The organism is Peptoniphilus sp. KCTC 25270 (assembly GCF_021012875.1).
Taxonomy (GTDB): domain Bacteria; phylum Bacillota; class Clostridia; order Tissierellales; family Peptoniphilaceae; genus JAJMZJ01.
On record NZ_JAJMZJ010000001.1, the window covers coordinates 173,015 to 288,357 of the forward strand.

The window sequence follows — 115,343 nt, forward strand, 5'->3', positions numbered from 1 at the left end:
GTAAGTGTTGCCATTGGAGAATTGGCCGATGGATTGATGATTCATCTAGACCGCGTTCCATTGAAATACGAAGGCTTAACACCAAAGGAAATTGCCATTTCTGAATCCCAAGAACGTATGGCCGTTGTGATTGACAAAAAAGATTTAGCATTCTTCCAAAAAGCTTGCGAAGAAGAAAATGTAGAATGTACTCAAGTAGCAGAAGTTACGGAAGAACCAACAATGAAGATGGTTTATGGAGATACAGTGATTGCTGAATTATCTCGTGAATTTATCGATACATCTGGGGTTTCTCGTCATCAAAAAGTAGAGATGGTGGAAGGAAACATTCCTCGCTTTATGGGTCGCTTCAACGAATATGGTTTGAAGGATTTAGAAAAACGCATGACCGATTTGGAAGTTTTAAGCCAAAAGAATTTGGTAGAAAAATTTGACCAATCCGTAGGAAAAGGTACCGTTCTCTCTCCAATGGGTGGGAAAAATCAAGTGACGCCAACACAAGCCATGGTTGCAACGGTTCCTGTTGTGGATCGTAGAAGCAAAACAGCCAGTGCCATGAGTTTTGGTGGAAATCCCGATTTATTAAAGGAAAGCCCCTATTTAGGAGGCTACTACGCTGTAATTGAATCCGTGGCAAAATTAGTGGCGACAGGAGCAAAACCGGCGGATATGTATCTAACTTTCCAAGAATATTTTGAAAAATTAGGAGAAGATCCAAACCGTTGGAGCAAGCCACTAGAAGCTCTATTGGGTGCCTTTGATAGTACCATGGATTTGGAAATCCCACCAATTGGCGGAAAAGATTCCATGAGTGGAACGTTCCGTGATTTAGATGTTCCGCCTACTTTGATTTCCTTTGCCATTGCACCAATGAACGTGGAACACGTTGTTTCCAATGTGTTACAAAAAGCGGGCAATAAATTAGGGTATATTCAGCCAAAGATGGTAGAAGAAAAAGTAGATTTGAAAGATTTCTTAGAAAAGGCAAATCGCTTAACAGATGAAATTGCCAAAGGGAATGTGAAATCTGCCATTGCCATTACCCATTTAGGTTCCTTGCCTCATCTATTGATCTCAGCAGAAGGAAATGGGTTGGGATTTGATGTAAAATTAGAAGACCTATACAATGCAAAATACGGCGCCTTCCTTGTGGAATATGTAGAAGATTTTGCAGAGGTAGAAGAAATCGGTGTGGTAACAGAAAAAGAAATAAAAGTAAATGGCGAAAGCATTTCTTACGATGGAATTTCTCAAAAATGGAGAGAAGGATTAAACGAAATTTTCCCACCAGAAATAGGAAAGGCCAGCGAAGAAAAAATTGCTGTAAACAAAACCATTTCTCGTCCAAGAGTTTCTTCTAAGGCAGTAGCGGTTCCTAAGGTTACCATTGCCGTATTCCCAGGAACAAACAGCGAATGGGATACAGCGGAATCCTTCCGAAGAGCCGGAGCGGAAACCGACGTATTTGTATTCCGCAATCAAACGGCAGAAGAAAATTTGCAATCCATCGAAACACTAGCAGAAAAAATCAAAGACTCACAAATCTTTGCAATTCCTGGTGGATTTAGTTTTAGTGACGAACCAGACGGATCTGCGAAATTTATTGCCAATGTATTGCGTACAGAAAAAATGAAAGAAGCCATAGACGTTTTATTAAAAGACAACGATGGATTGATGCTGGGAATTTGTAACGGATTCCAAGCTTTGGTGAAATCTGGTTACTTGCCAAATGGAGTGGCAGAACCACAAAAAGAAGATTCGCCAACTCTTACCTTTAACGACAATCATCGTCATGTGGCTCGTTTGGTTACAACAAAATCCATTAGTAATGACAGCCCATGGTTACAAAAAGTGGAGCTAGGAAAAGAATATCGCGTTCCCATTAGCCATGGAGAAGGTCGCTTTGTAATCAACGAAGAAAAAGCAAAGGAATTGATTGAGAACAACCAAATCGCCTTTACTTACGTGGACAATCCAAATGGAAGTACCCTTGATATTGAGGGAATTGTAAGTCCAGATGGAAAGATTTTAGGTAAGATGGGCCATGTGGAACGAGCCGATGAAAATCTGTTTATCAATATTCCAGACGTGGAAATTATTCCAGTAATCGAATCTGGGGTAGCCTATATGAAGGGGGAAGAAAAATAATTCACCAAATCTTAACATAGGGTTGAATTTTTCTTCACAAAAGAAAATTATACTAAAAACTGTTCTTCATATTGTTTGCCTTAAAGAGGGGACTTCCCTTTTTTGGAGTCCCTTCTTTTTATGGAGAAAAATGGGGTATAATAGTACGGAAAAGAAAAAAGAGGAAGGTTTATTATGCTTCGAATTCGAAATATTAGGCGAAAACCATCGGAATCGATGGAAATATACGAAAAAGAAATTGGAAAAATTCTTCGTTTGGGAAAAGAAGATTTTACTTGGGAATTGCACCAAGAAAGTTTAGATGCAAGGAAAAAACATGACGTCCACTATATGGGACAGCTAAATGTGTGGCCCAAAAAGGAAATTTCCAAAAAATTTATTGAAAAGAAGAAAAATATAGACTTTGCCAAGGAAGTGCATTATGAATTTCTAAAATCAGAAAAAGAAATTCGGCCTATTATTGTGGGGAGCGGGCCTTGCGGGCTGTTTGCTGCTTATGTTCTGGCGAAATCTGGGCTAAAACCCATTCTGTTGGAACGGGGAGAAAAGGTAGAGGACCGAATCCATAGTGTAGAAAATTTTTGGGATACAGGAACGTTGAATCCAAAGTCCAACGTTCAATTTGGCGAGGGCGGCGCCGGGACTTTTTCTGATGGAAAGTTGACTTCTCGTTCCAAAGATCCCAAAGGGAAATTGGTTTTGGATACGTTTGTGGAAATGGGCGCACCAAAAGAAATTCTCTATATGAAAAAGCCTCATATTGGAACGGATCGCTTGCGGAAAGTGTTGATTTCGTTTCGCAAGGAACTTTTGGCAATGGGGGCAGAAATTCATTTTCAAGAACAAGTTCTTTTGATTGAAAAAAGAGAAGAGAAATACCAAGTAAAAACGGAAAAAGGAGAATATGAATCAGAAGCCCTTGTGTTGGCATTGGGACATTCTGCACGGGATACTTTTGAAATGTTATTTGAGAAAAAGTTGGCCATGGAGTCCAAGCCTTTTGCCGTAGGTTTTCGCATTGAACAAAACCAAGAAGCCGTAAATTTGCAACAGTATGGAGAAATCTTTAAGGATCAACTTCCACCGGCAGAATATGCCTTGACCTATCAGGCGGGGGATTTTGGTTGTTATACCTTCTGTATGTGTCCTGGGGGCTATGTAGTAGCGGCTGCCTCTGAAGAAGGTCGGCTTGTCGTCAATGGAATGAGCTATTACAAACGAGATGGAAACAACGCCAATGCGGCGATTTTGGCTACAGTAGATGAGAAAATTTTTGGAAAAGGGGCCTTGGCTGGAATGGAATTTCAGCGAGAAATGGAAGAAAAAGCCTTTGTTCTTGGAGGATCGAATTATAAAGCGCCAGCCCAAAGAGTGGGAGATTATTTGGCAAAAAAACGATCTCAAGGAGAAGGCAAAGTTTTGCCAACTTATGAACCGGGAGTTTCTTATACGGACTTAAATGGATTGTATCCAGAAGTGGTAAATCAAGCGATTCATAAGGCTCTAATGGGAATGGAGAAAAAAATGAAGGGATTTGCTGGAGAGGATTCTCTTTTGACGGGTGTAGAAACTCGTTCCTCTTCTCCTGTTCGTTTGATTCGAGACAAAGAAACCCTCGAATCCATTTCCCATGAAAATATTTATCCCGCCGGTGAAGGGGCAGGATACGCTGGGGGAATTGTTTCCTCAGCCATTGATGGAATTCGCGTAGCAGAAAAAATTATAGAAAAATGGAGATAAATTATGTACGGAATTGAAATATTAGTATATGAACACGATCAAATTTTGGTGTTAACGAAAACCATTCGAAAATGGATGGAATCCATTCTTCACGGAGAAGAAATTTTGGCAGAAGAAGTAAGGGATTTTATTGACATTATTCGAAATTATACGGACGCTCACCATCACGGAAAGGAAGAAGAAATTCTTTTTTCTTATATGTTAAAGGAACTAGGGCCTGTAGCTGAAAAAGTAGTGCGTCAGGGAATGTTGGTGGAACATGATCAAGCGAGGGGTATTGTTAGAGATTGGGAAGAGGCACTCAATCGTTGGGAAGAGAACCCAACAGAAGAGGGAAAAGTGGACTTAATTGGTTTGGGTTATTCCTATGCAAGATTATTAGAAGCCCATGCCACAAGAGAAAATGATGTAGTCTATCCTTTTGCAGAAAGAAATTTATCGGAAGAATCCAAGGAAAAGGTAGACGAATTGAGCCGGTCCTATGAAGAAGAAAAAGAAAAATTCGGCGTACAAAAAAAATACCTCCAAAAATTGAAGGTATTGTCTGACAAATATTTATAAATAATGTTGATTGCTAGCCGTCTGAGAATCTTCGTCATCGAGGATATCTTGGATGGTTTTGTTTTTCAAGAAATCCAGAACGAGGGCGTCTAACTCTAGCCAAACAGGACGGGAATGGCAAAGGTGAGAGCGTTCACAAAGAGCAACATCAACACATTTCACCAATCGAGATTCATTTTCTGTGGAAGAAAGTATGTCATAGAGAGAAATATCTTTAGGGTCTTTTTTCAAGCGATAGCCGCCGTTGTTACCACGAATGGCATCCAAAAAATCCATCTTACTCATAAGAGGGATAATTTGTTCCAAATACTTCTTGGAAATATGTTGGCTTTCGCAAACTTCTTTTAGGGCTACGTACTGATCGGACGGTTGCTTTGCAAGTTCAATAATAAAACACAGAGCGTAACGTCCTTTGGTTGAAATCTTCATTGTATCTCCTTCAATCTCCAATAGTAAAAATAAAAATGATAATGATTTAATATAATTTATAGTATTGGTCTAGTTTATCATAGATAGAAGTTCTTTTCAATCGGGAGAGATAAAAAACATACATTTAGAAAGAGGAAATGGCATAAATACGAAAGAAATAAGGGAATAGAGTTGACATTGTTCCTAGAAATATGGTAGACTTCTAGAGTAAACCTTCGTATGGGGTGGAAATCCACCAGACGGAAAGAGGCTTTTCTTTCAGAAGGTCTTTTTTATTGAGCAGGTTTATCCATTATTAAGTGTAGGAGGTGCCAAATGGCAGATAGAGTAATTCTAGAATGTACAGAATGTAAACAAAGAAATTATGTAACATTCAAAAACAAAAAGAATACGCCAGAACGCTTGGAAATCAAAAAGTACTGTAAGTTCTGTAAAGACCACACAATCCACAAGGAAACAAAGTAAGGAGAGGTTTTATGGCCGCAAAGACAAATGCAGTTAACGGCGATAAAAAGGATTCAAAATCTTTGAAACGCTATTTTGGTGGCGTGAAGTCTGAATTCAAAAAGGTAATTTGGCCATCCAAAAAGGATTGGATTCGTTACAGTTTAATTGTAATTGCTGTAAGTATTGTTACCGCTATTTTTATCTATGCTGTTGATTTTGTATTCTCACAAATAGTTTCCTTAATTATTGGTCTGTAAGGCTAAATGGAGGTTACCATTGACTGACGAATACCAAGCAGATGTAAGAGAAGAACGTGAAGAACAAGCAGAGTGGTATGTAATCCATACCTATTCTGGGCACGAAAACAAAGTAAAAATGAACATGGAATCCATGGTGAAAAATCATGAATTGGATGATTTAATTTTTGAAGTAAAAGTGCCTATGGAGGAATACGCCGATACAAAAGACGGCGTAACCAAGATGAAGGAACGAAAAATGTTCCCATCTTACGTACTTGTTAAAATGATTATGAACGACAAGTCATGGTATTTGGTTCGCAATACCCGAGGCGTAACAGGATTTGTTGGCCCTGGATCAAAACCAGTTCCATTGTCTCCAGAAGAAGTTCGCACACTAGGTGTTGCCAATAACGAAGAGTTGTTTGGTGAATTTAGTGAAGGGGATACTGTAAAGGTATTAAATGGACCATTTGAGGACTTTGTCGGAGTGATCGATAGTTTGAATTACGAAAGAGGAAAAGTAAAAGTTACTCTTTCTATGTTCGGACGTGATACGCTTGTTGAGTTAGATTTTAATCAATTGATTAAAGCGTAGTAGATTTATCGCACAGAGTGGGAGGGAAACCAACCCCGCCAAAACCACATAGGAGGTGTCACTATGGCAAAAAAAGTCATAGCAATCGTAAAATTACAAATTCCTGCTGGAAAGGCTACACCAGCTCCACCAGTAGGTACCGCTCTTGGACCACATGGTGTTAACATCATGCAATTTACAAAAGAGTTCAATGCTAAAACAGCTGATCAAGCAGGTTTAATTATCCCTGTTGTAATGACTGTTTACCAAGACCGTTCATTTACCTTTATTACAAAAACTCCACCAGCAGCCGTATTAATCAAAAAGACGATTGGTTTGAACAAGGGCTCTGGAGTTCCTAATAAAGATAAAGTGGCGAAAATTACAAAAGACCAATTGCGTCAAATTGCGGAAACAAAAATGCCAGACTTAAACGCTGGTAGCGTAGAAGCTGCAATGAGTATGATCGCCGGAACTGCACGTAGTATGGGTGTTGAAGTAATCGATTAGTGGGAGAAATTCCATTTCGTTTGTACCACAAGGAGGTAAAGAATGCCAAAGAGAGGTAAAAGATATCAAGAAAGCATCAAGCTTATCGACCGTACAAAGCTATATGATGTAAACGAAGCCATTGAATTGGTTCAAAAAACAGCAGGTGCTAAATTTGATGAAACAATTGAATTGGCTGTAAGATTGGGTGTAGACCCAAGACATGCAGACCAACAAGTTCGTGGTACCGTAGTGTTACCACACGGAACTGGTCGTACAGAAAGAATTCTAGTTATTGCTAAAGGCGATAAGGTAAAAGAAGCAGAAGAAGCTGGCGCTGATTATGCTGGCGGCGAAGAACTAGTGAAAAAAATTCAAGAAGAAAACTGGTTTGAGTTCGATGTTGTTGTTGCAACTCCAGATATGATGGGTGTTGTAGGACGTATTGGTCGTGTTCTTGGACCTAAAGGACTTATGCCAAACCCTAAAGCAGGAACAGTAACTTTCGATATCGCTCAAGCGGTTGAAGAAATCAAAGCTGGTAAAGTTGAATATCGTGTAGACAAAGCTGCGATTATCAACGTTCCAATTGGAAAAGCTTCTTTCGGTTCTGAAAAATTAACAGACAACTTAAATTCTTTAATGGAAGCGATCATTAAATCCAAACCAGCCGCTGCAAAAGGTCGTTACTTAAAATCTGTAACACTTGCTAGCACAATGGGTCCTGGAATTAAATTGAACGGACAAAAATTAATGGATAACTAAAGCTCAATTTAGAAGCATGGCTTAGGCTATGCTTCTTTTTTTGTGGAAAGAAATTTGTATTTATGCATATTTTGGAGTACAGATAGAAATAAAATATGATAAACTAGTAAAGATGAGGTAAAGGAGAAGTTATGAATAGAAAAACAACCATCTTACATACAATCGGTCATATTTTGCTCTATTTTGTGATTTCGATGGGCTTAAGCGTAATGACCAATTTATTTTCTTATATAGATACATATATTACTTGGGATTGGTGGAAATTGCATCCTTGGATTGTAATTGCCAATGGATTCCCTCTATTTTTAGGCATGTTAATTCTTCATGGATTGTCTCGGAAAATTACCATTCCCATTGGAGTTGCAACAGCCTTTACGATTTTATTTAGTTTTGCCAATAAACTAAAAGTAGTCAATCGCCAAGAACCGATTTTTTTGGCCGATTTGGTTTTAGTGAGAGAAGCTACTCGAATTGTTTCAGAGGGAGATTATATTACTCCAATTATGATTCAAATAGGTATAATCGGTTTTGCTCTGTTAATTGGATTTTTTCTTTTGCCCATTCCCAAATATAAATTAAATCTCCTAGGAAGATTGGGTTTTGTTATCGCTCCTCTTTGTATAGGAATTGTTTCCCTATTTCTCATTTATAACGTGGATTCGCCTTTTGCAAAAAAAGTTCCTAGGATGTCAGAAGTAGAAATGAATAAATCTTTAACTTTTCAGGAACAAGGAATTATTTACAGCTTGCTGACTTATCGCCATGTGAACCGCATAGAACGGCCCGAGCCTTATGTTCCTTCAGATATTCAGGATTACGTTCAGAGATTTCAAAAACAAGATCCAAAAATAAAAGCCGATATTGTTATGATTATGGGGGAAGCTTGGGGAGATATTTCGGAAAAAGAAGGATTTCGTTTTTATCGTGGAAAAGATCCTTTTTCTATTTTGCGTCCTTTGAAAAAAAATTTAATAGGAAAAGGACAGATTATTACACCGACTTTTGGAGGGGGAACGAGCAATACCGAGTACGAATCTCTAACGGGACATTCTACTCTACAATTGTCAAAGAATCCCTTCACCGCCTATAGTACCGTTCGTGGGCCGGTGGATTCTTTGCCGAAACTTCTAAGAGGAAGCGGCTACAATACTTTCGCTATGCATCCAGGTCATCGCTGGTTTTACAATCGAGAAAAAGTCTATGAGAATTTAGGATTTAATAAATCCGTTTTTGTGGAAGATTTTGAGAATCCCAAGCTAAAGGGAAGATATGTTTCGGAGAGGGAAACAACCGATCGATTGTTTGAAGAGTTGGACGCATTAAAAGAGGAATCCAACCCTTATTTCGCTTTAACTGTAACCATTCAAAATCATTCGCCCTATGATTTTGATAAATATGGAAAAGAATTGAACACCTTTGATTTTGTAGGGGCCGATTTAACAGAAGAAGAAAAAATTGGGCTAGAAGCTTATTTTGAAGGAATTCGGGATATGAATCGCTCCATTATTGAAATTACAGAGTACTTAAATCAAACGGTACGCCCTACGATTTTCTTATATTTCGGGGACCATCTTCCCTCCTTAGGAAGTGGCTATAGTCTTTTTGATAAAATAGGCTATTATGTAGACGAAGGAACTTGGAAAGGAATTATCGACGTATATCGTACGCCTTATATTTTATGGGGAAATGATGCGTATTACAAAGCCATGGAAGACAAAAAAATAGAACTACCAGAAGAGGTAAGTTCTCAATATTTGCCTACTATGATTTTAGAATCCATGGGAGGAGAAAGTATGGATCCTTTCTTTGAATTTTTAACAGCCATGCGAAAGGATATGCCCGTTTATCATCGATATTTTTATAAGGATAGCCAGTTAGGATTCAATTCCGTTGGGAATGAAAACAGTCGTCAAGTGGAAGAACTCGTGCGTTATCGCACTTGGGAATATATGCGTGGAAATCCTACAAGATAAAAAAAGCCGGAGGAAAAATCCTCTGGCTTTTTTTGTTAAAATAATTGAATGGGATCGGCTAAGTTAGCAAGTAAAGCAGCAACGCTCCATGCAGCGGTAATGGAAGATTTTGGATTCTTCTCATCGGGTTTTGCTGTTACCTCTACCGTAACTTTCGCTTTTTCGTTTTCTACGGAAATTTTGTGGGTATTTCCTTGGGCATTTGGGTCGCTGATAATGGTTGCTTTTACTTCGTCCACACCAACGGTTGCCAAACCAGTTGCCACAGCTACATTTGTGTTTTTTGGGAAACCGGAAATGGCCTCTCGTGCGCTTCCTTCAAAGGCGCAGACCCTTTCGCTTTCTGACAAAAGATTTCCTTCCAAATAAGGGGCTCCATTTAAGCTTTTTGGAGCCTTTGTACTTTCAATAGAAGCTTGTACTTCTCTCATCATAGAAAGGGTACGATAGAGATCGAATCCTCCAATGGCACCAGATGTAAGGTGGATTTTTCGGTCGTGTTTTATAGCAAGATTCCGTAAATGTTTCAAAAGTTCATCATTGGCTAGCGCACCTACAGAAGTAATCAAAACGTCTTTGCCTTTTTCCAAAAGGGCAGGGGCGTATTCTTTTACGGCACCAACGCCAGCGATTTCTACCACGATCTCTGCCGGAGAATCATAGAGTTCTTCTTTGGAGGAAAACACAGGGATGGAAATTCCGTTGATGGAAATTTCGTTTTCGTCCAAAGCAATGTCTAAAATTCCTACAATTTCATATTGTTCTTTTAATTGGGTAGTAAGGGCAGATACTAAGATTTTTCCCAAAGCACCATACCCAATAATGGCCAAATTTTTCATATTTACTCCTTAAAACAGAAAAAGGAGGGTGGCTATTCTTTTACCAATAAATTTTTTTCCTCTAGCATAGTTTCCACCTGGTCGAGAGTTTCTTCGTCTTCTGCCGAGATGGTGTGGAAGTGGTAATTATTGGTAATGTTCTTTAAGGGGGTACTTACGCTATTGTAAATATTCTCCATAAATTTTTCCACGTCTTTTCTCGACTTAATATTCATTTCGCAAATAATCTTTCCATAGATTCTATGTTCAATAAATACATCGTCGATTTTTGCTCCTAAATCTACAATTGAATTCATTTCTTCGACAATTTCATCGTCGTGATGATAAACTTTGAAAATTCTTTTGTAGCGATTGGAATGATTCATACAATATCCCCGTTGGGTAGATAAAATATCAATATTCTGCGCTCGCAAAAGTCCAATATCCTGCACGATGACTTGTCGAGAAACTTGAAATGTTTTTGCAAGCTCCGTTCCAGAAACAGGGACAGTACTATTTTCTAATATATTTTTTATTTCGAGCAGTCGATCATCTTTTGATTTCATCACTCTTTCTCAACTCCTTTAAGGAGAAATCCAGAATAGGAGCAGAGTGGGTCAGGGCACCCATAGAAATACAATCCGCGCCCAAATCCTTGTACTGGGAGATATTTTCTTTGCTAATATTTCCCGACAATTCTACCAGAGCTTTTCCTTGAATCAGCTCCAAAGCTTCTTGGATTTCAGGAACCGTCATATTATCCAACATAATAATATCTGCTTTTGCTTCTAATGCCTCTTTTACCATTTCTAGATTTTCTACTTCAATTTCAATTTTGCGAACAAAAGGTGCGTAATTTCTTGCCATTTCAATGGCATTTTTTACGGAACCTGCTGCTCCAATATGATTATCCTTTAAGAGTACACCATCTGTCAAATTGTATCTATGATTTTTTCCTCCTCCCACACGAACGGCATATTTTTCAAAAATCCGCAAATTGGGAGTAGTCTTTCTAGTGTCTACAATTTGAGTTACAGAACCTTCTAACTCTTCCACCATACTTCGGGTATAAGTAGCAATTCCACTCATTCTCTGTAAGAAATTTAAGGCGACACGCTCAGCGCTAAGTAAAGTCTGAATGGAACCATAAACCATTCCAATACAATCTCCTTTACAGATGGGATCGCCATCTTGAAAATGCATTTTGAAAGTGGTACGAGAATCAAAAAGTGTAAAAACTCTTTGAAACACATCGATTCCAGCTAAGACGCCATCTTCCTTACAAAGGAGTTTCACTTCGCCAAAATCTGTAGGGGAAACAACCGATTGGGTCGTAACATCTTCTCCATTTATATCTTCTTCTAAGGCCGACAATAGATAAGAGTCCATTTGTAGGGGACTCAGTCCCATATGATTCAAAATAATCCTCCTTATTTTTTGCAAATTTCCAACATACGTTTCAATGGAATATAGGCTTTTTCGCGAATTTCTTCTGAAATTTCCACTTCTTCGCCACCTTCTTCCATAATGCGAATCAATTCCTCTTTTTTTACTTTTTTCATATCTTCGCAAATCATTTCATTGAAAATAAAGGTTTTGTTCGGGAATCTTTCTCTTAATTCCCATTCGATGCCATTTTCTGTAAGAATAATAAATTCTTCCCCGCCAAGGGTTTCTACGGCATCTAAAATACCGCTTGTGCTCCCTTTATAATCTACCAATTCCAAAACTTCAGGACGACATTCAGGATGAGCCAACACCTTTGCCTTTGGATAAGCGGATTTTAATTTTTCCACTTGTTCCACCGTAATCACGTGGTGTACAGGACAATATCCATCATTGAAGATAAAGTTTTTTTTTGGGAAATTTGGTGCGATATTTTTTCCTAAATTTTGGTCAGGAATAAAGAAAATATTTTTTTCTGGAATGGCTTGTACCACTTTGGTAGCGTTAGAAGAAGTACAGCAATAATCCGAATGGGCTTTGATTTCTGCAGTGGAATTTACATAGCAGACAACGGCTAAATCGTCATAAGCTTCTCGAGTCTCTTTGATTTTTTCCACAGTAACCATATGAGCCATAGGGCAGTCCGCGTCCATATCTCCCACGTAGACATGTTTTTCAGGGTTTAAGATTTTTACGCTTTCTCCCATAAAATACACGCCAGCCATAATAATATTTTCTTCCTTTAATTCCGTGGCTTTTTTTGCAAGGGAAAAAGAGTCCCCTACATAATCTGCCATTTCTTGGATCTCCCCATCTACATAATAATGAGCAAGGATAACAAAATCCTTTTCCTTTTTTAATTGTGTTAACGATTCGAAATTCATTTTTTTCTCCTTCAGATAATTAAATTTTGCATATTAGACATAGTATAGTACATAAGTTGACAGATGACAAGACAGCAGACTAGACAAATAAAATTTAATATTGTATATCTTTTGAAATAGGAAATTTTTTTCCGGTTCTTTTTGTTATATACTATATTTATAGAAAAAGAAGGGTGGGAGATTGTTATGAATCCAGTAAGTCCAAGAAAAGAAAAATGCATCCAATGCAATTTGTGTGTAAAAGCTTGTTCGAGAAATTTAATTTCTATGGAGAAAGAGGGAATCCGTATCGAAAATGAATTTTGTAATGAATGCGGCCATTGTTTTGCCGTTTGTCCTGTCGAGGCGATTCAAATGGAGGGGAATCCAAAAGATATCGTAGAGAAAAAAGAGTGGAAATTCGATCCAAAAGATTTTTTGGATTTTCAAAAAAATCGCCGAAGCATTCGTCATTTTCAAGAGAAAAAAGTAGAACGAGAAAAGATCGATCAAATTTTAGAGGCGGCTCGCTTTGCTCCTACGGCAACCAATAGCCAACGCTTACGCTACATTGTTTTAGAGGAAAAGATGGACAAAATTAGAAACATGTCTATGGAATCTCTTTATAAAGAGGGAATGGCTGCTCCGAGTTCTTCCAAAACCATGGCTTACTATTACAAAGCGTGGGTTGAAATGTATGAAGCCTTTCAAAAGGAAGGAAAGGATCAATTGTTTTTCCACGCCCCACAATTGGTGATTGTTGTTAGCGACAATAAATCTGGGTATGGAGTAATTGATGGATCCATTGCAGCCTCTCGCATGGAATTACAGGCCTATGCCCAAGGATTAGGAATTTGTTATATTGGATTTTTTGAAGAGGCGACGAAATACGACAAAAAAATCCTAGAGGAGATTGGACTGAAAGAGAAGGAGAACATTATTTTGAGTTTTGTTATTGGATATCCGGAGATCCAATATTCTCGCTCGGTTCAAAGAAAAGAATTGGATGTAAACTATTTATAAGGAGAACCTATGAAAGAAATTCGAATCAATAAAATGGTATTGAAAAAGCCCTTTGTTATGCCGCCGATGGCAACGGAAAAATCGGAAAACGGGTCTGTTGGAGAGGGAATGATTTCCTATTACAAAGAACGGGCCCAGAATACAAATTTTGGCCTAATTATTGTGGAGCATTGCTTTGTGGCAAAAGACGGGATGGCCAGCGTGGGACAATTGTCCATAGCCAAGGACGAGGATATTGCTGGTTTGAGAAAATTAACCGAAGCCGTTCATTCTGCCAATTCAGAAATCAAAATTTTTGCTCAAATCAATCACGCGGGCAGCAAAACCACAGAAGAAGTTACGGGAGAAAAAGTCATTGGACCAAGTGCCTACGAAGGCCGCGGTGTAGGAGAAATCCTTGAAGAAGACCGCATTCGTTTGAAGACGGCCTTTGTTCAAGGGGCAAGACGGGCGAAAGAATCGGGATTCGATGGAGTCGAAATTCATTCGGCCCATGGATATTTGTTGAATCAATTTTACAGCCCTCTTAGAAATTATCGAAAGGATGAGTATGGGCCAGATTCCATAGAAAATCGAATTCGTTTCCTTGTGGAAATTTATGAAGAAATTCGAAAAGAAGTGGGAGACACCTATCCCGTTGCCGTTCGCTTGGGAGGAAAAGATTACAAAGAAGGCGGAAGTACCGTTGAAGATGCTGCAAAAGTGGCCAAAATTTTAGAAGCCAAAGGCGTAGATTTGCTAGATATTACCGGCGGTGTAACGGGATATACCGTAGAGGGAAATCAGGAACCGGGCTGGTTTGGAGAAATTTCAGAAGCCATAAAAAAAGAGGTTTCCATACCTGTTTTATTAACCGGAGGATTTAAGACAAAGGAACAAGGAGAAAAATTCTTAGAAGAAGAAAAGGCCGATCTAATCGGAATTGGACGAGCGTTTCTAAAAGATGCCAAATGGGAGATGAAGGAGTAAAGTCTAAGATTTATCCAAGGGCGAACCAAGAAGTGGCTGAAAATCCCAAAGGGGAAATTGGGTCGGTTATAATAAAGAAAAAACGGGAGAAGTCTTGTGAAACCATTAAAAATAATAAAAGGAATTTTAATTTTGGGATTGGTCGCTTTTGGAGTCTATTTTACTTTTGGCATGGAGGAAGAAATTCAGACCACTTACTATTATTTGGAATCCGACAAAATTACAGCACCTATTCGAATCGCCCTAGTATCGGACACTCACAGTGAAACATTTGGGGAAGACAACAAAGAATTATATGAGAGAATCCAAAAAGAAGAAGTGGATTTGATTTGTATGCCAGGAGATATTTTAGACGACAAGAAAGATCCAGAAAAAGGATACAAATCCGTAAAAGATTTTTCAACTTTAGCTCCCACTTTTTACACAACAGGAAACCATGAAATTCGCCGAAAAGAAAACAAAGAAATTCAAAATCGCATGGAATCTATGAGGATTCATGTTCTCCAAGGGGAGTGGAAAGAAATCGAAATCAAAGGACAGAAACTTTTGATTGGAGGAATGGACGATGCCTTATTGGAACAAGAACATTTAGAGCAAGTGGAAACATTGAAAGAAAAACAAGGGAACTCTTTTTCTCTCCTATTGTCCCATAAGCCTCATTTGTTTGACGATTATAGATCCATTCCCTTTGATGTGGTATTATGTGGCCACGCCCATGGCGGCCAGTGGAGAATTCCTCATCTTTTAGAAAATGGGGTGACCGCGCCGGGACAAGGATTTTTCCCCAAATACACAAAGGGCGTTCATTATTTAGAAGAGGGAAAGAAAATGGTCATTGGTCGAGGACTTGCTAGCCATTCTAGCATGATTCCAAGACTTTACAATCCGCCAGAATTGGTTATCTTGGAAATTCACTAAAAAGGTGTAAACGAGGAAGTCGTGGCGAATTTCAAGGGAGATTTGAAAAAGACCAAGGATAGAAAAAGGGGAAGATACCGTGGATCAATTTGAAATACAAGTAGGAACAAACAAAAAAGATGCTTTTGAAGGATGGTTTGTAAAGGTAGACGATGAAAAAACGATTTGCTTTTTTCTGTCATTTGGGGCTATTCAACAAAGGAAGAGGATGCTCACTGTTTTTTGCAATTTACCAATAGTTTAACCCACGAAACAAAATACTTTTCCTATCCCCTCCATGAGATGAAAATAGAGAAAGATCCTTTTGTTGTTCATATGGGAAAAAATTCTCTTTCTGCCAAAAAAATGGTATTGGATTTGAAAGAGGAATCTTTTGAAGGAAAAGGAGAATTGTTTTTTGGAAGTTGGCAAGAAATAAAAAAATCGAAACTTCGCCCAAATATTATGGGGCCGATTACTTATTTTCCCAACGAGTGCAATCACAGTATTACATCGATGTACCATACTGTGAAGGGAAATTTGTTTCTTAATGGGAAAAATATTTTTATTGAAAATGCAAAAGGATATATGGAGAAAGATTGGGGAACGAGTTTTCCTGAAAAATATGTATGGGTTCAAGCCAATGGAGAGACAGGGGATTCTATCGTTTTTAGTTACGCTACGGTTCCCGTTTTGGGAAAATCAGCTACGGGATTTTTTCTGGTTCTTCACTATAAAGGGGAGGAATTTCGATTTAGTTCCATTGAAGGAGCGAAGGGGATAGAATTCCAACCTAGAGAAAATGGATTTTTTATGGAAATTCAAAAGAGAAAAGAACGAGTTCAATTGGAATGTACGGCCTATCATCCCGTAAATCTAAAATCTCCCCATATGGGGGGTATGTCTTCAACCATTAAAGAATCTTTAGATGGGGAACTGTCTCTTTGGTTAAAGAAAAACAATGGAGAAGAGATTGTTTTTGTAAGCAAAAGAGCTTCTATGGACATTCATTATCCTATAGAGGGGAAATTTGACAAATAAGGGTCTTTTTCTTTACAATAAAAGAAAAAGAAATGAGGAAAACTATGGATTTACCAAAATGCCCACAGTGCAATGAAGATTATACTTATAAGGATGGACATTTATTTGTATGTCCTATGTGTAGCTATGAATGGACAGAGGCGGCCCAAGCGGCTAGCGAAGAAGCGGCCATTACTAGAGATTGCAACGGGAATGTTTTAGAAAATGGAGATGCAGTTTCTGTGATCCGTGATTTGAAATTGGGTTCTAGCGATACCATTAAGCGTGGAACTCGCGTGCGAAACATTCGTATATTGGATGAGAAAGTAGATGGACACGATATTTTAGCGAAAGTAGATCCTTTCGGACAAGTGTATCTAAAATCTCATTTATTGAAAAAATAGTTTCAGAAATAAGCTCAGCGAAGGCTGAGTTTTCTTTCTATAAAAATAGAGATGGGGACAGTATGGTATTAAGAGAACTGGATTTAACACAAATTATTATTCGAATTGCCATCGCCATGGTTGTGGGCGGCTTAATAGGACTGGACCGTACGTTAAAAAATCGGCCAGCTGGGATTCGTACCCATATGTTGGTTTGTATTGGTTCGGCTTTGGTGATGATCACCAATCAATACGTTTATCAGGCTTTTGAGTCGGGGGATCCGGTTCGATTGGGAGCTCAGGTTGTTAGTGGAATTGGTTTTTTAGGAGCTGGAACGATTTTAACGGCTCACAATCATAAAATTACGGGTCTTACAACGGCGGCCAGTCTTTGGGCTTCAGCTGCTGTGGGTTTGGCCCTTGGGATTGGTTTTTATGAAGGAGCCATCGTAGGAAGCATTGCCATTATTATTGCAGTTACGGTGTTGCAAGTGATTGACGACAAATTGGACAGCAAGCGACAAGCCTTTGATTTGTATTTTGAATTGAAAGAAGGCTATGATTTAGCGGATTTGATGACCACTTTACAAAGTCGAGGATACCAATTGGAGCGAATTCGTTTGGAAGGGGATACTTCTAAACAGAAAAACGTAGATGCCTTTGTGGCCAAATTAAGGTCTAGGGAATTTATGGATGCAGACCATATCCAAATGATGATGTTGGGATTGGATGAAATTCGATATTGCGAAATTATGTTATAAAAAAAGAGAGTGCTACTTAGCACCCTCTATTTTTTTGCAATTTTTCTTCCAATAGAGAACAGACTTCTTCAAAAGAGAAAACCAGATTTCCATGTTTTTGAAGTCCGCCTAAAATATAATGGTTCATTCCATAGGAAGGGACGTCATATTGATTGGCGGATTGTAGGCGAATGTCGGTGTTATATCCTATGATAATCGACGTTTTTGTGGCAATAGCGATGCCCAGTTCTGCAGCTACCCCCACATCTTCATTGGATACATCACAGAGGAAAATGTCGCATTCTTCTACGGCTTTGGTGTCCCCTTCAAAGATTTCTATAGGAGTAGGGAGGGTTTGTTTGTCTTCGTTAAAAGGCTGATCAATGGGATTGAAAATTTCCAATTGGGGAAATTTTTTCCGCAAAATCTGTCCTTCTTTTTTTCGTTGATTCACTTCGGCCTCATTAAATAGTGAGCCAGCTAAATATAATTTCATATTCTTCTCCTTTTTCGTATAATCCTATGGTAACAAATTTTAAGTTTTTGTACAGAGATTTTGAAAAGAAAACGTAGAAAAATCCTAGGAGTTTTCCTAGGATTTTTGATTATAGTAAATTTTCTTTTTCCAAAGATTCCACATAGCGAACCGTAGCCATGGCATCTTTTCCGTAAGCATCGGCGTGGATTTCTTGGGCGTATGCTTCTGTTAAAACGGCGCCGCCAACAAGAATTTTGCAATCTTTACAATGTTCTCGCAAAAGGGCGATGGTTTCTTTCATAAAAACAACGGTCGTTGTCATTAAAGCAGAAAGACCAACAAAGCGAAGATTTTCTTTTTGTACGGTTTCGAGAATTTTTTCAGGGGGCACATCTTTTCCTAAATCCAAAACTTCAAATCCGTAGTTTTCCAATAAGGCCTTGGTAATATTTTTTCCAATATCGTGGATATCTCCTTTTACAGTGGCTACCAAAACCCTTCCTCGGGTGGTGTGGTTGGCTTCTTTTTGCATGTTTTCTCGAATGACAGAGAAGGCAGCAGAAGCGGCATCGGCGCTCATAAGCAATTGAGGAAGGAATAGAGTTTTGTTTTCAAATTTTTCCCCTACACGATTTAAGGAAGGGATGACGATGGTTTGTATAATTTCCATACTATCCATGGTTTGTAGAGTTTCCTGGGCAAAAGTTTTGGCTTCTCCCATTAAGCCTTTTTCAATGGCATATCCTAAATCTTTTTTGTGCTCTTCCGAAGAATTTTTCGCTGAAGTTTTTGTATTTTTTGTGGAAGTTCTTTCTTTGTATTTTTCAATATAACCAAGGGAAGATTCATCTTGCCCTAAAAGGGCCAAGGAAGAGGAGTAGGCGTCCATTAATTCTTGACTAAGGGGATTGATAATTCCACTGGTTAAACCGGCGTAAAGGGCCATGGAGAAAAACGTTCCGTTGATTAAATCTCGATAGGGAAGGCCGAAGGAAATGTTGGAAACTCCAAGGGTTGTATTCCATCCTTTTTCGGAAAGCAGGCGAATGGTTTCCAAACAAGTTTTTGCGCTTTCGCCATCACTTGAAATGGTTAAGGCCAAGGGGTCAAAGACAAGAGATTCTGAACCAATTCCATATTTTTCGGCTTCTTTTTGAATTTTTTCTGCAATGGCAAGGCGATCTTCTGCTGTATTTGGAATGCCGGATTCATCTAAGCAAAGGGCAACGACAACGGCGCCGTATTTTTTAGCAATGGGAAAAATTTCGTCCATAGATTCTTGTTTTCCATTGACGGAATTTAAGAGAGGGCGACCATTGTATTTTCGGCAGGCTTTTTCCATGGCTTTTGGATTGGTCGTGTCAATTTGAAGGGGAAGGGAGGTTACCCCTTGGATCTCCCCTATAATTTTTGGTAAGAAATTCTCTTCATCAAATTCTGGCAATCCACAATTCACATCCAAAATATGGCACCCAAATTCTTCTTGTTCCAAGGCGATGGAGAGAATGGAATCGATTTTCCCTGCTTTCATGGCTTCTTGCAAAGATTTTTTTCCCGTAGGGTTCAATCGTTCTCCAATTAAAAGAGGTTTTTTCCCAAAGGAGACGGTTTTTCCATAAGAAGAAATTTTTGTAGAAGGGGAAGGAAGTTCTCCCTCTACTTTTTTTTCTTTGGTTTTTGTGGTCATTTTGCGAATGTATTCTGGATTGGTTCCGCAACAACCGCCTAAAACGGAAACGCCCATTTCTGCGAATTCTACCATATAATCGCTAAATTCTTCGTCGGTAATATCGTATTGAGTTTTCCCGTCTACAATGGTTGGCAGACCGGCATTGGGTTGAACGATAACAGGAATTCGGCTATATTTTATAATTTCTTCTACAATGGGAAGCATTTGTTTTGGTCCAAGGGAACAATTTACTCCCAAAGCATCAACCCCTAAAGATTCTGCGGTGGTAACAAAAGTTTCTACATCCGTTCCAGAAAGCATTCGCCCATTTTCTTCAAAAACAGCCGTAACAAAAACGGGAAGAGAGGCGTTTTCTTTGGCAGCCAAAATGGCGGCTTTGAGTTCGTATAAATCGGACATGGTTTCAATAGTAATTAAATCTACCCCAGCTTTAACTCCTGCGTCTACAATTTCCTTAAACAAGCCATAAGCTTCTTCAAAGGATAAATCGCCAAAAGGCTCCATAATTCTTCCCAATGGGCCCACGTCTAGGGAGACAAAATGAGGTTTGGAAGGATTTTCTTTTTCGTATTGGGCAATGGCTTCTCGTGCATTGGCGATTCCGGCTCCAATGACCTCATCGGTGGTATAGCCGGAAGGAGAAAGTTTTTGGCTGTGAGCGCCAAAGGTGTTGGCCAAAAGGATATTGGTTCCAGCTTCTAAATATTCCCGGTGCATTTGAATTAAAATTTCGCTGTGGGTAATGTTTAGGAGTTCGGGAATTTCTCCTACCTGTAATCCATGATTTTGCAAATAGGTTCCCGTTGCTCCGTCATAATACAGTAGATTTTTTTCTAGTTCCGTCATTACATTCATTCTTGTTCCCTCCTTTTGTGAATTCCCATTAGGGCGGTTACAGATTTGGTTGGTATCATCATATTTCCTTGGGTTAATCCGACGCCAATTCTTCGGTGAAGTTGCAAAAAGTCCAATAAATTTTTTTGGTTTTCCAATCCATAATCAGCGAACCCTGGGCTAAATCTTGGTTTGGTAAAATAACCAAGGGGTTCTAAGGACTCCGCAAGATTTTTACAGAGAGTATTGGCCGCGGTCTCGATGGTTTCGATGGCAATGGCATCTACAAGGATAGAATCGGCTTTGGAAATTTTGTCTTTCCGATAAATAAGTCGGTCTACACCAATTCCTAAAGTGATTCCAAAAGCAAAAACGCATTCGCTTCCTTGTAAATTTTTTTCCAAAACAAGGCTCTGGATTTCCAAGGCGCCAATTTGTATTTTTCCCTCTCCCAAAAAAGAAATCGGAAAAATTTCTCCGTAGTGTTTGATTTCTGCTACAGATAGAAGTTCTAGGATGTTTTTTTCGATTTTTTCTCCAACAATTGGGTCCAAAGAGTCTGGTTTGAATCCCAAATAACGGTAGATTTCGTGGCGACGTAAATCTTCTTTTTTTAGGGAAAAGGGAGAGATGATTTCTTTCAAGGGAATCATCGGAACAAACTCCCGATTCCCCTGGAGATGGATTCGGCAATTTCAGGCTTATTCATGGTATAAATATGAACTCCTTTTACTCCGTGGGATAAAAGCTCAGCTGTTTGATTCATGGCATAGGCGCAACCAACTTCTAAACAAGCCTTTGAATCGTCCCCATATTTATCCAAAATGGAGAGTAGATTTTTAGGAATATTTGCGTTGGAAAGTTTTGCAATTCGCTTGATTTGTTTGCCATTTGTTACGGGCATAATTCCTGCAATAATAGGCGTATTGATTTGGTGTTTATCCAAAAGATCGTAGAAGCGGTAAAATTTTTCATTATCAAAAAACATTTGTGTCGTCATAAAATCGGCTCCCCAGGCAACTTTTTCCTTTAGCCATAAAACTTCTTGTTCCAAGGATACAGAAGCATTTTGTCCCTCAGGAAAACAAGCCACTCCTACAGAAAAATCATGAATTTCTTTTAGGCGCTTTACCAACTCATAAGCGTAGGAGTAACGATTGGGATGAGGGAAGATTTCTCCTTCGGGAATATCCCCTCGCAGAGCCAAAATATTTTCCACGCCTTTTTCTTTCATAGAATGGGCAATGGCGTCAATTTCTTCTTTATCGGTAGTAACACAAGTTAGATGGGCAACGGCAGGAATCCCCATAAAATGATCCAGAGCATGGGCAATTTCGACGGTATGATCGCCGCTTCCTCCTTGGGCTTTGTAGGTCACAGACATAAAGTCGGGTTCATAAGCCGCCATACGAGAGGCACTATTCATAACGCTTTTTAAGGAAACCCTTTCGTTGGGCGGAAAAATTTCAAAGGACAATGTAGATTTTTTGGATTGTAAAATATCGCGTATTTTCATACTCTCTCCTTTTGTGTAAGAAAAACTACCACAAATCGGGTAGTTTTTGAATTATTTCATGCTATTGGAATCCAACCACTGGATTTTTCTAGGGATAGCTTCCTCTAGAAATTTTTTCTTTTCAGGGGTAATGGTTTTTGTAAAATAAATGGACACGCTGCCTTTCTCTTGGCCGCTTGTAGGCACAATTCGGCGAGACAATTGGCGAATCGTTCCAACATTTCCATCCACCAGCTGAATATGTGGAGGAAGGATTTTGTGGAAGAAATCAATGTACCAAATAAAATGGGTACAACCAAGAACAACGGCTTTGTAATCGTTAAAATCGTAAGAAGACAAAAGACAATGAATATCTTCCATAAGTTCAGGACCATCAAATTGTAGATTTTCAGCAAAATGAACTAAACTTGGCATAGGAAGAATGTCTACACGGCTTTCTTTGTCTACGTTGGAAATCAATTGGGAAAGTTTTTTTGAATGGCTAGTAGCTTCTGTTGCCAGCAAAAGAACGCGTTTGTCTTGGTCTTTAGGATCGATTAAGGCCGGTTTTATAGCCGGTTCCATCCCAATAATAGGCAATTTGTATTTCTTTCGCAAATATTCTGCACTAGAAACCGTCGCTGTATTGCAAGCCAAAACAAGGGATTTTGGATTAAAAGGCGTAATATCCTCTATAACGCGATCCATTAGTTTTTGGATTTCTTCATAGGATTTTGTCCCATAAGGAACATTTTTATTATCCCCATAAAAAATAAAATTTTCTTGAGGTAGCATTTCCATGGCTTTGATCAATGCCGTTATTCCACCCATTCCTGAGTCAAATACAACGATACATTCTTTCATAAGGCCACTTCCTTTCTCTTACATTGCTTAAATTATACCAAATCTAAAGGGAAAAAAATATTAAGAATCGTCAAATCCAATAATGGAAATAAAAAAATCGGCCGAAGCCGAAATTTTTAATAGTCTGAATTGCTAAATGGTTTTTGGAAATAGTGGAAGAGGCGGTCTAACTCTTGAGCAAGCTCTTTTTCCTCTAGCTCAATCAATCCCATTTCAACCAAAGAATGGAAAGAAGCCGCGTTTAGAAGAAGGGCAGAGAGAGTGGCCCGGTTGCATTTTAAGTGTACATTTCCAGAACCTTCCTTTGAAAATTTCCAATGGGAAGAATGATCTTCCTTCTCTTGGAATGTTAAGAAAAATTCCTCTTCCGTTTTTTGAATTTCATCAAAGAGAGTAATGGACAATTTTAGAGAAGTAGAGGGAAATTTTCGATGGCTAGTATCTTGGAAAAATTTCTCTAAGTCTAGAATTTTATACATATTTCCCACGGCAGAAACATTGGTTTGCAAATAGCCGTAGGGAATGTAATTCTTCGAAATATGCTGAGGATCTTGAATGAAATGGTAGAAATCTTCTTTTCCAGAACGAAGGACAACGGATTGTACCATGTCTTTTTGTCGCTCTAAGAATCCAATCAATTCTCTTAATTCCTTCGAATTATTGTAAACCAATTCATCCACTATAATGCGATTTTGGGTGTAATTGTTGTCGTGGCCATTTTCGAAATGATAGCGAATGTAGGCTGAAAGAGAATGTCCTTCATAAATTCCCACAACAAGAGTTTCCTCATCTCGTTCAAACCAAAAGATTTCTTCACTAAAACGACAAAGAGTGCCATGATTTTTTTCGGCAAAAGAATGATAAGCATCTAAAATTTTCGGCAAATCTTCCCTTGGAACATAGGCGAGGCGAGAGGAATCCTCACAGGGTGGCAAATTTTTTGTTTCCACATGATATTCATCCATCCTGGCTCCTAGACCATAGCCCATATTTCGGTAAAAAGAAATATTAAAAGGAAGGAGAATGGCAGTAGATGCCCCAGATTCTTTGGAAAAATTTTCAAAGAATTGGACCATTTGAAAAGCCACTCCCTTTTTCCGATGAAAAGGATGAACCGCAAGGGACATAAGGCCTTTTGCTTTTCTCATTTCTCCAAAATAATTCATAGAAAAATCAATAATCTTCATAGAGGCAATTAACCGATTGTCTTCGTAACAGCCAAAGAAATCAATATCCTCTGCTTTTTCTAATTCATGGAGGGTTTTCTTTCGATAAAAATCGATTCCATCTAAATCCAGAGTCTTAAAAGCAGGATAGGAATTTAAGTAGACCTCCAATAAAGGTTCCAAATCAGAAACGGGAATGGGTTTTATAGTAAACATAATCTTCTCCTTTTGTTTTCTAAGAGATTTTTTCGTAATCCATATAGTTTGATTTTATCACAAAGGGAAAAGAAGAATGAAAAAAAGCCCCTAAAATTTTCGATTTTAGAGGCTTGGGTATAATGAGTTGTTGCTTTTTTTGGAAAATTTTTGTAGAAGAAAAAGGGATTTTTCTGCGGATGGAAAAATGCAAAAAAAAGACCGGTACAATGACCGGTCTTTGGTGGAGATGAGGAGGATCGAACTCCTTACCTCTTGAATGCCATTCAAGCGCTCTCCCAAGTGAGCTACACCCCCGAAATGAATACTCATTTAGTATAAGGGCATAGAATCGTTTTGTCAAGATGGAAGAATCATAGATAGCATAGAATTTAATCCGTAGTCGGGTTGATCTCTTCGGTAAGAATGAAGATTTTTATCTCCATAGGTATCTCTTTCTGAAACGGTAATATTTTCTTCTTTCAAACCCGCTAAGAGAAGAATTCTACGGTTGGTTTCTTTTAGGTTGATATTCCAATGGGTTTCGTCTTTTTTCTCCAAGACTTCTTGGGCAAAGTCAAAGGTTTCTTCCCATTGTTTTTTTACGTCTTCTTGCACTTCAAAGTGTTCCATTCCAATAGATGGGCCAATAAAGGCTTGGATATTGTCTGGATGAGAACTGTAAATATCTCCCATTTTTTCAACGGCTTTTTTTGTGATTTGTAAAAGGGTTCCTCTCCACCCTGAATGGATGGCCGCTTGAACATTTTTTACAGGATCGTAAAGCAAAACAGGACAGCAGTCTGCAATTCGAATGGAAAGAAGAATGTTTGGAACGTTGGTAATCATTCCATCTCCACTTCCCGCAACGCGTCCATATTCTCCGGGAGTTCCCATGACTAAAGAGTGAATGGGACGAATTTTGTCGGAATGAATTTGGTTTAGATAAAATACACCATCGGGTTCAATGGAATTTTCTTCTTTTATTTTCTCAATTTGTTCGTGAATGAATACTTCTGAAGTGTCCTTTCGAAAATTGTAAGGCTTTTCCGTAAAAATAAGTTTTAATTTTTCATTTGATAACATAGTAACCTCCGATTCCGTCCCTTTTCATCCGCCTTTTCTTAGGATATAATGAAGCGGGAGGATTATTTAATGAGAAACAAACAAATTAGGAGATTGCTTCTCCTGTTTATCATTATAATCGCAATGGCCATTTTTCTCAAAAGAAATTGGAATTGGGTTTATACAATAGAGCCGGAATGGCAAAAAAATGTAGAATATGACTTGGATGAGATTCACATTTTGAGTTCCAATCGGATGGTCCTTTGGGACGGGGATACTTTGGAATTTTTGGATAAAAAAGGAGAAACGGTAGAAACCGTAGACCGCACAGGAGAAGGGCAAGTTGCTTATTTTGGAGATAGCAAAGTGCTTTTGTTTGATGGGGATTTAAGAAAAGTTACGGTTTTTGACGAAGAAGGAGTAGAGGAAATTTCTTATACCGTTGAGGGAGAACTTTTTGCTGCAACAGAACAGAATGGAAATGTTCTTCTTCATGTGAAAAAAGAAAAGGGCGAGATTTTGTATTTGGGAGATCGCTCTGGCGGTTTGGAGATTTTGTTTGAAACCGATCATAATATTTTGGACTATGAAGTGGAAAACTCGAATTCTTTTATTGTTTCGGAGCTATCCAATGAGGCGGGAGGATATAAGACGACTTTGTATAAGAATACAGGGGAGTTTGAGAAAGAGGAATTTTCTCGAGAGGTTTCTATGGAAATTGGATTTTTCGAAGGAAAAGAAGTGATGGTTACGGAAAAGAATTTGTACTTAATTGACGGAGAGGAAATTCAAAGTGTAGAGATTCCTTTAATGAGTGATGTTTATTTTGGAAAGTCTAAAATCTATCTTTTGCATAGTGGGATTTTGACAATTTACAATAAAAAATTGGAAGAGATAGAGAATGAAGCCATTGCTGCTAATGTAAATCAAATAGAAAATATGGAAAACAGTATCTATGTTCATGGAAATAACGAAGGAATAGGAAATCCATTGTCCCCAAGAGCATTCCATTTTCGTTTAGAGGAAAATGCAAAAATTTGGGAAATGGGAGACAATATTTTGATGACTTTCTCAGATCGCAAGGTAAAAGCCTATACTTTCCATAAAAAAATGTGGAATCATGGGAAAGAAATTCAACTTCCTCGATTTAAGGAAGGAGAAAATAAGATTGACTAAACAAGAAATAATGGGATTGTTCCTAAATGAAGAGAAGAATCTTAATTTGCTAGGAATTGTTGTTGGAACGATTCTTTTGGTTGTGGCGATACAACTTTTAATTCGGATTTTTGATGGGGTGGCCGAACAGGCAATTTATCGAAGAGAGCGAGAGAAAAAATCAAGCAATGGAAGAATTTTGACGTTGACAAATATTGCTTCGAGTTTGGTTCGATACGGTTTGTATATTGTTGGGGCGTTGATTTTTCTAAATTTTTTAGACATTAATACTTCCACTTTATTGGCTACAGCAGGGGTTGGTACTTTTGCCTTGGCTTTAGGCGCACAAACCTTAGTAAAGGATTTTATTACAGGTCTTTTTATTTTGTTTGAGGATCAATATAGTGTGGGAGATTTTGTGGAATGTGCCACAAAAACAGGATATGTGCAAGATGTTGGAGTTCGTGTAACAAAATTACGGGATGTAGATGGATCTCTTCACATTATCCCAAATTCGGAAATTCGTGTAGTAACCAACCAAAGTCGTGGAAAAATGCGAGCAAAAGTTATTGTATCCGTAGACGGCTTGGAGAATCCGAAGCGAGTATTGGAAATATTTGAAAAAGCCATGGAACCTTTGCGAAATTTGGATCGCCCATCTTATGGCCCAAGTTTGTGGGGCGTTACAAATAATTCGGAAAAAGGGTATCAAATAACTATTGTGGGATGGTCTGAAGCGGGCGATCAATATGATCTAGAATTTCAAATACGCCAAGCGATTATTGAGGCGATGATTGAGGAAAATATTGCTCAGCCAAGGTGGAGATTTATAGAAGGAGTAATGGATGACGAATCGGTTGTATTATGAGTTAAATGATTTGGTTACTTTGAAGAAGGGACATCCTTGTGGAGAAAATGAATGGAAGATTCTGCGAAAAGGGGCAGATATAAAATTGGAATGTCAAGGATGCCAACACATTATTTGGATGACAAGAATGGAGTTTGAAAAACGCGTTCGTAAAATTTTAGTGGACGGAAAATGGATTAGTATCGTTCATCATCATCCAGAGGAATTGGATTAAGTGAAATTATTGCGAAACTTAGCCGTTTCAATGGATGAGAGCACTCTTCTATGATAAAATAAATGTTTAGGGAAAGGAACGTGATAGAAATGGGAATATTCGGAAAAATCTTCGGTAGTTATTCCGACCGTGAAATAAAAAAAATTAAACCCATAGCTGATAAAGTTCTTGCATTGGACGAGTCCATGCAAAAACTCAGCGATGAGGAGTTAAAACATAAAACTGTTGAATTTAGAGAAAGATTAGCCAACGGAGAAACATTGGATGATGTTTTGGTAGAAGCTTTTGCCACCGTTCGTGAGGCTTCTTCTCGTGTGTTGGGAATGAAACATTTCCCTGTCCAAATTATGGGGGGAATCATCCTTCACCAAGGTAGAATCGCCGAGATGAAAACAGGGGAAGGAAAAACTTTAGTAGCGACATTGCCAACGTATTTGAACGCTTTGGCAGGAAAAGGAGCTCATGTTGTAACCGTAAATGATTACTTAGCCCTTCGTGATAAACAATGGATGGGAAAATTGTATTCTTTCTTGGGAATGTCTGTGGGATGTATTCTACACGATATGACACCTGAAGAAAGAAAAATAGCTTACAATTCAGATATCACTTATGGTACAAACAATGAGTTTGGCTTCGATTATCTTCGTGATAATATGGTTGTTTACAAAGAGAACATGGTACAAAGGGACTTGTTCTATTGTATCGTGGATGAGGTCGATTCGATTTTAATCGATGAGGCGAGAACTCCATTGATTATCTCTGGTCAAGGAGATGAATCTACAGATTTATACGTTCACGCGAAGAATTTTGTAAATACTTTATCTTATCGTATTAAAGATCAAAGTGAAGAAAACATGGATCGTTTCAATCGAGAATTTAGAGAAGAGACGGTTGATTTTGTTGTGGATGAAAAGGCAAAGACGGCGACTCTTACTGATATGGGGAGCGAAAAAGCGGAAAAATATTTCAATGTAGAAAATCTAATGGATATGGAAAATCAAGAGTTATTGCACCATATTCATCAAGCGTTAAAAGCGCGAGGAACGATGCATTTGGATATTGACTATGTAATTGAAGGGGACGATATTGTAATCGTTGATGAATTTACAGGTCGTTTAATGTATGGTCGCCGTTATTCGGATGGATTGCATCAAGCCATTGAGGCCAAAGAAGGCATTCCAGTAAAAGCAGAATCCAAAACATTGGCAACCATTACGTTCCAAAATTATTTCCGTATGTATACGAAATTGTCTGGTATGACAGGTACGGCGATGACAGAGGAATCTGAGTTCCGTGAAATTTATAAAATGGACGTTGTTGAAATTCCTACGAACAAACCAATTGCCAGAAAAGATGGAGACGACAGTATCTATCGCAATGAACAGGCAAAATTCCGTGCTGTAACAAAAGATATTGTAGAGCGTCACGCAAAAGGACAACCGGTTTTGGTCGGTACCATTTCCATTGAAAAATCAGAATTGTTGTCTCAATTCTTAAAGAAAAATGGAATCAAACACAATGTTTTGAACGCAAAGCGTCATGCCCAAGAGTCTGAAATTGTTGCTCAAGCGGGTCGCCTAGGGGCTGTAACCATTGCCACAAATATGGCAGGTCGTGGTACGGATATTGTACTAGGGGGAAATCCTGATCATATGGCGAAGCAACAATTGGAACGAGAAGGCATGGAGCCAAACTTAATTGAAATGTCTGATAGTTATTTTGATACACAAGACGAAGAAGTTTTAGATGCTCGTAGAAGATTCCAAGAAGCGAGAGCAAAATACAAACAAGAAACCGACGAAGAAGCAAAAAAAGTTATTGAAGCCGGTGGTTTGCATATTATCGGTACAGAACGTCACGAATCCCGCCGTATTGACAATCAGTTACGTGGTCGTGCCGGTCGTCAAGGGGACGAAGGTAGTACCAAATTCTATATTTCTGCGGATGATGAAGTAATTCGTCTATTTGCGGGGGATCGATTCAAAAATGTTATGGAAAAAATCGATGCGCCAGAAGATGAAGCCATTGAGCATAAAATTTTAACGAGCTTAATTGAAAGTGCTCAGCGAAAAGTAGAAGGAAACAACTTTAGTATTCGTAAACACGTTCTTCAATATGACGATGTTATGAATAAGCAAAGAGAAGTTATCTATGGAGAACGCCGCAAAGTTTTAGAAGGGGAAGACTTCAAGGATAGCATTGCTACAATGACAGAGGAATTGATTGATTCTACTATAGATTTCAATGTGAAGCTGGACGATAATCATAAACAATATATAGATTATGAAGCTTTGTATTTATTTGGCCGCAATACTTTTGATTTTGACGAAAATTTCATGAATGGACATGAAAATGCAACGGCAGCGGAATTGAAAGAGATGTTTAAGGCAAAAGCCAAAGAATATTATGCTGTGAAGGAGGAAGAGTTCGGAGAGGAACGCTTCCGTGAAGTGGAACGTGTGGTACTTTTGAAAGTCGTTGACCAAAAATGGATGGATCACATTGATGCTATGGACCAATTGCGCCAAGGGATTGGATTGCGTGCTGTAGGACAAATTGACCCCGTTCGCGCTTATCAAAACGAAGGATTTGATATGTTTGAAGAAATGAACGAAGCCATTCGTGAAGATACCGTTCGTTTGTTATTCCATGTGGTAAATCCTGAAAAAGTACAAAGGGTTCAAGTGGCAAAGGAAAGCAAAACACCAAACCCAGATACAGGGGTACAAGAACCAATTCGTCGTCAGGAAAAGAAAGTAGGACGTAACGATCCATGTCCATGTGGTAGTGGAAAAAAATATAAAAACTGTCACGGGAAAAATGCATAAGGAGTGTATGGGATTTGGAGCAAAATATATTTTTAGACCGGGAACGAATTGATCAATCTAGAGATTTAGTGGAGCGATTGGGAAAAAGTTTAGATATTGAAACGTTACGAGCAGAGGCCAAAGCCATTGAAGAAAAAACGATGGAAACGGGGTTCTGGGACGATAGCCAAGCCGCTCAAAAAGTGATAAAGAAACAAAATTCCTTAAAAGATCGCATTGATAAATACGATAATTTAATGGAAAAAATTGAAGAAGCCAATGTATTGTTGGAATTAATGGAAGAAGAAGACGATTATTCTTTCTATTCCACACTAAAAGAAAATATTGCTGAGGTAGAAAAGGATGCTTCTGTTTTCAAGTTAGAAACTCTTCTAAATGGAGAATACGACGACAATGATGTGATTCTATCGATCCATGCAGGGGCCGGTGGAACTGAAGCTCAAGATTGGGCCGATATGCTTTTAAGAATGTATCGTCGTTACGCAGAGAAAAAGGGATACAAAGTAGAACTTTTGGATTTGTTGAAAGAGGACGAGGCCGGGATTAAATCGGCTACATTGCAAGTGAGTGGGCCTCATGCCTATGGATATATTAAGGCAGAGAAAGGGGTACATCGCTTGGTTCGAATTTCTCCTTTTGATGCAGCAAAAAAACGTCACACCTCTTTTGCTTCTGTGGATGTGTATCCTGTTATTGATGAAGATACAGACGTTGAAATCAATAACGAAGATATTAAAGTGGATACCTACCGTGCCAGTGGAGCCGGTGGACAACACGTTAATACAACGGATAGTGCCGTTCGTATTACTCATATTCCTACAGGCATCGTTGTGCAATGTCAAAATGAGCGAAGCCAAATTCAAAACAGAGAAACTGCAATGAATATGTTAAAGGCGAAATTAATTGCCTTGAAAGAAGAAGAGCAAAAAGAGAAAATCGAAGATTTACAAGGAAATTATTCTCAAATTGCTTGGGGCTCTCAAATTCGCTCCTATGTATTCCATCCTTACACTTTAGTAAAAGATCATAGAACCAATGAAGAGGTTGGAGATGTGAGTCGTGTAATGGACGGGGATTTGGATCCATTTATTAATGCATATTTAGAAGAAAATGCAGACAAGAAAAATTAAGAAAAGAGAGGGGAAATCCTCTCTTTTTCCTATGGAGGCAAAATGAATATTACAAATAGACTGGCAGAAGAATTTCAAAGAACACCAGAGGTAATGGAGTCGATTTTGGCTTTATTTGATGAAGGAAATACCATTCCTTTTGTGGCTCGTTACCGAAAGGAAGTAACGAGAAATATGGAAGATGAAACGTTACGGGCCTTAACAGAACGTAGAAATCTTTTGGTATCTTTGGAAGAAAGAAAAGCAACCATTGTAAAAACTCTTATGGAACAGGAAAATCTTACAGAAAAGATTCAAGAAGATTTGGATAAAGCGGAGACTATGGCAGAGTTGGAGGACATTTATCGTCCTTATAAGCCAAAGAAACGAACTCGTGCAACCATAGCCAAAGAAAAGGGACTAGAGCCTTTTGCCATGGAGTTTTTGTCCAATCATACGATGGAAAAATTTGAACATGCCTTGGAGACGGCGGAGTTGGAAGAGGAATTATCCTACGAAGAAAAGCTACAAGGGGTAAAAGATATCGTGGCGGAAATTTATCAAGACAACGCAACGGTTCGTATGATTCTGAAAAAATTCTTAAAGAGAAATGCCGTATTTTATACAGAAGCCGGAAAAGTAGAAGATGCAACTTTTGCCATGTATTTTGATCGAAAAGAAAAATATTCTCGGGCACAAAATCATAGGATTTTGGCTATGGACCGTGGAGAAAAACTCGGCGCATTGAAAGTTTCTTTGCAGGCGGAGGAAGAGGTTTTGATTTCTTTGATTCTACAAGTTTTCCGTCCCCAAGAAGACAAGAAGGAAATGGCGAAAGAAATTGCAAAAGATAGCCTAAAACGATTGATTTTCCCTTCTGTGGAGCGAGAGTTGCGAGGAGAAAAAACGGAAGAAGCACAAAAAAGTGCCATTGAAGTTTTTGGGAAAAATTTACGTCCCCTTTTGTTGTCGCCACCTCTTCGTAACGCCAGAATTTTAGCCATTGACCCAGGGGTTCGTACGGGTTGTAAGGTGGCGATTTTAGATGAGTATGGATTGTACTTAGAAAATTCTATTTTGTACTTAAACGATAAAAAAGGAGAAGAGAGAGCGAAAAAAATTCTTCCTGAATTATTGAAAAAATATAAAATCGACGCCATTGCCATAGGAAGTGGAACGGCTTCTTATGAAACGGAATTGTTTGTAAGCACTGTGTTGAAAGAAAATAAAATGGATGTAGAATATGCCATTGTCAACGAAGATGGTGCTAGTGTTTATTCCGCGTCTCCTTTGGCAAAAGAAGAATTTCCAGATTTGGATGTAACCGTTCGTGGTGCCATTTCCATTGGGCGAAGATTGCAAGATCCTTTGGCGGAATTGGTAAAGATCGAACCGAGACATATTGGGGTAGGACAATACCAACACGATTTGGATCGAAAATCTTTGGATGAAAAACTAAGTGGCGTGATTGAAGCCTGCGTAAACCATGTAGGGGTAAATATCAATACGGCATCCGTTCCTTTGTTAAGTCATATTTCTGGAATTACAAAGAAAACGGCACAAAATATTGTAGATTATCGAAATGAGAATGGTCCTTTTGAAAATAGAAAGCAAATAAAGGATGTGAAGGGGATTGGACCAAAGGCTTTTGAACAGGCAGCCGGGTTTTTACGAATTCCTGAGAGCACAGAAATTTTGGATAACACAGGAGTTCATCCAGAGTCCTACGAAATTGCTCGAATTTTAATGAATGAAGAGCTTTCTAATTCTGAAAAAGCAGAAAAAATCAAAGCTTTGGATGTAGGGGAACTAACCTTGGAAGATATTAAAAAGGAATTGGAAAAGCCAGGTCGTGACGTTCGGGAAGATTTGGGAAATGTGGCCTTAAAACGTACGGCGATGGAAATGAAAGATCTGAAAGAAGGGCTGAAATTGCAAGGAGTTGTACGAAACGTTGTAGATTTTGGTGCTTTTGTAGATATTGGAATCAAAAAATCGGGACTTCTTCACATTGGAAAAATCTTGGAAAAACGTGGGGGCGGTTCCATTTATGATAAAGTGGAAGTAGGAGAATCTTTAGAAGTTGAAATCATTACATTGGATTTAGAACGAGAGAGGATTGCTCTTGCCTTGGTATAAAAGGGATGGCTATGCCATCTCTTTTTCTATGCTTTTCAGGAATTGGAAATCTGTGATATAATAATTCTATATGTAAAGAAAGATGGTTACCGAATTCGGTAGTTTTTATCTGATGTCTACGGATGAGAAGAGCCTAATTTTTGCCTGATGTGGTAAGTCTAAAGGAGAAAAAATTCGTAAGAAACTCAGAGTTTTTACAAGAAAAAATAACCAAACAAAAAAGCATCAACTACCATCATAAGGTTTTAGAGAATTTTCTAATGTTTTATGATAAGGAGTATTTTATGGAAAGCAAGGGATGGAGAGCTTTGGGTTTGAACCCAAAAACTTTTTTACGAATTGTTTTGGGAACGTGTATTATGTCCTTTGGGATGGTAAATATCCATGGGCCTTCTAAGATTACCGAAGGTGGCGTTTTGGGAATGGTATTGTTTTGCCAAAATGTCTTAGGTTGGGATCCAGCCATTGTAAGTCCTCTTTTGGATATTGCCTGTTACGCTCTTGGACTAAAGTTAATGGGGCGAGTTTTTTTGAAAAGGGCCTTGGTGGCATCTTTTTCTTTTGCCTTTTTCTATAAAATTTTTAGTTTAATCGGACCAATTTTGCCCAATTTATACAATTATCCTTTGATTGCGTCCGTTGTGGGCGGTATTTTCATAGGAATTGGCTGTGGAATGGTTGTTATATCTGGTGGAGCCGCTGGTGGGGATGACGCTCTAGCGATGGTGATTTCAAAGAAAATGAAATGGCCTATGAGTCGCTCCTATTTAACCACTGATTTTGTGGTCTTATTGTTATCTTTGGCCTACATTGCGCCAAGGCGTTTGGTATTTTCTCTTTTAACAACGTTAGTGTCCTCTTTCCTAATTGGACAGCTAGAGATAAAGAGCGGAAAACCAGCCCATGAAATAGAAATAGAAGAAAAATAAAATAGACAGGAAGTGAAACAATGCGTGAATTGCATTTGCATTTGGATGGTTCTTTGCGTCCAGAAACGGTGGAAGAACTAGCCAAAGAAAAAAATATAAAAATTGGAACATTGGAAGAGATTAAAGATAAAATGATCGTTCCAGAAGATTGCGATAGCTTAAATGAATATTTGGAGCGTTTTGCTCTTCCATTGGAATTTTTGCAAAACAAAGAGTGGATGGAGAGAATTGCCTTTGAATTGGGAGAAGATTTGGCGAAGATGGGACTGGAATATGGAGAAATTCGTTTCGCACCTCAACTTCACACTCAAGAGGGAATGTCACAAAGAGAAGCAGTAGAAGCGGCTATCTCTGGTGTAAAAAAAGCCATGGAAACATATCCTTCCATTCGTTTGGGATTGATTTTATGTGCTATGCGTGGAGATTCCAACGAAAAAGAAAATTTTGAGACTCTAGAAATCGCAGCAGAAATGTTGGGGGATGTTGTGTGTGCCTTCGACTTAGCTGGTGCAGAGGCCTTATTCCCAACGGAAAATTTTGAAAATTTATTTGCAAAAGCCAAAGAATTAAAGGTTCCTTTTACCATTCATGCGGGAGAAGCTGCAGGTCCTGAATCTGTGTGGAAAGCCTTGGAATTTGGGGCAAAACGAATCGGCCATGGAGTTCGTTCTATTGAAGACGATAAATTGGTAGAATATTTGGCTGAGAAGAAGATTCCTTTGGAAGTATGTATTGTTAGCAATGGAGATACAAAATTAGTAGAAGATTTGAAAGATCATCCCGTAAAAGAATTGTTTGATCGCGGGGTGCGTGTTACTTTGAATTCGGATAATAATACTGTATCCAATACAAATTTATTAAAAGAGAGAAAGATTGCCAAAGAACGCTTTGGTTTTTCGGAAGAAGAGCTAAAACAAATGGATGATTACGCCAAAGAAGCGTCTTTCTTACAATAAAAAAGACCTCCTTTTTAAGGGGGTTTTTCTATGGGAAGAAGAAAAAATGGATTTTAAGGAGGATATTATGGGAAAAGATGTTATTGTTGCCTTGGATTTTGCCACAGGAAAAGAAGCATTGGATTTGGTTGCGTCTTTGGGAGAAGAAGTGTATGTAAAAATTGGCATGGAATTGTTCTATAGTGAGGGACCAGAAATTGTACGAGAATTCAAAAAACGCGGCCATAAAGTGTTCTTGGATTTGAAACTTCATGATATTCCCAATACGGTTTATGGGGGGATTCGTTCTTTAAGTAAATTGGGCGTAGATATGACCAATATTCATATGGCTGGGGGTGGAAAAATGGTTTCAGAGGCGGTTCGTGCCATTGAGGAAACCCAAAGCGAATCCATTTTACTTGGCGTAACCATGTTAACTTCTACTTCTGAAGAGAGAATGAAGGAGGAATTGTTAATTCAAAAGGATTATTCCCTAGAAGAAGTGGTATTGAAATATGCGACCTTAGGAAAAGAAAACGGCCTTCATGGTGTCGTATGTTCTGCCATGGAAGGAAAGAAATTGCGGAAAGAATTGGGAGAAGATTTTGTTTTGGTTTGTCCAGGAATTCGCCCAAAAGATGCCGAAGTGGGGGATCAAGTTCGCGTAGTAACACCAGAAGAGGCAAAAGAGTGGGGCGTAGATTATATTGTAGTGGGTCGCCCTATCACCAAAGCAGAAAATCCAAAGGAAGCCTATGAGATGATTTGTAAAGCATTTATCGGGGAGGAAAAATAAATGAAAAAAGTAGCGGAATTGTTGTTGGATATTGGGGCGGTTTCTTTATCTCCAAAAGAACCTTTTGTTTGGGCTTCTGGGATTAAAAGTCCCATTTATTGTGACAATCGCCTTTTGTTAAGTTATCCAAAGGAGAGAAAAATTGTTGAAGAAGGATTGATCCAATTGGTAAAGGAAAAATATCCAGAGGTGGAAGGAATTTTGGGAACGGCTACGGCGGGCATTCCTCACGCTTCTATTATGGCTTGGGAAATGGACTTGCCTACAGGATTTATCCGCAGCAAGGCAAAAGACCATGGAAAAGGCAAACAAATTGAAGGAGATTTCCAAAAGGGACAAAAAGTGGTAGTTATTGAAGATTTATTTTCTACGGGCGGATCTTCCATTGAAGCGGCAAAAGCTGCAAGAGAAGCAGGATTAGAAGTCTTAGGGGTTGTTTCTATTTTCACTTATGCCATGGATTCTTGCAAAGAAAATTTCAAAGAAGCGGGATTTTCTCATGAAAGTTTAAGTGATTTTCCTACTCTTGTAGAATTGGCATTGGAAAAAGGAATTCTATCTCAGGAAGAAGTAAAGCGTTTAGATCAATGGAGAAAAAATCCAAAAGATGAATCTTGGTGTTCGTAAGTCTGGTTGATTTACTAAAAAAACGGGTATTTTTAGAGTAGAATCGTTTAATATGCGATTACTTCACATAAGAAAGAGGGATGCGTATTAAAGCGGCATCAAGAATTATAAAATTATTGCCAAAAGCAAAGAAGATTGTAGGAAATCCGGAACGTTTTTCCAAGACGATGAAAAGTGGTTTGGAAATTGTAAAAGGGAATAAAAAATTTGGAGACATTCAAGGGGATGTTTTTGATCTTGTCCATTTGGCGCGGGATACTTTCAAAGGAAGTTATCGTGCCTTTAGTAAGAAAAACATGCTCATGATTGTTGCGGGAATCCTGTATTTGGTAAATCCTTTGGATATGATTCCAGATTTTATTTTAGGAATTGGTTGGACAGATGATTTGGCTGTATTAACCTATTTAATTTCAAAATTTTCCGAAGAATTGGAACGATATAGAGATTGGAAGATTTTATCAAAAGAGGACCTATTATAGGTCTTTTTTTGTTCATAGGAGGAAGGAAATGAAAGGGCGTATATTGTGGAATCCAAAAGCGGGGGAAGGAAAAGCCGCTGAATATGTACAAATATTGAAAGAACGTTTGGAAAAATCGGGCTCTCAGGTAGGGGTACTGGAAACAAAAAGCCAAGAGGATTTGATTCAGAAGGCTCATGAATCCTGCGATAATGAGACGACCCATTTGTTTTTATTTGGAGGAGATGGGACCCTAAACGATGCTTTCCAAGGCCTTGCTCGTGGGAAAAAACGTCCGATTTTAGGAATTGTTCCTATGGGAACGGGCAACTTAATCGCCGGTGGACTGGGGATTTCTACCAATCCTGAAGAATGGATAGAATCCATGGATTTTGAACAATGGCGTTGGATTGATATTGGGAAGGCCAACGAAGAATATTTTGGCTATAGTTTTTCTTTGGGCGATATTCCTCGCTTGATTCAAGATACGGATCGTGGATTAAAGAAAACCATGGGACAATGGGCCTATGTAAAGGAAATCTTAGCCAATGGGATGGATTTTGCTATGCACTCATTAAGGATAGAAAATAAAGGAAAAAGTTGGGAAAAAAATTACAGCCACGTTGTGGTTAGTATGACGACGCAAGTAAAGGAATTGCATTTTGCCCAAGGGGCCAATGAGGCAAACGATGGGCTATTTAACGTATATTTGTTTGAGGAAATGGGATCTATGGATTTGCTCCAAATGGTGCGAAAGGGATATGAAGGAGGATTGGAAGAACATGAAAAAGTAAAATTTTTTATGACGAATTCTTTGAAAATCTCTTCAGAGGAAATAGAGATTCCAACGGATATTGATGGAGATCCAGGGCCAAGTTTGCCAGTAGAAATTTCCATTGTTCCTTCTTTTGTTCAAATTTTATATTAAAAAAAGAACCCCTGACCAAATGGTCTAGGGGCTTTTAGTATTTATTATTTCGTTCCACCACTTTTAATTGAATGCCTAAAATTTTCCGTAAAAGCATAGGAACAATTAGAGCATAAACAGGAAAAAATACCACAAATTGACTTAATACCACAGTGGCTAACGGTAGATTTCCATCCGAACGGACATAGTTTACGATTCCCAAGGGAGAAAAGAGTAGAGTAAGAATAGGCAGGGCCAAAAGCACATACAATAGATTTTTTTCTAAAGGACGGACGGAAATGGCGTCCTCTTTTATTTTTTCTACATTTTCTTTATCTTGGCGATAATTTCCCAATAGATACACACATAAAATTCCAATAAAGACAAATACAATCAAATTGGAGCTGATTTCTCCATGGGGATTTCGAGAAACAACATAACGTAAAATCCCATATCCAAAGGCCATGACAATGCCAAATCGGTCCAAAAATAACAAAAGTTTTTTCAAAATAATCCTCCTAAATTTCATACCCTTATGGTACTAGAATTTAGGAGGATTGTAAAGAAAGACTATTTGCAACGATTTTCTAATTTTTGATATTTCTTATGGGAATTCAAATGAACGTAGCCAGGACGGATGATTCGTTTGTCTTGAATTTGTTCCAAACGGTGAGCACACCAACCAGCCATACGACTTACAGCAAATAGAGGGGTATATAAATCTTTTGGAACGCCTAGCATCTCGTAAACCAATCCAGAATACAAGTCGATGTTCCCGCAAACTGGATAGTCGATGCCACGTTTTTCTTGCAATAAACGGCCTCCAATTTCTTCCACAAGTTCAAGGAAATGGTATTGGTCCCCATATCCTTTTTCTTCGGCTAATGTACGGGCTTGTTCCTTTAACATATCTTTTCTGGGGTCGTTTAGTGTATAGACGGCATGTCCCAATCCATAGATCAATCCTTTGTTATCAAAGGCATCACAAGCCAAAATTCTTCGTAAATAATCTTCAATGTCCCCTTCGTGATGAAGGTTGCGAATATTGGAAGATAAATCCTCTAACATGGAAGAAACCATAAGATTGGCGCCCCCGTGACGTGGACCTTTTAAGGAACCAAGACCGGTGACAATGGCAGAATATGTATCGGTGCCGGAAGAGGATACAACGTGAGTGGCAAAAGTAGAGTTGTTCCCGCCACCATGCTCGGCGTGTAAAATAAGCATTAAATCCAAAAGTTTGGCTTCTTCTTCTGTATATTGAGAACTTGGACGAATCAAATGCAAAATATTTGGTGCAATGCATTTGTTTTTATCGGGATAATGGATAACCAAACTTTCTCCATCAATATAATGGCGTTTGGCTTGATAGGCGTAGCTCATAATAATGGGCATCTTCGCAATCAAATCAATACTTTGGCGCAAAACATTTTCTGTGTCGGTATTTTCAGGATTTTCATCGTAACTGTAAAGAGTTAACATAGAACGCATCATCTTGTTCATAATGTTTTTTCCGGGAATTTTTAGAATGACATCTTCAATATATCCCTTTGGAAATTCTCGGGCTTCAATGAGTAAATTTTGAAAGAAAGAGAGTTCTTCTTTTGTGGGCAAACTACCAAATAGCAAAAGAAAAGCTACTTCTTCATAGCCCAATCGTCCAGTTTCCTGAAAATCGTGGACTAAGTCGGCAACAGAATAGCCACGATACATTAGATCTCCAGGAGCGGGTACTTTTTTTCCGTCAACTTTATCATAACCAGAAACGTAACCCACTCTTGTGATTCCAACCAAAACCCCTGTGTCATCGCTATTTCGCAAGCCGTGGCGAATATCGTATTTATCGTATAAATCTTTTTTTATGGAATTTCTCTCAATAATTTTTTGAGAGAATTCCCTTAATCGAGCATCCGTATTATTCATTTCAAACTCCTATAGATTTTCAATAATTTTTTTTGTGTAGGCAGAACAAGTCAATGATCCCCCTAAATCTTTTGTGTAATTTTCTTTATTGGACAAAGTTTTTTCAATGGCTTTTCGAATTCTATCAGCACATTCTTTTTCTCCTATATCGTCCAAAAGCAAGCAAGCGGTTAATACCATGGCAGTTGGATTGGCTAAATCTTTCCCTGCAATATCTAAGGCAGATCCGTGAATGGATTCATAAATGGCAATGTCTTTTCCTTTATTCATTCCAGGAACAAGCCCCAAACCACCAACCAAACCAGCCCCTAAATCTGAAAGAATGTCTCCGTAAAGATTTTCTGTAACAACCACTTGGAAAGATTCTGGGCGAATAACCAATTGCATGCACATATTATCAATCAACATCTCTTCCAATTGGATTTCAGGATATTCTTTGGCAACTTCTCGAGCGCAGTCCAAAAACAATCCGTCGGTTAATTTCATAATGTTGGCTTTGGTTACTACGGTGACTTTTTTGTGGCCAAATTGTTTGGCGTAATCAAAGGCGGCCCGAACAATTCGCTCAGATTTTTCCCTTGTAATGACTTTAATGGAATGGGCTTCGTTTTCGCTAATTTTTTCTTCCCAACCCATGTATAAATCTTCGGTATTTTCTCGAAATAGGATAAAATCTACATTTTCAAATTTTAAGGGGATAGGGCCGGGGGCCTTAATGGGACGGATATTTGCGTAGAGGTCATATTTTTTTCGAAGCTCTACATTGATACTGCGAAATCCCTTCCCAATGGGCGTTTCGATGGGACCCTTTAAGGCAATTTTATTTTTTTCAATGCTTTCAAATACTTTTTCAGGAATGTAGGTTCCTTCTTTTTCAAAAACGGTGCCTCCCGCGTAGGCAAATTCATATTCCAAAGGAGCCCCTGCGGCTTTTAATATGGAAATGGTAGCGTCTGAAATTTCGGGGCCAATTCCATCTCCAGGAATCCAAGTAATAGTTCTCATGGCAGTCCTACTTTCTATTTTTGGCGTAATTTAAGAATCCGCCGGCTTTTAATACGTCGATTTCTCGTTCGGTGAAATTTCCTTTTACATTGAAGGTAAAATCTTGAGTCGCATCTATTATTTCTAAGGTGTCCATTGAAATAGCAGAAGAAAGATTTTTTAGTTCGAGAAGATCTCCTTCTTGAATTCGGTCATAATCTTCTGGATTTTCAAATACCAAAGGCAAAATTCCTGCATTAATTAAGTTGGAACGATGAATTCGGGCAAAAGATTTGGCAACAACGGCTTTTACTCCGAGATACAGCGGTAGCAAGGCAGCATGTTCTCGACTGGATCCTTGGCCATAGTTTTCTCCTCCTACAACAATTCCGCCCTCGTTGTTTTCGGCTCTTTCTTTGAAATCATCAATAAGAGTAGAAAAAGCAAAGTTGGATAAGTGAGGAATATTGGAACGGTAAGGCAATAATTTTGCGTTAGAAGGGCAAATGTCGTCGGTTGTAATATTGTCGCCGCCCTTAAATAAAACAACTTTTTTTATGCCATCTTCCATTGGTTTTCCAATAGGGAATGGTTTAATATTTGGTCCCATAATGGTTTCCTTTGGACGTAGTGATTTTTCCACAGGAGGGATCAAATACGAAGTGGCGTGATTATAGGATTTTGGCTCTTCAATTTGGGTTTCGTATTCCAATTCAGAAGGCAAAGCGATGTATCCCAAAACGGCAGAAGTGGCACAAGTTTCTGGACTGGCAATATAAATTTGGGCGTCCATGGTGCCGCTTCGTCCTTTGAAATTTCGGTTGAAAGAACGCAAACTAACGCCGCCGGATTTTGGAGCTTGACCCATTCCAATACAAGGGCCGCAAGAGGATTCTAAAATTCTTGCGCCGGCTTGAATCATTGTGTTTAAGGCGCCATTGGCGGCTAAATGAGAAAGAATGGTAGCAGATCCTGGAGAAATAACCAAAGATACATCAGGATGCACTTTGCGGTTTTCCAAAATGGAAGCCACTTTCATCATGTCTTGGAAAGAAGAGTTGGTACAAGAACCAATGGCCACTTGATCCACTTTTACTTTTGGTAAATCCTCTACTTTTTCAAATTGATCGGGTAAATGAGGTTTTGCCACAGAAGGAACAATTTTAGAAAGATCGATTTCTAAGACTTCATCGTAAGAAGCGTCTTCATCAGCAGATAATGGGAGGAAATCTTCGACCCGGTTGTGTTTTTCTAAAAAATCTTTTGTATTTTCATCTGATGGAAATAGGGAAGTAGTCGCTCCGAGTTCCGCTCCCATATTACAAATGGTGGCACGATCTGTAACAGAAAGAGAGGAGACGCCTTCTCCAGAATATTCCATAATAAATCCAGTTCCACCTTTAACGGTTAATTTTCCTAAAATAGTTAAAATAACATCTTTTCCATTGGAATGAGGGGGAAGAGAGCCGGAAAGTTTAATATTGTAAATTTTTGGAATTCGAATGGTGTAGGTTCCAGAAGCCATGGCAACGGCAACGTCTAATCCACCCGCTCCAATGGCCAAAGCGCCAAGGGCTCCTGCTGTAGGCGTATGGGAATCGCTGCCAATAAGGGTAATTCCCGGTTTGGCAAATTGTTCCAAATGAACTTGATGACAAATTCCTCCACCCGGTTTTGAAAAAACCAAACCATATTTTGCCGCGGCCGATTGGATAAATAAATGATCGTCAGGATTTTCGAATCCTGCTTGCAACATATTGTGATCAATATAGGCAACGGAAAGATCTGTTTTTATTTCCTCCACATCCATAGCTTCCAACTGCAAATAAACCATGGTTCCTGTGCTATCTTGCGTTAAAGTCTGATCTATTTTTAAGGACACCTCTTCTCCAAAAGCCAAAGTTCCAGACAATAGATGATTTTCAATTAATTTCAATGCCAAAGATTTTTTCATAGTACCTCCTATTATAACGATATAATCGTCAGTAAAATTATATAGTCGTCAACTTAAAGATTATTATACTCGTCTCTTAAGAAATAAGCCATAGTTTAATAAAAAGAATACAATATTTTTTACTGAACTAAAGCAAAAAAAGAACCCCTAAAAAATAGGGGACTCTTTTTTATCTAAATTGTGAAACGAGGAGTGTGAAATGTTTATTTTACTAAATCGATAGCTCCTTGAGGAACGTAGATTTTTTCGCCAGTGAAGACAGTAAGGCCTCCAATAGGTTGTTTTTCTCCATTGACGATGGCGTAGTTTCGATTGGTAGGAAAGTTGTATTGTACGCCATTTTTTGTGATTTCCAAAATAGGATTTCCTTCATTATAGTTAAAGTTTACTTGGGCGCCTTTTTGTTCAAAGGCCGCTCTAGAATAGATGAATAATTCTTGAGATAGGGCGTTTAGATCTGTGCCCATAATGCTGGAAATATATTGTCCGATTTCAGAGTTGTGAACCAATCCAGTAAGAGGAAGAACGGATTTTGGGGCGTAACAGTAAAGGGCAACATCTCCTCCTACATGACCTTCTGTAGTCCATCCAATAGCAGAGCGAGCACTAATAATTTGTCCGAAGGCAACGTCTCCGTCTTTTGTATTTTTCATTTTTTCAATTTCATCTGCGGTTAAGTCGATACCAAAAACATCTTTTGCAACGGCAGCTGCATTGGAACGATCTTCATTTAATAAAGCAGCGGCTCCTTCGCCTGTTTTTTTGGCATTGCGAATCAAATCGGTAAATTCATTAAGAGGCTTTTTATCGTATCCGCTAGAGGTGGAGCTATTTCCTAAAGTAAGCCCGCCGGTTCCATGGTCAGAGGCTACGATTAAAACGGTGTCTTCGTTGCTTTTTGCAAATTCTTTGGCCGTTGCTACCGCTTTATCGAAAGCCAAAATTTCAGAAACAACTCCCATTGGATCGTTGGCATGAGCAGACCAGTCGATTTTTGATCCTTCAACCATTAAAAAGAATCCTTTATCATTTTTAGATAAAATAGTAAGGGCTGCTTGGGTTATTTCAGATAAAGCAGGCTCTTTTGAAGAATCGCGGTCCCAATCATTGGCTAGAGCATCTGGGTCAAACATTCCCCAAATTTTCTCAGAAGTAATGTTTTTTAATTCTTCTGGACGAGTCATATATTGGTAGCCTTGATCTTTGATTTCTTGAATTAAATCTTCTTTGTCTTGACGTTTTTCTTTCATAAGGCTAGTGGATCCAGCTCCCAATACCACTTCCATTCCTTGGAAAACCTGTTGTTCTGCAAGGGAATCGAAATTGTTTCGGTTGGGGTGATGTGCAGAGAAATCAGCCGGTGTGGCGTGTTGTACATTTGAAGTAGAAACAATACCTGTGCTTTTTCCTAATCTTTCTGCCGCTTCAATATGGTTTGCTATAGGGGAGCCGCTACGATTTTCGTCAAAATTTTCCGCTCCAGGCATTCCGCCTTGAGAAGGATAAACACCTACATAGGGAGATTGGCTTTTGTTTCCTGTAGCCATAGCGGTACCAGCTGGTGCGGAATCAGCGATAGGAGTGTTTGCATTGTTTGTACGAACCAATCCAGTTACCAATTCATCCATTTCCAACTGATGGTCTTCATCAACCCAACGAGCCAAAGTGGCTGCTTCGATGCTCATTCCGTCGGGAATCATCACAATGACATTTTTGGCCTTCCCATAATCCTTTACAGCTTGGGCTTGTACGGGAACAGAGGAAGCGCCAAGAGTTAAAGCCAGGGCAGCAGAGACAATACGAATCGTTTTTTTCATTATAAAATACCTCCAAAGATTTATTCATTTCTACGAAATAGTGTAATCTTTGGAGGTAAATGGAGAATTAAATGGAATAAAAGATTAGGATAAAAATAAGATAGAAAATTTTTACAATGTAAAGTTTGTAATGTTTCTTTTATAGAGGGTTTTGTTTTCGAAATAGAAAATTTCTTCGAATCCCATTTCCTTTAGATGATTCCAAGCCAAATCAATATCGCTGCCAATATGTTTAGAAAAATGAGAATCCGATCCGGTGGTAATAATCGTACCCCCCAATTCCAAATAGCGTTGTAAAATTCGATCCTTTGGATTGGCATATCCTAAATTTCGACGAATTCCTGCCGTGTTCATTTCAATGCCACGGCCTGTACGAATAATTTCTTTCAAAATTTCATCAATGATAGAGGCAAATTGTTCGTAAGGAGGAATTTTATCTGGATTCTTCATATAGCGATCAATATAGTCAATATGACCTAAAACGTGAAAATTCTTTGTCTTGCGAACGCATTCTAACATAGTGGTGTAATAATTTTCGTACCAAGAGAGGGTATTTTCCTCCAAATCTTCTTGGTGTAAAGAAATATCTAAGCCGTCTAAAGCATGGATGGAACCAATAACAAAATCAAAAGGAGTTTCTTCAATAAAGGTATCCATCCACTGGGAAATATCTGGGCCAAGACCAATTTCTACTCCCATTAAAATTTTTATTTCTTCTTTGTATTTCTCTTTTAAGGAAAAAAGGGTGCTAAAATATTCTTCCACATTGAAAGTATAATCTAAAGGATGGTTTCCAAAAAAACGGTCAATATGATCGGTAAAAGTTAACACTTCGATTCCTTTTTGAAGAGCAAACTGAATATTTTCTTCTGGGTCGGCCATGGAATCCATGGAGAATCGGCAATGGGTATGGGAATCAAACATAAATACTCCTTTCTTTTCTGTAAAAATGTAAATAAACCATAGGGTAAAATAAACAATTCAATGAAATTTATTCTATCATTTCAATTGAAATTTTCAAGTGTGGAATTTGTTTAATAATACGTAAACTTTTTAGAAATTACCATGAATCTGGATTGAAAGCCATTGAAGTGGGTAATTAAAAACTAACAAATTCAAAACGGAGGTAGATTTATGTTATTTGAATATTTAGATGGTAAAAGAAGAGAAAGAGAAAGAGCTCGTATTGCTAGAAGTATTGGAAATATTGTTGTAGGTAGTTTAGTAGGTGCTGCAGCAGGTGTGTTATTTGCTCCTAAGAGTGGAGAAGAAACTCGTGCAGACATCGCAGATAAATCTAGAGAATTAGCAGAAGTAGCGAAAGAAAAATCTTTGGATACTGCCGATACTTTATCAGCAAAAGCTTACGAAGCGCAAACAGCTGTACGCAACACTTATGATGATTTGAAATTACGTGCTGCTATTAAAGCGGATCAAATGAAAGACGATGCAGAAATTGCAAAAGCAAAAGCTCGTGCAATTGGCGAAATCGTTCGTGAAGAGGGCACAGTAGTAAAAGAAGAATTAGCAAATTCAAAAGAAGAAATCAAAGAATCTGTAAAAGAGGTTGCCGAAGAAGCAAAAGTACAAGCAGAAGTTTCTGGTGAACAATTGAAAGAAAGCGGAGAAAAAATCGCAAAAGCTGCAGAAAAAGCAGGCGATAAATCAAAAAAAGAATTAGATAAATAAAAGAGGTGGAGAATGAATATTACGATAACACTCCATGACCTTTTAAGAATATTATTGTATTTAGCTGGTATTGGCGCCTTGGTATACTTGGCCTTGGTACTGAAAAATGTCGTAGGGATTTTGAAATCTCTTCGCACAAAGCTAGATGAACACGAAGCAGTAATTGACGATACGTTTAAGAAATTGCCGACGATTACAGACAATGTTACTGTCATTTCAACTAATGCCTCTCGTTTGACTACAGATGCTACAGAAATGGTAGAAGTAGTGAAACCAGAAGTAGAACGCATTGCTGTAACTGTTGGAGGCGTTACAGATACTGTAGATGATATTGCTCGCTCTGTAGATGAAACAACTCTTCGCTTAACCAGTACAGCGGCTGTTGTTTCTGATTCTATTAATGATACAGCAAGAACCATCTCCTTTAATGCAAACAACATCGTAGACTATTTCTATATTCTACGGGAAGTATTAGAAGCATTAAGAGATGTAATTCGTACAAGATAAAAAGATAAAGGACGATGCTTAGGCGTCGTCCTTTTTTTGTGGGAAAATCTGATGAATGCACTAGGCTTTGATTTTCCTAGGATGAAAAAAATCTTTATGAAATCATTGAGAAATAGCAGTTTTTCATTTGTGAAATCGTTATTAATATCGTATAATAAAATAGAATAAAGGGGGGGAGCGTTTTGGGACGAATGAAAATAATCGTCAATCCCATATCTGGTCGAGAATTTGGTTTGGAAATGGTAAAAAGGCTCATTGTATTGTTTAGTCAGGATGACTGGGAAGTATTAACCTGTTTTACCAAAACCAAAGGAGACGGCAAAAAATATGCCATGTGCGACGACGGAGAAGACCTTATTATTGCCATTGGTGGAGATGGAACGGTAAATGAGGTAGTAAATGGGATGTATCACGGAAAACGAGAAGTCCCCTTAGCAATATTGCCAGCAGGAACGGTGAATGACTTTGGAAATCATATGAACTTGCCAAGAAATGCCACCGATTTTTATAAGATGATTCAAAGGGGCAAAACGGTACCGATTGATATTGGCGTTTGTGGAGAACATGCATTTATTAACGTTTGCGCTGGTGGACTTTTTACGGATATTGCCTATACAGTTTCAGATAATTCGAAAAGCGTAATGGGACGAATGGCCTATTATTTAGAGGCGGTCAAAGAGTTTCATACAAAGTTTTCTTCAAAGAAATCTTTTTCTTTGCGAGTAAAAACAGGGAATACTTTGATTCAAACCAAGGCTCTTTTGTTTATTATCGCCAATTCTGGATCGGTAGGCGGGATTCAAAATATCGCTCCAGAGGCGGATGTTCAAGATGGGCTCTTGGATGTACTTATTTTTGAAGAGATGCAAATAACGGAAGTAATAGAATTATTAGCAGACATTCGCTTTGGGAAACATCCAGACAATCACAAGGTTATGTATTTCAAAGCAGAAGAATTGGAATTATTTAGTGAAGAAAGTATGCATGTGGATTTGGACGGCGAAGAAGGGGAAGAACTTCCTCAAATAGTGAAAGTAGAAAAAAGCGCTATTCAACTTTGTGTATTATAAGGAGGAATTATGGCTTCAACGATTAAAGATGTAGCAAAAATGGCAGATGTTTCAATTTCAACGGTTTCTCGAGTAATCAACGACTCAAAGCCAGTAAGCCCCGAAGCAAGAAGAAGGGTAATGCACGCAATTGAGGTATTGGATTATAAACCCAATGAAGTAGCTAGATCCTTGGTAACCAAAAAATCGAATTTAATTGGTGTTATCGTTTCTGACATTGGAAATTCTTATGTATCCCAAGTTTTACGGGGCGTAGAAGAAATTGGAAGAATGTATCAATACGATATTTTGTTGTCTTCTAGTTACGGCGATCCAGAAGTAGAAGTGAAGTTTGCCAAATTGTTTTCAAGAAAACAAGTAGAAGGAATCATTATTATTTCTGAAATATTAAATCAAAAATTATTGTATAAATTGGATGAATTCAAAATTCCTTGTGTTGTAATCAACCGTTTCTACAATATTGAAGAAGCGCCAACGGTTACGATCAATAACAAAGCAGCCGCTTATAATATGACAGACTATCTAACAGAAATGGGACATAAGGATATTGGTTATGTTGTGTTACGCAATGATATGGATCGTACCAACGAAAAATACAAAATCAAAGGATATCGTGATGCGATGGAAGCCAATGGTTTGACTCCAAAATTCCTATATGCAGAAGGCACAGATGAAGAAGCTGCCAAAGATATCTTTAGACAACATGAAGAAGAGATTCGAAACAAAAAATATTCGGTTTTATTCTGTAGTCAAGATTTATTGGCAATCAATCTTATGAATGTAATGCGAGATAACGGAATGACAGTACCAGATGATATGTCTTTTGCTGGATTCGGTGGAAGTAGCTTATCTGAAATCTATCGTCCAAAATTGACAACAGTAAAAGAGCCTTATTACGATATTGGGGCCGTAGCGATTCGCAAACTATTGAAAAATATTGACAACAAAAAAGTAGACAATGACGATGAAATGATTTTGCTACCAGTAGAAATTATTAAGCGTCAAAGCGTTATGGACTTAAATAAAGAAAAATAACAAAAAGAAAAAATATTTTGTATATTGTGTTGACAAAAACTTCAAGATGCTGTATACTTTAAGTAAGTTAAAGGAGAGGATGATAGAATGAAAATGAAAAAATCGTCCGCATTTTTCCAAAACAAAGTATAAAGACGAGGTGATACCCTTGAGAAAGGTAAGTAGAAAGTCTAAAACTTATTGAGTAGGTAAGGTGATTCCGTTGAAAGAGGTTAGTGTTACCAATCAGAAAATTGGATATAGATAAAAAATTTGACAGATAATCTGTGACGTTAATCGCGTAGAATTATAGAGAATGAATGTATCCAACAAATAAAATTAAATAGATGGAGGGAGCCGAATGGCTCCCTTTTTTGTGTGCATTTTTATGAGAATTTAAGGAAATAATTCTTTTTCTTATGATGAGGTTTCATTGAAAACAGGGATTAGAAAGGATATAATAGAATAGTCAAGAAAAAACATAAAAACACATACGAAAAGGGGAATTCCGTTGAAAAAATCAAAAGTTATAGTCGCTATTGCCCTTTGTGGAACGTTATTTTGCGCTTGTACCAGTAAAGAAAGTTACAGTGCAAATTCTATAAAGACAGAAAACAATACGATCTATCTTGGAAATGAAGCCTCTGGCCGTCGTCTATTGAAAGATGGTGAATATACTGCGGAGGGAGAAGGATTGCAGGGTCCTATTAAGGTGCGAATGCGAGTTCGAGATGGATTTATTGACCGTATAGAAGTAGTGGAACATTCAGAAAATTCTGGTGTAGTAGAAGAGGCTTTTTCTTCTCTATCTAGAACTATGATTAAGAAACAGTCGGCAGAAGTGGATACAGTAAGCGGTGCAACGGAGGCTTCTATGGGAGTCATTGATGCGGTGCGAAAGTGTATGCGCCAAGCCGGAGTGGAAGCCTAAAGAAAGTGAGTAAAGAGAAATGAAGTTATCGCAATATTATTTGCCAACCTTACGGGAGGTACCAGCAGATGCAGAAATTGCATCTCATAAATTAATGCTACGTGCAGCTATGATTCGCCGTTCTGCCTCTGGGGTTTATACATACTTGCCATTGGGATTAAAAGTAATTCAAAAAGTGGAAAAAGTAGTTCGAGAAGAAATGAACCGTGCAGGGGCCATGGAAATTTTAATGTCTGCCATTCAACCAAAAGAAATTTGGGAATCCAGCGGACGTTGGGATGTATATGGGCCTGAAATGTTCCGATTAAAAGATCGCAACGATCGCGAATTTTGCTTGGGACCTACGGCGGAAGAGTATTTTACGACTTTGGTAAAAGGGGAAGTAAAAAGTTATAAGCAACTTCCTATGAATTTGTATCAAATCCAAACAAAATATAGAGATGAAAAAAGACCTCGTTTCGGTATCAATCGCGCTCGTGAGTTTTCTATGAAGGATGCCTATAGTTTTGATGTAAACGAAGAAGCTATGATGGATTCTTATATGAATATGTATCGGGCTTACGAGAGAATTTTTGATCGTTTGTGTATCGATTATCGCGTGTGCCAAGGGGACGCAGGAGCCATGGGCGGAAATAGCTCCCATGAGTTTATTGCATTGGCAGAAACCGGCGAAGGGGTTATTGTCTATACAGATTCTGGATCCTATGCAGCAACAGATGAAAAAGCAGAAGTTTATTATTCTTATCCTGAAACTCAAGAGCCAAAGGAAAAAGAAAAAGTTCATACCCCAGGGACAAAAACCATTGAAGAAGTTAGCGAATTTTTAGGAATAGAAAAAGCAAGATGCGCCAAAGCAATTGATATGAGCGTAGAAGGAGAACCAGTATACGCTTTTATTCCTGGAGATCGAGAACTGAATCTTACCAAATTGGTTTCTTATTTGGGCATTCCAGAACATGAAATTGTTATGATGGATGATGAAATGATTCGAAATTCTGGTACAGTACCAGGATTTACCGGTCCAATTGGGTTGGATGCAAGAATTATTGTAGATGAGAGCTTAACAAAAATTTCCAACCTTGTGGTGGGAGCGAACGAAGAAGATCACCATATAATTAACGCAAATTATGGAAGAGATTTTGAAGGAGAAATTGCTCCAGACTTGTTAATGGTAGAAGAGGGCGATAAAACAGAAGAAGGAGAAGAATTGCAATTTGCTCGCGGAATTGAAGTAGGAAATATTTTCCAATTGGGCAAAAAATATTCTGAGTCTTTGGATGCAAAATTCCTTGATGAAAATGGTAAAGAGCAACATTTCTGGATGGGAAGTTACGGCGTTGGGATTACTCGTTCCGTATCAGCCATTATTGATCAAAACTTTGATGATAATGGAATTATCTGGCCTGTAGCCATTGCGCCTTTTGAAGCCATTGTAACGGTTGTAAATAGTAAAAAAGAAGAGCAAGAAGCTCTAGGGGAAGAAATTTATAAAAAGCTATTGGATGCGGGAATCGATGTTTTATTGGACGACCGTAAAGAAAGAGCGGGCGTAAAGTTCAATGACAGAGATTTAATAGGAATTCCTTACCGAATTAGCGTTGGGAAAAATGCAGGAGAAAATTTGGTAGAATACTCTACAAGAAAAGAAGGAGTAAACGAAGAAATTTCCGTGGAAGAAGCTTTGGAAAAAGTCATCGAAAACATTAAAAAAGAGAGAACTTCTCTATAAATAAGAGAGTTCCAAAATAGAATAAGAATTTTATCAAAATACAAGAAAGAAAAAGTCTGTTGCCGATGTTGTAGGCAACAGACTTTTTTATTGGAAATAATTTATGGTATAAAATGTTTCAGTTATTGGAAAAAATGGGCTCCCATTTCAAAGAGCTCTTCTTTCTGTACATTTTCATTGGCTAAGATGGAATAGGAAACTCCATTTGTTTCAAAAGAAAGGTGCTTTGAAATCGAAACTTCTCTTTCTTGATCCGGTGAGCCATAGGCCACATTATAAAAAGGATCTTCTTCCATTCGTCTTTGTTCCTCTTTTGTAAGTTGGCTCCCATCGCCAAGGAAAAGAGTCTCTAATTTTGTGTAATAGAAGTTAACGCCATTTGAAGTTCTAGTTTCTTGAAATTTTTGCTCAGAAAGGGGCGTTTGATTGTCAAAAATTTTGTCTACATATAAGTCAATTATTTCATTTGAGGAATTTTTATACGTTACAATGATGTTTTTTCTTTTGTTCATTTCATTTCCGGAATCGTCAAAATCTGAAACATTTGCCACAGTAATTCCATCAAAAGTGTAATTTCCTAAATCTTTTGGTATATTGGCATCGATTCCTGTTTTTTTCTCTGCTTTTTCAACATCTGAAAAAGTGGTGTAGGTATAGTTTGAGAGGGAAGAAATTTTAGAACTGGTAATTTTTCCTCCCCCATAAACTCCCACGGAGAGGAAAAGGGCCAGGCAAGCAACAAGGACGATTCTTCTTTTTTTCATTTGAAAGTCTCCTTTTTTTCCATGATTTTGAATCTCGGCGTCAATTTTATTTTTTACATAATAAGAAGGATAGACATCCTTAACGATTTTATGGAATTCATTCTTAAAAATTTTATTCATAAACACCCTCCTCTAAGAATGGATCTTTTGGATAATCACTGGTAGCATTTAGCTCTTCTTTTATTTGTTTTCGCGCTCTATGAAGCCTGGATTTTACTGTCCCCTTAAAAGTTTTACAGATATTCGCAATTTCTTCGATAGTAAAGTCGTTATAATAATATAGAACCAAGACCTCTCGTTCTTTTGGTTTTAGTTTCATAAGATAATTTCTCATATCAAATATGAGAGCAAAATCTTCTTCTAAATTGGATTGGATATTTTGATCTACTCTAAAATAGATGTCTTCATCAGGAAATTCTCTTTGCCTTTTTTTATACTTAGAATAAGCTTTGTTTCTTAATATGGAAAACATCCATGGAATCAGCTTGGATTCGTCCTTTAGCGTATGGATGTTCATAAAAACAGAAATAAAGGTTTCTTGTAAGACGTCTTCGGAGTCTTCTTTGTTACCAAGAATTAAAAAAGCGGTTCGATACAATTGTAGATGATATTCTTCATAGAGTTTGTCGAAGGAATCTTTATTTCCGGATTTTATTCCCTCAATGGTTATTTTATTCTCCATAAAACCCTCCTTTCTTTCGATGCATCTATAAATAAGACGATTTAGCAAAGCAAAAGGTTCATTTTATTGTAAGAAAAAAAAGAAAAGCTGTCAAAATGTTGGAAGAAAATTTGAAAATGAGGGTTTTGTAATATATATTTAATGACAAAATGGAAACAGTTTTAGTACAATAAAAATATGAAAGGGGAGTAGGACTTATGAGAAAGGGAAGCGTAGCGTTGGTTTTGCTAATGCTTTTGTTCCTCTTACCGACCCAAGCCCAAGCTTCGGGAGAAATTCGAGGAAACTTAGTGCAACCAGCCGTCCAAGACGCCAATGCCGGAGATGTGATAACTTATGACCTACAAATATTGTTTCCAGAAGGATATCAATATATTTATCGCTCTATGGGAGCATCTGTAAAATTCGATCCACGTGTGGAACCGATTTCCCAAGAGATTATAGGCGTAAGTATTCCAGAAGGGTATTATAGGATTACCGATAGTAGAGCCGCAACAAGCAATGTAAGTTTTGTGACGTTTTCGGTAAGTGACTTAACGAAATTGCAAGGAACACAAACTCTAAATTTACGTATGCAAGTAAAAGTCCGTGATGGATATTCAAAAGTGAATGATCTAAAAAATACCATGGTATTAACTTATATGGATATGAATGGAAATGAGTTTGGAAATCAACAAGACGTTGTAACCGATGGAACACAAATCAATCCAATTCAGGCCTATACAAATACAATCACAGGGAAAACAAACCCCAATACGAGAATTGATATTTATAGAGGATCGACTTTGGTGGCTCAAGGAGTAAGCGACGAAAGTGGAAATTTCCAAATCGTTATCAATCCTCAACCAGAAGGAGCAGAGTTGCGATTTGAAATCTATGCAAGTAGCGGGAAAGTAACTCGTACTATGGTTGTAGGAGAAGAGGAAGCACCAGGTGGTCAGCCATCCAATGATGTTGTAAAACTACAAGATTACGTTCGAGTAGTGGAGAAGATGTCGAATACCAATTTAACGCAAGAACAAATTTTCCAAAAAAATGCAGCGGTATCCATGGGGCAATATTTGTTGATTAAATCCAATGTAACCAGTGAAGAAATTGGAAATGGGATACGATCTTTAGAAACAGCCTATGAGCAAGTACGTTTGCCATTTATGAACGGTTATCCGGATGGAACTTTTGCTCCAACAAAATCCATGACGCGAGCAGAAGTGGCCTCTGTATTTACGAAAATTATGACCAAGGGAAGTATGGGCAATTCATTCTCTTCCTTTAGGGATGTATCCGACAGTAAATGGTACGCTGGTAGTATTGGATATATGGAAAAAACAGGAGTGATTTCTGGTTATTTAGATGGAACGTTCCGTCCAGAAAATTCCATTAGCCGAGCGGAATTTGCGGCATTGATTTCTAAATATATGAAATTAAACACAGGAGCAGGAGCGAAAAACTTTAAGGATGTAAAATCTAGTTTTTGGGCGAAACAATACATTGATCAAGTATCTGCTGCTGGACTTATGAACGGTAGAGAAGATGGAAGTTTTGGTCCAAACGATAAGATTACTCGTCAAGAAGTAGCTACTGTATTAAACAAAGTGTTGCAACGAGTTCCAGATGAAAACTTCATCGGGAAATATGGATCCAATCCATTTAAGGATGTAAACAGAAATTCATGGGCCTATTTCCAAATTATGGAAGCGACAGCCAATTAAAAAATACCTCTTCGGAGGTATTTTTTTGTGGCCTTCTAGGATGCAAGAGAAATTTAATTTGTGGTATAATAAATAAGATTGAGATAAATAAGAAAGGAGGAATGACATTGAATTTATGCGATTTGCATACGCATACAGTAGCCAGTGGCCATGCCTATTCTTCGTTAACAGAAAATATTCGATACGCTAAGAAAAAAGGACTAAAAGTAATGGGAACAACAGATCATTCTATGGCGATGCCCGGCGTGGAAACCAATATGATCTTTCATAATTATGGAGCCATTCCAAGAATGGTAGACGATGTGATGGTTCTTTGTGGCGCAGAGGCAAATATTATCGATTACGAAGGAGCGCTAGATGTAAATTTGGATCTTCGTTTGATTGAATATGCCATTGTAAGTCTACACAAACATTGTATTCAACCGGGGACTATAGAAGAAAATACCCAGGCTTTAATCCAGGCAACAAAACATCCAAAAGTCAAAATCATTGGACACCCTGATGATGATTTATATCCTGTTGATTATGAAACGTTGGTAAATTTTGCTGTAGAGAATCATTATTTTGTGGAAGTAAATAATTCCTCCCTAAGAGAAGGTGGCCCAAGAAAAGGGGCTAGAAAAAATTTAACTCGTATGTTAACCATTGGGAAGGAAAAAGGGTTACGTGTAATCATGAGTTCCGATGCTCATATTGACTTATCTATCGGGGAGATAAGTTTGGCGGAAGCTTTATTAGAAGAACTTTCTTATCCCAAAGAATGGATCTTAAATTATGTAAGAGAACCAAAAGATATATTGGCTGCGTTAGGAATAAAAGAAGAAAAATAGGAGGAATTATGTCAGAAGTAAGAGTACGTTTTGCCCCATCTCCAACAGGATATTTGCATATTGGAGGCTTAAGAACGGCGGTTTATAATTATTTATATGCCAAACAAAACAACGGAAAATTTTTATTGCGTATTGAAGATACGGACCAAACTCGCCTTGTAGAAGGGGCGATTGAAAATTTAATCGCTTCTTTACAATGGAGTGGCGTAGAAATTGATGAAGGCGTTCTAATGGAAGATGGAAAAGTGGTTCAAAAGGGAGAATGTGGCCCTTATATTCAATCCGAACGTTTGGATATTTACAAAAAATATGTCGATCAATTGATTGAAGAAGGACACGCTTATTATTGTTTCTGTACAAAAGAACGTTTAGACAATTTACGCGAAGGCCAAAAGATGAAAGGACAAGTTCCTCGTTACGATGGCTTGTGCCGAAATATTCCCTTGGACGAAGCAAGAGAGAGAATTGCCAACGGGGAAGAATATGTTGTTCGTCTAAAATTGCCACACGACCGGGATATTAAATTCCGTGATGAAGTGCGTGGAGATATTGTAATCAATACAAACGAAATGGACGACCAAGTTTTAATGAAAAGTGACGGATTCCCAACTTACCATTTAGCGGTTGTGGTAGATGACCATTTAATGGGAATTACGCATATTGTTCGTGGAGAAGAGTGGTTGCCATCTACTCCAAAACACGTATATTTATACGAAGCTTTTGGGTGGGAACAACCAACCTACGTTCATTTACCAGGGGTTCTAAACTCTGACCACAAAAAATTATCCAAACGCCAAGGGGATGTAAGTGTAGAAGACTTCAAAGGACACGGATATTTACCGGAAGGATTGGTAAATTATTTGGCTTTAGTGGGATGGAGCCCAGAAAGCAATGAAGAATTGTTTACTATGGAAGAGTTGATTGAACAGTTCAATGTAAAACGTGTAGCCAAAACAGGTGGCGTATTTGACAAGAAAAAATTGGACTGGGTAAATTCTCATTACATGAAAAAACTTTCTAGAGAAGAATTGGGAGAATTGGCTTTCCCCTATATGGAAAAAGCAGGATATGTAAACAAGGAATTTGTGGAAAACAATAAAGAAAAATACTTGGTATTAATGGAAACCATTCAAGATTCTTTGGATCGTTTGGAACAAGCCCCAGAGCAATCTACTTTCTTATTTGAAGAATACAAAGTAACAGAAGAAGAAGCCATAGAACAACTTAAAGGGGAAACGGCTCCCGATGTAATTCAAGGATTGGAAGAAGCTTTGGCAGAAGTGGATGAAATCGACCAAGAATTTGCCAAAGGTTTAATGAAGAAAGTTCAAAAAGCGAAAGGGGTAAAAGGAAAGAACTTATTTATGCCCGCTCGTGCGGCCATGACAGGAAATGTACATGGACCAGACTTAACAAGTATTATTTATTTGTTAGGAAAAGAAGAAATTCTAAACCGTTTGGAAAAAGCAAAATCTTATATGAACTAAAAAAGCAAGCTCTTAAGAGCTTGCTTTTTCTTCGTCTATAGGACACATCATTTTTTTCTTATAATAAATTTTTTGCAATCCATGGAATATAATTTTAATTACCATATATAAAGGTGTAGCAATCAAAGCACCAAGAACTCCAAATAAATTCATACAAATCAAAACAACCAAAATAACCATAAATGGATGAATATCCATTTTTCGTCCCATAACATTTGGCGTAACCAAGTTGGACTCGATTTGTTGAACAACCAAAGTAAGAATGATTACTTTTACAACCATACCAGGTCCCATGGTAAGTCCTACCAATACAGCAGGCGCAGCGCCGATAAATGGGCCAACAAAAGGAATAAAATCCATAACAAAGGCGATCAATGCCAAAGATAGAGCGTATTCAATGCCGATGATCTTATAACCAATAAACATGAGAATACCAAGAATGGCCACGACAGTAATTTGTCCAGAAATATACACTTCTAGAGTCTCGTGTATTTGGCGGAAAATATCCAAAATTTCTTTGTGGTATTTTCCTAAGTTGATATCTTTCACATTTTCCACTAATATTTCTTCGTCTTTCAAAAGATAGAAGAAAGCCAAAAGAATTAATAAACCCAAAGAACCAATGGTACCAATATTGGAAACAAAATTACTAATTTGTTTTGGAAGGCTACCAATTGTTTCCTGTAACCAACTCTGTAGATTATTTATTAACTCGTTAGTGGGAACGTATTGTTCAATAGGAGCTGGTAGTTTGAAATTATTGGATTTTATAATTTGATTCAAGTCAAAAGTTTGCAAGAAGCTAGCCGATTGAGAATAAATCATACTAGTAATTACAGTTACCAAAACAACAATAGTAAGAATAAAAAGCAAAAAAGTAATTAAAGCAGATATATTTTTGCTTTTCGTCCACTGGTATAATTTGTTACGAATGGGTCGAAACGCGTAGAATAGATAGACCGACAGAATAAGTGGCGTCAACAATAATATGATGACGCTATAAATAGGGCCTAAAAAATCCCGCGTCAAACTAAACAAAAAGATGATGAGCAAAATTAAAATAATGTGCACCAACGTTTTTGTAAAAGAATTTTTGTACATATTTTTCCATCTTCCTTTATTTTGAATTCAAATCTTCGACTTCGTCAATGTATTCAATGGCATCGTCTGAGAAAACCAAATCTTGTTGGAAATCGTCGATATGTAAATCTTCTCTACGATTTGGATTCTCTTCTTCTTGGTGAATTTCACGATAATGTTGCATCATATCTGTAAACAATTCAGCATTGGATGGAGGAGTAAAGGTAATGGAGTTGGCCCCAGAATCAATGGTTGTTTGAATCATTTCATCCGTTGGACCACCGGTTCCAATAATAGGGAACTCAGGACCAATGAGAGAACGAACTTTTTTGATCAACTCAGGTGTATTTTTTCCGCCAGAAATATTCAAAATACGCGCTCCTGCATTAATTTTTCCAACGACATCGTCATTTTCGCTAGCAATAGTAGCGACAATAGGAATATCCAAAGCTTTGTACATTTCTGCAATGACATCATTTTTCATAGGAGCATTAACAACGACCCCAAAAGCACCCAACAATTCTGCCTGTAAAGCAATATTAATACTACGAGGTCCCGTAGTTGTTCCTCCTCCTACGCCAGCAAATACAGGAATAGAAGAAGCTTGAATAATGGCTTGAATGATGGAAAGTTGTGGAGTAAATGGATATACTGCCATAACTGCTTGGGCATTGCAGTTTTTAATGATTGCAATGTCCGTAGAGAATACAAAGGATTTAATCCTTGTTCCCTGAACACGAATTCCACTTGCATTATAGATTGGTTTTGGAACCAATACGGCTTTCTTGCGCAAAGAAGATTCGATTTCAGGTACATATTTTTCCTTTATAACACGGAAATCTCCTCTTGGGGAGTGAACATGAATTTTTTTGTCCATACTATCACCACTTTCTAAAAAATAGGTTAATAATTGTGAAACACCATTATTATATCAAAAGAAATTGTGCTATGCTATAGGAAGAGATTATATAAGGAGCAATATGTGAAATTATGAGAAAATTTTCCCGTGAAATAAAAAAAGTTGTTATAAAAGTGGGTACATCTTCTATGACCCATGAAAATGGAAATTTGAACCTAGAATTTATTGATAATTTGACTTGGGAATTATCCAATTTGAAAAATGCAGGGCTTCAAGTTGTCTTAGTATCCTCAGGGTCCATTGCAGCTGGTGCAAAACGTTTGAATTTGCCAGAGCGTCCTCGAGATACCATAGGAAAACAGGCGGCCTCTGCGGTAGGGCAAGTTACTTTAATGCAACTTTATCACAAGGCGTTTAATGCCTATGGCTATCAAGCGGCTCAGGTTTTACTGACAAAACAAATTGAGCGAGATAAAACCATGTATGAAAATGGGAGAAATACTTTCGAAAAATTAATGGAAATGAACACAATCCCCATTGTAAATGAGAATGACGCGATTTCCACTTATGAAATTGAATTTGGAGACAATGATACACTTTCTGCTCTAGTGGCTGGAATTGTAGAAGCGGATTTGTTGATTTTGTTAACGGATATTGATGGATTGTATGATGACGATCCAAGAAAAAATCCTGGCGCCCAACGAATTGAAGAAGTGGAAGAAATCGATGAGCGTTTTGTTGAAATGGCAAAAGATACGGAATCAAAAGTGGGGACGGGTGGAATGAGTACAAAGATCAAAGCAGCAAAAAAAGCTGTGGAGAAGGGAATTCCCGTTGTCATTGCCAGTGCAGAAGATACAAAAAACATTCGAAATATTATTGGAGGAGAAAAAATTGGAACCTACTTTAAGCCAAACATTGATTGAATTGGGAGAAAAAGCCAAAAATGCCTCAAAAGAATTGGCCTTATTGGGAAATGTAGAAAAGAATAAAATTTTAGCATCCATTCAAAATGGATTGTTAGAAAATATAGAGGAAATATTAAAAGCCAATGAAAAAGATATGGAATATGCTCGAGAAAAAGGGATTAGTGAATCTCTTTTGGACCGCTTAAAACTAACGGAAGAGCGAATTCGGGATATGATTTCAGCCATTGATGTTTTAATTCAATCCAAAGACCCTGTGGGAAAAATGGAAAAAATGGAAACTTTGGACAATGGCCTGCGTATTGGAAAACGCACCGTTCCCATTGGAGTTTTGGCTATGATTTATGAATCTCGCCCAAATGTTACTTGCGATGGGGCGACTTTAGCTATAAAATCGGGGAATGCCATTCTTTTACGTGGAGGAAAAGAAGCCATTCATAGTAACAAAGCGTTGGTAAAATCCATAAAAGAAGGCATTGAAAAAGCAGGACACAACTCGGATATGGTTGGGTTAATTGAAGATACAACAAGGGAATCTTCCTATGGTTTAATGGGTCTGCGTGGCTATGTGGATTTGTTGATTCCAAGAGGTAGCAAAGGGTTAATTCAGTCCGTTGTAGAGAATGCAAAAGTACCAACTTTAGAAACTGGTGCAGGGAATTGTCACGTTTATGTGGATTCTTATGGAAACGTTGAAATGGCCTTGAAGATTATTGAAAATGCAAAAACTTCTCGTACAGGAGTTTGTAACGCCATGGAATCTCTTTTGATTCATAAAGATGTAAAGGATGAATTTTATCAAGGATTGGAAGCGTTGATTCAAAAACATGGAATCAAAACCCATGGGGATGAAAGAGTTAGAGAAAAAATGCAAGGGATTCTTCCAGCGACAGAAGAAGATTATTTTACAGAGTATTTGGATTTAGAAATGAGTGTGGCGGTAGTGGATTCTTTAGAGGAGGCCATCGCCCATATAGATAAATATTCAACGGGACATTCAGAAGTCATCGTTACAGAAAATTATGAAAATGCCATGATGTTCTTAGATCGGGTAGATTCTTCTTGTGTTTACGTAAATGCTTCGAGTCGTTTTACCGATGGGGGAGAATTTGGAAAGGGAGCTGAAATCGGCATCTCTACGCAAAAATTACATGCCCGCGGCCCAGTGGGATTGGAAGAATTGACTTCCTCCAAATACATTGTTTTTGGAAATGGGAAAATACGATAAAAATAAGAGGTGGAATATGAATTATTCAAATAGAGAGAATGTGAAAGAAAATTTTCCTATGAAGGAAATTACCAGCTTTCGAATTGGAGGTCCTGTAGATTTTTTAATCGAGCCGGAAACAGCAGAGGAATTAAAAAATTGGATGATTCAATTAAAGGAGGACAAGACCCCTTATATGGTAATGGGGGAAGGAAGCAATATGCTGGTTTCTGATAAGGGTCTTCGCGGTGCTGTTTTGCGAATGAAAAAAATGAACGGAATTCGCAGAGAAGGGAATATGGTTATTGCAGAAAGCGGGGCCACTTTGAAAGCGGTAGCAGAATTTGCTCGAGAGGAAGGCTTAACAGGATTGGAGTTTGCCCATGGAATTCCGGGCTCTGTTGGCGGTGCGATGACAATGAATGCTGGAGCTTATGATGGAGAGATGAAAGACGTAGTACATTCTGTCATTTCTCTTGATCCAAAGGGAAATGTAGTGGAGTATTTGAATGAAGATATGCATTTCATTTATCGCCATTCCAGAGTTTTGGAAGATCATTTGGCCGTGTTGGAAACAAAATTTCATCTAAAAGAAGGAGACAAGGAAGCCATTACGGAGAAAATGGAAGATTTGTGGAACCGAAGAGAAACAAAACAACCCTTAGAGTGGCCGAGTGCAGGAAGTACATTTAAGCGTCCTGTTGGATATTTTGCGGGACAATTGATTGATCAAGCAGGATTGCGCGGGTTACGCCATGGGGGAGCACAAGTTTCGGAAAAACATTGTGGATTCGTAATCAATCGCGACAATGCAACTTGTCAAGATGTAGTAGAATTGATTCGCCTAGTTCAAGAAGCGGTTCGATTAAAACATGGAGTAGAGTTGGAAACTGAGGTAAAAGTGTTAGGAGAATAATATGAAATTACTCATCATCTCGGGACTTTCAGGAGCAGGAAAATCACAAGCATTAAAGGCAGCAGAAGATATGGGGTATTATTGTGTTGATAATTTGCCTCCCAAACTTATGACAAAGTTTGTCGAAATAGCTAAAGAAGCCAAGATGCCTCTAGTAGCACTGGTTTCGGACATTCGCAGTCGAGAGTTTTTCCAAGAAATTGAATTGGCTTTGCAAGAATTGCAAGACCGTACCGATGAGATGAAAGTAGTGTTTTTAGAAGCAGATGATGCTGTTTTAATTAAACGCTACAAGGAATTGCGTCGGCCTCATCCTTTGAATGACAGCATTCAAAGAGGAATAAAAGAAGAGCGGGTAATTATGAGCGCTCTTCGTTCCCGGGCCGATTATATTATTGATACTTCAAAATTGAATAACTATAGCTTGAGATTAAAACTAAAAACCATTGTAAACCAAGAAGAGGATCGCTTTCAGTTGTCGATTATTAGTTTTGGGTTCAAAAATGGAATCTTAGCGGAAGCGGATTTGGTTTTCGATGTTCGTTTTTTGCCAAATCCTTATTACATTGAAGAATTAAAGCCAAAAAATGGACTATCAGAAGAAATTCAGAATTTTATTTTCCGTTGGGATCAAGCCAATATTTTTGTGGAAAAATATGTAGATTTGGTAAAGACCATGGCGCCTTTCTATGCCACAGAAGGGAAAAATCATATTACTATAGGAATTGGATGTACAGGGGGATACCATCGCTCGGTAGCCATCGCTGAGACCTTGGGAGAAGCCTTTCGTGAGAAAGATTTCTTGGTAGAAGTAGACCACAGGGATTTGAGGTGATTCTATGCGAGAACCTAGATTTGTTGTGTTTGGCGGAGGTACAGGATTATCTAGCCTTTTGGTCGGCCTAAAGAGATTTTCTGATGAAATTACCGCCATTGTAACCATGGCTGATGATGGGGGAGGTAGCGGAAGACTTCGCAGGGAAAAAGGAATTTTACCTCCAGGAGATGTCCGTTCTTGTTTGGTTTCTCTGGCCAATACAGAGCCGGCTCTAGAAAAATTATTGAATTACCGCTATGACGAAGGACCTTTAGATGGACAAAATTTTGGGAACTTATTAATAGCAGCTTTGGTGGATATCTACGGGAATTTTGAAGAAGCCATTAAGCGTCTTTCTCAAATATTAAAAATCACAGGACAAGTTCTACCTATGACTGTAGAAGACGTACAATTGTTGGCAGAATTTTCTGATGGAACAGAGAAAATAGGAGAGGCATCGATTCCTAAATATGCTTTTCAAAATCAAACGAAAATCGAAAAAATTCACTTAATTCCTGAAGGGGCGAAGGGAAATAGAGATTGCATTGAAAGCATTCGAAAAGCGGATATTTTAGTAATCGGTCCGGGAAGTCTATATACTTCTTTGATTCCAACCATTTTGGTACAGGATATAGTAAGAGAAATTTTGGATTCAAAAGTGCCTTTGGTTTACATTGCCAATATAATGACCCAAAAGGGCGAAACCGTAGATATGACGTTACTGGATCATATTCAAGCCTTGGAGGAACATGGATTAAAAAATCGAATCACTCATTTGCTTTTGAACACAACCGAAATTTCGAAAGAGGCACAAGATTTTTATCGTAAGGAATGCTCGATTCAGATGGTAAAATATGATGAAAACATTTTAGAGAAAATTCGAGAAAAAAAGATTCAAATCGAAGAGGGAGATTTTTTAGACGAGAGAAAGGGCCAAGTACGACACAATGGCTTAATGCTTTCTCAGCGTTTGTTGCGAATTTCTGACGAATTGGAAACCCTTTAATTTTCATTGCGTCGCTTTATAATATAGTATATAATTTATATATGAGTGAGTAGAGGTGGTTCCATGAGTTTTTCAGCATCTGCAAAAGATGAATTATCAAAAATTATCGTTTCTGATTTGTCGGTTATGACAGCGGAAATTGCAGCTTTTTTGCGAATGTGTGGCACCATTCGATTCCAATCTTCCATGGAATTGGGGCTACATTTTTCTACAGAAAATGCCTCTGTGGCGAGACGTTTGGTAACGTTTATAAAACGTCTTTATACAGAAGAAGTAGAGCTTATGGCTACGAAAAATAGACAATTAAAAAAACGGAATCAGTATCAAATTCATCTGAAAGATCCTTACTCCGTTCTTACTTTATTAAGCGACTCGAATTTTATGAGTCTGGAAAACGTATTTAGTCCAAATTACGTATTAAATCCTCAATTGATTCGAAACCAAGAAACCCTAGCAGGATATATTCGAGCTAGCTTTTTAGGATCTGGTTCTATTACCAATCCAGATCGAGCCTATCATCTAGAATTTATCTGCAGCAATGAAGAGCACGGAAAAGATTTGATGTATTGGTTAAAAAAAGCAGGATTCGATTCAAAGGGAATTCCTCGAAAAGATGATTTTATTATATATATGAAAGAGGGAGAGTCCATATCGGATTTATTGGCCTATATGGGCGCGAGCCAGTCGGTTTTGCATTTTGAATCCGTACGTGTTATGAAAGACGTGCGAAATGGGGTAAATCGTCTAGTAAATTGTGAGACAGCCAATTTAGCAAAGACCATAGAAGCAAGTATGCGACAAATAGAAGACATAACAATAATAAAAGAAACCATTGGATTAAGTGCATTAGAAGAAGACCTGCAGAAGATTGCAGAGTACCGTATGGAAAATCCAGAGGCGAGTCTTCTGGAAATAGGCGAATCCTTTTCGCCTCCTATGTCTAAAAGTGGTGTAAACCGCAGACTAAAAAAATTACGCGATCAAGCCGATCGTCTGAGAGGAGAGTAACCATGAAAGAAGCGACTGTAGTACTTAAAAATGAAGAAGGTTTACACGCAAGAGCCGCTGCTATGTTTGTGCGTAAAGCCAATCAATATACTTCAGATATAACATTGACAAGTGAACAAGAAGAAGTGAACGCCAAAAGCATTATTGGAATTATGAGCTTGGGAATTTTTTCAGGGCAAGAAATGTTGATACGTGCAGATGGCGCTGATGAAGACGAGGCGATTCAAGGCCTTGTGGAATTGATTGAAAGTGGAATAAAATAAGTTTGAAATAACGAGAAAAAATCAGAGCTTGTCGAAGATGAGCTCTCTTTTTGTCTAAAAAAAGATTTGAGGTGTCTATGTCAACCAAACCAAATTTTGTTCATTTGCATCTTCATAGTGAATATTCTCTATTGGATGGTTTTACAAAAATTGCAGAATTGCCCCAAAAAGCAAAACAGTTGGGGATGAATGCAGTGGCCTTAACAGACCATGGAAATATGTATGGAATGGTACAATTTTACAAAGCCTGCAAAGAGGCAGAAATCAAACCCGTTTTAGGTTGTGAAGTCTATGTAACTCACGATCCTATTTCTGTGCAAGAACGAAGCAATCGTCGTTTTCATTTGGTTTTGCTTGCAGAGAACAACGAAGGCTACGAAAATTTAATGCGAATTGTTAGCGAAGGATTCGTAGATGGATTCTATTATAAACCAAGAGTGGATTACGAGATTTTACGGAAATATAGTAAGGGAATCATTGCAACCAGCGCGTGTCTTGGGGGAGAAGTTCAATACAAATTAATGAACGGTCAATATCAAAGCGCAAAAGAAGCCGCTCAGACGTATATTGATATTTTTGGGAAAGAGAATTTTTTCTTAGAATTGCAGGACCATGGAATTCGAGAGCAAAAGGAAGTCAATCAAGATTTACTAACCCTTTCTAAGGAAATGGGCTTGGAGTTGATTTGCTCCAATGACGTGCATTATTTAAGAAAAGAAGACGCCAGCCCCCACGACGTATTATTGTGCATTCAAACCGGATCGACCATTGACCAAGAAAAGCGGATGCGTTTTCCAACAGAAGAATTTTATTTGAAAAGTCCAGAACAAATGGCGGAACTTTTCCCTAATGTGCCAGAAGCCTTAGAGAATACACAGAAAATTGCAGACCGTTGCAACGTAGAATTGGAATTTCACAATCTTCATCTACCGTATTTCGCTTTGCCAGAGGGATATACCAATATAGAGTATCTTCGAGAATTGGTGGAAAAGGGGTTAAAGGAAAAATACCAAGAAATTACAGAAGAAATCCGAGAGAGAACGGAATATGAATTGCAGACCATTATTGATATGGGATATACGGATTATTTTTTGATTGTATGGGATTTTATTCGCTACGCAAAAGAAAATAAAATCGAAGTAGGGCCAGGTCGTGGTTCTGCCGCAGGAAGTATCGTTTCCTATGCTTTGGATATTATTGATGTAGATCCTTTGGAATTTGGTTTGCTTTTTGAACGATTTTTGAATCCAGAACGTGTAAGTATGCCGGATATTGACGTGGATTTTTGTTACGAGCGGAGAGAAGAAGTTATTGATTACGTAATTGAAAAATACGGGCATGATCACGTGGCCCAAATTGTAACCTTTGGAACCCTAGGGGCAAGAGCGGCCATTCGAGATGCGGGGCGAGCTTTGGACATTCCTTATGGACGAGTAGATTATGTGGCCAAACAAATCCCCAATGAATTAAATATTACTTTGGAACGGGCGATGGAAATTTCTCCAAGTTTGCGGGAAGAAAAAACGAAGGATCAAGAGATACGAAATCTTTTAGAAATTGCATCGAAAATTGAGGGGATGCCTCGCCACACCTCCACTCATGCAGCAGGGGTGGTTATTTCTCAAAATAAAATAACCGATTACGTTCCTTTAACGAGAAACGGAGAAATTATCTCTACTCAATTTAATATGATTGAATTGGAAGAGTTGGGCCTATTAAAAATGGATTTCTTAGGTCTTCGAACGTTAACGGTAATTCGAGATGCCATTGATCATATAAGGGAAGAACAAGGAATAGAAATCGATTTTTCTCATTTGGATTATAACGATCCGAAAGTTTTGGAAATGTTTGAAAAAGCAGAAACCCTAGGGGTATTTCAATTTGAATCGGGGGGAATGCGAAATTTCTTAAAGGAATTGAAACCTTCTAAGTTCGAAGATTTGGCCGCGGCCAATGCTCTATTCCGACCAGGACCAATGAATCAAATTCCAAAATTTTGCGAATCCAAACACGATCCCTCTAAAATTTCCTATCCTCATGAAGCCGTAAAGGATATCTTAGAGGAAACCTATGGATGTATTGTCTATCAGGAACAGGTAATGGAAATTGTTCGAAGGGTCGGAGGATATTCTCTAGGACGAGCAGATTTGGTACGTCGTGCTATGAGTAAGAAAAAGATGTCTGTAATGGAACAGGAACGACAAAATTTCATTTATGGACAATTGGATAATGAGGGAGAAATTGTTGTAAACGGAGCCGTTCGCAATGGGGTGGACGATAAAAGTGCCAATGAAATTTACGACTTGATGATTGATTTTGCCAACTATGCGTTTAACAAGAGCCATTCGGTTGCCTATGCCGTTGTAGCCTACCGTACGGCGTGGCTAAAATATTATTATCCCGTGGAATTTATGGCTGCGCAAATTACCTCCTTTATGTCCGATACTCGCCACGTAAGTTTATACATTGAAGAATGTAAGCGGTTGGGGATTGAGGTTTTGCCTCCTGATATTAACAAATCAAAATTAAAATTTACCGTGGAAAATCAATCCATTCGTTTTGGACTAAAAGGGATTAAAAACGTAGGAGGAAACTTTATTGACGCTATTGTTTCGGCGAGAGAAAAAGGCGGCGAATTTACTTCTATGACCGATTTTCTTCGCCGAGTCAACAAAGAAGAAAATGCCTCTATAAATCGTCGAGCCATGGAAAGTTTAATTCATGCAGGAGCTTTTGATGTATTAGGGGGAAATCGTGCACAATATTTGGCAGTTTTTGAAAAGATGATGCAAAGCATTCAATCGGAATCCAAAAACAATATTATGGGACAATTTTCTTTGTTTGAATCAAGAGAAGAAGTTTCAGGAGATAATCTGCCCAATTTACATGATTTTGATAAAAAGCGAAAGTTGGAAATGGAACAACAAGTCTTAGGCGTTTATGTTTCGGGGCATCCTTTGGATTCCTATACAAAGAGCTTAAAACGTGTAACCTCTATGAATACGGCGGAGATTTATGAAAATCATCAAGAAGATGGAATGGGGCGTTCCATTCGCATTGGCGGGATGATCAAAGAAAAGAGGACCATGATTACCAAGAAAAATACCATGATGGCCTTTGGGGTTTTAGAAGATTTATTTGGTACGGTGGACTTGGTTATTTTCCCGAAAACTCTTCAAAACATTTCTCCTGGTGTTTTTGAAGAAGATCAAGTGGTAGAAGTGAGAGGGCGATTGGAAGGATCTGATGTAGAAGAGCCTAAGATTATTGTAGAATCCATTCTTCCCTTAACCGATTATGACAAAGAAAAAATGTACATTCGCATAAAAAATAGAGATTGTCTAAAAGAGTTGGAGTCTATTTTATTAAAACATCCCGGGGATACAGAGGTTGTTGCGTATTTTGAAGAAGAGAAACAAGCGGTCGGTTTGCCTCGGGAATTATGGACGAGCCATTTGGGAGATCAAAATTTAAGGGAAGATTTATCGAAACTGGTAAAAATAGATACAGATGTAGTGATGAAATGAGGAAAATATGAGCAAAATTGCAGTTTTGACTTCTGGAGGAGATTCTCCAGGAATGAACGCAGGAATTCGCGCTGTTGTTCGGACCGCCATTTACGATGGACATGAAGTAGTTGGAATTCGAGATGGATATTGCGGAATCTTTAATGGTTTATTTGAAGAAATGAATCTGTCTTCTGTAGCCGATATTATTCATCGGGGAGGAACCATTTTAGGAACGTCCCGTTGCGATCGGATGGAAAGGGAAGAAGGAATTGAAAAAGCAGTAGAGATTTTACAAGAGAACAAAATTGATTTGTTAATTGTATTGGGAGGGGATGGCTCCATGCGTGGAGCTTTGGAGCTTTCTAAAAAAGGAATTCGTGTAGCGACTCTTCCGGCCACCATTGACAACGATTTGGGATACCAAGAGGAGAGTATAGGATTTTTTACAGCCATTGATACCATTACAGAAGCCATAGGAAGAATTCGAGATACCTCTAGCGCTCACAATCGAGGAAATATTGTAGAAGTTATGGGACGGAAATGTGGAGATTTGGCTCTATATGCTGGTATTGCTGGAGGAGCGGAAAGCATTCTTGTACCAGAAATTCCTATGGATTTAGAAAAAGTAATGGAGAAAGTAAAAATCGGGAAAAATAGAGGGAAACGCCACCACATTATTTTAATAACAGAAGATTTAATTGACGCCGAAGACTTGGCAAAAAAAGTAGAAGAAGAAACGGGAGTTGTAACGCGAGTAACGGTTTTGGGCTACATTCAAAGAGGTGGAAATCCCATTATAAAAGACCGAATCAATGCAAGTATTTTAGGCGAAGCTGCCGTTCGTTCCATAAAAGATGAAAAAACAGCCGTTGCTTTGGGTATTTATAAAGGGAGAGTTAGAACCATAGAGTTAGAAGAAGCTCTCTCTATAAAAAAAGAAATTGACTTAGGTTTGTATGAAACTATGCAAATTCTATCAATATAAGGAGAAGGTATGAAACGTACAAAAATCATTGCGACCATTGGCCCGGCTTCTGATACAGAGGAAATGTTAAAAAAATTATTTCTTGCAGGGGTAAATGTAGCAAGACTCAATTTTTCTCATGGGGATCATGAATCTCATAAAGCAACTATGGATCGTATTAAAAAGGTGAGAGAAGAATTAAAATTGCCAATAGCGATTATGCTTGATACAAAAGGTCCAGAAATTCGTACGCAAAATATAGAAAATATGGTGCCAATCCAAGAAGGAGATTTGTACGATTTTCTATCTGAAGACATAGAAGGAACAGAAAGAGAAATTTCCATTACCTATAAAGAATTGTGGAAGGACGTTGTCATTGGACAAAAAATCCTTGTAGATGACGGGTTGTTGGAATTGGAAGTTGTAGATATTCAAGAAGGAAAGATTACGACTCGGGCCTTAAACGATGGATTTATTGCCAAAAATAAGGGAATCAATGTGCCGCGGGCTTTGATTCGTCTGCCTTCTTTAACGGAAAAAGATATTTCTGATATTGTATTTGGAATAGAACAAGACGTAGATTTTATTGCCGCTTCCTTTATTCGTCGGGGAGAAGATATTTTGGCGATTCGTGAAGTATTGGAAAAAAATCACGGAAACGATATAAAAATCATTGCGAAAATCGAAAATCAAGAAGGCGTAGAAAATATGGACGCCATTATTGATTTGGCAGATGGAATTATGGTGGCTCGTGGAGATTTAGGCGTAGAAATTGAAACAGAGCTTGTTCCATTGGTACAAAAATCCATGATTCAAAAAACCATAGCCGAAGGAATCCCTGTTATTACAGCGACACAAATGTTGGATTCTATGATACGAAATCCACGACCAACTCGAGCCGAAGCCTCAGATGTTGCCAATGCAATTATTGATGGGACCAGCTGTATTATGCTTTCTGGGGAAACCGCCAGTGGACGCTATCCTTTAGAAGCGGTAGAAACCATGGCCCGCATTGCCGTTGCTACAGAAAAATCTTTGGATTACGGCGGGATTTTGGAACGTTCTCGCCATATTATTGAAACGACAACAACCAATGTAATTGCTCGTAATACTTGCGAAATGGCAAGAGAGTTGGGAGCAAAGGCCATAGTTGTTGCAACCACAACGGGATATTCCTCTCGTGCTGTGGCGAAATTTCAACCAGAAATTCCCATTATTGCGGTAACTCCTGATGAAAAAGCTTTGCGACAAATGTCGCTACATTGGGGAATCGAAGGGCTTTTAGGAAATGAAAGTTCAAAAGATATTATTAACGACACCATTGATGTGGCAAAAAAACAAGGGAAAGTCCAAGATGGAGATTTGGTAATTTTAATTGCGGGAATTCCTACAGGAAAAACGGGAAGCACCAATTTAATTAAAGTGCATCAAGTTTCAAAGGTTGCTTTACGAGGAACGGGAATTGGTAAGGGAACGGTGATTGGAAAGGCAAGAATCGTAAATGATTCTTTTGATTTCACTCGCGATTTTACCGATGGAGATATTTTGGTAGCAAAATATTTCTCCAAAGATTTAATGCCCTTTGTTGAACGCTGTGGAGGGTTTATTGTAGAAGAAGAAGGAATGACTTCTTCTGCGGCGATTGTGGCTGTAAACACAGGAAAACCAACCATTGTAGGGGCAAAAAATGCCGTAGAAATATTAAATAATGCGAAATTTGTTACGATGGATGTTGGGACAGGAGAAATTTATTTGGGCGTAGTTGATGCAAAATAAAAGAAAAAATACACGGAATAAAAAATCGTGATATAATATATTCTTAAGGTTAGAGTAGACAAAAGGCGTCAAGTGTTGAAGGATGGGAAGTTGCCTTCAAACGAAAAGCGAAGAGGGCTTACGATCTTTTGTTGCATCCGCTGCCATCCTCTTTAGGCGGCATTTCAAGGAGGAAGAATATGACAAAAGTACAAAGAATTGTGTTAGCAGGTGTACTCATTGCTGTGCAAATTATTTTGACACGGATTTTGGGTATCGATTTGGGAGTAAACCAAAGAATCACCTTTGCATTTATTGCAATAGTAGTGAATGGAGCCTTATTAGGGCCCGTAACAGCTGGAATTTCTGGGGGAATTGCCGATATTTTAGGGTTTATTTTGAAACCGACAGGGGCGTATTTTCCAGGATTCACTTTAACAGCGGTTTTAACAGGAGTCGTTTACGGTTTGTTTTTCTACAAAAAAGAAATTACCATTTCTCGAATCGTCTTATCCAATTTAATTGTTAGCATTCCGTTGAATTTGTTCTTAGGTTCTTATTGGCTACACCTATTATTGGGATCGCCAATGAACACACTTTTAATGGGGCGTTTGCCTTTTAACTTGATTCTATTGGTGGTAAAAATCGTAGTTCTTGCGATTGTACTGCCAAGAATTGTAAAAGAAATGCGAAAAGTTCTAAAAGTGAGAGCGGCGTAAGCTGCTCTTTTTTATAAAGGAGAGCGTATGGTAGATTTATCTAGATACGAAGAAATGGGAGAGGCCTTGGATGAAATTGCGGCAGAAATTCCAGAGAGATTGTTTCAAGGTCTTAACGGTGGAGTGATTTTTTCCGAGGAAATTAAATACCATCCAGAGAGTGAAAATGGAGATTTATTAATTATGGGCCAATACATTCAAAGCGTTGTAGGAAAAACCATTGTCCTATATTATGGATCTTTTATGGAGCGATTTGGATTTTTGCCTATAGAAGAAGTAAAAAAAGAATTGCGCAAAACTTTTTTTCACGAAATGACCCACCATTTGGAAACATTAGCGGGAGAGAAGGATTTGGTATTGGAAGATATAAAGTCTATGGAAAAGTATAGAGAGGGTAAAAAACGATGAGTTCCATTTTAGGAAATTTTTATAAGGTCATCGGTACTGTTTTGGATTATTTTTTTGAAGGATTGATTTTTATAGTCTCTCTTTTGGTTCAAATATTTAAGTCGGTACAACAGGTAATCATTAGTCTATTCCTATTTGGAGGCTGTCTGGTTTTCTTTTTATTTTTATTGCCATTGGGAATGTCTAGAAGAAGCATTGGACCCTTTGGTTTGTTGTTTATTATCTTTTTATTTCCTTTAATTGGTACAGTAGCCGTTTCCTATTTGAAATATTTGCAATATATGATTACAGAATATTTCTATGAAAAAGCCGATTATCATCTGCTAGGGAAAAATGTAACCTATGAAAAAATGGGAGACTACGGAAAGAGATACCAGAGAAAAATTAAAGAAGAACAGGAAAAAGCCAGGGAAGAAGCCTTTAGAAAACAATTTGAAGATTTTTTGGGAGGCGCTCAATTCCAATGGCACTACGGTCCCTTTGACCAAGGTTTTGATGATTTTTCAAGGGGATATCAAGGACAACAAGGGGGATATTATCAACAGACTCAAAGCCCTTCCGGATTTAAGGTAAAATATGAGGAGGCGGCACGTACTTTAGGAGTTCCTGTTACAGCGGATAAATACGAAATAAAGTTGGCTTATCGGAAGCTGGCAAAAATGTATCATCCAGATATTAATAAAAATCCAAATGCAACCCAAATGTTCCAACAAATTAATGATGCTTATGAATTTATGAGCGATGAAAATATTGCGAGATACAAAAGAATGTAAAAAAAGTAGCCCTCATTTTGTATGAGGGCTTTTTCTTATAAGAACTTAGATTTAATAATATCCCAATAATTTTGTTCCGCAATTCGCAAGCGGTTAACGTGTTTATCGGCAATGCGTAGGTTGATTTTTTTTAATTGGTTGTAAGTAAATTCTTGTCCATCGACCAATAAAAGATTGCTATTGGCGTATCGCTTTTCTGGAATTAGGGTTATAATATGTTCTCCAGGTAAAACAATCGTAGAGGTCATGGAACGATAGGCTTGGTTGGAAATGGGCGCTAAAGGCGTCATGGCCAAGGCTTTAATCGAAGGGTGAACGATACTTCCCCCAGCGGAAAGATTGTAACCGGTTGATCCAGAAGGGGTAGAAACCATCATTCCATCTCCAGAAAATTTTTCTAGGTGCGTATGATTTATAAAAATATTCATATGAATAACCTTAGAATTTTGTGCCTTTAAGACAATTTCATTTACGGCATGGAGAAAAAAAGAACGGTTTTTTGTAAAGATTTCGGCTCCAATTAGATAGGTAGGTTCAATGTGATAATTTTTGTCCAAATAATCTGCAATAAATTGATCGACATTATTTGGATCGACTTCTTGAAAGAAGCCCAAGTGTCCCGTATTAATTCCCACAATGGGCGTTTCGGAGAAATGGCTTCGGTTTACCGCTTTAATAAAGGCCCCATCTCCACCCACGGTAATGGTTAACTCCGCGTTAGGATGCACTTTTGTTACAGGGGTAAAGTTATTTTCTTTTAGTTTTTGAATTAATTTTTTTGTTGTTTTACGACTTTCATAATTTGCATTAGAAAGGACATTGATTATTCTTTCGCTCATAAGTTTTCCTTTCTGTGATTGTATAGATTACTTATATCCTATATTATCTAGAGAGAAATGAAAAGGATAAAATTAAGGAGTTTTTTTGATGGATGACTTAAAATTCCCTATAGATAGGGATTATAAAGAGTTGCGAAATTTTTTACAAGAGAAAAAATTTTCACAAAAGTTTATAGGAAAAGTATTTCGAGAAGGAAGAATTTTTGTAAATGAGGCCCCTTCTTACAAAACCATGCCTTTAGAAAAAGGGGACGAAATTCGCATCGTTTTTGAAGAGGAAGAAATTCAAATTCCAAGTGTAGAATTTCAACAGGAAATTCTCTATGAAGATGAAGATCTTTTGGTAGTAAATAAAAGTCCAGGTCTTGCGATTATGCCTTGCCGGACCCATCCCGACCATACTTTTGCCAATGAAATTGCCGATTATTTTCGAAAGAACAATATTCATAGAAAAATTCGTATTTTAGGGCGTTTGGATAAAGATACAACTGGGGTTATGGTAGTGGCAAAAAATCCTTATGCATTGCGAAAGATGGAGTTATACCATACCAAAGAAAAAGAATACATTACAGTAGTGGAAGGAAAAATTTTAGAACCAATGCGAATTGAAAAGCCCATAGGAATGGGAGAAGATTCTATGGTTCGAGAGATTCGTGAAGATGGGCAAGAAGCCATAACCAATCTTTGGCCTATAAAGCACTTGGAAAATGCCACGGTGTTGAAGGTAACGTTAGAAACCGGAAGAACGCATCAAATTCGTTGCCACTTAAAATCCATTGGACATCCTGTTTTAGGGGATGTTTTGTACGGAGGGAAAGAAAATTTAGCTCCTCGCACCTTATTACATGTGGAAAATCTTTCGATTCTTCATCCTAGAAAAGGTGTAAAAATGAAGTTTACAGCCCCTATTCCCAAAGATATGAAAGATAAAATGGAATTATAAGGTTGACTTGATAAAGAGAGAAATTCGTTTTATAATAAAAGAGAAGAAACTCTGCGGAGTACGATACCCTTATCTTAATTCAACCGACAAATCAGACACGGGAAATTGTGTTTAGCTAACTATAACAAGCCTCCACGGAGTGGAAGTTAGACGTAGTTAACGAATTACCCACCTTACTTTAAGGCGGGTCTGAATTAATATAGGGCCGGCTTATGCGGAGTTACATAAAAAAACCATTCCAATTGGAATGGTTTTTTCTTTTTTATTCCTCTTCGTGAGAATTTTTAATAACCAAAACGGGGCATTTCGATAAGTTGATGACTCTAGCAGAAACAGATCCCAATAGAGTTCTTGAAAAAGCGCCTAATCCACGATTTCCGATTAGAATCAAATCCATATCATTTTCTTCTGCGTATTCAACAATTGCCTTTGCAGGGGCTCCAAATAGAGAATCATAATGTACACCTTCTACATTTGTTAAGGCCTCTTCCGCATTTCCAAGAATGAATTTGGAGCGATTTTCGCTGGCTTCCTTTAAATCTTTCATAGGAATGGTTGTTGGATAAGGCTCTAAAAGATGTGTGTTAGGGGAAACTGTAATAACATAGAGTTGAGCGTTGCTTAATTTTGCAAATTCTTCCGCTGTTTTCAAAACTTCCAAAGAATGTTCAGAACCATCAATCGGTACGAGTATTTTTTTATACATAAAATCCCTCCTTATGTATTTTATGCACCAACATCTTCTATCTGCTATGTACCCTAAAAAATAAAATTTAACAAGAAAAGTGAGTGGTTCTTTGAAAAAATAAAAATTCTATGAATTTTGAAAATAAGCGATGCATAATAGATAATAAAGAAAGAAATAATTATTTTAATAAATAAAAAGACAGGTTCTAAAAATTTGGTTTTTCTAGTTCTTTTCAAAAAATTTTTTATAGAGAAAAGTAAAAATTAGAGCAAAGGATTGGATAAAAAGAGGAATGGGGAAAATGGGTTTCTCTTTTTTTGTGGAAATGTGCCTCCTTTTCTTGACGAATGATTTTTTTTTCTGTAGAATAAGAAAAGATATAGAAAGTGCTTTTAATTTGGTGCGAGACACTAAGAAGGTGCATAGATAAATCCGTTTCTCTTACTTATGGTGAGAGTGTTCTTTGTGCCCTTTATCTCTCGCGATAAAGGTTTTTTTCATGGAGGCAAAAATGAGACCTACACATTACATGGATACGAAAGATTTATCAAAAAATGAATACGATGTTTTATTTGGACTAGCTGATGACATTTTTTCTCATCCGGATCGTTATATCGATCGTTTAAGGGGGAAAGTGTTGGCTAGTCTTTTTTTTGAGCCGTCAACAAGAACGCGAATGTCTTTTGAAACCGCGATGCTAAGATTGGGTGGTTCTGTAATTCATATGGATAGCCCGGATAATAGTTCTATGAAAAAAGGAGAATCTTTAGAGGATACCCTTCGAATAGTAGAAAGCTATGCCGACGTTTGTGTTATGCGACATCCGGTGTCTTTTACTCAACATAAATTGGTGCCATACCTTAAGGAAATGCACTTAATCAATGCAGGGGACGGTAACCATTCTCACCCAACCCAAACCTTAACAGATCTTATGACCATTCGTCATACAAAGGGACGCTTGGATCATTTGAAGATTGGACTTTGTGGAGATTTGAAAAATGGACGTACGGTACATTCTCTTTTCCGTCATCTAAAGGAAATAGAAGGGAACCATTTTACCTTTATTTCTCCTCCTGGTTTGGAAATGCCTGAGGAATATTTTGATGGAGTAGATAAAAATTCTTATGTAGAAATTCAATCGTTAGAAGAGGGAATCGAAGATTTAGATATTCTCTATATGACTCGCGTGCAAACGGAGCGATTTGCTTCAGAGGAAGAAGGGTTAGGTTTTCGCGGCAGTTATGCTTTAACGAAGAAAATTTTAGGAAAAGGGAAAGAGGATTTATCCATTATGCATCCTCTTCCAAGAGTGGATGAAATTGAGACGGAGATTGATGAAGATCCTAGAGCCCATTATTTCTTACAGGCAAAATTGGGAATGATTGTCCGCATGGCTTTGATATTGTTTTTGATGGAGGATGAAAATGGCAAAGATTCTTGAGAATAAGAAATTTGAAAATGGATATTTTCTGCTGAAAGTTGACCAAGGAGGGGAGGCGACTCCAGGGCAATTTTATATGCTTCATCCAAAGGATGGGGGCCTTCTTCTTCCAAGACCTTTGTCTATTTTTGATCAAGACAAAGAAACCACCACTTTTTTAATTGCCGTAGTAGGAAAAGGCACAAAGACATTGGAGGACCTCCATGTGGGAGATCCCATTGAAATGGAAGGCCCCTATGGAAATGGATTCGAAAAGCCCAATGGGAAAAAAACTTTGTGTATTGGTGGGGGAACGGGGATTGCTCCCTTTTACCATATGAGTAAATTTTGGAAGGATGAAGATTTTTCCATAAGAATTGGATTAAGAGAACGTTCTGAAGAATTGGAAGAAATTTTTGAACGCGCATCTGATTCCATAGAATTTGTCTACGGAGGATTTGTTACGGAAAAAATGTCTGTAGAAAACATAGATCAAATGTATACTTGTGGTCCAATACCTATGATGAAAAGTGTTTTTGAAAAAAGAGAAAATCTTCCAGTATATATTAGCTTAGAAGAGAGAATGGGATGTGGGTTTGGTGCTTGCTTGGCTTGTTCTTGCGAAACCAAATCGGGTCGTAAGAAAACCTGTGTAGATGGTCCTGTTTATTCTGGAGAGGAGATGTTATGGGAATCGAAGTAAAAATTTGTGAGAAGACTTTGAAGAATCCAATTATCATGGCTTCTGGAACCTATGGTTTTGGAGAGGAATACAAAAGGTTTTACGATCCATCGATTTTAGGAGGAATTTCCTCAAAGGGACTAACGCTAAATGCAAAACCAGGAAATAAAGGAATAAGAATTTGGGAGACGCCTTCTGGGATTATGAATTCCATTGGGTTAGAAAATCCAGGTGTTAAACAATTTGTAGAAGAAATCGCCCCAAAGATGAACCAATTAGGAACAAAAGTATTTGTAAATCTAGGAGGAAATTCCCTAGAAGAGTATTTAGAAGCCACCGAAATGTTAAATGATATCGAAATGGATTTTTTGGAACTAAATATTTCCTGTCCCAACGTAAAAGAAGGGGGAATGGCCTTTGGATTGCGTTGTGAAGATGCAGGATTTATAACGGGAGAGGTAAAGAAGAGAACCAAACATCCTTTGATCGTCAAACTTTCTCCCAATGGAGATGCCATTTCAGAATTGGCGAAACATTGCGAGGCAGAGGGGGCCGATGGAATTAGTCTGGTAAATACCTTCCAAGCATTGGCTGTTGATGTAAGAAAAAAAGAATTCGTCTTTGATAATATTACCGCGGGTTTATCTGGCCCGGCGATTTTTCCCATTGCCCTAAGAATGGTTCGAGAAGCGGCTGGTGCTGTAAAAATTCCTGTTATTGGAATGGGTGGAATTCAAAGTGTGGAAGATGTTCTTGCCATGTTAATGGTAGGGGCGTCTGCGGTACAAATTGGCACGATGAATTTTTCTAGACCAAGAATAGGGGAAGAACTGATTCAAGGATTGGAAGAATATGTAAAAAAAGAAAAACTAAAAAGTATAGAAGAAATCGTAGGAATTTTATAATAGAGGAGGAAACATGAAAGTATTCATTCAGTTGGAAAATGGTTCCGTATTTGAAGGGAAAAGTTTTGGTGCACCCATCCAGACAACGGCTGGACTATTTACGGCAAATGGCGCGATGATTGGTTATGAAGAAGTAATGACCGATCCAGGAAATTACGGGAAGTTTTTGGTAATGACCTATCCTTTAATTGGTGGATATGGAACCAATTTTGAAGATATGGAAGCAGATCGTCCAACCATCCAAGCACTTATTTGTAGAGATGCCATGAGTCATGCAACCAACTTTCGTAAGGAAATGGATTTGGAAGAATTCCTTCTTTATTATGAAATTATGGGGATCAAAGGAGTAGATACTCGTTCTCTATCTAAAGAATTGCAAACACAGGGAGATATGCGAGGAGTAATTGGATCTCGTCTGCTGACTCCCTCTCAAATGGAGGAGCTTTTCCAAGATATCGAAATTCCCAATTTGGAAGAAATTTCTACGAAAGAAACCGTTGAATTGGAAGGAGAAAAGGGAAATATTGGGATTCTAGATTTGGGAATGAAAAAATCTCTTTTGCAATATGTGGCTGATAAGGGATATAAAGCAACGATCTATTCTGCGGGAATTTCTAGTAAGGAGATTTTAGAGGGAGAGCACAATGTGGTTTTGGTTTCTTCTGGTCCAGGGAAAGCAACGGATTATCCAGAAATAATTGAAACCATAAGATCTTTGAAGGAAACGACCCCTGTCATTGGAGTTGGAATGGGAGCTCAGATGATAGGCCTTGCCTTAGGAGGAACTTTGTTGCCATTGGAAACACCCCATTGCACAGCCTCTCATCCCGTTTGGTCTGTGGATAAAGAACGTGTATATATGACGAGTCAGAATCACAATTATACAATAAAAGAAGAAGAATTATTGGGGAAAATCACCTATGTAAGTGATGTAGACAAAAGTGTAGAAGGGTTTGAAAATCTTAAGGCAAACCGATATGGTTTCTTATTTGATCCATTGGGAAAACCTGGCGCAGACGATTTATCGGACGCATTTACAACTCTATTGGAAAAATTAGCATAGGAGGCTATTGTGGCAAAGAGATCAGATATTAAAAAAACATTGGTAATTGGGAGTGGCCCCATTGTAATAGGACAAGCGGCAGAATTCGACTATGCGGGAACGCAAGCTTGTGAATCTTTAAGAGAAGAGGGTGTAGAGGTTGTTCTTGTAAACTCCAATCCAGCTACAATTATGACCGATAAAGAAGTAGCAGACAAAGTTTACATTGAACCTTTAACGGTAGAAACCATTGAAAAAATCATAGAAATTGAAAAGCCAGACAGTTTGATTGCTGGCGTGGGTGGGCAAACAGGCTTAAATCTATCCATTGAGTTGTCCGATCGTGGAATTTTAGAGAAACACAATGTAAAAATTATTGGAACAAGTATTGAATCCATCAAAAAAGGAGAAGATAGAGAACTTTTTCGAAATTTAATGGAGGAAATTGAAGAGCCAATTATTGAGTCTAAAACCGTTGAGGGCGTAGAAGAAGCAAAAGAATATGCAAAAGAATTGGGATATCCAGTGGTTGTTCGTCCTGCCTTTACCTTGGGAGGAACTGGAGGAGGAATTGCCAATAACGAAGAAGAGCTTATTGCCATCGCTTCTTCAGGGCTTCATTTGTCTCGCGCTCATCAAGTGTTAATTGAAAAATGCATTACAGGTTGGAAAGAAATTGAATATGAAGTCATTCGTGATAGCAAAGGAACTTGCATTACCGTTTGTAATATGGAAAATGTGGATCCAGTAGGGGTTCATACGGGAGATAGCATTGTTGTAGCGCCAACTCAAACATTAAGCAATGTGGAACATGGAATGTTAAGAGAAGCTAGCTTCAAAATCCTAGAAGCCGTAGGAATTGAAGGGGGCTGTAACGTTCAGTTTGCTCTAGAGCCCAATAGTTTAGAATACGCAGTAATCGAAATCAATCCACGATTGAGCCGATCTTCTGCTTTGGCTTCAAAAGCAACAGGCTATCCTATCGCTCGCGTGGCAGCAAAAATTGCCTTAGGAATGGGTTTAGAAGAGATTCCAAATCGAATTACAGGAACGGACACATCTGCCTTTGAACCAGCCATTGATTATGTAGTGGTAAAATTGCCAAAATGGCCATTTGATAAATTCTTTAATGCAGATCGAAATCTAGGAACAAAGATGATGGCAACTGGGGAAGTTATGGCCATTGGACCAACGATGGAAAGCGCCCTATTAAAAGGATTGCGTTCTTTGGAAATTGGAGCTTTTAGCTTGCTTAATGAAAAATACGCGAAACTAGATATTGAAACATTAAAAGAACAAGTTCGTCGTCCCAACGATGAAAGATTGTTCTACCTTGCCGCTTTAATGAATGCAGGATATGATTTGCGTAGATTAAGCAAAGAGACGGGAATGGACGAGTATTTCTTGTACGTCATTCATGGAATTATTGAAACAGAAAAAATGCTTCGTTCCATGAAAAAAGAAGATTTAACAGAAGATATTTTACGAGATTTGAAAATTCGTGGCTTTAGCGATGAAAGCATTGCAAAATCTTTAGGCACAACCAGTAAATTTATTCGTGAAATGCGAAAATTGTTTGGAATTACGGCAAAATATAGAAAAGTAGATACTTGTGCTGGATTAAAAGAAGCAAAGGTAAATTATTTATATTCCACCTACGAGGGGAAAGATGAGTCTCTCGTGGATGAAGACAAAAAGAAAGTGATTGTAATTGGATCGGGACCGATTCGTATTGGACAAGGGGTAGAATTTGACTACGCTTCCGTTCACTGTGTAAAAGCACTTAGAAGTAAAGGCATTCAAACCATTATTATCAACAACAATCCAGAAACAGTATCTACTGATTTTGATATTTCTGATAAATTGTATTTTGAGCCATTAACAGAAGAAGATACATTAAATATTATTGAAAAAGAAAATCCAGACGGAGTGATTCTACAATTTGGTGGACAAACAGCGATTAAATTGGCAAAATCCTTCTTAGAAAATGGAGTTCCTATTTTAGGAACCAGCCCAGATGCAATTGATCGAGCGGAAGATAGAGAACGATTTGATCAGATGCTAGAAGATTTAGAAATTCGTCGCCCAGTAGGTGCGGGGGTCCATTCTTTAGAAGAAGGAATCGAAGTGGCCAACCGATTGGGCTATCCAGTATTGGTTCGCCCTTCCTACGTACTTGGCGGGCAAGGGATGGAAATTTGTACTACAGATAACGACTTGACCTATTATTTAGAAGAAGCCTTTGAGAAAGATCCCCAAAATCCAATTTTAATTGACCAATACATTCAAGGGATGGAAGTAGAGGTGGATGCAATTTCTGATGGAGAAGATGTATATCTTCCAGGAATTATGGAGCATTTAGAACGAGCAGGCGTTCATAGTGGAGACTCTATTAGTATTTATCCTTCCGTAAATATTTCAGAAAAAATGGAAGAAGAAATCTTAGAAGCAACAAAAAAAGTGGCTTTGGAATTGGGCGTTATTGGAATGATTAACATTCAATACATTATCAAAGAGGAAACCCTTTATATGATTGAGGTAAATCCAAGAAGTTCTAGAACGGTGCCATACCTTTCAAAAGTAACCAATAGCAACATTACAGAACTTGCTACAAGAGTTATGATGGGAGAAAGTTTAGAGAGTATGGGGTTGGGAACATATATTGGGGAAAAATCTCAATTAACTTGTGTAAAAATTCCAGTTTTCTCAACAGAAAAATTACATCGAGTAGAAGCTAGCCTTGGGCCAGAAATGCGGTCTACAGGAGAAGTTTTAGGTGTAGGAAAAACGCCAGCTGAAGCTATGGCAAAAGGGTTTATTGCGGCAGGAATGGATTTGTCAGAACGCAAAAGAAAAGTTTTGGCAACCGTTCGAAATCGAGACAAAGAAGAATTTGCTCCCTTGGCAAAAATTCTTCATAGCTTAGGATATGAATTCTTTGCTACCAAAGGAACAGGAGAATTTTTGGAGTCATTAGGCATTCCTTCTACTCTTGTTCGCCGCTTGCATGAAGAATCTCCAACGATTATTGACATAATTAAACAAGGTGGCATTGACTTGGTATTCAATACACCAACAAAAGGAAACGATTCACAAAGGGATGGATTTGCCATTCGTCGAGCGGCGATTGAATCCGATGTGGAATTGATGACCAACTTAGATAAAGCCAAAGTATATGTAAAAACCTTAGAAGACAATCCATTGAAAGAACAAATGGAAGTATACGAAATCCACGAATATTAATATATTAAAATTAAAAAATTAGAAGAGTTAGCGTAATTGCTAACTCTTTTTTGGGTATATATAAAATATTGAAAATAGAAATGGAAAAAGAAAGGAAACGATATGAGAATTGGAATAGTAACAGACGTGTCTCAGTTTCGCAGAAAATGGCTAGAAGAAGCCATGGCTGAAGAAATGTATCAAACGAATACAGTAAAAGAGATGAAAAAAGTACTGTCAGAATCTTTCGATGTGTTCCATTATGTATTTGATAAGGACTTGGTAAAAAAATTAAAAGAAGATCAAATTGATTTGGTGTTTAATTTAGCCAATGGTTATAAGAACCACCAAGATCGTGGAGAACTTCCTGCCTTATTGGATCGGGAAAAGATACCTTATACAGGATCCAATGCTTTGGGACATGGAATTGCCGATGATAAAGAATTGGCCAGTCGTGTTTTAGAAAAAAATAACATAGCCACACCAAAAACTTTTGCCATACAATCGGTGTTTGATATTTCTCGTTACCAATTCGATTTTCCTGTTTTGGTAAAACCGAATAATGAAGGATCTGGCCGAGGGATTACCAACAAGAGTATTGTTTACAATAAAGAAGATTTACAAAGCCTTTTACAAGAAATGCTAGATTCCTACCAGCCACCTGTTTTGGTAACAGAGTATATTGATGGAAAAGAGATAACCGTCGGGGCATTGGGAAATGGCGAAGATGTAGAAATTTTGCCAATTTTAGAAATAGATTTTTCGGAATTACCAGATGGTGTGGAAAAAATTTATAGTTTCGAAGTAAAACATGATTTTGAAGAGAATACTCACTATTATCTACCAGGCCGCTTTTCGCCAGAGGAAACCCAATGTATCCAAAGTACGGCAAAGAAAGTATTTTTATCTTTGGGCCTAAGAGATTATTGTCGAATCGATATGCGTTTCAAAGATGGAATTCCCTACGTATTAGAGATTAATTCTTTAGCAGGAATTAATCATGAAAGTTCTGATATTGTAAAAATGTCGGAACACATAGGGATGGATTATTCAGAACTATTGAATCGAATTGTGAAATTGGCCATTGATCGATATCATTTGAAGGACGAGGGAAAAGAAGGCAATAGAGATTTACAAAAATTGGCCCAAGAACGAATGGTAGAAAATATTCAGGCCCGAGAACAGGATATTGAGGAACACAAAAAAGCGGGAACCCTTCCACAAAAATATTCAGAAAGCTCAGAAATGTACAAGAGCGATGAAACCAAAATGAGACTTAGTTCTCTTCATGGCCATTTGGAATCCTTAGTGAGCGCTGTAATTGAGGTTCAAGAGGAAATTTTAAGTCTACAAGAATTTGTTCGCGAAATTGAGGAAAATTCTATTGACAAAAATAAAAAGGACGAGTAGAATATAGACAATATATCCGATAAAACGTTGATCAGAAGTAAGTAGAGAATGAGTAATTGGCGTAGAGAGTCGATGGTTGGTGAAAATCGATGCAATCTTATTTTTCGAATGGATCTGTGAGTGCAAGGTGAATAACAGTAGCCGAGACGGTTCTCCCGTTACAGAGATAGGATATGTTAGTATCTAAAGTTGAGATGTGTCTTTTTATGGGCACAACTAGGATGGCACCGCGAATAACCATTTGCTCCTAAATTGGGGCAAATGGATTTTTTTATGCCATTAAGAAAAGGAGATATTCAAAATGAAAACAAAAGAATTAGTACACGCAGCAATTTTATTGGCCGTAGGAACTGTATTGCATTTAATACCAGGAATTGTAAATGGAGTCAAACCAGATTTCCTATTGGCCTGTATGTTCGTTATTATTATGTTGACGCCAAATTTTAAGATGGCTTTAACCGTTGGAGTTGTTGCGGGTGTACTAGCTGCGATTACTACATCTTTTCCAGGGGGACAGATTCCAAATATTTTGGACAAGGTTATTTCAGGAATGTTTGTATTGGCTTTAGCAAAAACTTTGTCTATATCTGGACGAAACAGAAGTCTTAGTATTGCAACAAAAGCTTTGATTTTCTTCCTAGGAACGCTATGTAGTGGGGCGATTTTCCTTGGTTCTGCTTTATTCTTAGTAGGCCTTCCAGGAGGGGCTGGATTTGGAGCTATGTTTGTAGCCATTGTATTACCAACTTCTATTGCAAATATTATTTTTGGAACAATCGTAGATCGAATTGTAGCTACCTATAAATCAAAAGTAGTCGCTTAAACAATCGGATGGAAAAATCTCCTCAGATTTTCCATCCTTTTTTTTGAAAAAAAGATCCAATCCTTTGAAACTATTGAGAGGAAGGGATTGTTGTGATATAGTTAAAAGGTTAAAAAAGAAAAAATTCTCTTATGTAAAGGAGATTCAAATGATAGAAATAAAAAATGTCGTATATCGTTATGAATCCGCGGATGAGGATCAACTCCCAGCGATTAATGATTTGTCTTTGAATATAGAAAAAGGCGAATTTTTGGCTATTTTAGGGCATAATGGAAGTGGAAAATCTACTTTGGCCAAATGTCTAAATGGTTTGTTGATTCCTTCGGAAGGGGAAATTCTCATTGACGGAATGAGTACAAGTAGTGAGGAAGAAATTTGGTCCATTCGAGAAAAAGCGGGAATGGTATTTCAGAATCCAGACAATCAGATTGTTGCTACAGTAGTAGAGGAAGATGTAGCCTTTGGGGCAGAAAATTTAGGCGTTCCTAGTAAAGAACTTAGAGAACGAGTGGATTGGGCTTTGGACGTAGTTGGAATGACGGAGTATGTAAAACATGCTCCCCATCAATTAAGTGGTGGACAAAAACAAAGGGTTGCCATTGCGGGAATTTTAGCTATGAATCCAGATTATATTATTTTGGACGAACCGACAGCCATGTTGGACCCAAATGGCCGTAAGGAAGTTATGGAAACCATAATGAAGTTAAATCGGGAACAAAATAAGACCATTATTTTGATTACCCATTATATGGACGAGGCTGTAAAAGCAGACCGTGTTGTCGTTATGGAAAAAGGACATCCTATTTTAGATGGAGCACCAAGGGAAGTCTTTCCTCAAGTGGATTCCATTAAAAAAATTGGATTGGACGTTCCTCAAGTAACAGAAATGGCCTATCGATTGAAAGAAAAAGGAATTCCTATGGATACGAAGGTTTTGAATAGAGAGGAGTTCGTGGAAGAATTATGTCGCGTCTTAGCATTCGAAATATAAATTACATCTATAATGAAGGACTCCCTTTTGCTAAGCAAGCGTTAAAAGATGTGAGCTTGGAAATTGAAGCAGGAGAATTTGTGGGCCTAATTGGTCATACGGGAAGTGGAAAATCCACTTTGATCCAGCACTTAAATGGATTGATTCAACCAACCTCTGGGGAAATTTTAGTAGATGGTGTAAATTATCATAAAGAACAGAAAAAACTTTCCATTTTGCGGCAAAAAGTGGGACTAGTATTTCAATATCCAGAGTATCAATTGTTTGAAGAGACCGTAATCAAAGATATTGCTTATGGCCCCTCTAATTTGGGATTATCAGAAGAAGAAATCCAATATCGTGTTCGAGAAGCCATGGAACAGGTTGGGTTGGATATAGAAAAAGTAGGGGAAAAATCTCCCTTTGAATTATCGGGTGGACAAAAACGTCGGGTTGCCATTGCAGGAATTTTGGCCATGAAGCCAGAGATTCTTGTGTTGGATGAGCCAACAGCAGGATTGGATCCCCATGGTTCCAAAGAAATTTTGGAAGAAATCAAAAGTATTTTTGAGGGCGGGGACACGACCATTATCCTTGTAAGTCATAGTATGGAAGAAATTGCCCGTTTGGCTACAAGAATGGTTGTAATGGACCATGGACAAATTGTTATGGACGGAAAGCCCAGAGATATTTTCAAAGAAGAAGAAAAGCTCATTGAAATAGGATTGGGCGTACCACAAGTACGAAGTGCCATGGGACGTTTGAAAGATTTGGGGTTAAATGTAAACGAAGATTGCATCACTGTAGAAGAGGCAGTGGAAGAATTGTATAGATATTGGGAGGGGAATAAAAATGTTTAAAGATATTACCATTGGGCAATATTTTCCCGCCGATACAGCGGTTCATCGATTGGATCCTCGTTTTAAGATAACGTTGATGTTCTTCTTTATTATTAGTTTGTTTTTTATTAACTCTTTTTCGCCCTATATTTTGATTGTATTGTGGTTGATTTTAGTAATAAAGAAATCAGAGATTCCAATGGATATGATGATTCGTGGAATCAAGCCGTTAAAGTGGATTATTATTATTACGGTAATTATGAATATTTTCTTCATTCCCGGAGAAGTAATATTTGAATACTCCTTTATAAGCATTACCAAAGAAGGGGTTCGACAGGCAATTTTTATGGCCATTCGCTTGGTGTTATTGGTATTGGGAACTTCTTTGTTGACTTTAACAACAAGTCCGATTGAATTGACAGAAGGGATTGAAAAACTTCTTTCTCCTTTGAAAAAAATTGGATTCCCTGCCCATGCCATTGCCATGATGATGACCATTGCTTTGCGATTTATTCCGACTTTAATTGAAGAAGCGGACAAAATTATGAAAGCACAAATGGCCCGTGGAGCCGATTTCGAAAGTGGAAACCTTTTGAGTCGAGCAAAGAATTTGGTTCCTCTTATGGTACCTCTTTTCATTAATGCCCTTCGCCGGGCGGACGATTTGGCTAACGCTATGGAAGCTCGTTGCTATCGAGGAGAGGGAAATCGAACTCGTTTGAATGAATTGGTAATTACAAATACCGACCGAAAAATATTTATTATAAATACCATTTTCTTCGTCTTAGTTTGTGCCACAAGATTCATTCCGCTGCCATGAAAAATATTTTAATTACCATTGCCTATACGGGGACCAAATTCCATGGCTATCAAGACCAGCCAGGTTTGAGAACCGTAGAAGGGACAATAAAAGAAGCTTTAGAAAAAGTTTTTCATGAAAAAATAAAACTACATTCTGCCGGAAGAACCGATGCCGGGGTTCACGCATTGGGGCAACTGGCCAATTTCAAATGCCACTGTAAAATTGATTTGGGAAATTTGCCTAAGGTAATTAACTATCATTTGCCAGAGGATGTGTCCGTTATTTTGGCTCAGGAAGTGGATATGGATTTCCACTCTCGGTATCGTGCCAAACGAAAACATTACCGTTATAAAATCTATAACGAACGGAATCGAAACGGACTGTATGCCAATCGGATGGCCCATTGTGGTTATCCTTTAGACGTAGAGCGGATGAAAAGAGCTTTAATGAAGATTCAAGGAGAACATAATTTTGCGGCCTTTGAAGGACGAGATGCCTCTCCGGCAAATCCCGTTCGAACCATTGATAAAATTGAAATTCGCCAAGAAGGAAGCCATATTATTGCAGATTTTTATGGAATGAGTTTTTTGAAAAATCAAATTCGAATTATTATGGGAACCGCCATGGAAATTGGACGAGGTTTGAAGGAGGAAGACGCTTTGTATAAGGCAACTTTAACCGGAAAAAGAGAAGATTTAGGTCATACGGCAGATCCTTCGGGACTCTACCTTATGGAAATTGAATATTTATAAAAAAGCGCTCTTCGGGGCGTTTTTTTTGCATAAGATTTTTTGATATAATTATGCTATCATGGTTAGAGGTACGTAGGAAAAGAGAACCCAAGGGGGTTAGAAATAGATGGAAAAATTTATACCGGTTTTATTAGGAACGGACATTAACGCTTACGGTTTGGCTCGGTGCTTTCATAAATACTATGGAATGCATTCCCATGCTTTTGGATATAAGGCTTTAACCGATACAGCAAAAAGTAAAATTGTAGATGTACATGTGGTAGAGGATTTCGAGACTCAAGAAGTTTTTGAAAAAGCACTCATTGATTTTGCCTTGGAGCATAAGGAAGAGACGCTTTTGTTAATATCTTGTTCTGATGGTTATACCAAATTGTTATCCCATGGGAAAGATGCGCTGAAACCGTATTATCGTTTCAATGTGGTGGATCCAGATTTGCAGTACCAATTGGAAGACAAAATTTCTTTTTACGCTTTGTGCGAAGAAAAGGGATTGCCCTGTCCAAAAACAAGAGTGTTGACGGGGCCGGAAAAAGTAGAGGATTGGGATGTATTTTCCTATCCCGTTGTTCTAAAACCAAACGACAGCATTTCTTATTTGCATCTCCACTTCCCTGAAAAGAAAAAAGCCTATATCTTACATTCAGAAGAAGAATTGGCAGAAGCTTTGAAACATATTTATGAGGCGGGATATAAAGCGGAAATGCTTTTGCAAGATTATATTCCTGGCGGAACGGATCGCATGGCAGTGTTAAACACTTACTCCAATCAAAAGGGGGAAGTGAAGATGATGTCTTATGGGCGCTGCTTATTGGATGAGGTTTTACCAGCAAATATTGGGAACTATAACGCCTTAGTAACAGAAGATGCACCAGAGCTTTATGAGGTGTATAAAGGGTTTTTGGAAGAAATTGGATACGTTGGATTTGGGAATTTTGATCTAAAATATGACGTTCGTGATGGTCAATACAAAGTATTTGAAATGAATTTACGCCAAGGCCGTTCTTCTTTTTATATGGCTGCAGGTGGTTTGAATTATGTAGAATTTTTTGTAAAAGATATGTTGCATTTAGAAAGTGAAGGAATTCATCTTCATAAAGAACAAGGGTTGTGGCTCTATTGTGATCCTTACGTATTGAAAAAATACGTAGCAGAGGGAGACAAAGAATACGCAAAACAATTGTTGAAAAAAGGGTTTACTATGACTTTGGATTATGAAGGGGATCGCTCCTTGGCCCGTAAGTTGGCGGTTTGGAGACGTAGGATTTCGACGATTAAATACTATCCCATGTATTTCAAAGAGGAAGAGTAAGCTTAGAAGGGAAACGGATGGACAGAATTAAGGAAATTGAGAGAAGCATTATAAAAAGCTATCGCAAGGATATTTGGAAGCGATTTGTAAAAGGAATTAATGATTATGAAATGATAGAAGAGGGAGATAAAATTGCCATTGCCATAAGCGGTGGAAAGGATTCTCTTCTATTGGCAAAACTTTTCCAGGAGTTATTGCGCCACGGGAAAAAAGATTTTTCTCTAGAATTTATTTGTATGAATCCAGGGTATCGGCCAGATATTGTGGAACAAATTCAGTACAATGCAAAGGATTTGGGAATTCCTATGAAGATGTATGACGCTCCTGTATTCCGTGTAGCAGAAGAAATGGGTGGCGATCGTCCCTGCTATATGTGCGCGAGAATGCGCCGAGGTAGTTTGTATGATAAGGCAAAACAACTAGGTTGCAACAAATTGGCCTTGGGACATCATGCAGACGATGTAATTGAAACCATTTTAATGAATGTATTGTTTGGCGGAAATTATAAGACCATGATGCCAAAACTTCATTCGACAAATTTTGAGGGAATGGAATTGATTCGCCCTATGGTGTTTATTCGAGAAGATGACATTCGTCGTTGGGTAAAATACAATGGCATCAATCCCATTGATTGCGCTTGTACCGTTACGGAAAAGAAAAACGTTGGGGCAAGGGTGTATGTAAAGAATTTGATTCAAGAGGTGAAAAAAACCAATCCAAATGTGGAAATGTCCATTTATCGTTCCGCTGAGAATGTAGAAATGGGAGCTATTTTAGGGTATAAGGATAGCCAAGGAGTACATCATAGCTTTTTGGAAACGTATGGAAAGGAAGAGGAATGAAATTAGTTTCGTGGAATGTAAACGGGATTCGTGCCGCCCTAAAGAAAGGGTTCATGGATTTCTTTCAAGAAATAGATGCAGATATTTTCTGTTTGCAAGAGATTAAATTATCTGAAGGCCAATTGGAATTGGATTTAGAAGGTTATTATCAATACTGGAATTACGCAGAGAAAAAAGGATATAGCGGAACCGCTGTATTTTCCAAAATCGAGCCTATTGACGTTCAATATGGTTTAGGTATTGAGGAACACGATAGCGAAGGTCGTGTCATCACTTGTGAATTTGAAGAATTTTTCTTGGTTACTTGTTATACGCCAAATTCCAAAAGAGAATTGGAAAGATTGGAATATCGAATGGTATGGGAAGATGCCTTCCGAGAATATTTGTTAATGTTAGACCAAGTAAAACCGGTAATTCTTTGTGGGGATTTGAATGTAGCTCATCAAGAAATTGACTTAAAAAATCCAAAAACCAATCGCAGAAACGCAGGATTTACCGATGAAGAAAGAGGACGTTTTACCACATTATTGGACTCTGGATTTACCGACAGTTTTCGCCACTATTATCCAGATGCAGAGGGAGAATACTCTTGGTGGAGCTATATGAGAAAAGCTAGAGAAAACAACGCAGGGTGGCGTATTGATTATTTTGTGGTTTCGGATCGTTTTATAGAAGAAACAAAGGATGCAAAGATCCATCAAGATATTTATGGTTCGGATCATTGTCCCGTTTCTTTGGAACTTTTTTAATGATAAAAACTAGAAAAGTATTCTTTGAACCTATTGAAAATACTTGAAATATTCGATACAATTAAGGTTGAGAAGAAAGGCATTAAAATTTTATAGATTGTAAATTTTAGGAGGAAGTATGCCAAATACTAGATCAGTACAAATCAATGATCATTTGCATTATATTGGCGTAAATGACAGATATACGCATTTGTTTGAATCCATGTGGCCGTTGCCAGATGGAATTAGCTATAACTCTTATTTGTTGGATGGAGGAACAAAAACTTGCTTGATTGACTGTGTAAGGGTTCATTCTGTGAATGAATTTATGCGTAAGTTAGATGAAGTATTACAAGGAAGACCATTGGATTACGTTGTAGTAAACCATATGGAACCAGACCATACTTCTTCTTTACGTACAATTAAGGATTTGTTCCCAGATGTAAAAATCATTACAAGCAAAAAAGCCGTGAGCTTTTTGGAACATTATTACGACATTGAAGAAGATTTGATTATTGTTGGAGACGGAGAAAAATTCGACATTGGAAAAACGTCTTTAACATTCTACGCGACTCCAATGGTTCACTGGCCAGAGTCTCAAGTTTGTTTCGAAGAATCTACAGGAACTTTGTTTAGTCAAGATGCCTTTGGTGGATTTGGTACCTTAGACGGCGCTATTTTTGACGATCAAATCAACTGGGAATTCTATTTAGATGAAACCACTCGTTACTATACGAATATCGTTGGTAAATACAGCGTTCAAGTGCAACGAGCTTTGAAAAAATTGGCAGGATTAGACATTAAAATGATTTGTCCTGACCACGGTCCTGTTTGGCGCGACAATCCTGGAAAAATTGTGGAATTGTACGATGCATTAAGCAAACAAGAAACAAAAGATGGCGTTGTAATTATTTACGGTTCTATGTATGGAAATACAGAGATGATGGCAGAGGCGATTGCTCGCTCTTTAGCAGCAGAAGGTATCCGCGACATTCGTATTCGCGATATCTCTAAGACACACTTGTCTTATTTAATCGCGGAAACTTGGAACTATAAAGGGATTATCTTAGGATGTCCAACTTATAATGTAGGTTTGTTCCCACCAATGGGAAATTTAATCCAAACCTTAGAAAAACAAAAAATGAAAAACCATATCTTAGGTACTTTCACCAACTACAGTTGGGGTGGAGGAGCTGAAAAGAAAATGGCAGAATTTGGAGAAAAATCTGGATGGGAAGTTTTAGAAACTTCTGTGGATGTAATGGGTGCACCAAAACAAGAAGATTTGGATTGTTGTGCTCAATTGGGTCGTGAAATGGCCGCAGCTCTTAAAAACTCTAGATAAAGCTTAAATCCTTCTTCTTTTCAGGAGAAGGATTTAGCCTTGAAGAAATAAATTTGAATGGAGGAAATATTTTGAAAAAAGTAAAGAAGATAGAAGATGTTCTTGAATTAGTAAACAGTGGCGATACTGTAATGATCGGTGGTTTCTTAACTTGTGGTGGACCAAATAAAATCATCACTCATTTGTTAGAAAACAAAGATTTAAAAGATTTAACCATTATTGCCAACGATACAGGATTTGATTCAACACCTGGTATTGGCCAATTGGTTGTGAAAAAATGCTGTAAAAAAATTGTAGCTTCTCACGTTGGTACAAACAAAGAAACAGGGCGTCAAATGTCTGAAAATGAAACAGAAGTTGTTTTGACTCCTCAAGGAACTTTGGCTGAACAAATTCGTGCAGGAGGATTCGGTCTTGGTGGTGTATTGACTCCAACCGGCGTAGGAATTGCTGAAATTGAAGAAGGAAAAGACATTGTTGAAGTAGATGGAAAAAAATTCTTATTGGAAAAACCATTGAAAGCAGACGTTGCGATTTTGAATGCTTACAAAGTAGATACTTACGGAAATATGGAATTCAAAGGCTCTACTCGCAACTTTAATATGTTAATGGCTTACGCAGCAGATACTGTAATTGTTGAAGCGGATAACTTGGTAGAAGTAGGGGAAATTGATCCTAATCATGTAAATATTCCAGGTCTTGTAGTTGATGTAATCATCGACGGAAAAGAATTAGCATAAGAAAGGGAGAGTGTAATGGATAAACAACAAAGAAAAGAATATATTGCAAAACGTGTAGCGCAAGAATTAAAAGATGGCGATTTAGTAAACTTAGGTATTGGTTTACCAGCCATGGTAGCAGATTACATTCCTGAAGGAATGGAAGTTACATTGCAAGCAGAAATTGGTTATGCTGGTGCAGGTCCAACTCCTGAAACTCCAGATCCATACATTGTAAATGCAGGTGGACAACCTTCTTCTGTATTGCCATTTGGTTCTTTCTTCGACTCTGCCACTTCTTTTGGTTTGATTCGTGGTGGACACGTAGATATGACTGTACTTGGTGCATTGCAAGTAGCTGAAAATGGGGACTTAGCAAACTATATGATTCCAGGAAAATTGGTTCCAGGAATGGGTGGAGCAATGGACTTAGTGTCTGGTGCAAAAAAAGTAATCGTTGCTATGGACCATACACAAAAAGGTGCACACAAAATCTTAGAAAAATGTACTTTGCCATTAACTGGTGCGAAATGTGTAGATATGATCGTAACAGAAATGGGCGTTATGGAAGTAACAGACAAAGGTTTGGTATTAACAGAAATCAATCCAGAATTTACTTTCGAAGAAGTTCAAGAAGCAACAGGATGTACTCTAATTAAAGGGGAAAACCTATAAGAAAAAAGTAAAAAGCACGCAAGCTAAGCTTGCGTGCTTTTTATTGGAAAAGATCAATGTTAGGACATAGTAACAACTTCTTCTGCGCCCGTTGGATGAATGGCAATAGTGGAATCGAAATCTTTTTTTGTCGCCCCCATTGTAATGGCTACAGCAAAGCCTTGTAGCATTTCATCGGTTCCTTCGCCAAATAAATGAAGTCCCACAATTTTTTCTTCTTCCCCAACGGTAACTAGCATCATTTTGTTGGTGATACGGTGAGAAGTAGCCCCTGTAAACATATTTACAAAACTAGAAGTATAGGCTTTTACGGAATCCTTTCCGTATTTTTCCTCCGCTTCCTTTAGGGATAGTCCGATGGTTCCCATAGCAGGATGAGTAAATACGACAGTAGGAATAAGGCTGTAATCCATTTTTGCCTCTTTTTCTCCGTTGAATAAGCGATTGGATAACTTTCGGCCGGCCATAATGGCAACGGGTGTAAGAGGAGTTTTTCCATTGATATCTCCAACAGAATAAATTCCTTTCACATTGGTTTCTTCCCACTCGTTGGAAAGAATAAAACCTTTTTTATCTGTTTCTACTCCAGCGGCCTCCAAATTTAGGTTTTCAGAATTTGGTGTAATTCCTGTAGCGCATAAAATGCGATCAAAAATCTCTGTATCTCCGTTATCTAAAGTCAACGTAAGTCCTTCTGTTGTTTTTTCTACTTTTGTTGGAGATACACCTGTATGGAATTGAATTCCACTTTTTTCCATCTCTTCCATAACGGCATCAATAATAAAATCTTCAAATTTATGGAGAGGTTTATCTTTTCGTATATAGAAATGGGTTTCCACTCCTAAAGCGTTTAACAATCCAGAAATTTCTGTACCAATATATCCTCCGCCAATAACAGCTATTTTTTCAGGAAGGGTCTCCCAAGTAAAAAAAGTCTCAGAAGTATCCAAGAATTCTGCTCCAGGGATTGGAAGTAGATTTGGACGTGCTCCAGTAGCAATGGTAATATGGTTGGCGGAAAATTTTTCTCCATTGACTTCCACTGTATGGGAATCAACAAATTTTGCTTCTCCTTCAATAACTTTTACGCCACGGGATTGAAATCCCTTTTCGTAAGCCTCTTTAGAGCGGCCTCTATAGGACTCCTGAGCCTTTTTCAAAGTTTGGAAATGAAAAGTAGGTTCTCCATTTTCAAATCCGTAATCCTTGGCAAAATGCTTAAAGATTTGGGCGATATGAGCTCCATTCCAATAAACTTTTTTTGGAACGCATCCACGATTTACACAGGTTCCTCCAATGTCTTGTTTCTCAATGAGCAAAACTTTTTTTCCATATTGAGCAGCGCGATTGGCTGTTGCAATTCCACCACTGCCGCCACCAATAACAATATAATCAAATGTATTCAAGATTAGAATCTCCTTTCAGGACAATTATTTTCGTTTATTCTGTTAACTATATACCCAATTCAAAAAAATGCGAACAAAAAAGAAACAGCCGAAGCTGTTCCTTTTCAAGTGCATTATTTGTAATGGTTTATTTTCTGTGTAATAGATGTTCATATTCTTCAGGACCCGTACGTTTTCTAGTGTCCTTAAAGAAGTCTTTAGACAAGGCAAGAACAACGCCAGACAATCCAATTACACCAATTAAGTTAGGAATTGCCATTAAGCCGTTTAATACATTGGCAACAGTCCATGCAACACCAAGGTCGATAGTACATCCAACAAATACCATGATGATATAAAGGATTCTGTAAGGCCAAGCAATTTTATCGCCGAAGAAATAACGAGCAGATGTTTCACCATAATATTCCCAACCAAGGATAGTAGAGAATGCGAACAAAGTAAGACCGATTGTTACAATGTAACGGCCAGGACCAAAGCCTCTAGAGAAAGCTTCAGCAACTAGAGTAGAGGCATCTGTAGAGTCGCCCAAAACACCAGAAGTTAAGACTACCAATGCAGTCATAGTACAGATTACGATTGTATCAATAAATACTTCTGAGATACCCCAGATTCCTTGACGTACAGGGTGATCAGTAGTAGCAGAAGCATGAGCGATTGGGGAAGAACCCAAACCAGCTTCATTGGTAAATACACCACGACTAACACCGGCGCGGATGGTTTGCATTAATGTGAAACCAACAGCTCCCCCAGTAGCGGATTGAATATTGAAAGCGCCTTTGAAGATAGAAGCAAACGCATCTGGAATAGCACTTGCATGAACGACAATAACAACCAAAGAACCAATAATGTATAAAGCAGCCATAAGAGGTACTAATTTTTCAGTAACTTTAGAGATAGATTGGATACCACCAACTACAACGATAGCTGTTAAAACGGCTAATATAATACCTACGATAACAGGATTGAAGCCGAAGTTTGCTTTTAATACGCCAGAAATTGAATTGGATTGTACAGAGTTTCCGATTCCGAATGTAGCAACAGCAGCGAAGAATGCGAAAGCTTTTGCTAACCATGGCAATTTCAAACCGCGGTCTATATAGTACATAGGTCCACCGGCATATTGTCCATCGGCTCTACGAATACGATAGGCGATAGCTAATGTTACTTCTGAGAATTTTGTAGCCATACCTAACAAAGCAGCTACCCACATCCAGAATACAGCACCAGGACCACCAGTAATAATCGCTACAGATACCCCAACGATATTACCTGTACCTACAGTGGCAGCTAAGGCAGTTGATAAAGCTTGGAAAGGGGATACGCCGCCCTCTTCAATTTCAGATTTATCAAACATTTTACCTAGAGTATTTTTAAGTATATAACCTAATCTTCTAAATTGGATACCAGTAAGTCTAGTAGTTAAAATAATTCCGGCACCAACAAGCAAAATTAAAATAGGTGGACCCCAAAGAAACGTGTCAATGGCAGTCATAAGATTTGTAAATTGTTGCATAATTTACCTCCTTAGTGATTAAAAATAGCTTGCATAATATACTGTACAAATAATTCATTATACTAACTATCAACAGTATATCATGATAGAATTGTGAAAGAAATAGAATTTAGATGGAACTTCAACAAAGTAAAGAAATGAACAATGGATTTATATAAGAAGAGTTTTTTCTGTATTTTTCGGGGAAAGAAAGGTTTTCATGAAAAATAATAATCAAACAATAGGCAACTGAACTACCTTAAAATGTGAAATAATTGTTTATCTCATGAAAAATAGAACGATTTCCTACCTATTTACTGAATCTATCTCTCGCAATTGCAATGGGGAACAGGAAAAGGTATAATTATAGGCAGTAAATCATTCTCGGATGGCATCCTATATGCCGTCATATTTCCGCGTATCATATATGCGCACAGGAGGAACAAATGACAAAAAAATTCTATTTAACAACGCCAATTTATTACCCAAGTGATAATTTACACATTGGTCATACTTATTGTACGGTGGCTGCAGATGCCATTAAACGTTTCAAAACTCTTCAAGGGTACGAAGTACAGTTTGTTACAGGTACTGATGAACATGGACAAAAAATCCAAGAAAAAGCACAAGAAATTGGGTTAGAACCAAAGGAATACGTAGATCGTATTGTGGCAGACACAAGAAAACTATGGGATACTTTGGATATTAACTTTGATACTTTTGTTCGTTCAACCGATGAAGATCACGAAAAAAACGTACAAGATTTGTTTATGAAATTGTACGAAAAAGACGAGATTTATAAAGGGGAATACGAAGGATATTACTGTACACCTTGTGAATCGTTTTGGGCAGAATCTCAATTGTTAGAAGGACATGCTTGTCCAGATTGTGGACGGGAAACAAAGCTTTCAAAAGAGGAAAGTTATTTCTTCCGTTTGTCAAAATATCGTGATCGTTTGTTGCAATATTATGAAGATCATCCAGAATTTATTCAACCAGCCTATAGAAAAAGTGAAATGATCAATAGCTTTTTGAAAGATGGGTTACAAGATTTATCCGTAACTCGTTCTTCTTTCAAATGGGGCGTTCCCGTTCCTTTTGATGATGAACACATTGTGTATGTTTGGATTGATGCTTTGTCTTGCTATTTAACTGGAATCGGTTTGGGAACAGACGAAGAAAAGTTCAAAGAATATTGGCCAGCAGATGTGCATTTGGTTGGAAAGGAAATTATGCGTTTCCATACAATTATTTGGCCAGCTTTGTTAATGGCTTTGGATATTCCATTGCCTAAGAAGGTATTTGGTCATGGATGGATTTTATTTGATGAAGATAAAATGAGTAAGTCCAAAGGGAACATCATATATCCAGATCCAATTATTGAATTGTATGGCGTAGATGCTTTGAAATATTTCCTTTTAAGAGAATTTTCTTTTGGTCATGACGGAAGCTTTAATGTAACAAGTTTTATTAAGCGTCTAAACTCTGACTTAGCCAATGATTTAGGAAATTTAGTTAGCCGTACGGTTTCTATGCTTGAAAAATATAGTGACGGCGTGATTCTTCAACCAGGTGAGTCTACGGATTTAGATAAAGAACTACAAGCTATGGCGACTAATATTTGGAAAGAAAATGAAGAGGCCATGGAAAACTATCAATTTAGTGTTGTGCTAGATGATATTTGGAAATTGGTTCGTAGAACGAATAAATATGTGGATGAAAATGAACCTTGGATTTTAGCGAAAGAAGAAGATTCTACTCGATTGAATACCGTATTGTATCATTTGGCTGAATCTTTGCGTATTGTTTCTATTTTGCTTTCTCCTTTCATGCCTCATACGGCTCTTGAAATTCGCGATCAATTGGGCGTAAAAACAGAAATTGATTGGGAAGATGCAAAAGTTTGGGGTAAGCTAGAAGTTGGTTCAAAAGTAGAGAAAAAAGGCATTATTTTCCCACGTTTGGATGTGGAAGAAGAAGCCGAAAGACTTTGGGCAAGCAATCAAGCATTAATTGACGAGCGTTTGGCGGCAAAGGCTGAATTGGCAAAATCTATGGGATTGGTTGAAGAAGGGCAAGAAGAGTTCAAAGAAGAAATTAGCATTGATGATTTCGCAAAAATGGACATTCGTGTTGCTGTAATTGAGTCTGTAGAAGATCATCCAAACGCAGATCGTTTATATGTTTTGAAGATTAAAATGGGATCTGAAAAACGAGTAATTTGTTCTGGAATTAAAGAGAATTATACAAAAGAAGAATTAGTAGGCAAGAAAATTTTGGTTTTGGCCAATTTGAAACCTGTGAAATTACGCGGGGTAGAATCTCAAGGTATGTTGTTGGCTGCAGAAGACGCAGAAGGAAAATTGAGCTTGGCTACGACAATGGAAGAAGTATTGGATAACGCAAAAATTAGTTAGGAGCTCTTATGATTGATTCACATGCACATTTGGATGACAATCGATTCAAAAAAGACCAGGCACAGGTAATTAAAAATTTTGAAAAAAATGGGGTAGATTTGGTTGTAAATATTGGGGCGGATTTGGTTTCGAGTAAATCCTCTGTGTTTTTGGCAGAGAACAACGAACGAATTTATGCTACAGTAGGTGTCCATCCTCACGACGCAAAAAACTACAATCAAGATGTAGAAGATCAACTAGAAATGCTTTCTGGTCGAGAAAAAGTGGTTGCGATTGGAGAGATTGGGTTGGATTATTACTACGATTTTAGCCCAAGAGAAATTCAAAAAGAAGTATTTTGGAAACAGCTGGAATTGGCAAAACGCGTAAAAATGCCAGTGGTAATTCATAGTCGAGATGCAGATCAAGACACAATGGATATTTTGAAACAAGCAAAGAAAGAAAATCCAGATTTAATTTGCTTGATTCACTGTTATAGTGGCTCCGTTGAGATGATGCGAGAATATGTAAAAATGGGATTTTATATTGCATTAGGAGGAGCAACAACTTTCAAAAATGCAAAAACGCCGAAGAAGGTGGCTATGGAGGTTCCTATAGAAAATTTGTTATTGGAAACCGATAGTCCTTATATGACTCCGGAGCCAAATCGCGGAAAGAGAAATGAACCAAAATACGTTCGCCTAGTGGCAGAACAAATTGCCAATCTAAGAGGTATGGATGTTGAAGAGGTAATTTCTCTAACGGATAAAAATACTTTGGATTTTTACGGTATTGCTCTATGATTCGGGAAATTATTGTTGTAGAGGGAAAAGATGATATTTCCAAAGTAAAAGCCGCCCTTGATTGCGAGGTAATCGCAACGGGGGGCTTTGCTTTTGGGAAGCGTTTTTTGAACACATTGCGACAAATGGAAGAACGGCGAGGCGTCATCATTCTTACGGATCCAGACTATATGGGCAATCAAATTCGCAAGCGATTGGATGATGCATTGGATCATCCGAAACATGCTTTTTTGCCCCAGTCAAAAGCTAGGAAAAAAGACAATATTGGAATTGAAAATGCAAAAATTGAGGATATTCGAGAAGCCATCTTAAAAGCAAAACCCAAAAAAATGGATTTTGTAGAAGAATTTACTCGTGCCGATTTGATTCGGTATGATTTAACGGGAAAAGAAGGTTCAACCGAACGAAGAAATCGCCTCAGTGACCGGTTGGGAATAGGTCATGGAAATGCAAAACAATTTCTAAATCGTCTGAACCACTTTGGAATTACAAGGGAAGAGCTAGAAAAGATTTTAGAGGAGGTCTATCATGGATGATTTACGTTTATACAGCCCACAGAAAATACGTCAAGTTGTTCAAGATGCAGGCTTTTCTTTTTCAAAATCTCTTGGACAAAATTTTTTAATCGATGGAAATATTCTTAGAAAAATCTCACAATCGGCAGACTTAAAAGAAGGAGATTTGGTTCTAGAAATTGGTACAGGAATTGGTACCCTAACAGAAGAACTGGCTTTAAGTGGCGCAGATGTATTTTGTGTTGAGATCGATCGTTCTCTAGAGCCTATTTTACAAGAAACCCTTGCTCGTTTTGAAAACGTAGAAATTTTATTTCAAGATATTATGAAAACCAATTTAGCAGAAGAAATCCATTCTCGCTATGGAAGACGGCCCATAAAAGTGGTAGCCAATTTGCCCTATTATGTTACAACGCCTATTTTAATGAAGTTGTTCCGGGAAGATTTAGAATTGGAATCCATTCATGTAATGGTTCAAAAAGAAATGGGAGAGCGGATATCAGCTCCTGTTGGAACCAAATCCTATGGATCGCTATCTGTTTATATGCAGTTGCGCAGTAAAATTGAAAGAGTGGTAAACGTTCCAAGAACTTGCTTTATGCCTCAACCAAGAGTGGATAGTATCGTTATAGCCTTTCGAGAAATTCGCTCGAATCCATCCATTGATTATGATCAATTGGAGAGGATTACTCGAGCCGCCTTTTCAAAACGAAGAAAAACCGTGCTAAACGCCCTCTCCTCCTATGGTTTATCTGCTTCTAAAGAAGAGATTGCAGAAGCCTTAGAAAAGACGGGGATTCCTCTTACAAAACGAGCCGAACAAATTACGTTGGATGAATATATTGTTTTGGGACAAAATTTCCCTAAATTAATAGGAGCCGAGGAAAATGAAGGACGAGAAAAGTAAAAGAGTAGAAAAATCTATTGAATCCTTTGTAAATGATTTGGAACAATTAGAGATTTTGGCTTCTCTTTTTAAGGCAATGGCCGATTCAACACGACTAAAAATAATATACGCCTTAAGCGTTTCAACCTTAAATGTATCGGAACTCTCTCAAATGCTTGGGATGAGCCAAAGCTCCATCTCCCATCAGTTGCAATTGTTGCGAGAAAATCAGCTGATAAAATTTGAACGAGTGGGACGGAATAACTACTATTCCCTTGATGATGAACATGTATTAAAATTGTTTGACAGCGGATTGGAACATACGCAACATAAATTAAAAGGCATCGATTAAAAAAAGAATAAGAGGGTATATTAGTTTTGAATGAATGAACTTAGTTTTAAGGAGGATGAATAAAATGGATAAAGCGATTATTTATACAAGCAACACTTGCCCTTATTGCACAATGGCAAAGGATTATTTTGATAGCAAAAACGTAGAATATGTAGAAAAAAATGTTCAAACGGACGCAGTAGCTCGTGAAGAATTAATGAGCAAAGGATATACTGGTGTTCCAGTAATTGTGATTGGCGACGAAGAAATCGTTGGTTTTGACAAAGCTCGTTTGGATAAATTAATTAGTAAATAAAAAAGAGCCCTTGAAGGGTTCTTTTTTTATGGGAAAAACACACTCTAGCAAAGAGATGGAAACGTATGGTCTATAAACAAAATCGGATGAAAACTTTTTCTTAAAATGGATAAAATTTATATTCGTTAATTTTTTGATTTTCCGAGCAATAAGTGTTATAATCTATGTAGATTTCAAGAATAAATGAGGAAAATATGAAAAAAAACATTAGGAAATCGATTTTGTACATATTGTTACTAGTTTTTTTACTAGTTCCTACATCGCAAGTTTTAGCTTGTACGGGAGTCATTGTGGGGGAAGACGTTTCGGCTGACGGGAATCCTATTATTGGGAGAACAGAGGATTGGCACAGTGCTTACAACAAGATGTTAATAGCTACAGAAGCAAAAACCTATAAATCTGGTGAAATGTATACAGATGTTTATGGATTTTCCTATCCAATGCCAGAAAAAACATTTCGTACAGTAACTATTCCTGATGGATACCAAGCAGAAGGAGATATTTTCGAAGCAGCTGGTTGGAATGAAATGGGCGTTACAATGACGGCGACGGTCACAGCATCATCAAACGAGAAAGTCTTGGCTGCAGATCCATTAACAGAGCATGGGTTGTATGAATCCTCTGTAGTGTCTGTTGTTCTACCAAGAATTCGCAGTGCTAGAGAAGGCGTTGAAGTCCTGGCTGACATTATGAACACTAGAGGAGTGCAAGAAGGTGCTTGTATTGCTATAGCGGATCAAAATGAAATTTGGTATATGGAGCTTTTGAGCGGGCATCAATACTGTGCGATCAAATATCCTAAAGATGCTTATTCAGTATTTCCAAACTGTTTTATGTTAGGAAAAGTAGATATTAATGACACAGAAAATGTAGTTGCCTCTCCGGATTTAGTGAATCTTCCAAGAGAGCATGGATTCCTTGTAGAAGAAGATGGATATATAAATATTAAAAAAACTTATGGCGAGGAATTAAGCAGTAAAAATCGCGATCGTTTGTGGGGTGGAATTAACTTTTTAGATGAAGATAAGAATATACCATACGATGCGGAAGATTTTGATTTTATTCAAAAAACAGATAAAAAAATTACAGTAAAAGATGTTATGGAGTTTCAGAGAACCCGTTATGAAGGAACGAAAAAAGATGCAAATCTTCCAGAAAATAAGGGTGTTCGCCCAATTGGAACGGTAGAACAAGAAGAAGCGCATATTATTCAAATTAAAAAAGATTATCCAAAAGAGATAGGTGGAGTTCTTTGGGTTGCTATGGGTAATGCGGAGCATGCTATGTATGTACCTACTTTTGGCGCGATAACTGATACAATTGCTCCTTATCAGGTAGAGGGGAATTCTTTTGATGAGAATTCGGCGTATTGGACAATGAGACAGGTTTCCGCCTTGAGTGAGATCGATAGAAATTTATATGGCACATATGTTAGAGAATATTATGATCAACAAGAGCGAGCTATGATTGAAGAACAAAGAGAAATTGATAAGAACTTAATTTCGACCTATCAATCATCTCCTAAAAAGGCTGTTGAATTAGCGACCAAGTATTCTAAAGATTACCAAGAAAAAGCCTTTAACGATGCAAAACTATTATCAAAAGAATTGAATACTTACTTTTTTGATGTATCTGGAGATGCAGGGGTAAAGGGAAGTAAGAAAGTGGAATATCCATTTGTCCCAAGTTTATTAGGGGAAGAAAGAAAGTTAGAAATTTACAAAGAAAGAAATCTTCCTATTTCTCAAGGTTCAGCGCAACCTTTAGATAAGGGAGATTCTAAGGGCGAAGATGAATTAGAAAATCATTGGGCAAAAGCGGTTATGGAGAAGGCTGTAGCAGAAGGATATATGGAAAAAGTGGATAACTTATATGCACCAGATTCCTTGGTATCCACTAGCGAAGTGATTTCTTCTTTGGAAAAAATGAATACCAACTTTAAGGGAAATGCTATTAGCAAGTCATTAGAATCTAAAGCAATTCGCGCGCCTTATATTTTAAGTCGCCAATCTTTGGCATTTCTATTGGATGAATATATGAAAGCAACAGATGCAGAAAGATACAATACTGATTTTACAGTTGCTGATCAGGGAGAAATTCAACCTTGGGCCCTAGAATCAGTAAAACAGATTATGGCAAAAGGGTATATGAGAGGCTATGATAATATATTTGATGGAGATGGTCTTGTGACAAGAGCGCAATTGGCCCAAATTTTAACCAATATGATGTAAACTTAAAAGAAAAGAATTTTGAAAGAGGAACTTCCGGTTAAGTCAATAGAAGAAACTTGGCTTAATCGGAGTTTCTTTATATTCAAAAAAGGAGAGGAAATATGAAAAAGATTGACGCCCATTCCCATTTGGGAAATTTTGGTAGTTGGGCTGGGGTTTCTTTTACAAAGGATGTTTTGATTCAACAAATGGAAGAATATGAAATTGAAAAGACTTTTTTGACAGGGGCTTCTTTTCAAGATAATGATACGGTAGTGGATGCTTTTCAATCCTATCCAGACAAAATTGTGCCTTTTGTGTGGATGAATCCAGTCCATGACAATATAGAGGAAAAATGGGAACGCTATATTCACAAGGAAGGGTTTATGGGGATAAAGATGCAACCCTTGTTTGATGCGTTTGTAGCGGATGATCCTATGGTGTATCCGATTATGGATTTTGCTAAGGAAAACAATATTCCTGTATTTATCCACTGTGGTCATCCTCCTTTTTCTCTTCCCTGGAGCATTGCTTTATTAGCAGAGAAATATCCGGAGGTAAAGGTGGGAATGATTCATATGGGTCATGGTCATGGAGTTTATATTGATGCTTCTATACAAATGGCAAAACGCTTTGACAATTTGTATTTGGAAATGAGCGGTATGCCTATGGGGAACAAAATCAAAGAGGCCTATGAAACAGTAGGAAAAGATCGTATTTTGTTTGGAATTGATTCGCCTTTCCATCATCCAACGGTAGAAATTCAAAAGGTTTTAACCTGTGGTTTGGAAGAGAAGGCTTTGGAAGATATTTTCTATAACAATGCGGCAAAATTAATAGGAATTTAAGGGAGTTTCCTTTCGATGTTCTTCCTCTAAGAATATATTTTATAAAAAAACGGTCTTTGTGAAGAATCTATGAGAAATGCTAAGAAGTTTCTAATATATTTTCAATAGTGGGTATAGTATAAAAGATGAATTATTCTCCTGTGGTATAATGATTTGCGAAGATAGGAGAAACTTTGAGGAGGAATAAAGATGAAAAGATGGATAAAATCGACAGCTTTGTCGGCAGTATTGATATTAGGAATGACCACGGCAGTTTTTGCAGATGCGGCGGAAGGGGATGTAATTTTATCCCTAGGGCAAAATCTTACGGCAGAACAACGGGCCGATTTGCTGAAAAAATTTGATGCGACAGAAGAGGATCAAATTGTAGAGGTAACCAACGCAGAAGAGTATGAATATTTGGGAGATTATGTTCCTGCTAGTAAAATTGGTAGCAAAGCCATCTCCAGTGCAAAAATTGTCTATGGAGCCCCTGGAGATGGAATCGATGTAGAGATTTCAGATAAAATTGGATACATTACAGAAGATATGTACAAGCAAGCCTTGGAAACAGCAGGGGTAGAAGATGCGAAGATCTATGTAGATGCTCCGGTAAATGTATCAGGTACAGCGGCTCTTACAGGGGTTATGAAAGCCTATGAGGTTTCTACAGGGGAAGTATTGGATAAAGATGTGAAAAAGGCAGCCAATGAAGAATTGGTAGTAACCTCTTCCTTAGGAGAACAAATCGGGAATGAAAAGGCCGAAAATTTAATTAACGATATTAAAGTGGCGATTTCAGAAAAAGCTCCAAAGTCAAAGGAAGAAGTTCGTGATATTATCGTAAATATTACCAACGAGTACAACATTCAATTAAGCGATTCTCAAATGAATCAGTTGACTTCCTTTTTTGATCGTCTAAGAAATTTAGATATCAATTGGAGTGAATTGGGGAATAAGGCAAAAGATGCCGCCAATCAAGCAAAAGATTATTTGGGAAGTGAAGAAGGTCAAGGCTTACTTATGAATATAAAAGAAGCGATCTCTTCTTTTATTGACTGGATTGCTAGTTTATTTAGAAATTAAATAAAAAAGTCCCTCACCATATGGTGAGGGACTTTTTTCTTATTTTGTTTCGATTTTGTTAAGTTCAGCCATTAATTCATCCACGCTAAATCCGTGAACAGCGGCTGCTTCTTCTAATGATTCCATTTGGCTTGAAGGGCATCCAACACATCCCATACCAAAGCTCATAAGCGTACGAATGGCTTCAGGGTATTGACGTACCAAATCACCAATTAACATATCTTTAGTAATCATTTATATCCTCCTTATTTAATACAAATTCATTCCTATGCTATTATATTTGATTTCCTTGTAAGAAACAAGCTTATACCAAATTCTTTTCTATATAATTGATGATGTCATTGGATTCATACATCCACTCTTCATCGATTTTCAAGCAAGGAACTTGTTTCTTTCCTCCACCAGCAATAAGAGCTTCCTTGGCTTCTTCGGATTTATCAATATATTCTACCGGAATTTTGTCTCCCAATCCTTTTTCTTCAATAAATGCTTCTACTTTTTTACAGTAAGGACAATAGGTTGCGGCGTACAATGTATATTTGCTCATAATTTCCTCCTAAAATAGTAATTTTTCAAATTCCTTTGTTATTTTTCATATACCCCAACAAGGGTGAAAAACAATCAAGATTTATCCATTGAATTTCTAACATATGTCTAACTTTCTAAAAGAGAGAGGGAATCTGTGATATATTTACAGTAGAGGTGATGGAATGGATCTATTTACAAATATTGGAAAAGGAATAGAAGAATTAACAAAACAGGCCAAAGATGTAGGAAAACGTGTAAATCATGGTGCAAAAGAAGCTTCAAAACAGACAAAAATCAAATTACAGATTAAAGAGTTAGAAATGGAATTGGCTCAAAGATATACAGAGTTAGGGAAAGCATATTATTTAGAAATGCGATCTCAATCTCATAAAACGGAAACTTCTTCAGCGGAGATTTTGTTGCAATTGGATCAATTGCACAGTGATTACGAAGCCTTGGAAAATTTATTGCGATTTCGAGAACTTGAGGCAGGAGATATGGGAGAAAAACGATGCAAAAATTGTCACCAACTACTGTCAGAGGAGGCAAAATTTTGTAGCGCCTGTGGAACTCCTGTGGACGAGGAAGAAGAGATGACAATTATTGAAATGGAAGAAACGAAAATCCCTTGCCCTCATTGTGGATTTTTACTTCCTTCTGATGCATCCTATTGCACATGTTGTGGATCAAAAATTCGCTAAAGATGAAATTTTTGTGTGCTTTTTTCCTCCAAGGGGAATCTATAGAATAAGAGAGGAGGTATAAATGAAGAAGACCAAAGAAGAGTTACGTGAACTTTTGGATGAAACGACGTACCAAATTACCCAGATGAACGGCACAGAGAGGCCCTTTTCTCATGAGTATGATCAAGAATTTGGGGAAGGCGTGTATTTAGATGTCATTTCTGGGGAGGTCCTTTTTTCTTCCAAAGATAAGTTTAACGCAGGATGTGGTTGGCCAAGTTTTTCAAAACCAGTAGAAGGAAGCTCCATTAAGGAACTCCAAGACAACCGATTTGGGATGAGAAGAACCGAAGTGCGAACAGAATCGACTCATTTAGGCCATGTATTCTCAGATGGACCCAGAGAATTGGGGGGATTACGCTATTGTATCAATGGCCACAGCCTTCGATTTGTTCCAAAAGAAAAGATGGAAGAGAAAGGTTTGGGAGCTTATTTATCTCTGCTTGATTAATGTGTCACAATATTGACTTAAAGAAATCCAAAATATGTATTATAATAAAAAGGTAGTAAATAATATTAAATAGGAGGGATAGAATGAAGAAAAGATTTACCGGTGCACTATTGGCCGTAGCAATGTTATTTTCTATTGTTGCTGTTCCAGTAGATGCCATGGCAGCTTCTGTCGATACCAAAGAAATTACCATCGTTCATACGAATGATGCTCATGGTCGTGCAGAAGAAAATGCAGACAACAAAGAAATTGGTTATGCTAAGCTAAAAACGTATTTTGATAGCTTGTCAAATGCGATTTTAATTGACGCAGGGGATACCGTACATGGTACTACTTTTGCTACAATTAGTCGTGGAGAAAGCATGATTAATTTAATGAACGAAATGGGATTTGTTGCTTCAACTCCTGGTAACCATGACTTCAACTATGGTTATGAAAGATTAAAAGAGTTGGATAAAAAAGCAAACTTCCCTTATTTAGCAGCTAACGTAATTACAACATCTGGTGCCAATGAATTGGCGAAAAATGTTGTAGTGGACGTAAATGGCGTTAAAGTAGGTATTTTTGGTTTAGCAACAGACGAAACCAAAACAAAATCGAACCCATTGAACACAGAAGGCGTTTTGTTCTTGAACCCAATTGAAGTGGCTCGTGAACAAGTAAAAGAATTAAAAGCACAAGGAGCAGAAGTTATCGTTGCAAATTCTCATCTAGGATTGGATGAAAGTAGCGTTTATAAATCTTCTGACGTGGCAGAAGCAGTGGAAGGAATCGATGTAATCATCGATGGACATTCTCATACTTCTTTGCCAAGTGGAAAAATGGTAAAAGATACTTTGATTGTTCAAACTGGTGGACAAATGACAGAAGTCGGCGAAGTAAAACTTCAAGTAAAAGATGGTGAAGTAGTTACAAAATCTGGTAAAGTTTTAGATTACAATTTCTTCAACAACATTACTCCAAATGAAAAAATCCTTGCTATGATTTCTGCGATTCAAGAATCAAACAAACCATATTTGGAAAAAGTGGTAGGATCAACAGCAGTGGAATTGGACGGAGTACGTGAGCACGTTCGTGCAGGAGAAACCAACTTAGGTAACTTGTTGACAGATGCAATGTTAGATGTTTCTGGCGCAGATGTTGCTATTACAAATGGTGGTGGAATTCGTGCTTCTATTGATAAGGGTGATATTACAATGGGCGAAATCTTAACTTCTTTCCCATTTACAAACTACCCAGTAAAATTAGAAGTAACAGGCCAAATCATTAAAGATGCTTTAGAATTTGGTGTAAACGAAGCTCCTGAAGTTGTAGGAAAATTCCCACATGTTGCAGGAATGACTTTCAAATACGATGAAAAACAACCAGCAGGTAGTCGCGTATTTGATGTTATGGTAAAAGGACAAGCTTTGGATTTGAACAAAACGTATACACTGGTAACCAATGACTTTATGGCAATTGGTGGCGACGGATACGAAATGTTCAAAGCAGCGAAAAAATTGTCTGAATACCCATTGTTATCTGAAGTATTAGCAAACTATATTGAAAAAGCAAAAATCGTTTCTCCAAAAGTAGAAGATCGTGTTGTAGCGGCTTCTAAAACAGGGGAAACAGATCCTAAGTTCACAGATATTAAAGGTCACTGGGCTGAATCTGTAATTCTTGATGTAGTAGAAAAAGGCTACTTCAAAGGTATGACAGAAACAACTTTCGAACCAAACACAAAAATTAGCCGCGGTATGTTGGTAACAACATTGGCTCGTTTGGAAGGAGAAGACAAAGCACAAGCGGATGCGAAAAAGGATGCCTTCAAAGATGTACCAGCAAACGAATGGTATTCTAACGCCGTAGATTGGGCTGTAAAACATGAATTGATTAAAGGTTATGATGACGGAAGCTTCAAACCAAATCAAGAAGTAACAAGAGAAGAAATGGCTACAATCTTAGGTCGCTTTATCTCTTACAAAAAATATGCAATTCCAGCAATTCAACCAGAAGATTTCGCGGATCAAAAAGATATTAGCGAATGGGCTGCAGGATATATAACAGCGGTTCGTGTAATTGGAATCATGGAAGGTCGCGACGACAATACATTTGATCCAAAAGGTCACGCAACTCGTGCTGAATTGGCCAAAGTAATTTTTGAATTGGCTGAGATTGAGGACAAAGTTCCTGCTCCAGAGGAAAAAGTAGAAACAACAAAACCAGCAGAACAACCAGTTGAAAAAGCTGCTTAAAGAAACAAAAAAGGGAAGAGGAAACTCTTCTCTTTTTTTATAAAAAATAAAAAGATACCCTTGACCGAAGAAGAAAATTAGTGTAAAATGTTTAATTTCATTTGACAAATTGGTGGATATCTTATATAATATATACTAGTTGATTTATCGGTATGATATTAGAAGGGTGGGCCTTATGACGCAGATGGAAATGATTAAAAATGAATTATCCGAGCACGTAGGAAAACGTGTCATTGTGAAGGCAAATCGAGGAAGAAAGAAAATTATAACTCGCAAAGGGGTTTTGGAATCCATTTATCCTTCTTTGTTTGTTGTGAATATTGTAGATGGAGATTTGAATCATAGAAATGTTTCCTTTACCTATTCAGACATTTTAACCTCAACAGTCCAAGTGACAATCTTGGATGATGATGTTGAAATGCCCAATATGAAAATATCGTAATCAAACTCTAGTCTAGGCTAGAGTTTTTTTATTGCCAAAATAGAAATTATGACGGAGGGAGGGTTTTCTGTTATAATTTCCATAGGAGGGCGCTATGGAATTAAAAGCTTATGGAAAAATAAATTTGGGTTTGAAAATTTTAGGAAAACGAGAAGATGGTTATCATAAGGTAGAAACTCTCTTGTTGCCGATTCAGTTGGCAGATAATTTATCTTTTGAACCCAATCCTGTATTTGAAATACAGGGGCCTAATTTTGGCTCAGACGATTTCATGTATAAGTCGATTCGCGCCCTTGAAAAAAAGGTAGGAAGCCCTTTGGGAGGAAAGATTGCCATTCAAAAAAAGATTCCCGTAGGGGCAGGATTGGCTGGTGGAACTGCCGATGGAGCGGCGAGTATAAAGGGGTTCAATGAACTTCATAATTTGAATTATACGATAGAAGAATTAACGGAAATGGTCGCTTCTTTAGGGGCAGATTTTACCTATTGTATGTACAATCACAGTGCTTTTGGAACGGGGATTGGAGAAAACTTGGAATTTCTTTATGGGATTCCATCGATTCCTTGTATCCTATTGAATCCGGGGTTTTCTGTTTCTACAAAAGAGGCTTATTCTTGGATCTGCGAATATTCTGATGGATTGGATCGAGAGAAAATTGTGGAAGCTTTGAGAAATATGGATGGGAAGCAATTGCAAGATTTTGCAGAAAATGATTTGGAATTCGGAGTCGCAAAAAGGTTTCCAGAAATTGATGCAATGAAGAGAAATCTTTATGATTCCGGGGCAGAGTTTGCATCCATGACAGGATCGGGGCCAACGGTATTTGGATTGTATTCATCCATAGAGGCTAGAGAAAAAGCTTTTGAAGAGTTAAAGGATAAATGGGCGATTGCAATACAAACGTCCATATGGGAAGGAGATTGGAATGAATAGATTGGGAATTTTAATTTCGGATCGTTCGGGATTTTATATACTAAAAAAAATTCGTTCAAAATTTCCTACCATGGAAATAGACGGCATTTATGATCCTTTGGATTATTTTCAATTGCGAGACAAAAAGGGCTTAGAAGTATATTATAAAAAAAATAAGGAACGCTTTGAAAAATTAAATGTCTCAGACTTTTTTTGGGCCAAAGAAGGAACGGACCTTGGATGGAATTGGGAATCTTATTTTCAAGAAACAATCAGAGAAAACCCAGAGGCGGTGGCCTTTCACACAGGTTTTGAAAAAAGAGAAGGCTTAGAGGCACCTTTGCTCTATTACAATGCAATGGATGGGCTGATTCACAGGCCCTTTGTTGGACATATTGTAAAAGAATATTTAGAAAAATGGCCAGGGAATGAGAAAAAACTCATCTTAGGTGGAATGGGTTTTTCAGAGATAGAGCCTTTTTTGGCGCCATGGAGGGAAGAAAAAGGGATACAAATTATAGACCCTGTGGATTTTCTATTGAGGGATTTAGGAAATAAAAAAATTTCAAAAGGAGAGAATCCTTTGCGTTTGTTTTGGTTAGAACGAGATTTTTCCTTAGAAAAAGAAGCTTCTGAAATATTAGAAAAGAAAGTATTGTTTAAGATGTACCATTCTCATCCTTGGATGCGAGGGGAGAAAAGAAAGAAAGAAACGCCTCTTCGGGATCGTTGGAAAGAAATACGAAGAAAAAATAGGCATTAAAAAAGCTCTTTGGATATCCAAAGAGCTTTTTTATATGTAGCCATGCACCGGCTTTGCATATATCTCACATGCGTTACCCGAAGAGTTAACTCAAATCAGGCGAATCTACGGCACATGGAAGTACCTGCTTAGTGCTGCTTCCGTCAAGACCTGACACGATTCACAAGCTTCCATTGCGTAGGACCCAATTCTCAACGCCACTTTTCCGAGGCAGACCACACAAAATATATTCGGGGCCGGCGATCAATCTTGCTGTAGCGGATTGCAAGTACAGGGTGCCGCTAACTCCCCATCTAGCATGGCAAATTTTTCTACTGGCGGAGAGAGGGGGATTCGAACCCCCGATACGCTATTAACGTATACCCGCTTTCCAGGCGAGCGCCTTAAACCAACTCAACCATCTCTCCAATTGGCTACAGTATATTATTATAAGGCAAAAAAATAAGAATGTCAATGAATTGTTAAGGATAAATTATTCCCATAAAATGGTAGCTTGTCCACTAGATAGGGTGTAAATGTTTCCGTTGGATTCAACAAGCAAATGGCCCTTAGAGTCAATTTCTTTGGCAAAACCAATATAGGATTGATTGTGAATGGAAAATTGGACTTTTTTTCCTAGAATCACATTGTTCTTCCGATAAACAGAGAGGATTTCTTCGGAATCTAGGGAAAGGCAGTGGAAAATTTCTGGTAAAATCTTTCCCAATGCGACATTTCGATCCACTTGTGGATGCAAAAAACCGAAAGTGGGATTTAATTCAGGGGGAATGGGCTCTTTCGGTTGAGAAAAGTTAATTCCCATTCCCATAACAAACCCTTTTATTCCGGATTTGTCTTGAACCATTTCCGTTAAGATTCCGGCTACTTTTTTTGAGTCCACATATAAATCATTCACCCATTTGATTTGGATGGGATCAGAAACGAATGTCTCTAGAGCTCTTTGAAGAGCAACGGCTCCACGAATGGTTAATAAATCTCCCAGACAATTCCTAAAGGCATAGGGTAAAAAAAGGGAAAAATAAAGTCCAGAGTTTTTAGGGGAAAAGAAGCTTCTGCCATGGGTTCCCTTCCCAGAAGATTGGTGATCACAAACCCAAAGAATGGGGAAGGTGGGCGATTCTTTTTCTACTAGAGACTTTAAGGCGGTATTTGTAGAATCAATGCTTTCCGTATAGAAAATTTCCATAGAAGAGAACTCAGAAGGCAAATGTTCTCGAATCTTTGAGATAGAAAGAAGAGCGAGAATATCCATTAGTCTAATCCTGGAAAATCCAATTGACGCAAAGCTTCAAATAGAATAATATTGGCAGAGTTCGCAAGATTTAGACTGCGACCAAAGTCTTTTAACATAGGAATGCGAATGGAGGTTTCTTCATTTGCGTGAATCAATTCTTCAGGAAGTCCCTTGGTTTCTTTCCCAAAGACAATGAAGTCGCCATCTTTGTATTGGCAGTCGGTGTATTTTCTCTTGGTTTTTGTGGTGGCAAAATAAAAGGTAGCCTCAGGATTTTTCTCTTGTACTTCTTCAAAGGAGTCGTAATAGGTAATATCAACCAAATGCCAATAATCCAAGCCGCCTCGCTTTAGGTATTTATCATCGGTAGAAAAACCGAGAGGACGGACCAAATGGAGCTTGGTATGGGTCAAACCACAGGTACGAGCAATAGCTCCTGTATTAAATGGGATTTCAGGTTCTACAAAACAAATATTCAAACTCATAATTACCTCCAAAAATTGTCTATATTTTCTTTCATTTCTTCTATATTTCCAATGGGCTCTATCTTCCAGTGATGGGGCAAAAGAGAAAAAATATCTCTTCGGGCAAAGCGTTGGTCGATTAAAAGGAGTTGTCCTTTATCTTTTTCGGAACGGATAACGCGGCCGCCACTTTGAGCCACCTTTATTATACCAGGGATTGTATAGGCGATGTCATAGCCAGGCAATCCTTTTTCGTTGAAATTTTCTTTGATTAAATCTCTTTCTACACTTAACCCTGGCAAACCGATGGTAAGGACGACAACACCGATTAAGGAATCTCCCACTAAGTCGATTCCCTCAGAAAACATTCCTCCTAAAACGGCATAGCCGTGGACCGGTTCCTCCCCATAAAAAGCAGAGAGAAATTCCTTTTGCTCTTTTTCATCCATATGGGGTGTCTGTTTTTTTCCATAGGAATCCCAAGATTGGTTTTCTTCAAAGACGGAATCCAAATAGGCATAAGAAGGAAAGAAAAATAAATAGTTTCCTTTTTTTGCCTCAGTAAACTCTTTCATAAATTGGCTAACGTCCTTTAGAGAAGATTCTCGATACTGGTAGGTAGTAGGTATGGATGGGGGATGAAGAATTTTGAAATTTTCCTTAGGGAAAGGGGATTCCAATTCCAAAACGGGTGCCTTTTCTTTACCTCCCAACATATATTTATGGTAAGAGAAAGGTTGAAGAGTCGCAGAGAAAAACACAATTCCTC

The 115,343-nt window shown here is 37.9% G+C and carries 114 protein-coding genes, 2 tRNA genes, 2 other RNA genes, 1 riboswitch and 1 other annotated feature (2 of these 120 running past the window's edge); of the genes, 84 read left to right on the forward strand and 34 right to left on the reverse strand.

The window, feature by feature from the left end; translation table 11 throughout:
- The 3 genes from LQU94_RS00815 to LQU94_RS00825 all read left to right on the forward strand — a co-directional run.
- Positions 1 to 2,148 carry the 3' portion of a phosphoribosylformylglycinamidine synthase gene (locus LQU94_RS00815; RefSeq protein ID WP_230634245.1) on the forward strand. It extends 2,793 nt beyond the left edge of the window, so the window shows 2,148 of its 4,941 coding nt (coding positions 2,794-4,941); the start codon falls outside the window, past its left edge; it ends in the stop codon at positions 2,146 to 2,148.
- A gap of 174 nt (positions 2,149 to 2,322) precedes the next feature.
- A complete protein-coding gene (locus LQU94_RS00820) occupies positions 2,323 to 3,888 on the forward strand; it encodes an NAD(P)/FAD-dependent oxidoreductase (protein ID WP_230634248.1) in 1,566 nt (521 codons plus the stop codon).
- A gap of 3 nt (positions 3,889 to 3,891) precedes the next feature.
- Entirely contained in the window at positions 3,892 to 4,449 is a 558-nt protein-coding gene (locus tag LQU94_RS00825; RefSeq protein WP_230634251.1) for a hemerythrin domain-containing protein, read from the forward strand.
- On the opposite strand, the gene LQU94_RS00830 is transcribed toward LQU94_RS00825, so the two are convergent.
- A complete protein-coding gene (locus LQU94_RS00830) occupies positions 4,444 to 4,878 on the reverse strand; it encodes an Rrf2 family transcriptional regulator (protein ID WP_230634254.1) in 435 nt (144 codons plus the stop codon). The two genes, LQU94_RS00825 and LQU94_RS00830, sit on opposite strands and share 6 nt — an antisense overlap.
- 315 nt (positions 4,879 to 5,193) lie before the next feature.
- On the opposite strand from LQU94_RS00830, the gene rpmG reads away from it, so the two are divergent.
- The 6 genes from rpmG (at position 5,194) to LQU94_RS00860 (ending at position 9,365) form a co-directional block, all read left to right on the forward strand.
- Entirely contained in the window at positions 5,194 to 5,343 is a 150-nt protein-coding gene (gene rpmG, locus LQU94_RS00835; protein ID WP_230634258.1) for a 50S ribosomal protein L33, read from the forward strand.
- Between the two features lie 11 nt (positions 5,344 to 5,354).
- Entirely contained in the window at positions 5,355 to 5,582 is a 228-nt protein-coding gene (secE, locus tag LQU94_RS00840; RefSeq protein WP_230634261.1) for a preprotein translocase subunit SecE, read from the forward strand.
- A 19-nt stretch (positions 5,583 to 5,601) separates the two neighbouring features.
- Positions 5,602 to 6,159 (forward strand): transcription termination/antitermination protein NusG, encoded by a 558-nt coding sequence (gene nusG / locus LQU94_RS00845; RefSeq protein WP_255702362.1) that lies wholly within the window; start codon positions 5,602 to 5,604, stop codon positions 6,157 to 6,159.
- Positions 6,160 to 6,222: 63 nt separating this feature from the next.
- Positions 6,223 to 6,648, forward strand: coding sequence for a 50S ribosomal protein L11 (gene rplK, locus LQU94_RS00850; RefSeq protein ID WP_230634264.1), 426 nt, complete (start codon positions 6,223 to 6,225; stop codon positions 6,646 to 6,648).
- Positions 6,649 to 6,690: 42 nt separating this feature from the next.
- Positions 6,691 to 7,392, forward strand: a complete 702-nt coding sequence (rplA, locus tag LQU94_RS00855; protein WP_230634267.1) for a 50S ribosomal protein L1 — start codon at positions 6,691 to 6,693, stop codon at positions 7,390 to 7,392.
- 131 nt (positions 7,393 to 7,523) lie between these two features.
- Positions 7,524 to 9,365: an LTA synthase family protein gene (locus LQU94_RS00860; RefSeq protein WP_230634269.1), complete on the forward strand. Its 1,842-nt coding sequence runs from the start codon at positions 7,524 to 7,526 to the stop codon at positions 9,363 to 9,365.
- Positions 9,366 to 9,400: 35 nt separating this feature from the next.
- Here LQU94_RS00860 and LQU94_RS00865 read toward each other — a convergent pair whose 3' ends face one another.
- Genes LQU94_RS00865 through nadA form a run of 4 tightly spaced genes read right to left on the reverse strand, consistent with a single transcriptional unit; the run spans position 9,401 to position 12,513 of the window.
- On the reverse strand, positions 9,401 to 10,204 hold the full coding sequence (locus LQU94_RS00865; protein WP_230634272.1) for an aspartate dehydrogenase domain-containing protein: 804 nt from the start codon (positions 10,202 to 10,204) through the stop codon (positions 9,401 to 9,403).
- A gap of 32 nt (positions 10,205 to 10,236) precedes the next feature.
- Positions 10,237 to 10,749 (reverse strand): transcription repressor NadR, encoded by a 513-nt coding sequence (locus tag LQU94_RS00870; RefSeq protein WP_230634275.1) that lies wholly within the window; start codon positions 10,747 to 10,749, stop codon positions 10,237 to 10,239.
- A complete protein-coding gene (gene nadC / locus LQU94_RS00875) occupies positions 10,733 to 11,593 on the reverse strand; it encodes a carboxylating nicotinate-nucleotide diphosphorylase (protein WP_230696346.1) in 861 nt (286 codons plus the stop codon). Before nadC ends, LQU94_RS00870 begins: the two co-directional genes overlap by 17 nt.
- Positions 11,594 to 11,613: 20 nt before the next feature.
- Complete coding sequence (gene nadA, locus LQU94_RS00880) at positions 11,614 to 12,513, reverse strand: quinolinate synthase NadA (protein ID WP_230634278.1); 900 nt, start codon at positions 12,511 to 12,513, stop codon at positions 11,614 to 11,616.
- A gap of 186 nt (positions 12,514 to 12,699) precedes the next feature.
- Between nadA and LQU94_RS00885 the strand changes: the two genes are divergently transcribed.
- The 7 genes from LQU94_RS00885 (at position 12,700) to LQU94_RS00915 (ending at position 17,545) form a co-directional block, all read left to right on the forward strand.
- Positions 12,700 to 13,515: a nitroreductase family protein gene (locus LQU94_RS00885; RefSeq protein ID WP_230634282.1), complete on the forward strand. Its 816-nt coding sequence runs from the start codon at positions 12,700 to 12,702 to the stop codon at positions 13,513 to 13,515.
- Between the two features lie 9 nt (positions 13,516 to 13,524).
- Entirely contained in the window at positions 13,525 to 14,484 is a 960-nt protein-coding gene (locus LQU94_RS00890) for an NADH:flavin oxidoreductase (RefSeq protein WP_230634285.1), read from the forward strand.
- 96 nt (positions 14,485 to 14,580) lie between these two features.
- A complete protein-coding gene (locus LQU94_RS00895; RefSeq protein WP_230634289.1) occupies positions 14,581 to 15,402 on the forward strand; it encodes a metallophosphoesterase in 822 nt (273 codons plus the stop codon).
- A gap of 79 nt (positions 15,403 to 15,481) precedes the next feature.
- Positions 15,482 to 15,646, forward strand: coding sequence for a hypothetical protein (locus LQU94_RS00900; RefSeq protein WP_230634292.1), 165 nt, complete (start codon positions 15,482 to 15,484; stop codon positions 15,644 to 15,646).
- On the forward strand, positions 15,625 to 16,422 hold the full coding sequence (locus tag LQU94_RS00905) for a tocopherol cyclase family protein (RefSeq protein WP_230634295.1): 798 nt from the start codon (positions 15,625 to 15,627) through the stop codon (positions 16,420 to 16,422). The genes LQU94_RS00900 and LQU94_RS00905 overlap by 22 nt, the downstream gene beginning before the upstream one ends.
- A 44-nt stretch (positions 16,423 to 16,466) precedes the next feature.
- Positions 16,467 to 16,805, forward strand: a complete 339-nt coding sequence (locus LQU94_RS00910; protein ID WP_230634297.1) for a zinc ribbon domain-containing protein YjdM — start codon at positions 16,467 to 16,469, stop codon at positions 16,803 to 16,805.
- Between the two features lie 62 nt (positions 16,806 to 16,867).
- The gene (locus LQU94_RS00915; RefSeq protein WP_230634300.1) at positions 16,868 to 17,545 is read left to right on the forward strand and encodes an MgtC/SapB family protein; all 678 of its coding nucleotides are present in this window, start codon (positions 16,868 to 16,870) and stop codon (positions 17,543 to 17,545) included.
- Positions 17,546 to 17,561: 16 nt separating this feature from the next.
- On the opposite strand, the gene LQU94_RS00920 is transcribed toward LQU94_RS00915, so the two are convergent.
- The 8 genes from LQU94_RS00920 to pgeF all read right to left on the reverse strand — a co-directional run bounded on the left by LQU94_RS00920 (position 17,562) and on the right by pgeF (position 25,332).
- Positions 17,562 to 18,020 (reverse strand): nucleoside 2-deoxyribosyltransferase, encoded by a 459-nt coding sequence (locus LQU94_RS00920; RefSeq protein ID WP_230634304.1) that lies wholly within the window; start codon positions 18,018 to 18,020, stop codon positions 17,562 to 17,564.
- Between the two features lie 109 nt (positions 18,021 to 18,129).
- Positions 18,130 to 20,547: a homocysteine S-methyltransferase family protein gene (locus LQU94_RS00925; protein ID WP_230634307.1), complete on the reverse strand. Its 2,418-nt coding sequence runs from the start codon at positions 20,545 to 20,547 to the stop codon at positions 18,130 to 18,132.
- Positions 20,544 to 21,179, reverse strand: coding sequence for a vitamin B12 dependent-methionine synthase activation domain-containing protein (locus tag LQU94_RS00930; protein WP_230634310.1), 636 nt, complete (start codon positions 21,177 to 21,179; stop codon positions 20,544 to 20,546). Before LQU94_RS00930 ends, LQU94_RS00925 begins: the two co-directional genes overlap by 4 nt.
- A complete protein-coding gene (gene metF / locus LQU94_RS00935; RefSeq protein WP_230634313.1) occupies positions 21,176 to 22,042 on the reverse strand; it encodes a methylenetetrahydrofolate reductase [NAD(P)H] in 867 nt (288 codons plus the stop codon). The genes LQU94_RS00930 and metF overlap by 4 nt, the downstream gene beginning before the upstream one ends.
- Before the next feature lie 51 nt (positions 22,043 to 22,093).
- Positions 22,094 to 22,885, reverse strand: coding sequence for a glutamate racemase (gene murI / locus LQU94_RS00940; RefSeq protein WP_230634316.1), 792 nt, complete (start codon positions 22,883 to 22,885; stop codon positions 22,094 to 22,096).
- Positions 22,886 to 23,001: 116 nt separating this feature from the next.
- Positions 23,002 to 24,267: an enhanced intracellular survival protein Eis gene (eis, locus tag LQU94_RS00945; RefSeq protein ID WP_230634319.1), complete on the reverse strand. Its 1,266-nt coding sequence runs from the start codon at positions 24,265 to 24,267 to the stop codon at positions 23,002 to 23,004.
- A 221-nt stretch (positions 24,268 to 24,488) separates the two neighbouring features.
- A tRNA-Ala gene (locus LQU94_RS00950) sits at positions 24,489 to 24,564 on the reverse strand.
- Positions 24,565 to 24,606: 42 nt separating this feature from the next.
- The gene (pgeF, locus tag LQU94_RS00955) at positions 24,607 to 25,332 is read right to left on the reverse strand and encodes a peptidoglycan editing factor PgeF (protein WP_230634322.1); all 726 of its coding nucleotides are present in this window, start codon (positions 25,330 to 25,332) and stop codon (positions 24,607 to 24,609) included.
- Between the two features lie 69 nt (positions 25,333 to 25,401).
- Between pgeF and LQU94_RS00960 the strand changes: the two genes are divergently transcribed.
- The 12 genes from LQU94_RS00960 (at position 25,402) to LQU94_RS01015 (ending at position 38,297) form a co-directional block, all read left to right on the forward strand.
- Entirely contained in the window at positions 25,402 to 26,487 is a 1,086-nt protein-coding gene (locus LQU94_RS00960; protein WP_230634325.1) for a hypothetical protein, read from the forward strand.
- On the forward strand, positions 26,480 to 27,334 hold the full coding sequence (locus tag LQU94_RS00965) for a mechanosensitive ion channel family protein (protein ID WP_230634328.1): 855 nt from the start codon (positions 26,480 to 26,482) through the stop codon (positions 27,332 to 27,334). The genes LQU94_RS00960 and LQU94_RS00965 overlap by 8 nt, the downstream gene beginning before the upstream one ends.
- Complete coding sequence (locus LQU94_RS00970; protein WP_230634331.1) at positions 27,312 to 27,548, forward strand: DUF951 domain-containing protein; 237 nt, start codon at positions 27,312 to 27,314, stop codon at positions 27,546 to 27,548. Before LQU94_RS00965 ends, LQU94_RS00970 begins: the two co-directional genes overlap by 23 nt.
- 89 nt (positions 27,549 to 27,637) lie before the next feature.
- Positions 27,638 to 30,376 carry a preprotein translocase subunit SecA gene (gene secA, locus LQU94_RS00975; protein ID WP_230634334.1) on the forward strand — a complete coding sequence of 913 codons (2,739 nt, stop codon included), beginning with the start codon at positions 27,638 to 27,640 and terminating at the stop codon, positions 30,374 to 30,376.
- Positions 30,377 to 30,390: 14 nt separating this feature from the next.
- Positions 30,391 to 31,506, forward strand: coding sequence for a peptide chain release factor 2 (gene prfB / locus LQU94_RS00980; RefSeq protein WP_230634337.1), 1,116 nt, complete (start codon positions 30,391 to 30,393; stop codon positions 31,504 to 31,506).
- 42 nt (positions 31,507 to 31,548) lie between these two features.
- Positions 31,549 to 33,624, forward strand: a complete 2,076-nt coding sequence (locus LQU94_RS00985) for a Tex-like N-terminal domain-containing protein (RefSeq protein WP_230634340.1) — start codon at positions 31,549 to 31,551, stop codon at positions 33,622 to 33,624.
- Between the two features lie 284 nt (positions 33,625 to 33,908).
- Positions 33,909 to 34,553: a YitT family protein gene (locus tag LQU94_RS00990; RefSeq protein ID WP_230634343.1), complete on the forward strand. Its 645-nt coding sequence runs from the start codon at positions 33,909 to 33,911 to the stop codon at positions 34,551 to 34,553.
- 20 nt (positions 34,554 to 34,573) lie between these two features.
- The gene (gene add, locus LQU94_RS00995) at positions 34,574 to 35,509 is read left to right on the forward strand and encodes an adenosine deaminase (protein WP_230634346.1); all 936 of its coding nucleotides are present in this window, start codon (positions 34,574 to 34,576) and stop codon (positions 35,507 to 35,509) included.
- Positions 35,510 to 35,576: 67 nt separating this feature from the next.
- Entirely contained in the window at positions 35,577 to 36,284 is a 708-nt protein-coding gene (gene pyrF, locus LQU94_RS01000) for an orotidine-5'-phosphate decarboxylase (protein ID WP_230634349.1), read from the forward strand.
- Positions 36,285 to 36,911: an orotate phosphoribosyltransferase gene (gene pyrE, locus LQU94_RS01005; protein WP_230634352.1), complete on the forward strand. Its 627-nt coding sequence runs from the start codon at positions 36,285 to 36,287 to the stop codon at positions 36,909 to 36,911.
- Positions 36,912 to 36,991: 80 nt separating this feature from the next.
- Entirely contained in the window at positions 36,992 to 37,390 is a 399-nt protein-coding gene (locus LQU94_RS01010) for a YkvA family protein (RefSeq protein WP_230634355.1), read from the forward strand.
- Between the two features lie 28 nt (positions 37,391 to 37,418).
- A complete protein-coding gene (locus LQU94_RS01015) occupies positions 37,419 to 38,297 on the forward strand; it encodes a diacylglycerol kinase family protein (protein WP_230634357.1) in 879 nt (292 codons plus the stop codon).
- Positions 38,298 to 38,331: 34 nt separating this feature from the next.
- Here the strand turns inward: LQU94_RS01015 and LQU94_RS01020 are convergent, their stop codons facing one another.
- The 6 genes from LQU94_RS01020 to LQU94_RS01045 all read right to left on the reverse strand — a co-directional run bounded on the left by LQU94_RS01020 (position 38,332) and on the right by LQU94_RS01045 (position 45,878).
- A complete protein-coding gene (locus LQU94_RS01020) occupies positions 38,332 to 38,784 on the reverse strand; it encodes a hypothetical protein (protein ID WP_230634359.1) in 453 nt (150 codons plus the stop codon).
- 62 nt (positions 38,785 to 38,846) lie between these two features.
- On the reverse strand, positions 38,847 to 40,199 hold the full coding sequence (locus LQU94_RS01025; protein ID WP_230634362.1) for a citrate synthase: 1,353 nt from the start codon (positions 40,197 to 40,199) through the stop codon (positions 38,847 to 38,849).
- 9 nt (positions 40,200 to 40,208) lie between these two features.
- A complete protein-coding gene (locus tag LQU94_RS01030) occupies positions 40,209 to 41,204 on the reverse strand; it encodes an isocitrate/isopropylmalate dehydrogenase family protein (protein WP_230634366.1) in 996 nt (331 codons plus the stop codon).
- A 7-nt stretch (positions 41,205 to 41,211) separates the two neighbouring features.
- Complete coding sequence (locus tag LQU94_RS01035) at positions 41,212 to 43,137, reverse strand: aconitate hydratase (protein ID WP_230634370.1); 1,926 nt, start codon at positions 43,135 to 43,137, stop codon at positions 41,212 to 41,214.
- Between the two features lie 203 nt (positions 43,138 to 43,340).
- A complete protein-coding gene (locus LQU94_RS01040) occupies positions 43,341 to 44,954 on the reverse strand; it encodes an alkaline phosphatase (RefSeq protein WP_230634373.1) in 1,614 nt (537 codons plus the stop codon).
- A gap of 111 nt (positions 44,955 to 45,065) precedes the next feature.
- Positions 45,066 to 45,878: a histidinol-phosphatase HisJ family protein gene (locus LQU94_RS01045; protein WP_230634376.1), complete on the reverse strand. Its 813-nt coding sequence runs from the start codon at positions 45,876 to 45,878 to the stop codon at positions 45,066 to 45,068.
- A 210-nt stretch (positions 45,879 to 46,088) separates the two neighbouring features.
- On the opposite strand from LQU94_RS01045, the gene LQU94_RS01050 reads away from it, so the two are divergent.
- From LQU94_RS01050 to LQU94_RS01075, 6 genes are all read left to right on the forward strand, one after another.
- Positions 46,089 to 46,643 (forward strand): YtxH domain-containing protein, encoded by a 555-nt coding sequence (locus LQU94_RS01050; RefSeq protein ID WP_230634379.1) that lies wholly within the window; start codon positions 46,089 to 46,091, stop codon positions 46,641 to 46,643.
- Between the two features lie 12 nt (positions 46,644 to 46,655).
- Positions 46,656 to 47,150 carry a hypothetical protein gene (locus tag LQU94_RS01055; protein ID WP_230634382.1) on the forward strand — a complete coding sequence of 165 codons (495 nt, stop codon included), beginning with the start codon at positions 46,656 to 46,658 and terminating at the stop codon, positions 47,148 to 47,150.
- 191 nt (positions 47,151 to 47,341) lie between these two features.
- Entirely contained in the window at positions 47,342 to 48,220 is an 879-nt protein-coding gene (locus LQU94_RS01060) for a diacylglycerol kinase family protein (RefSeq protein WP_230696347.1), read from the forward strand.
- Positions 48,221 to 48,229: 9 nt separating this feature from the next.
- Positions 48,230 to 49,255, forward strand: coding sequence for a LacI family DNA-binding transcriptional regulator (locus LQU94_RS01065; protein WP_230634385.1), 1,026 nt, complete (start codon positions 48,230 to 48,232; stop codon positions 49,253 to 49,255).
- A 490-nt stretch (positions 49,256 to 49,745) separates the two neighbouring features.
- Entirely contained in the window at positions 49,746 to 50,165 is a 420-nt protein-coding gene (locus LQU94_RS01070; protein WP_230634388.1) for an FMN-binding protein, read from the forward strand.
- A gap of 19 nt (positions 50,166 to 50,184) precedes the next feature.
- Entirely contained in the window at positions 50,185 to 51,894 is a 1,710-nt protein-coding gene (locus LQU94_RS01075; RefSeq protein WP_230634392.1) for a proline--tRNA ligase, read from the forward strand.
- 122 nt (positions 51,895 to 52,016) lie between these two features.
- On the opposite strand, the gene LQU94_RS01080 is transcribed toward LQU94_RS01075, so the two are convergent.
- Together LQU94_RS01080 and LQU94_RS01085 are read right to left on the reverse strand one after the other, a co-directional pair.
- Positions 52,017 to 52,778, reverse strand: a complete 762-nt coding sequence (locus LQU94_RS01080) for a hypothetical protein (RefSeq protein ID WP_230634395.1) — start codon at positions 52,776 to 52,778, stop codon at positions 52,017 to 52,019.
- Complete coding sequence (locus LQU94_RS01085) at positions 52,771 to 53,340, reverse strand: RNA polymerase sigma factor (RefSeq protein ID WP_230634398.1); 570 nt, start codon at positions 53,338 to 53,340, stop codon at positions 52,771 to 52,773. Before LQU94_RS01085 ends, LQU94_RS01080 begins: the two co-directional genes overlap by 8 nt.
- A gap of 197 nt (positions 53,341 to 53,537) precedes the next feature.
- On the opposite strand from LQU94_RS01085, the gene LQU94_RS01090 reads away from it, so the two are divergent.
- From LQU94_RS01090 to gltX, 3 genes are all read left to right on the forward strand, one after another.
- A complete protein-coding gene (locus LQU94_RS01090; protein ID WP_230634401.1) occupies positions 53,538 to 55,049 on the forward strand; it encodes an S-layer homology domain-containing protein in 1,512 nt (503 codons plus the stop codon).
- A gap of 107 nt (positions 55,050 to 55,156) precedes the next feature.
- Positions 55,157 to 55,879, forward strand: a complete 723-nt coding sequence (locus tag LQU94_RS01095; protein WP_230634404.1) for a phosphatase — start codon at positions 55,157 to 55,159, stop codon at positions 55,877 to 55,879.
- An 8-nt stretch (positions 55,880 to 55,887) separates the two neighbouring features.
- Positions 55,888 to 57,366 carry a glutamate--tRNA ligase gene (gltX, locus tag LQU94_RS01100; protein ID WP_230634407.1) on the forward strand — a complete coding sequence of 493 codons (1,479 nt, stop codon included), beginning with the start codon at positions 55,888 to 55,890 and terminating at the stop codon, positions 57,364 to 57,366.
- A 12-nt stretch (positions 57,367 to 57,378) separates the two neighbouring features.
- Here the strand turns inward: gltX and LQU94_RS01105 are convergent, their stop codons facing one another.
- The gene (locus tag LQU94_RS01105; RefSeq protein WP_230634411.1) at positions 57,379 to 58,467 is read right to left on the reverse strand and encodes an AI-2E family transporter; all 1,089 of its coding nucleotides are present in this window, start codon (positions 58,465 to 58,467) and stop codon (positions 57,379 to 57,381) included.
- Positions 58,468 to 58,483: 16 nt separating this feature from the next.
- A complete protein-coding gene (locus LQU94_RS01110) occupies positions 58,484 to 59,323 on the reverse strand; it encodes a hydrolase (protein WP_230634413.1) in 840 nt (279 codons plus the stop codon).
- Positions 59,324 to 59,436: 113 nt separating this feature from the next.
- On the opposite strand from LQU94_RS01110, the gene proB reads away from it, so the two are divergent.
- From proB to LQU94_RS01175, 13 genes are all read left to right on the forward strand, one after another.
- On the forward strand, positions 59,437 to 60,231 hold the full coding sequence (gene proB, locus LQU94_RS01115; protein ID WP_230634416.1) for a glutamate 5-kinase: 795 nt from the start codon (positions 59,437 to 59,439) through the stop codon (positions 60,229 to 60,231).
- Positions 60,200 to 61,459 carry a glutamate-5-semialdehyde dehydrogenase gene (locus LQU94_RS01120; RefSeq protein WP_230634419.1) on the forward strand — a complete coding sequence of 420 codons (1,260 nt, stop codon included), beginning with the start codon at positions 60,200 to 60,202 and terminating at the stop codon, positions 61,457 to 61,459. The genes proB and LQU94_RS01120 overlap by 32 nt, the downstream gene beginning before the upstream one ends.
- Before the next feature lie 16 nt (positions 61,460 to 61,475).
- On the forward strand, positions 61,476 to 62,354 hold the full coding sequence (gene murB / locus LQU94_RS01125; protein WP_230634422.1) for a UDP-N-acetylmuramate dehydrogenase: 879 nt from the start codon (positions 61,476 to 61,478) through the stop codon (positions 62,352 to 62,354).
- 1 nt (position 62,355) lies between these two features.
- Entirely contained in the window at positions 62,356 to 63,189 is an 834-nt protein-coding gene (gene rapZ, locus LQU94_RS01130; protein ID WP_230634425.1) for an RNase adapter RapZ, read from the forward strand.
- A gap of 4 nt (positions 63,190 to 63,193) precedes the next feature.
- A complete protein-coding gene (gene yvcK / locus LQU94_RS01135; protein ID WP_230634428.1) occupies positions 63,194 to 64,177 on the forward strand; it encodes a gluconeogenesis factor YvcK family protein in 984 nt (327 codons plus the stop codon).
- A 63-nt stretch (positions 64,178 to 64,240) separates the two neighbouring features.
- The gene (gene whiA / locus LQU94_RS01140; RefSeq protein ID WP_230634430.1) at positions 64,241 to 65,185 is read left to right on the forward strand and encodes a DNA-binding protein WhiA; all 945 of its coding nucleotides are present in this window, start codon (positions 64,241 to 64,243) and stop codon (positions 65,183 to 65,185) included.
- Between the two features lie 2 nt (positions 65,186 to 65,187).
- Positions 65,188 to 65,448: an HPr family phosphocarrier protein gene (locus LQU94_RS01145; RefSeq protein ID WP_230634432.1), complete on the forward strand. Its 261-nt coding sequence runs from the start codon at positions 65,188 to 65,190 to the stop codon at positions 65,446 to 65,448.
- A 77-nt stretch (positions 65,449 to 65,525) separates the two neighbouring features.
- Entirely contained in the window at positions 65,526 to 68,975 is a 3,450-nt protein-coding gene (locus LQU94_RS01150; RefSeq protein WP_230634434.1) for a DNA polymerase III subunit alpha, read from the forward strand.
- A gap of 7 nt (positions 68,976 to 68,982) precedes the next feature.
- Complete coding sequence (locus LQU94_RS01155; protein ID WP_230634436.1) at positions 68,983 to 69,942, forward strand: ATP-dependent 6-phosphofructokinase; 960 nt, start codon at positions 68,983 to 68,985, stop codon at positions 69,940 to 69,942.
- A 9-nt stretch (positions 69,943 to 69,951) separates the two neighbouring features.
- Positions 69,952 to 71,697: a pyruvate kinase gene (pyk, locus tag LQU94_RS01160; RefSeq protein WP_230634438.1), complete on the forward strand. Its 1,746-nt coding sequence runs from the start codon at positions 69,952 to 69,954 to the stop codon at positions 71,695 to 71,697.
- Between the two features lie 48 nt (positions 71,698 to 71,745).
- A riboswitch (THF riboswitch) is annotated at positions 71,746 to 71,842 on the forward strand.
- A 34-nt stretch (positions 71,843 to 71,876) separates the two neighbouring features.
- Positions 71,877 to 72,395 (forward strand): folate family ECF transporter S component, encoded by a 519-nt coding sequence (locus LQU94_RS01165; protein WP_230634440.1) that lies wholly within the window; start codon positions 71,877 to 71,879, stop codon positions 72,393 to 72,395.
- A 27-nt stretch (positions 72,396 to 72,422) separates the two neighbouring features.
- Positions 72,423 to 72,803, forward strand: a complete 381-nt coding sequence (locus LQU94_RS01170; RefSeq protein ID WP_230634442.1) for a metallopeptidase family protein — start codon at positions 72,423 to 72,425, stop codon at positions 72,801 to 72,803.
- On the forward strand, positions 72,800 to 73,576 hold the full coding sequence (locus LQU94_RS01175; RefSeq protein WP_230634444.1) for a DnaJ domain-containing protein: 777 nt from the start codon (positions 72,800 to 72,802) through the stop codon (positions 73,574 to 73,576). The genes LQU94_RS01170 and LQU94_RS01175 overlap by 4 nt, the downstream gene beginning before the upstream one ends.
- Positions 73,577 to 73,611: 35 nt before the next feature.
- Here LQU94_RS01175 and LQU94_RS01180 read toward each other — a convergent pair whose 3' ends face one another.
- Positions 73,612 to 74,415 carry an NAD(+)/NADH kinase gene (locus LQU94_RS01180; RefSeq protein ID WP_230634446.1) on the reverse strand — a complete coding sequence of 268 codons (804 nt, stop codon included), beginning with the start codon at positions 74,413 to 74,415 and terminating at the stop codon, positions 73,612 to 73,614.
- Between the two features lie 88 nt (positions 74,416 to 74,503).
- Between LQU94_RS01180 and LQU94_RS01185 the strand changes: the two genes are divergently transcribed.
- Together LQU94_RS01185 and ssrS are read left to right on the forward strand one after the other, a co-directional pair.
- Positions 74,504 to 75,358 carry an RluA family pseudouridine synthase gene (locus LQU94_RS01185; protein WP_230634448.1) on the forward strand — a complete coding sequence of 285 codons (855 nt, stop codon included), beginning with the start codon at positions 74,504 to 74,506 and terminating at the stop codon, positions 75,356 to 75,358.
- 45 nt (positions 75,359 to 75,403) lie between these two features.
- Positions 75,404 to 75,583: non-coding RNA, 6S RNA (ssrS, locus tag LQU94_RS01190), on the forward strand.
- 37 nt (positions 75,584 to 75,620) lie between these two features.
- Here ssrS and LQU94_RS01195 read toward each other — a convergent pair.
- The gene (locus LQU94_RS01195) at positions 75,621 to 76,064 is read right to left on the reverse strand and encodes a universal stress protein (RefSeq protein WP_230634450.1); all 444 of its coding nucleotides are present in this window, start codon (positions 76,062 to 76,064) and stop codon (positions 75,621 to 75,623) included.
- Positions 76,065 to 76,557: 493 nt separating this feature from the next.
- On the opposite strand from LQU94_RS01195, the gene pyrB reads away from it, so the two are divergent.
- The 17 genes from pyrB to LQU94_RS01280 all read left to right on the forward strand — a co-directional run bounded on the left by pyrB (position 76,558) and on the right by LQU94_RS01280 (position 94,531).
- Entirely contained in the window at positions 76,558 to 77,487 is a 930-nt protein-coding gene (gene pyrB, locus LQU94_RS01200; protein ID WP_230634452.1) for an aspartate carbamoyltransferase, read from the forward strand.
- Complete coding sequence (locus LQU94_RS01205; protein ID WP_230634454.1) at positions 77,471 to 78,169, forward strand: dihydroorotate dehydrogenase electron transfer subunit; 699 nt, start codon at positions 77,471 to 77,473, stop codon at positions 78,167 to 78,169. Before pyrB ends, LQU94_RS01205 begins: the two co-directional genes overlap by 17 nt.
- Entirely contained in the window at positions 78,154 to 79,053 is a 900-nt protein-coding gene (locus LQU94_RS01210) for a dihydroorotate dehydrogenase (RefSeq protein ID WP_230634456.1), read from the forward strand. The genes LQU94_RS01205 and LQU94_RS01210 overlap by 16 nt, the downstream gene beginning before the upstream one ends.
- Positions 79,054 to 79,066: 13 nt before the next feature.
- Positions 79,067 to 80,116 (forward strand): carbamoyl phosphate synthase small subunit, encoded by a 1,050-nt coding sequence (locus LQU94_RS01215; RefSeq protein ID WP_230634458.1) that lies wholly within the window; start codon positions 79,067 to 79,069, stop codon positions 80,114 to 80,116.
- Between the two features lie 9 nt (positions 80,117 to 80,125).
- The gene (gene carB, locus LQU94_RS01220; protein ID WP_230634460.1) at positions 80,126 to 83,338 is read left to right on the forward strand and encodes a carbamoyl-phosphate synthase large subunit; all 3,213 of its coding nucleotides are present in this window, start codon (positions 80,126 to 80,128) and stop codon (positions 83,336 to 83,338) included.
- Between the two features lie 102 nt (positions 83,339 to 83,440).
- Positions 83,441 to 84,727: an ATP-grasp domain-containing protein gene (locus tag LQU94_RS01225; RefSeq protein WP_230634462.1), complete on the forward strand. Its 1,287-nt coding sequence runs from the start codon at positions 83,441 to 83,443 to the stop codon at positions 84,725 to 84,727.
- 18 nt (positions 84,728 to 84,745) lie between these two features.
- Positions 84,746 to 84,979, forward strand: a binding site (T-box leader).
- Positions 84,980 to 85,028: 49 nt separating this feature from the next.
- Positions 85,029 to 85,550 (forward strand): tryptophan transporter, encoded by a 522-nt coding sequence (locus LQU94_RS01230; protein ID WP_230634464.1) that lies wholly within the window; start codon positions 85,029 to 85,031, stop codon positions 85,548 to 85,550.
- A gap of 148 nt (positions 85,551 to 85,698) precedes the next feature.
- A complete protein-coding gene (locus LQU94_RS01235; RefSeq protein ID WP_230634466.1) occupies positions 85,699 to 86,541 on the forward strand; it encodes an energy-coupling factor transporter ATPase in 843 nt (280 codons plus the stop codon).
- Positions 86,514 to 87,380 carry an energy-coupling factor transporter ATPase gene (locus LQU94_RS01240; protein ID WP_230634468.1) on the forward strand — a complete coding sequence of 289 codons (867 nt, stop codon included), beginning with the start codon at positions 86,514 to 86,516 and terminating at the stop codon, positions 87,378 to 87,380. Before LQU94_RS01235 ends, LQU94_RS01240 begins: the two co-directional genes overlap by 28 nt.
- A complete protein-coding gene (locus LQU94_RS01245; protein WP_230634470.1) occupies positions 87,373 to 88,179 on the forward strand; it encodes an energy-coupling factor transporter transmembrane protein EcfT in 807 nt (268 codons plus the stop codon). The genes LQU94_RS01240 and LQU94_RS01245 overlap by 8 nt, the downstream gene beginning before the upstream one ends.
- Entirely contained in the window at positions 88,176 to 88,913 is a 738-nt protein-coding gene (truA, locus tag LQU94_RS01250) for a tRNA pseudouridine(38-40) synthase TruA (RefSeq protein WP_230634472.1), read from the forward strand. Before LQU94_RS01245 ends, truA begins: the two co-directional genes overlap by 4 nt.
- A 106-nt stretch (positions 88,914 to 89,019) precedes the next feature.
- The gene (locus LQU94_RS01255; protein WP_230634474.1) at positions 89,020 to 90,222 is read left to right on the forward strand and encodes a carboxylate--amine ligase; all 1,203 of its coding nucleotides are present in this window, start codon (positions 89,020 to 89,022) and stop codon (positions 90,220 to 90,222) included.
- 17 nt (positions 90,223 to 90,239) lie between these two features.
- Positions 90,240 to 91,064, forward strand: a complete 825-nt coding sequence (locus LQU94_RS01260) for a tRNA 2-thiocytidine biosynthesis TtcA family protein (protein WP_230634476.1) — start codon at positions 90,240 to 90,242, stop codon at positions 91,062 to 91,064.
- Complete coding sequence (locus LQU94_RS01265; RefSeq protein WP_230634478.1) at positions 91,061 to 91,813, forward strand: exodeoxyribonuclease III; 753 nt, start codon at positions 91,061 to 91,063, stop codon at positions 91,811 to 91,813. The genes LQU94_RS01260 and LQU94_RS01265 overlap by 4 nt, the downstream gene beginning before the upstream one ends.
- A 118-nt stretch (positions 91,814 to 91,931) precedes the next feature.
- Positions 91,932 to 93,137 (forward strand): FprA family A-type flavoprotein, encoded by a 1,206-nt coding sequence (locus LQU94_RS01270; RefSeq protein ID WP_230634480.1) that lies wholly within the window; start codon positions 91,932 to 91,934, stop codon positions 93,135 to 93,137.
- Positions 93,138 to 93,208: 71 nt separating this feature from the next.
- Positions 93,209 to 93,877: a CoA transferase subunit A gene (locus tag LQU94_RS01275; protein ID WP_230634482.1), complete on the forward strand. Its 669-nt coding sequence runs from the start codon at positions 93,209 to 93,211 to the stop codon at positions 93,875 to 93,877.
- A gap of 15 nt (positions 93,878 to 93,892) precedes the next feature.
- Positions 93,893 to 94,531 carry a 3-oxoacid CoA-transferase subunit B gene (locus tag LQU94_RS01280; protein ID WP_230634484.1) on the forward strand — a complete coding sequence of 213 codons (639 nt, stop codon included), beginning with the start codon at positions 93,893 to 93,895 and terminating at the stop codon, positions 94,529 to 94,531.
- 59 nt (positions 94,532 to 94,590) lie between these two features.
- Here the strand turns inward: LQU94_RS01280 and gorA are convergent, their stop codons facing one another.
- Together gorA and LQU94_RS01290 are read right to left on the reverse strand one after the other, a co-directional pair.
- On the reverse strand, positions 94,591 to 95,937 hold the full coding sequence (gene gorA, locus LQU94_RS01285) for a glutathione-disulfide reductase (protein ID WP_230634486.1): 1,347 nt from the start codon (positions 95,935 to 95,937) through the stop codon (positions 94,591 to 94,593).
- Between the two features lie 127 nt (positions 95,938 to 96,064).
- A complete protein-coding gene (locus LQU94_RS01290; RefSeq protein WP_230634488.1) occupies positions 96,065 to 97,450 on the reverse strand; it encodes a sodium:alanine symporter family protein in 1,386 nt (461 codons plus the stop codon).
- Positions 97,451 to 97,839: 389 nt separating this feature from the next.
- On the opposite strand from LQU94_RS01290, the gene metG reads away from it, so the two are divergent.
- From metG to LQU94_RS01335, 9 genes are all read left to right on the forward strand, one after another.
- Positions 97,840 to 99,846: a methionine--tRNA ligase gene (metG, locus tag LQU94_RS01295; RefSeq protein ID WP_370631502.1), complete on the forward strand. Its 2,007-nt coding sequence runs from the start codon at positions 97,840 to 97,842 to the stop codon at positions 99,844 to 99,846.
- 8 nt (positions 99,847 to 99,854) lie between these two features.
- On the forward strand, positions 99,855 to 100,628 hold the full coding sequence (locus tag LQU94_RS01300; RefSeq protein ID WP_230634492.1) for a TatD family hydrolase: 774 nt from the start codon (positions 99,855 to 99,857) through the stop codon (positions 100,626 to 100,628).
- A complete protein-coding gene (gene rnmV / locus LQU94_RS01305; protein ID WP_230634493.1) occupies positions 100,625 to 101,164 on the forward strand; it encodes a ribonuclease M5 in 540 nt (179 codons plus the stop codon). Before LQU94_RS01300 ends, rnmV begins: the two co-directional genes overlap by 4 nt.
- Positions 101,157 to 102,050 (forward strand): 16S rRNA (adenine(1518)-N(6)/adenine(1519)-N(6))-dimethyltransferase RsmA, encoded by an 894-nt coding sequence (rsmA, locus tag LQU94_RS01310; protein ID WP_230634495.1) that lies wholly within the window; start codon positions 101,157 to 101,159, stop codon positions 102,048 to 102,050. Before rnmV ends, rsmA begins: the two co-directional genes overlap by 8 nt.
- A complete protein-coding gene (locus LQU94_RS01315) occupies positions 102,031 to 102,381 on the forward strand; it encodes a helix-turn-helix transcriptional regulator (protein ID WP_230634497.1) in 351 nt (116 codons plus the stop codon). Before rsmA ends, LQU94_RS01315 begins: the two co-directional genes overlap by 20 nt.
- A gap of 64 nt (positions 102,382 to 102,445) precedes the next feature.
- Complete coding sequence (locus tag LQU94_RS01320; protein ID WP_230634499.1) at positions 102,446 to 102,676, forward strand: glutaredoxin family protein; 231 nt, start codon at positions 102,446 to 102,448, stop codon at positions 102,674 to 102,676.
- Positions 102,677 to 102,870: 194 nt separating this feature from the next.
- Complete coding sequence (locus LQU94_RS01325) at positions 102,871 to 104,907, forward strand: C69 family dipeptidase (RefSeq protein ID WP_230634501.1); 2,037 nt, start codon at positions 102,871 to 102,873, stop codon at positions 104,905 to 104,907.
- A 101-nt stretch (positions 104,908 to 105,008) separates the two neighbouring features.
- Positions 105,009 to 105,734 (forward strand): amidohydrolase family protein, encoded by a 726-nt coding sequence (locus LQU94_RS01330; protein WP_230634503.1) that lies wholly within the window; start codon positions 105,009 to 105,011, stop codon positions 105,732 to 105,734.
- Between the two features lie 189 nt (positions 105,735 to 105,923).
- Complete coding sequence (locus LQU94_RS01335) at positions 105,924 to 106,799, forward strand: DUF1002 domain-containing protein (protein ID WP_230634505.1); 876 nt, start codon at positions 105,924 to 105,926, stop codon at positions 106,797 to 106,799.
- A 39-nt stretch (positions 106,800 to 106,838) separates the two neighbouring features.
- Here the strand turns inward: LQU94_RS01335 and LQU94_RS01340 are convergent, their stop codons facing one another.
- Together LQU94_RS01340 and LQU94_RS01345 are read right to left on the reverse strand one after the other, a co-directional pair.
- On the reverse strand, positions 106,839 to 107,033 hold the full coding sequence (locus tag LQU94_RS01340) for a DUF1858 domain-containing protein (RefSeq protein ID WP_230634507.1): 195 nt from the start codon (positions 107,031 to 107,033) through the stop codon (positions 106,839 to 106,841).
- Between the two features lie 70 nt (positions 107,034 to 107,103).
- The gene (locus tag LQU94_RS01345) at positions 107,104 to 107,346 is read right to left on the reverse strand and encodes a glutathione S-transferase N-terminal domain-containing protein (protein WP_230634509.1); all 243 of its coding nucleotides are present in this window, start codon (positions 107,344 to 107,346) and stop codon (positions 107,104 to 107,106) included.
- A 163-nt stretch (positions 107,347 to 107,509) separates the two neighbouring features.
- Between LQU94_RS01345 and LQU94_RS01350 the strand changes: the two genes are divergently transcribed.
- From LQU94_RS01350 to LQU94_RS01375, 6 genes are all read left to right on the forward strand, one after another.
- Entirely contained in the window at positions 107,510 to 108,028 is a 519-nt protein-coding gene (locus tag LQU94_RS01350) for a zinc ribbon domain-containing protein (protein ID WP_230634511.1), read from the forward strand.
- Positions 108,029 to 108,092: 64 nt separating this feature from the next.
- Positions 108,093 to 108,521 (forward strand): peptide-methionine (R)-S-oxide reductase MsrB, encoded by a 429-nt coding sequence (msrB, locus tag LQU94_RS01355; protein ID WP_230634513.1) that lies wholly within the window; start codon positions 108,093 to 108,095, stop codon positions 108,519 to 108,521.
- A gap of 83 nt (positions 108,522 to 108,604) precedes the next feature.
- Positions 108,605 to 110,758 (forward strand): 5'-nucleotidase C-terminal domain-containing protein, encoded by a 2,154-nt coding sequence (locus LQU94_RS01360; RefSeq protein ID WP_230634515.1) that lies wholly within the window; start codon positions 108,605 to 108,607, stop codon positions 110,756 to 110,758.
- Between the two features lie 175 nt (positions 110,759 to 110,933).
- The gene (locus LQU94_RS01365) at positions 110,934 to 111,200 is read left to right on the forward strand and encodes a Veg family protein (protein WP_230634517.1); all 267 of its coding nucleotides are present in this window, start codon (positions 110,934 to 110,936) and stop codon (positions 111,198 to 111,200) included.
- 94 nt (positions 111,201 to 111,294) lie between these two features.
- Positions 111,295 to 112,134 (forward strand): 4-(cytidine 5'-diphospho)-2-C-methyl-D-erythritol kinase, encoded by an 840-nt coding sequence (ispE, locus tag LQU94_RS01370; protein WP_230634519.1) that lies wholly within the window; start codon positions 111,295 to 111,297, stop codon positions 112,132 to 112,134.
- Positions 112,127 to 112,876, forward strand: a complete 750-nt coding sequence (locus LQU94_RS01375; protein ID WP_230634521.1) for a toxic anion resistance protein — start codon at positions 112,127 to 112,129, stop codon at positions 112,874 to 112,876. Before ispE ends, LQU94_RS01375 begins: the two co-directional genes overlap by 8 nt.
- A 40-nt stretch (positions 112,877 to 112,916) precedes the next feature.
- Here the strand turns inward: LQU94_RS01375 and ffs are convergent.
- The 5 genes from ffs to LQU94_RS01400 all read right to left on the reverse strand — a co-directional run.
- Positions 112,917 to 113,178, reverse strand: an RNA gene (gene ffs, locus LQU94_RS01380) — signal recognition particle sRNA large type.
- A gap of 13 nt (positions 113,179 to 113,191) precedes the next feature.
- Positions 113,192 to 113,283 (reverse strand) — tRNA-Ser (locus LQU94_RS01385).
- A gap of 65 nt (positions 113,284 to 113,348) precedes the next feature.
- Positions 113,349 to 114,128 (reverse strand): biotin--[acetyl-CoA-carboxylase] ligase, encoded by a 780-nt coding sequence (locus LQU94_RS01390; RefSeq protein ID WP_230634523.1) that lies wholly within the window; start codon positions 114,126 to 114,128, stop codon positions 113,349 to 113,351.
- Positions 114,128 to 114,595, reverse strand: a complete 468-nt coding sequence (locus LQU94_RS01395; RefSeq protein WP_230634525.1) for a tRNA (cytidine(34)-2'-O)-methyltransferase — start codon at positions 114,593 to 114,595, stop codon at positions 114,128 to 114,130. The genes LQU94_RS01390 and LQU94_RS01395 overlap by 1 nt, the downstream gene beginning before the upstream one ends.
- Before the next feature lie 2 nt (positions 114,596 to 114,597).
- A protein-coding gene (locus tag LQU94_RS01400) for an ATP-dependent DNA helicase (protein WP_230634527.1) crosses the window boundary here: on the reverse strand, positions 114,598 to 115,343 show its 3' portion. 1,561 nt of this gene lie beyond the right edge of the window; 746 of the gene's 2,307 nt are visible here — the last part of the coding sequence; the start codon falls outside the window, past its right edge — the gene reads right to left on this strand; the stop codon is at positions 114,598 to 114,600.

Bases quoted from the DNA above. Each gene is read 5' to 3' on its own strand.
- murB (WP_230634422.1), top strand. From the start codon at position 61,476: ATGAATTATTCAAATAGAGAGAATGTGAAAGAAAATTTTCCTATGAAG.
- LQU94_RS00910 (WP_230634297.1), top strand. From the start codon at position 16,467: ATGGATTTACCAAAATGCCCACAGTGCAATGAAGATTATACTTATAAG.
- LQU94_RS00860 (WP_230634269.1), top strand. From the start codon at position 7,524: ATGAATAGAAAAACAACCATCTTACATACAATCGGTCATATTTTGCTC.
- nadA (WP_230634278.1), bottom strand. From the start codon at position 12,513: ATGAATTTCGAATCGTTAACACAATTAAAAAAGGAAAAGGATTTTGTT.
- LQU94_RS01255 (WP_230634474.1), top strand. From the start codon at position 89,020: ATGGAAAAATTTATACCGGTTTTATTAGGAACGGACATTAACGCTTAC.
- LQU94_RS00865 (WP_230634272.1), bottom strand. From the start codon at position 10,204: ATGAAAAATTTGGCCATTATTGGGTATGGTGCTTTGGGAAAAATCTTA.
- metF (WP_230634313.1), bottom strand. From the start codon at position 22,042: ATGAAAATACGCGATATTTTACAATCCAAAAAATCTACATTGTCCTTT.
- LQU94_RS01065 (WP_230634385.1), top strand. From the start codon at position 48,230: ATGGCTTCAACGATTAAAGATGTAGCAAAAATGGCAGATGTTTCAATT.
- LQU94_RS01375 (WP_230634521.1), top strand. From the start codon at position 112,127: ATGAATAGATTGGGAATTTTAATTTCGGATCGTTCGGGATTTTATATA.
- LQU94_RS00920 (WP_230634304.1), bottom strand. From the start codon at position 18,020: ATGAAATTATATTTAGCTGGCTCACTATTTAATGAGGCCGAAGTGAAT.
- murI (WP_230634316.1), bottom strand. From the start codon at position 22,885: ATGAAAGAATGTATCGTTGTATTTGACTCAGGAATGGGTGGAATAACG.
- LQU94_RS01145 (WP_230634432.1), top strand. From the start codon at position 65,188: ATGAAAGAAGCGACTGTAGTACTTAAAAATGAAGAAGGTTTACACGCA.
- LQU94_RS01315 (WP_230634497.1), top strand. From the start codon at position 102,031: ATGAAGGACGAGAAAAGTAAAAGAGTAGAAAAATCTATTGAATCCTTT.
- LQU94_RS01150 (WP_230634434.1), top strand. From the start codon at position 65,526: ATGTCAACCAAACCAAATTTTGTTCATTTGCATCTTCATAGTGAATAT.
- rsmA (WP_230634495.1), top strand. From the start codon at position 101,157: ATGGATGATTTACGTTTATACAGCCCACAGAAAATACGTCAAGTTGTT.
- LQU94_RS01340 (WP_230634507.1), bottom strand. From the start codon at position 107,033: ATGATTACTAAAGATATGTTAATTGGTGATTTGGTACGTCAATACCCT.
- truA (WP_230634472.1), top strand. From the start codon at position 88,176: ATGAAAAATATTTTAATTACCATTGCCTATACGGGGACCAAATTCCAT.
- rplA (WP_230634267.1), top strand. From the start codon at position 6,691: ATGCCAAAGAGAGGTAAAAGATATCAAGAAAGCATCAAGCTTATCGAC.
- LQU94_RS00825 (WP_230634251.1), top strand. From the start codon at position 3,892: ATGTACGGAATTGAAATATTAGTATATGAACACGATCAAATTTTGGTG.
- LQU94_RS00970 (WP_230634331.1), top strand. From the start codon at position 27,312: ATGACGAATCGGTTGTATTATGAGTTAAATGATTTGGTTACTTTGAAG.
- LQU94_RS01075 (WP_230634392.1), top strand. From the start codon at position 50,185: ATGAAGTTATCGCAATATTATTTGCCAACCTTACGGGAGGTACCAGCA.
- LQU94_RS01040 (WP_230634373.1), bottom strand. From the start codon at position 44,954: ATGAAAAAAACGATTCGTATTGTCTCTGCTGCCCTGGCTTTAACTCTT.
- LQU94_RS01030 (WP_230634366.1), bottom strand. From the start codon at position 41,204: ATGAGAACTATTACTTGGATTCCTGGAGATGGAATTGGCCCCGAAATT.
- LQU94_RS01345 (WP_230634509.1), bottom strand. From the start codon at position 107,346: ATGAGCAAATATACATTGTACGCCGCAACCTATTGTCCTTACTGTAAA.
- whiA (WP_230634430.1), top strand. From the start codon at position 64,241: ATGAGTTTTTCAGCATCTGCAAAAGATGAATTATCAAAAATTATCGTT.
- LQU94_RS01395 (WP_230634525.1), bottom strand. From the start codon at position 114,595: ATGAGTTTGAATATTTGTTTTGTAGAACCTGAAATCCCATTTAATACA.
- LQU94_RS01025 (WP_230634362.1), bottom strand. From the start codon at position 40,199: ATGAATAATACGGATGCTCGATTAAGGGAATTCTCTCAAAAAATTATT.
- LQU94_RS01105 (WP_230634411.1), bottom strand. From the start codon at position 58,467: ATGTACAAAAATTCTTTTACAAAAACGTTGGTGCACATTATTTTAATT.
- LQU94_RS01180 (WP_230634446.1), bottom strand. From the start codon at position 74,415: ATGAGCGAAAGAATAATCAATGTCCTTTCTAATGCAAATTATGAAAGT.
- rplK (WP_230634264.1), top strand. From the start codon at position 6,223: ATGGCAAAAAAAGTCATAGCAATCGTAAAATTACAAATTCCTGCTGGA.
- LQU94_RS00915 (WP_230634300.1), top strand. From the start codon at position 16,868: ATGGTATTAAGAGAACTGGATTTAACACAAATTATTATTCGAATTGCC.
- LQU94_RS01300 (WP_230634492.1), top strand. From the start codon at position 99,855: ATGATTGATTCACATGCACATTTGGATGACAATCGATTCAAAAAAGAC.
- LQU94_RS01045 (WP_230634376.1), bottom strand. From the start codon at position 45,878: ATGTTTGATTCCCATACCCATTGCCGATTCTCCATGGATTCCATGGCC.
- LQU94_RS01080 (WP_230634395.1), bottom strand. From the start codon at position 52,778: ATGAATAAAATTTTTAAGAATGAATTCCATAAAATCGTTAAGGATGTC.
- secA (WP_230634334.1), top strand. From the start codon at position 27,638: ATGGGAATATTCGGAAAAATCTTCGGTAGTTATTCCGACCGTGAAATA.
- LQU94_RS00930 (WP_230634310.1), bottom strand. From the start codon at position 21,179: ATGATTCCCTTGAAAGAAATCATCTCTCCCTTTTCCCTAAAAAAAGAA.
- pyrF (WP_230634349.1), top strand. From the start codon at position 35,577: ATGGGAAAAGATGTTATTGTTGCCTTGGATTTTGCCACAGGAAAAGAA.
- LQU94_RS01205 (WP_230634454.1), top strand. From the start codon at position 77,471: ATGGCAAAGATTCTTGAGAATAAGAAATTTGAAAATGGATATTTTCTG.
- LQU94_RS01360 (WP_230634515.1), top strand. From the start codon at position 108,605: ATGAAGAAAAGATTTACCGGTGCACTATTGGCCGTAGCAATGTTATTT.
- LQU94_RS01240 (WP_230634468.1), top strand. From the start codon at position 86,514: ATGTCGCGTCTTAGCATTCGAAATATAAATTACATCTATAATGAAGGA.
- LQU94_RS01060 (WP_230696347.1), top strand. From the start codon at position 47,342: ATGAAAATAATCGTCAATCCCATATCTGGTCGAGAATTTGGTTTGGAA.
- LQU94_RS00885 (WP_230634282.1), top strand. From the start codon at position 12,700: ATGAATCCAGTAAGTCCAAGAAAAGAAAAATGCATCCAATGCAATTTG.
- LQU94_RS01265 (WP_230634478.1), top strand. From the start codon at position 91,061: ATGAAATTAGTTTCGTGGAATGTAAACGGGATTCGTGCCGCCCTAAAG.
- LQU94_RS01335 (WP_230634505.1), top strand. From the start codon at position 105,924: ATGAAAAGATGGATAAAATCGACAGCTTTGTCGGCAGTATTGATATTA.
- LQU94_RS00830 (WP_230634254.1), bottom strand. From the start codon at position 4,878: ATGAAGATTTCAACCAAAGGACGTTACGCTCTGTGTTTTATTATTGAA.
- pyk (WP_230634438.1), top strand. From the start codon at position 69,952: ATGAAACGTACAAAAATCATTGCGACCATTGGCCCGGCTTCTGATACA.
- pyrE (WP_230634352.1), top strand. From the start codon at position 36,285: ATGAAAAAAGTAGCGGAATTGTTGTTGGATATTGGGGCGGTTTCTTTA.
- LQU94_RS01270 (WP_230634480.1), top strand. From the start codon at position 91,932: ATGCCAAATACTAGATCAGTACAAATCAATGATCATTTGCATTATATT.
- nadC (WP_230696346.1), bottom strand. From the start codon at position 11,593: ATGGGACTGAGTCCCCTACAAATGGACTCTTATCTATTGTCGGCCTTA.
- LQU94_RS01050 (WP_230634379.1), top strand. From the start codon at position 46,089: ATGTTATTTGAATATTTAGATGGTAAAAGAAGAGAAAGAGAAAGAGCT.
- LQU94_RS01185 (WP_230634448.1), top strand. From the start codon at position 74,504: ATGGATGACTTAAAATTCCCTATAGATAGGGATTATAAAGAGTTGCGA.
- ispE (WP_230634519.1), top strand. From the start codon at position 111,295: ATGGAATTAAAAGCTTATGGAAAAATAAATTTGGGTTTGAAAATTTTA.
- LQU94_RS01365 (WP_230634517.1), top strand. From the start codon at position 110,934: ATGACGCAGATGGAAATGATTAAAAATGAATTATCCGAGCACGTAGGA.
- LQU94_RS00925 (WP_230634307.1), bottom strand. From the start codon at position 20,547: ATGAATGTAATGACGGAACTAGAAAAAAATCTACTGTATTATGACGGA.
- LQU94_RS01170 (WP_230634442.1), top strand. From the start codon at position 72,423: ATGGTAGATTTATCTAGATACGAAGAAATGGGAGAGGCCTTGGATGAA.
- secE (WP_230634261.1), top strand. From the start codon at position 5,355: ATGGCCGCAAAGACAAATGCAGTTAACGGCGATAAAAAGGATTCAAAA.
- LQU94_RS01235 (WP_230634466.1), top strand. From the start codon at position 85,699: ATGATAGAAATAAAAAATGTCGTATATCGTTATGAATCCGCGGATGAG.
- LQU94_RS01225 (WP_230634462.1), top strand. From the start codon at position 83,441: ATGAGAATTGGAATAGTAACAGACGTGTCTCAGTTTCGCAGAAAATGG.
- LQU94_RS01290 (WP_230634488.1), bottom strand. From the start codon at position 97,450: ATGCAACAATTTACAAATCTTATGACTGCCATTGACACGTTTCTTTGG.
- LQU94_RS01010 (WP_230634355.1), top strand. From the start codon at position 36,992: ATGCGTATTAAAGCGGCATCAAGAATTATAAAATTATTGCCAAAAGCA.
- pgeF (WP_230634322.1), bottom strand. From the start codon at position 25,332: ATGTTATCAAATGAAAAATTAAAACTTATTTTTACGGAAAAGCCTTAC.
- add (WP_230634346.1), top strand. From the start codon at position 34,574: ATGCGTGAATTGCATTTGCATTTGGATGGTTCTTTGCGTCCAGAAACG.
- LQU94_RS01155 (WP_230634436.1), top strand. From the start codon at position 68,983: ATGAGCAAAATTGCAGTTTTGACTTCTGGAGGAGATTCTCCAGGAATG.
- yvcK (WP_230634428.1), top strand. From the start codon at position 63,194: ATGCGAGAACCTAGATTTGTTGTGTTTGGCGGAGGTACAGGATTATCT.
- rpmG (WP_230634258.1), top strand. From the start codon at position 5,194: ATGGCAGATAGAGTAATTCTAGAATGTACAGAATGTAAACAAAGAAAT.
- LQU94_RS01015 (WP_230634357.1), top strand. From the start codon at position 37,419: ATGAAAGGGCGTATATTGTGGAATCCAAAAGCGGGGGAAGGAAAAGCC.
- proB (WP_230634416.1), top strand. From the start codon at position 59,437: ATGAGAAAATTTTCCCGTGAAATAAAAAAAGTTGTTATAAAAGTGGGT.
- LQU94_RS01175 (WP_230634444.1), top strand. From the start codon at position 72,800: ATGAGTTCCATTTTAGGAAATTTTTATAAGGTCATCGGTACTGTTTTG.
- LQU94_RS01390 (WP_230634523.1), bottom strand. From the start codon at position 114,128: ATGGATATTCTCGCTCTTCTTTCTATCTCAAAGATTCGAGAACATTTG.
- LQU94_RS01085 (WP_230634398.1), bottom strand. From the start codon at position 53,340: ATGGAGAATAAAATAACCATTGAGGGAATAAAATCCGGAAATAAAGAT.
- LQU94_RS01280 (WP_230634484.1), top strand. From the start codon at position 93,893: ATGGATAAACAACAAAGAAAAGAATATATTGCAAAACGTGTAGCGCAA.
- LQU94_RS00870 (WP_230634275.1), bottom strand. From the start codon at position 10,749: ATGAAATCAAAAGATGATCGACTGCTCGAAATAAAAAATATATTAGAA.
- LQU94_RS01330 (WP_230634503.1), top strand. From the start codon at position 105,009: ATGAAAAAGATTGACGCCCATTCCCATTTGGGAAATTTTGGTAGTTGG.
- gltX (WP_230634407.1), top strand. From the start codon at position 55,888: ATGTCAGAAGTAAGAGTACGTTTTGCCCCATCTCCAACAGGATATTTG.
- pyrB (WP_230634452.1), top strand. From the start codon at position 76,558: ATGAGACCTACACATTACATGGATACGAAAGATTTATCAAAAAATGAA.
- eis (WP_230634319.1), bottom strand. From the start codon at position 24,267: ATGTTTACTATAAAACCCATTCCCGTTTCTGATTTGGAACCTTTATTG.
- LQU94_RS01090 (WP_230634401.1), top strand. From the start codon at position 53,538: ATGAGAAAGGGAAGCGTAGCGTTGGTTTTGCTAATGCTTTTGTTCCTC.
- LQU94_RS01195 (WP_230634450.1), bottom strand. From the start codon at position 76,064: ATGTATAAAAAAATACTCGTACCGATTGATGGTTCTGAACATTCTTTG.
- LQU94_RS01055 (WP_230634382.1), top strand. From the start codon at position 46,656: ATGAATATTACGATAACACTCCATGACCTTTTAAGAATATTATTGTAT.
- LQU94_RS01230 (WP_230634464.1), top strand. From the start codon at position 85,029: ATGAAAACAAAAGAATTAGTACACGCAGCAATTTTATTGGCCGTAGGA.
- LQU94_RS00960 (WP_230634325.1), top strand. From the start codon at position 25,402: ATGAGAAACAAACAAATTAGGAGATTGCTTCTCCTGTTTATCATTATA.
- rapZ (WP_230634425.1), top strand. From the start codon at position 62,356: ATGAAATTACTCATCATCTCGGGACTTTCAGGAGCAGGAAAATCACAA.
- LQU94_RS01260 (WP_230634476.1), top strand. From the start codon at position 90,240: ATGGACAGAATTAAGGAAATTGAGAGAAGCATTATAAAAAGCTATCGC.
- LQU94_RS01320 (WP_230634499.1), top strand. From the start codon at position 102,446: ATGGATAAAGCGATTATTTATACAAGCAACACTTGCCCTTATTGCACA.
- LQU94_RS01035 (WP_230634370.1), bottom strand. From the start codon at position 43,137: ATGAAAAAATCTTTGGCATTGAAATTAATTGAAAATCATCTATTGTCT.
- LQU94_RS01325 (WP_230634501.1), top strand. From the start codon at position 102,871: ATGAAAAAAAACATTAGGAAATCGATTTTGTACATATTGTTACTAGTT.
- LQU94_RS01110 (WP_230634413.1), bottom strand. From the start codon at position 59,323: ATGGACAAAAAAATTCATGTTCACTCCCCAAGAGGAGATTTCCGTGTT.
- LQU94_RS01165 (WP_230634440.1), top strand. From the start codon at position 71,877: ATGACAAAAGTACAAAGAATTGTGTTAGCAGGTGTACTCATTGCTGTG.
- LQU94_RS01350 (WP_230634511.1), top strand. From the start codon at position 107,510: ATGGATCTATTTACAAATATTGGAAAAGGAATAGAAGAATTAACAAAA.
- LQU94_RS01245 (WP_230634470.1), top strand. From the start codon at position 87,373: ATGTTTAAAGATATTACCATTGGGCAATATTTTCCCGCCGATACAGCG.
- LQU94_RS01215 (WP_230634458.1), top strand. From the start codon at position 79,067: ATGAAAGTATTCATTCAGTTGGAAAATGGTTCCGTATTTGAAGGGAAA.
- LQU94_RS00985 (WP_230634340.1), top strand. From the start codon at position 31,549: ATGAATATTACAAATAGACTGGCAGAAGAATTTCAAAGAACACCAGAG.
- LQU94_RS00820 (WP_230634248.1), top strand. From the start codon at position 2,323: ATGCTTCGAATTCGAAATATTAGGCGAAAACCATCGGAATCGATGGAA.
- msrB (WP_230634513.1), top strand. From the start codon at position 108,093: ATGAAGAAGACCAAAGAAGAGTTACGTGAACTTTTGGATGAAACGACG.
- rnmV (WP_230634493.1), top strand. From the start codon at position 100,625: ATGATTCGGGAAATTATTGTTGTAGAGGGAAAAGATGATATTTCCAAA.
- LQU94_RS01210 (WP_230634456.1), top strand. From the start codon at position 78,154: ATGGGAATCGAAGTAAAAATTTGTGAGAAGACTTTGAAGAATCCAATT.
- LQU94_RS00890 (WP_230634285.1), top strand. From the start codon at position 13,525: ATGAAAGAAATTCGAATCAATAAAATGGTATTGAAAAAGCCCTTTGTT.
- LQU94_RS00990 (WP_230634343.1), top strand. From the start codon at position 33,909: ATGGAAAGCAAGGGATGGAGAGCTTTGGGTTTGAACCCAAAAACTTTT.